Here is a 92,360-nt window from a genome sequence, read left to right as displayed (position 1 = left end):
CTCGCCCCCTCCACCACTTCGTGGTCCCCCTCCCCCGTTTCACGGGGGAGGAGTTCGCTCCACGCTCCTCTCCCTCTGGGATCAGCCAAACAGGCCATGCAGCCACCATTTCGGCATCTCGCCGTCGCCATAGAGCCCCTGGCGATAGATCCAGAACCGGCCGCCGGCCTCGTCCTCCACCCGGTAGTAGTCGCGGATCCTGCCCGGCCCCGCGGCGTCGAAGTCGCCGCGCCACCATTCCTGGCCGATGCGCTCGGGGCCTTCGGCGGCGCGCACGCGGTGCGGACGGCCGCGCCAGGTGAAACGCAGGGGCGGGTCGTCGGGCAGCTTGGCGATCACCTCGATCGGTTCGGGCCGGCGGAAGAGGCGCGTCGGGCGCGGCAGGTCGGGGTTCCACGGCCGGGCTGCCGCCGCAGGAGCCAGGGGCGCGGCGCGGGCGACGGCGCGTTCGGGCACATGGCTTTCGACCGGATCGGGCCGCCAGACCCGGGCCTCGCCCAAGCGATTGACCAGGCGATCGACCAGCGGGGCCAGGGCCTCGGCCGCGTCGAGCTCGGCGTCGATGCGCGACTGTCCCTGAGCCAGGGCCTCGACGGCGAAGGCGTGGACGGTGATCACGTCGATGCCGAAGCCCGGATCGACCCGGTCGAGCTTGGGGGCGACCAGCTTGGCCAGCCGCCTGGCGTCGCGGCCAGGACGCGCCAGGCCCACCGGCACGGGAAAGGTCTTGCCGTCCAGGCGGTGGAACACGACCTCGAAGCGCTTGGCCCCGCGCCCCTCGCCCTCCAGCCGCTTGCAGATCAGGACCAGCACGTCGGCGGCGACGCGGGCCAGGTCTTCGGGCGCGCTGATCGGCTCGAAGAAGGCCAGGCGCTCGAACCACGGGCTGGCCGGACGGCGGAAGACCAGGGCCTCGCCCGCCGCGCCCAGGGCCTGGTCGAGGCGCTGGGTGAAGGCCAGGCCGAAGCGCTTGGCCATCTGGGCGCGCGGCAGGCCGTAGAGTTGGCCGACGCGGTGCAGGCCAAGGCGCGGCAACTGGGCCTGTGCGGCTTCGTCCAACCGCAGCGCCGCCACCGGCAGGCGAGCCAGCGCCTCAGCCTGGCCGCCGGGCGGAACCACCGCCTGGTCGCGGCCATGGCGGGCCTCTCCATAGCGGGCCAGGGCCCAGGCCGCGCCGGCGGTGTCGGCGATCGCCGCGCGGGCCGGCACGCCCCAGCGGGCCAGGCGGTCGAGCAGGTCGGCCAGCATGGCGCCCTCTCCGCCCCACAGGTGGTCGGTCCCGGTGATGTCGAGCAGCAGGCCGTCGTCGCCGTCGACCGCCACGGCCGGCGAGAAGCGCACGCACCAGTCGCAGAGGCTCTCCAGCGCCCGGCGGTCGGCCTCCGGGTCGTGGTCGGCGGTCGCCAGATGCGGAACCAGGGCCAGGGCGTCGGCGGCCTTCTGGCCGGCGGAGAGGCCCTGGGCCAGGGCCGCGTTGTTGACGGCGGCGAGGCGGCGGGTTCCGCGTTCGGAGAGCAGCAGGGCGAAAGGGGGATCCTGCGGCGGTGAAGACCCCCTCCGGCCCTCCGGGCCACCTCCCCCAGGGGGGGAGGATTTTGGTCCGCGCTCGTTAGATGCTCCCCCTCTGGGGGAGCTGTCGGCGAAGCCGACTGAGGGGGCCTCCCCCTCACCCAACTCTGAGAAGGCGTTCGGGTGGTGTCTCAGCCAGGTCGTGATCGGCCAGTTCGGACACCACACGGAAAGGATGCGGGCCATGGTCGGCCTCCGAATGTTCCAGGATCCACGCCCCCGGGCGTCCGCCCCGGCAGCGTTCCAGCGTCACGCGCCAGGCGGGCGGGCCAAGGCCCAGCCCGTCTGGCGGGGCCCTCCCCGGCGCGGAGCCCACCCGCCATCGACTGAAGGCGGCCGAACCCGTCGCCCCCTTGGCCGGTCCGCCATAGGGTCGGCGGTGCAGGACGAGGCCGAAGCCTCCCGCCCGCTCGCAAGCCAGTTGCAGCCGGCGACCGGCGACGAGATCGGGCGCCTCGGCCTCGCCGATGGCGACGGCGACGCCCGGGGTGGCCAGGGCGTCCTCCAGCACCGAAAGCCCCTCGGCCTCGTCGCGGACCCGCACCAGCACCAGCCGCTCGACCGGAAAGCCCAGGTTCACCAGGCCCGGCACATAGAGGTCCGAACGCCGCAGCACCCAGACCACCGCCCCCTTGGCGGCCCGGGGCCGGGCCAGGAGCGCCGCGAAGGCCGCCGTGGCCGCCCCGCTTTCGCCCTCCAGGCCTTCGCCGACCACTTCGTGCCAGCCGCTCCTCGGCAGCCCCCCGCCGGGCAGATGGCCGTCGATGCGCGGATCGCCGAACGGCAGGACCGGAGTCGGAGTCCGAGTCCCCGCCTGAATGGCGGCGATCCGACCTCTGAGGGCCTCGATACGCGCCTCGCGCGAGCCAGGCATGGCGACCTCCGTTCCCATTTTGTTCTGATCCGGATGGCCGTCGGAGTCAAGGAGAAGGGATGCGGCGGGATGTCTCTGCGAAGCCCTTCACGCCTCACTTTTCTTCCCGTCATTCCCGCCCTTGTGGCGGGAACCCCTGGGTCCGCTCGCACGTGAAGCGCAAGCGGATCGCCAGCGATCCGCCCCATCCGCACCTGCGGCTGAAAGAGGGTTTCCCGCCACAAGGGCGGGAATGACGGGAGCTTAAGTGGGTGACAAACCGGCCTAGACCGGCTCCGCCCGCCGCCCCGCCAGGGCGCTGACCAGGGCCTCGGGCGCGGCCGGCTTGTGCAGCACGGGGCCGTCGTCGAGGCCGGGCTCCTGGTAGCCGGTGAGGTAGACGAAGGGGATGTCCCGTTCGCTGAGGGCCTTGGCCACCGGCGTGACCATGCGGCCGCCGAGATTGACGTCGAGCACGGCCCTGTCGATCAGGCTGTTCTCGATCAGCTCCAGCGCCTCGTCGATGTCACCGGCCGGGCCGACCACATGCGCGCCGGCCAGGGCCAGGACCCGGGCCAGCTCCATGGCCACCAGGGCCTCGTCCTCGACCACCAGCACGCGCTGGTTTTGCAGGCCGCCTTCCGACGCGGGCGACGGAGCGGCGGCGGAGCGTTCGAGACCGGCCGCCGCGGGCAAGGCGCCCCGCGTCAGCTCGAGCCGGCAATGCAGGCCCTCGGCCCGCCAGTCGTGCGAGACCCTGGCGCCCAGCTGCTTGCCGGCGTTCTGGATCAGGGTGGAGCCGAAACCGCGACGAACCGGCGCGACCGCCGGCGGACCGCCGGTCTCGCGCCAGTCGAGGACGAGGATCCCCGCCTCCCAGTCCCAGCGCACCTCCAGGGTTCCACCGGGCGCCGACAGGGCCCCGTACTTGCTGGCGTTGGTCGCCAGCTCGTGCACGACCAGGCCCAGCGACTGGGCGGCCTCGGCCCGGATCAGCACCGGCGGTCCGGAAAGGACGACGCGGGCCTCGTGCTCGAAGCCGTAGGCCTCCAGCTCCTGCTCCAGCAGCGCCCGCAGGTCGGCGCCGGTCCAGCGGGTGGTCGACAGCAGGCTGTGCGAGCGGGCCAGGGAGCCGATGCGGCCGCTGAGGGCGGTGACATACTGGCGCTTGTCCACGAAGGGGGTCAGCTGGACCAGCGACTGCACCACCGCCAGCACGTTCTTGGCCCGGTGGTCGACCTCGCGGATCAGCAGGCGCTCGGTCTCCTCGGCCTGGCGCAGGGCCGCCTCGCCCCGGGCGCGGGCGCTGGAGGCCCAGATCAGCTCGCCGACGTCGCCGACGAAGGCCACCTCGTCGGCGTTCCAGGTGCGGGGGTGTTCCTGGCAGATGAAGAGATAGGACACCAGTCGCCCGGCCTTGATCAGCGGCACGGCCACGAAGCCCAGGATGTCGAGCGCGGCATAGGCCGGCAGGACGGCCGGGTGGCGGGTGCGAACATCCTCGCGGATATCGTCGATGACCACCTGCACCCCGGCCCGCAGGTCGTCGCTCATGGCCGGTCCGAAGTCGTCGAGCACGAACAGCGGCCCGACCAGGGGCTGCACGCCCTGCCCGCCCCATTCGCCGATGATCTGGGTGGAGACGGCGGCCAGATCGACCTCGGCGTAGCCGGCCCGCTGCACGCCCAGCTGAGCGGCCAGCACCTGGCAGGCGCGGTCGGCGATGGCGGAGACCTGCGTCTCCTCGCGCAGTTGGCGCCCCAGGTCGAGCATCAGCGCCCGGCGACGCTCGCGCACCAGCAGGCGGGCGAGCTCGGCCTCGGCCTTCTTGCGGGCGGAGATGTCGGTGACCAGCACGTAGTAACCGAGCACGGCGCCGTCGGGGGTGATGTCGGGCACGTACTGCGCCTCGACATGACGCACGCCCGCCCCGGCATAGGGCAGCTCGCCCTCGAAGGTCAGGCTGCGCCCTTCCAGGGCCGCGTCGACATGGCCGCGCACCCGTTCGTAGGCGATCTCGCCCATCACCTCGACGAGGGAGCGGCCCTCGATGTCGGCGCGGCGCACGCCGAACCAGGTCTCGTAGGCGCGGTTGACGAAGCGGTAGCGGCGGTCGGCGCCGACATAGCCGATCAGGATCGGGACCGCGTCGGCCATGGTCGCCGAGAAGGCGTCCCGACGGCCGGAGGCGGACAGCGAATGGGCGTCGTCGGTCATGAAGGGCGGCGCTCGTTTCGCGAAGGAGCGGAGGCTTGCACGCCCTCTCCCCCAGGTGGAGTGAGACAAACGGTCGCGCCCCCTCGACCTTTGTCGGACGCCTCTAATCCTCCCGTCGGAAGGTGACCACCAGCACGTCGCGGCGCGCCTCGCGTCCGGCTTCGAGGGGGCTGATCGCCGTAACCCCGTGCAGGACCCTATGGTCGTCGAGGAATACCGCGTCCCCCGGCTCCGTCAGGGTGAAGGAGCCCAGGGCGCGGCCGTCCGGGGCGAAGATGTCGGTGACGCCGCTGGCCACATTGTGGCGCTCCACCAGCATGACGATCACCCAGTCGACGCCGTCGCGGTGCATGCCCTCGGGCGTCGGCTGGCCGGCCTCGCCGTCGTGGGCCTCGATGCGGAACTGGTGCAGTTCGACGTGCCAGGCCGCGGGCGGATCGGCGGTCAGGGGGTGGAAGAGCTCGAAGCCGGCCCGGAGCACGGCCGTGGTCACGGGGTGTTCGACGATGGCCTGGGTCACCGGCTCGAACCACCGCTGCACGCCACCGTTCAGGGTGTTGTAGTCGCGGCTCTGGTAGTGCGGCTGGTGCGGCTTGCGGGCGATCACGCCGTCGGCCGAGGCGGCGAAGGCCGCGAACCGCCTGCGGCGATAGCGCCCGCCGTCGGCCATGAAGCCATCGACGCCTAGGTCGTTCCAGCTGTCGGCGAACATGTCCCAGTCCGTCAGGCCGCCCAGCAGGTCGCGGGTCTGCGCGGCCGGCACGATGGCGAAGCATTCAGCTTCGATCTTTTCGGGGATCGCGCTCACGCCGGGGCTCCCGGACGGAAAAAGAGACCCAGCTTCAGCGAACGGGCGATGCGCTCGGCCTTCTCGCCAATGATCGCCGCGCGCGGGGCGTCGAACAGCTCCACGCAGGTGGCGTGGAAGAGATTGAGCCAGGGGGTGAACATCCACTCCTGGAAGCCCTCGATCCGCTGGTGCACCGCCATGGGCGAGCCCTTGTAGCGGCCCGAGCCCTGCAGCACCGTCGCCCAGAAGTTCTTCAGCGTGGCCATGTGATGGGGCCAAGCGTCCTCGGCGATGACGTGGTTGAAGATCGGCCCCAGGCGCGGATGACGGCGGACCTTGGCGTAGAAGGTCTCGACCAGGGCGTCGATCTCGGCGTCGGTGAAGGCGGGCTGCGGGGCTTCGGACTCGGACATGGGGCCTAAATGGTCCCAAGCGGCCGGCCAGCCAAGCTAGGGATGATCACTTAGGGCTTCAAAGCGCTTCACCGCGATCCCCGCCGAGGCGGGGAGCGCGGTGAAAAAGTTGGCTTACGCCTTGCCCGTCACGCCCTGCTGGGGCGCGTTGCCCTGCAGAGACCAGTCGCCGGGCTTGGCTTCGACGCCGCGATCCAGGCGCAGGTTGTTCTGGACGTTGTCGACGCCCGAGACGCTTTCGGCCAGCAGTTCGGCCCGGCGCTTGTCGTCGCGGGCGTGGACCGTGCCGCTGAGGGTCACCTCGCCGTCCTTGACCGCGACCTCGATGGACGAGGCGTCCAGCCAGCCGTCGTCGGTCAGGCGGTCGCTGACGTCCTCGCGGATACGCTCGTCGGAGCGGCGGTAGCCCTTGGGGCCGCGGCCGCGATGGTCGGCGCGCAGGGCCGCGTCGTGCTCGCGCCGGCGCTGGGCGTCGTGGTCGCCCATCCAGGCCGAGACCTCGTCGCGGGCCCGGTCGAACCAGCCGCGATCGTCGTCGTAGCGGTCATGCGAATGACGGCCACGGGGTCCATGCTCATGGCGCCCGGGCCCGTCCGTATAGTAGTTGCGCACACGCTCGTGGCGGCGGTCGAAATAGGCGCGGTCGCCGTAGTCGGGCGCCTCGCCGCGATAGCCGCCCCCGCCGTAGTCGGCCGTGGAGCCGCCGAAGTCGAAGCCGCCCACCTGGCCGTAGTCGCCCGGCGCGCGGTAGCCGCGGCCCGAAGCGTAGTCCGAGCCCGAACGGATGGTCCCGTAGCCGATGTCGCCGCCCTGGCTGACGGCCCGGCGCAGTTCGCCCCTACCGGACGAGCGGTGACGGGGCTCGCCGTAGCTGCGCTGCTCGCGGGCGGCGTAGCGGTCGCGCCAATCGGGATCCTGGGCGTAGCGGTCCTGGCGGCGCCCATCGGCGCGCGAAGCGTCGTAGCCATAGCCGCGCTCGTCGTCGAAATCGCGTTCGCGGTCGATCTCGAAGCGGCCTTCACGGTCGTTCCAGCGGGACTCGGGCATGGGTGTTCTCCGTGGTTCTGTGTGGCGTGGGGACGCGTCGAGGCGATCCCCGCATCAGAACGGAGGGTCGTTGGGCCTGTTCCTAGTGCGACGCTTCTTTAATCCACGGCGACGCTAGCTGTGGATGGCAGGGGATAAGTCCGAAGCCGCTTGTGAGGTTGTCACCTCAGGAGGAGTGTCATCCCGCGCGCGCGACCTTATGTTGGGGCCATATCGCTATGCGCTTCGACGACCGCTTCCTTGAAGAACTGAAGTCCCGACTTCGCCCCTCCGACGTGGTCGGAAAGACGGTGAAGCTGCGGCGGCAGGGTCGCGAGTACGCGGGGCTGTCGCCCTTCACCAAGGAAAAGAGCCCGTCGTTCTTCGTCAACGACGACAAGGGCTTCTACCACTGCTTCTCCAGCGGCAAGCACGGCGACATCATCAGCTTCCTGCAGGAGACCGAGCGGCTGACCTTCAGCGAGGCGGTCGAGCGGCTGGCGGCCGAGGCCGGCATGAGCCTGCCCGAGCCCGACGCCCGCGCCGCCCAGGACGATCGCAAGCGCGCGGGGCTGGGCGACTGGATGGAGTTGGCGGCGGCCTGGTTCGAGGCCGAGCTGCGTCGCCCCGTGGGCAAGGACGCCCGCGCCTATCTCGACCGCCGCGCCCTGCCCGAGGACCAGTGGAGCCGCTTCCGCATCGGCTTCGCCCCCAACGGCCGCACGGCGCTGAAGGACTATCTGGTGGCCAAGGGCGCCAAGCCGGGGGACCTCGTCGAGGCTGGCCTGCTGATCGCGCCCGAGGACGGGGGCGCTCCCTACGACCGCTTCCGCGACCGGATCATCTTTCCGATCACCGATACGCGCGGCAAGGTCGTCTCGTTCGGCGGCCGGGCCATGGATCCCAACGCCCGCGCCAAGTACCTGAACGGCCCCGAGACCTCGCTCTTCCACAAGAGCCGCGTGCTCTATGGCCTCTATGACGCCCGCAAGCTGCTGCACGCGGCCCAGGCGGCGGCGCCCACCGAGCAGACGCCGCTGCTGGTGGTCGAGGGCTATATGGACGTCGTGGCCTGCCAGCGGGCGAGCCTTGCGGCCGTGGCGGCCATGGGCACGGCCCTGACCGAGGAGCAGATGGAGGCGCTGTGGCGTCTGCATCCGGAGCCGACCCTGTGCTTCGACGGCGACAAGGCCGGCCAGCGCGCCGCCAGCCGGGCCATCGACCGCGCCCTGCCGCTGCTGAAGCCCGGCCGCTCGTTCCGGTTTTCGATCGTCAGCGGCGGCAAGGATCCCGACGACGTGCTGCGCGAGCAGGGTCCGGCGGCGCTGAAGGCCCAGGTCACCCAGACCACGCCCTTCGTCGAGGCGCTGTTCGTGCGCGAGCGCGACCTGGAGCCCCTCGATACGCCGGAACGCAAGGCGGGCCTCAAGCAACGCCTGCGGGCGGCCGCGGGCACGATCGCCGACAAGGATCTGGCGTCGGCCTACAAGGACGACCTCTACGCCAAGCTCGACCTGCTGTTCCCCAAGCCGGCCTATGGCGGCGGGGGCGGCGGCCAAGGTGGTGATCGCCCGTTCACGCCGCGCAACGGCGGCGGTGGCGGCGGTGGAAACTGGCGCGGCCGTGATCGCGGTCCGCCGGATCCCGGCATTCGCGGCATCGCCCGCGAGCAGATCGGCCGCCGGCTGAACCCCTTCCACGCGGCCGTAGCCATCGCCGCCGTCAACCATCCGGCCTGGGCGCGCCCCTATGACGAGGCGCTGGAGCGGATCGGTTTCGGCGAGGCGCGGCTGAAGGGCCTGGCCCACGAGATCTTCGAAGCCCTGATCGACGATATCGGCGACGAGACGCCCTTCCGCGACATCCTGGTGCGCAAGGGCCGCGCCGAGGAACTGGCCGAGCTCGACCGCCTGGCCGCGACGCTGAACGCGCCGTTCCTCGACGCCAAGATGGAGCGCGAGCGGGCCCGTATCCTATGGGCGTCCTGCTACGAGGCCATCGTCGAGGTGGGCGACGCCGAACGGGCCTTGATGGCCATGCGCGAGGAGCCGGTCACCGCCGCCAGCCTGACGGCCACCCGCGACCTGCGCGACCGCATCGCCGTCCTGGAACGCCAGATCAGCAACCTGGAATTCTGGCAGCCGGCGCACTAGCCAGATCAGGCCGCCCTGCGCTCGCGCTCCAGCGCGGCGGCGATGCCGCCCAGGAGCGCGCCGATCTCCAGGGGCTTGGCCAGGACGCCGTCGAAAAGGCCGTCGGAAAGCTTGGGATCGGCGTCGGCCGAGAAGGCCAGGATCGAGGCGTCGCGGCTGGGGCCGCCGCCCTCGCGGATGCGGCGCGCGGCGGTCTCACCGTCCATCAGCGGCATGCGCAGGTCCATCAGGATGACGTCGAACGCTTGCAACGAGGCCGCGTCGATCGCCGCCTGGCCGTCGGCGGCCTGGGCCAGTTCGACGTCGAAGCCCTCCAGCACCGCGCTGACCAGCTCGCGATTGACCTGATTGTCGTCCACCACCAGCACCCGGCAACCGGCGGGAAGGTCCAAAGCCGGCGCGCCCAGGCGCTCGACGGCCTTGGGCGCTTCGGCCGCGGCGGCCGGCAGGCTGAACCAGAACCTGGCCCCCTGCCCCAGCGCGCTCTCGACGCCGATCTCGCCGCCCATGGCCTCGACCAAACCCTTGCAGATGGCCAGGCCCAGGCCCGTGCCGCCATGGCGGCGGGTGGACGAGCCGTCGATCTGCGAGAACCGCTTGAAGAGCTCGCCCAGGCGCTCGGCCGGCATGCCGGGACCGGTGTCCGACACCGTCACGACCAGGCGCCCGCCTGAATGGACGGCGCGCAGCTCCACCGCCCCGGCGTCGGTGAACTTCATGGCGTTGCCCAGCAGGTTGAGCAGCACCTGGCGCACGCGGTCGGGGTCGAGCACCAGGCTGGCCGGCAAGCTCTCCAGGCCGTCGGCCACCAGGGCCACGCCCTTGGCCTCGGCCTGCAGCGAGAACAGCGACAGGGCGTCGCCCAGCAGGGTGCGAGCGTCGCACGGCTCCAGGTCGATCTCGACCTGACCGGCCTCGAGCTTGGAGAAGTCGAGGATGTCGTTGACCGTCGACAGCAGGGCCTGGCCGGCGGCCAGGGTCTTGGCGACCCAGGCGCGGGTGGACGGCGCCAGTTCGGGCTGCGCCTCGATCATCCGCGAGAAGCCCAGCACCGCCGTCAGCGGCGTGCGCAGCTCGTGACTCATGTTGGACAGGAACTCGGCCTTCACCCCGGCGGCGGCCTCGGCCTCGGCCCGGGCCTGCTCCAGCTGCGCCTCCAGGGCTTTGCGCGTGGTGACGTCGCGAACGACGTCTTGGATGCCGGTCAGGACGCCCGCCTCGTCGAAGAACAGGGTCGGCTGGCCTTCCAGCCAGACCCAATGCCCGTCCTTGGCCTGGCCGCGAAAGTGGAAGGGCTCGGCGACGACGCCGGGACCGCGAGCGATCAGGTCGCGATAGTAGTCGACGAGCACGCCCTTGTCGTCGGGATGGGTCATGTCGATGACCCGCCGGCCGACCATCTCCTCGGGCTCGTAGCCCAGCACGCGCCGGCAGCTGGGCGTGATGTAGACGATCTCGCCGTCGGGCGAGAAGCGCGAGATCATGTCGATGGCGTTGTCGGCCAGCAGCCTGTAGCGGGCCTCGCTTTCGGCCAGGGCGATCTCGGCGGCCTTGTGGTCGGTGATGTCGCGGATCACGTCGGTCACGGCGCTCATCTGGCCGGTCAGCGGATCGCGGGCCAGGGTGGGCCGCGCCTCCATCCAGCGCACCGACCCGTCCTTGCAGAGGATGCGGTATTCGATGCGCCAGGCCGAAGGGCCGGTCGGCAGGTCGGCGAAGGCGGCCTGCACGCGTTCGTGGTCGTCGGGGTGGATGAACTCGATGGCGCGGCGGCCGACGACCTCCTCCATCGTATAGCCGGTCACCACCTTCACCGCCGGCGAGACGTAGGTGAAGCGTCCCTCGCGATCCATCTTGGTGACCAGGTCGTTGGCGTTCTCGGTCAGCAGCCTGTAGCGCCTGGCGCTGCGCTCGACCGCGTGCAGGGCCTCGACATGGTCGGTGACGTCCTGCAGCAGGCCGATCAGGGCCACCGGCTGGCCGTCCGGCCCCTCCTCGCAGACCGCCTTCGCCGCCACGTGGCGCAGCGCGCCGTCGGGGCGCTGGAGCCGCAGCTGGAACTCGAAGCCGCTGCGCGTGTCGATCGCCCTCTGCAGGCAGTCGCGCACATGGTCGCGGTCTTCGGGGTGATAATAGGCGATGGCGTCGTCGACCTGCGGGTCGAAGCCCGAGCGCGGCAGGCCGTGGATCTCGTAGACGGCGTCGGACCAGGTCGTCAGGCCGGTCGCAAGGTCGTAGCGCCAGTGGCCGACCTTGGCCATGCTCTCGGCGATCTCCAGCAGGCGCTGCTTCTCGCGGGCCTCGCGGTTGGCCTTGGTCAGCTCGAACTCGTCGACGACCACGCCGGCCAGCAGCTTCAGCCGTTCCAGTTCGGCGTCGGAAGGACGCGGTCGCGGCTTGTCGTCGATGACGCACAGGGTGCCGAGGTTGTCGCCGTCCTTCGTCGTCAGGGTTGCGCCGGCATAGAAGCGGATGTCGGGATCGCCGGTGACCAGCGGATTGTCGGCGAAGCGTGGATCGAGCGTGGCGTCCTCGACCACCATCACCGCATTGGGCCCCATCTCGATGGCGTGGGCGCAGAAGGCGATGTCGCGGCCGGTGGACTCCACGTCCAGCCCGACCCGGGCCTTGAACCACTGGCGTTCGTCGTCGACCAGCGAGACCAGGGCGATCGGCGCGCCGAACAGATTGCCGGCCAGCGCGGTCAGGCGGTCCAGCGCGGGATCGCACGGGGTGTCGAGCACCTGATAGGACTTCAGGGCCGCGAGCCTGCGCGTCTCTCTGTCCATGACCTTTCCGCCCTGTGTCATGCGCGGCACTTTACAGAGCGACGGTATGCGACACGGTTAAGGCCCCGGCGTGGCATACGGACGCATCCACCAGGCGGCGACTCCTCCGCGCTTCTCGCCTCGCGGAACGGCGAGAAACGGCCAACTTCGCGCCCGCCATCTTGACACGGGCGTCACCCACGGCCATTTGCCGACTCAAGGATTTGCCACGCAGCTGATTTGACATCGATCGGGCCGCCAACGCACAGCGCGCGCCCTGCTTGAAACAGGATGTCATCCTCGCCGCGCCAAGTCCCAGCGGTCGTCGGTCCGAAAGGTCGACGTTCATGAACGCCGCGCTCGAAGCCGCCCGCCCTCCGCCAATTTCGCGCGGAGCGTTACCCCGTGGTTTTTCGTGCGTTAGTTCACAGAACGTCGAAATTTTTTTCATCGATGATGCTGGAAGCTTGGAGCGCCTGCGCAGCGGGGTCCTAACCCTTGGAAGCAGTCACCGACCCGAACTCGCGAGGATCCGCGGAAGGCCGGCGACATGTTGAAGCATTCTCGGCCCGTCCCTCGCGGTAAGGGGCGGCGTCGATTTCGGAGAGCTTGATGAGCAACAATTCCACGGCCGAGACCGAAGCGCCCGAAGCCACCGGTGGTGACGGCCCTCTGCTCGACCTGACCGACGCCGGCGTAAAGAAGTTCATCAAGCAGGCGAAAGCCCGCGGCTACGTCACGATGGACGAGCTGAACAAGGTGCTGCCTTCGGAAGAAGTCAGCCCCGACGCCATCGAAGACACCCTGGCGATGCTCAGCGAGATGGGCGTCAACGTCGTCGAGGCCGAGGAAGACGCCGAGAACGCCGAGGGCGGCGAAGTCGCCACCCGCGACGAGAACACCACGGTCATCACCAGCGACAAGCCTGCCGCCTACGACCGCACCGACGACCCGGTGCGGATGTACCTGCGCGAGATGGGCTCGGTCGAACTGCTGAGCCGCGAGGGCGAAATCGCCATCGCCAAGCGCATCGAGGCCGGCCGCGACACGATGATCCGCGGCCTCTGCGAAAGCGCCCTGACCTTCGAAGCCATCATGGTGTGGCGCGAGGAACTGAGCACCGGCCGCATCCTGCTGCGTGAAGTCATCGACCTGGAAGGCACCTACGCGGCCATCAACGGCGGCGCGGCGACCCCGGCGGCCGAGGACGACGAAGGTCCGGCCGAGCCCGTCGACGACGAAGCCGGAGAAGCCAAGCCCGAGGGCGAAGGCGAGGACGAGGACGACTTCGACGACGGCGCCGGCCCGACCGTCAGCGCCATGGAAGGCGAACTGCGCGAAGGCGTCATGGCCATCCTCGACGCCATCGCCAGCGAGTTCGAGACCTTCCGCAAGCTGCAGGACAAGCTGGTCGGCAGCCGCCTGAAGGGCGAGGATCTGTCGGACGCCGACCGCAAGGCCTATGAGGGCCTGTCGGCGACGATCATCCAGCACCTGAAGACGCTGAAGCTGAACAACAACCGCATCGAGGCTCTGGTCGAGCAGCTCTATGCGATCAACAAGCGCCTGATCGGTCTTGAAGGCCGTCTGCTGCGCCTGGCCGACAGCTATGGCATCAGCCGCGGCGAGTTCCTGAAGGCCTATTTCGGTTCCGAACTGAACCCCACCTGGGTCGACCAGGTGAAGGGCATGGGCGTGCGCTGGACCAAGTTCGTCGAGAACGACACCAGCTCGGTCGGCGACATCCGCCAGGAGATCGCCGCCCTCGCCACCGAGACCGGCGTGCCGATCGACGACTACCGTCGCATCGTCCAGACCGTGCAGAAGGGCGAGCGCGAGGCCCGTCAGGCCAAGAAGGAAATGGTCGAGGCCAACCTGCGCCTCGTGATCTCGATCGCCAAGAAGTACACCAACCGCGGCCTGCAGTTCCTGGACCTGATCCAGGAAGGCAACATCGGCCTGATGAAGGCCGTCGATAAGTTCGAATATCGCCGCGGCTATAAGTTCTCGACCTACGCCACCTGGTGGATCCGTCAGGCCATCACCCGCTCGATCGCAGACCAGGCGCGGACCATCCGCATCCCGGTGCACATGATCGAGACGATCAACAAGATCGTCCGCACCAGCCGCCAGATGCTGCACGAGATCGGCCGCGAGCCGACCCCGGAAGAGCTGGCCGAAAAGCTGGCCATGCCGCTGGAGAAGGTGCGCAAGGTCCTGAAGATCGCCAAGGAGCCGATTTCGCTCGAAACGCCGATCGGCGACGAGGAAGACAGCCACCTGGGCGACTTCATCGAGGACAAGAACGCCGTCCTGCCGATCGACGCGGCCATCCAGAGCAATCTTCGTGAGACCACGACGCGAGTGCTCGCGTCGCTGACCCCGCGGGAGGAACGTGTTCTGCGGATGCGCTTCGGCATCGGCATGAACACCGACCACACGCTGGAAGAAGTCGGCCAGCAGTTCTCGGTGACCCGCGAGCGGATCCGTCAGATCGAGGCCAAGGCGCTTCGCAAGCTGAAGCACCCGTCGCGGTCGCGGAAGCTGCGCAGCTTCCTCGACAGCTGATCGGTCTCACGGCCTGAAACGACGAAAGGCGGCGCCCGCGAGGACGCCGCCTTTTCTTTTTGGAACTCCGAAGAAGCGGGACGGCTCCGGGGGAAGAGCCGTCCCTTAGGTCGACGGAGCAGCCGGCTTAGTTGTTGCCGGTCTTGATGTCGGCCGAGCCCGAGCCGCCGCCGTTGGCCGAGGCGCTGGCGCCGCTGCGCGAGGCCGAGCCGGTGAGGCCCAGCGAGCCCGACTGGCTGGTCCCGCCCTTCTTGGTCGAGGCGCTGGACGAGCCCGAGCCGCTGGTCGAACCCGAGACGCCGTCGCGGCTGGCCGCGCCGGTGGCGTTCAGGGCGCCGTCGCCGGTCGCCGAGGTCGAGCTGGCCGCGTCACGGGCCGAGGTGGCGGCGCTGCGGGCGGCGCTGGTGGTGCGGCCGGCCGCGCCGGTGGCGCGGTCACGAACCGAACCCGCCGCGCTCTGGACGCGCGAACCGGCGTTGGAGGCCGCGCCCGTGGCGGTGGAGGTCAGGCCGCTGGTGTCCGGGGTCGAGGCCGAACCGGCGCCGGAACCCGAACCGCTGAGCGCGCCGGTCAGCTGGCCGGCCGAAGCGGTGGCCGAGCCGGCGCCCGAACCATTGGCCGAACCCGCCGCATTGGCGGTGGAAGCGGTGGTGCGGGCGGTGTCGACCGCGCCGGTCGCCGCGTCGCGGGTGCGGCCGGCGGCGTTGCGCGCCTTGCCGCGGACGGTCGAGGTCGTGTCGCCGGCGCGATCGCGGACGCGGCCGGTCGTGTCGCGCACCGAGGAGCCCAGACCGCTGGTGTCGGGCGAGGTCAGGCCGCCGCCGAGGCCGCCGGTCCCGCCCAGCTGACCGCCGAGACCGCCCAGGCCGCCGCCCAGACCGCCCGTCAGGCCGCCGCCGCCCGAACCGCCCAGCAGTTGGGCGTGGGCCATCGGCGCGGCCATCAGAACAGCGACGGTGGCGGCGGCGGTGAGGAACGAGGTCTTGCGCATGGTCGTCTCCTTTGAAGGGTCTTTTCCGTGGGGCGCTGTCCGCCTCCTGACCCGTCAAACGCCGGCTCCCGCGCTTTTCTTCCCTCCAACGACAAATTTTTTCGAGAAATTCGAAAATCGATCTCTCGGCGTTATCCGGCTGACTCTTTTCGACTTTTCCTAGCGCCCTGCATCGACCTGGCCAGCGCCGAACACCTTGTCGGGTCCAGGAGCCCCCAGATCGCGGGCCGAACGGGCCAGATCCGCGACCGCCGTCCGAGCGCGCGCCGGGTCGGGCCTGCTCGTCAGCCGGGCCAGCCGTCCGGCCACGACCGGCGCGGCGAAGGAGGTGCCGCGCAGGCTGGCGGTCCGTCCGCCGGGGGCGGCGGCGCGCACCTCGGCGCCGAAAGCGGCGAAGGCCACCTGCGGATTGGCCCCGGCCTCGGGCAGCGCCCTTCCCTTGCGGTCGACGCCGGTGACCGCGATCACGCCGGAATAGGAGGCCGGATAGAGCGGCGGCGCGGCCGGGCCGTCGTTGCCGACCGCGGCGACGACCAGAACGCCCTGCCCGACCAGCGCCTTGACCGCCGCCCGCAGCGCGCCGTTGTCGGGGCCGACCAGGCTGACATTGACCACCGGGACCTTGGCCGCGCTCATCCAGGACAGCGCCCCGACGATGGCCGAGGCCGAGCCGCCGGTCGGCCCGACGCCATAGACGTCGGCCGCCAGCAGCCGCGCGCCGGGTCCCGCCGCGCCATAGCCCCGCGCGGCGATCAGGGCGGCGGTGGCGGTGCCGTGCGCCCCGGCCCTGGGCGCACCCTTGGCGAAGCCCTTCTGCTCGATGCCGACGCCCTTGAAGTCCGGATGGCCCAGATCGATCCCGCCGTCGACCAGGCCCACCCGCGCGCCGCCGGTCGCGGATTTGTCCGACGCGGCCGTCGCCGCCAGCCCCGTGGCGACCGCCACGCCGGCGCCGGCGTAGATGTGGTTGAAGTCGTAGTCGCCGTCAGGATCCAGCGCCCGCAGGTCGCGGACGGCCTGGCGGGCGTCCATGCCGCGCGGCGGGGCCAGGGTGACCAGCTCGAGGTCAAGCTCGCCCGACCGCTCGCGGCGCAGCACGGTGAAGCCCTTGGCCAGGGCCTGTTCGATCGCCTGGGAGCTGGGCGAGACGGCCAGCACCTCGCCGCGCACGGCGGGCCGGCCCTGGTCATCGGCTTCAAGCGTGCGGGGATTGGCCTTCAGCAGGGACCGCAGGCGATCCAGCCCCGCCAGGTCGCGCACGCCCTCGACGGTGCGCGTCGTCAGGTCCTGCGCGCCATCGACGACGTCCGAGACGACCGGCAACCGGCTGGGCAGCCCACTGGGCAAAGACGGCAGGCCGCCGGGCAGCAGCTGGGCGCGCGAGGCCGCCGCCGGTCCCAGGACCAGGGCGCAGGCCGCGACGACCGGCAGGACGATTTTCCTTCGCAACACGATCTCCTGAACTCTCCGCGCGAGAACGATGGCCGGAACGCGCGCGGAGTGGAATAATTATCGAGTTGTGGATTAAACGCCGGGCACGGCGCGTTTCTTCCTTCAGGCGACGTAGGCGGACCTTGGATTCTTTTCAAAAGGACATGCTGGACCTGCTGCCGCGGCTGCGCCGCATGGCGCGGGTGCTGGCCCGGGATCCCGCCGACGCCGACGACCTGACGCAGTTGACCGTGGAGCGCGCCCTGGCGCGCCGCGATCAATGGCGAGAGGGCACGCGACAAGACAGTTGGATGTTTCGGATCATGCGCAACGCCTGGATCGACGAAAGCAGGAGCCGGGCCCGGCGCGGCCGGATCCTGGCCCCGCCCGAAGCCGGCGCCAACGCCGCCGACCCGGCCGCCCACTCGCTGGACAGCCATCTGGCGATGAGCGCCGTCGAGGCGGCGCTGGACGCCCTGCCCGAGGACCAGCGCACGGCGGTGGCCCTGGTGCTGATCGAAGGCCTTTCGTATCAGGAAGCCGCCGACAGCCTCGAAATCCCCATGGGGACCCTCACCAGCCGCCTCGCCCGCGGCCGCATGGCCCTGCAGGCCGTGCTGATCGACCAAGGAGCCAGGCCATGACCGTGAGCGACGAAGAGGTCTTCGCCTATGTGGACGGCGAACTGCCGCCCGAGGCCATGGCCAAGATCACCGCGGCCATGGCCAAGGACCCGGCCCTGGCCGCGCGGATCCAGGCCCAGAAGGACCTGCGGCGACTGCTGTCGGGCGCCCATGCCGGCGTGCTGCGCGAACCGGTGCCGCCGACCCTGAAGTCGGCCGCCACCGGCGCCGGCGCCAAGCCGGCCGAGGTGATCGCCTTCCCGCAGCCCAAGCCGAAGGAAAAGGCCAAGGAGAAGATCCGCGTCCAGAAGCCGGCGACGCCGTCGGCCCGGCCGGGTCTGACCGTGCGCAAGCCGCCGGCCTGGGCGGCCATGGCCGCCTGCCTGGTGGCCGGCCTGGCCGTCGGACGCCTGGCCCTGCCCTCGCCGCCCACCGCCGACGGCCGCGTCGCCGAGGCCCCGACCGCCGTCGGCCCGCTGGCCCGCGCGCTGGAGGACGGCACGGCCGCCGCCGCGTCGGGTCCGGTGCGAGTCGGCGTGACCTTCAAGAATCAGGAAGGCCGCTATTGCCGGACCTTCCAGGGGCAGGCCCAGGCGGGCGTGGCCTGCCGGACGAGCGACGACTGGCGCGTGCTGGCGGTGTCGCCGGCGGCGGCTCCAGCGGCGAGCGGCGAGTATCGCCAGGCCGGCTCGGAGACGCCGGCCGCGGTCCTGGCCGTGGTCGACGGCATGATCGCCGGCGCGCCGCTGGATGCGGCCGGCGAGGCCAAGGCCGTCAAGAGCGGCTGGCGTTGATAGACAAGCGGCGGATTGGGTCGCCGCCTCCCGGATAGACTAGGGGAAAACCCAGGAGGCGGCGTATCCGCGCCCTTCGCAGGGGGGGACGCGAGGCGGGCGCGGACAATGACCGGAGTGCGGCTAGGCCAGAAGGTCCAGCAGAGCCCCGGTCATCTCGTCGGCGGTGCGAAGCACCGCGGCGTTGGCGGAAAAATCGGTCTTGGCCGAGATCTGCTCGACCCGTTCGGTCGCCAGATCCGTCCTGCCCCCAGCCCCCGGGTCCGCCGCGACGCGCTGGGCGCTGGCGGCCAGACGACTGGTCGCGGCGCTCATTCCGGCGGCGGATATCGAGAAGGCCTGCATGAACCGTTTCCCCTGTCTCTTTCGCGAAACTGGCGGGGTTCGGTTAAGCTCTTCTTCATATTTAGGGTGAATTTCGATCGACCTTACCAAGTTATGTAGAAAATCTTTGCCGTTAAGGTTACCGAGCGCGACGCCTGTTGCGCGCCTATCGTGAAGCCCCAGGCCAAGCTCGGCTCGACAAGTCGCCGCCGTCTCTGCAAGGTCGCCGGCTTCGCGGCCCGTGGGGACCGCCCTGGAGCCTGCTGCATGCCCGTTTCGCGTCGCGCCGCCTGTCTTGGCGCAACCTGCCTGAGCGCCGTCCTGCTTCTCACGACCCTGCCCGTCCAAGCCTTCCCCCTGGTCGGCCCCAAAGAGACCTTCGTCCCCTCGCCCCAGGCGATGCGCGCCCACATGACCTTCCTGGCCGACGACCTGATGGAAGGCCGCGAGGCCGGCACGCGCGGCTACGACCTGGCCGCCAACTATGTCGCCGCCCAGTTCGCCCAGTTGGGCCTCAAGCCGGCCGGCGACGCGGGGAGCTATCTGCAGACCGTGCCGCTGGTCGCCTATCGCGTCGCCGCCGACGGCGAGCTGAAGGTCGCCGAGGCCGGCGCGGCCCCGACCGCCCTGACCTTCGGCGAGGACTTCCTGCCCTCCCCGCAGGCCGACAAGGCCGAGCTGGCCCTGAACGCGCCGCTGGTCTTCGTCGGCTTCGGGATCAGCGCCCCGGAACGCGGCCGCGACGACTTCGCCGGGCTCGACGTGGCCGGCAAGATCGTGGTGGTGCTGGCCGGCGCGCCCAAGGGCTTCCAGACCGAGGAGCGGGCCCACTACGGCTCGCTCAACATCAAGCGGGTCGAGGCGGCCCGGCGCGGCGCGGTCGGCGTGCTGATCCTGAGCGTGCCCTCGGGCGAGAAGCGCCGGCCGTTCGCGCGCGGCATCGGCGGCAACCGCGACTGGCGGATGACCTGGCGGGCCCCGGACGGCTCGCCCTTCATCCGCGGCGCCTCGGCCCCGAGCCTGGGCTCGATCAGCGTCAAGGGCGGCCAGAAGCTGTTCGGCGGGGCCGCGGGCCACCTGGAAGCGGCCTACGCCGCCGCCGAGACGACCGAGGGCAAGGTCGCGGGCTTCGCCCTGCCGACCACGGCCCAGGTCGCGCTGAAGAGCCAGATCGAGCAGCGCCGCAGCAGCAATGTCGCCGCCCTGATCGAGGGCTCGGACCCGACGCTGAAGTCCGAGGTGGTGGTGCTGAGCGCCCACCTCGACCACGAGGGGATCCGCGAGAACCCCAAGCCGGGCGAGGACGCGATCTATAACGGCGCCCTCGACAACGCGAGCGGGATCGCCACCCTGCTGGAGGTCGGACGCGGCTTCACCTCGGGCAAGGCCCGGCCCAGGCGCTCGATCCTGCTGCTGGCGGTCACGGCCGAGGAGAAGGGCCTGATCGGCTCGGAATATTTCGCGCACAATCCGACCGTGCCGAAGGCGAGCCTGGCCGCCGACGTCAATCTGGACATGCCGGTGCTGCTCTATCCGTTCGTCGACGTGGTGGCCTTCGGGGCCGATCGCTCGACCATCGGCCCGATCGTGGCCAAGGCCGCCGCCCGCGTGGACGTGGCCCTGTCGCCCGACCCGATGCCGGAGGAAGGCCTCTTCACCCGCAGCGACCACTACCGCTTCGTCGAGCAGGGCGTGCCGTCGGTGTTCCTGATGACCGGCTTCAAGAACGGCGGCGAGAAGGCGTTCAGGGACTTCCTGGCCACGCACTACCACAAGCCCAGCGACGACCTTTCGCAGCCGATCGACTACCAGGCGGCCGCCAAGTTCGCCCGGGTCAATTACGAGATCGCCCACGACCTGGCCGACGCGCCGCAGCGCCCGACCTGGAAGGCCGGCGACTTCTTCGGCTCGATGTTCGCGCCGCAGGGCCATCCGTCGGCGGCCCGTTGAGCGGGAACCGATCGACCGGAAGACGATTGACCGACGAGACGGACGGGCCGATTTTGCAGGCTCGTCCTTATCAAGAGGGAATCTGGTGGCCAGCACGGGCGCGCTCCTGAAGCTCGGCGTGATCACGCCCGTGGCGATGGTCGCGGACGTGTGGCTGGCCCAGCGGCTGTTTCCCGGCTTCGACCCCGGCGCCCAGTTCATCAGCGAGCTGGGCGGCCCGGCCGCGCCGGCGCCGGTGGTGTTCAACCTCGGCATGATGCTGGCCGGGATCGCGGGGCTGTTCGCCGGGGCCGGCTTCGCCCACGCCCTGGAGAAGGCCGGCGGCCGCCGCCAGGTCTCGGCCTTCGCCGGGCTGTGGGTGGCGCTGACGGGCCTGGGCGCGTTCTTCGCCGGGGCCTTCCACTGGCCCGATCCGATGCACCGCACCTGCGGCGTGGGTCTGGCCATCCAGTTCGCGCCGCTGTTCACCGCCTGGGCCCTGTGGGGCAAGCCGGGCTACCGCCGCCTGGCGCACTTCTCGCTGGGCTGGTTCTTCGGCCTGCTGCTGGTGCTGGCCCTGCTGACCGGGGCCTGGAACATCCGCACCGGAACCGATGTCGGCCTCTGGCAGCGGGGACATGCGTTCCTGGGCCTCCTGTGGCTGGGCATCGCGGCCTGGACGCTGGAACGCGGCTGGCGCACCGCGCCGGCGGAGATGGAAGCGGCGGCGGCTTAGGATCCTTCTCCCCTTGCGGGAGAAGGTGGCGGCCGAAGGCCGTCGGATGAGGGGTTTCTCAGATATCGGACGCTGCCGCCCGGCCTGACCGCTGCACGCGGCTTTGACATTTGAGAGACCCCTCACCCGACCTCCTTCGGAGGCCACCCTCTCCCGCAAGGGGAGAGGGCACGGCTTTTCGGCCTCCCGTGAAAACTCACGAAAGTTGATGGGGAGGCGCGGAGCGGCCGGGCGGAGCCCGGAGACCGTGATGTGTTTTAGCGTTTCGGCTTCGTCAGACCGCTCCGCCGCACCGTAGGCTCGAAGGACCGGGGGCGCGGGTGCTTTTTCAACCCTGGACCCGGTTGTCCCTCGGACGGGCAGGATCAATAGCCCCGCGGTGATCCGGCGGCGCCTCGGCTGATCCTGTTAGGCCGGTTTGAAACGATCCCGGCCCTGTCGACCCGCAAGTCTCGTCACGGAACGGCTGGCGGCCCAATCACGCCTTCTGAGCGATCCTGCAAACCCGCCCTTCCCATGACGCTCCAAGCGGCCCCGCTCGATGCGATCCACAGCCGCTAACTCGGGCCGGTACCAAGAGCCCTCCCCATGGCTGGGATGGGTTGATTATGGGGGTGGTTTTGGCGCGTCTGATAAGTTGGCGTGATAAAGTTGTAAGTCGCTGATCTGGCTGGATTCTTTTGCGAGTTCGCCGGGGATAGAGCTGCGTCTATCCCCGTCAGCCCTACTTCTCCCTTCCCCCTTGATGGGGGAAGGGCCGGGGTTGGGGGTGGTTGCGGCGGTCTGGCTTGAAAAGACCGTGCAGGCGGAACCGCAGCGTCACCCCCATCCCAACCCTTCCCCCATCAAGGGGGAAGGGCTTTGGGGCGGCTTTCAGTTCTGAGAGACCCCTCACCCGACCCTGCTCCGCAGGGCCACCCTCTCCCGCAAGGGGAGAGGGACGCTAGGCCGTGCCGCCCCCTCCCCCGTTGCACGGGGGCGGACAAACAAAAACGGCGGGTCCCGGGGGACCCGCCGTTGATGTCGTCGGTCCCGGCGGTCCGAGGACCGCCGGGGTGAACGCCGGGCTGCTTAGAAGCGCAGCTTGGCGCCCACGAAGTACGAACGACCCAGGATGTCGTAGGTGTTCGGGTCGGTGTTGCCGTCCGGAGCGTTGTCGAACACCGGCGGCTTCTTGTCGCCGAGGTTGCGGACGCCGCCGAAGATCTCGACGTTGTCGTTGACGTTCCAGCGGGCGCTGACGTCGTGGTACCAGTAGGCGTCGACCGTCGTGTAGCCGCCATCCTCGAACTCGGGGATGTTGCCCTGGTTGTCCATCTCACCGATGTAGGTGCCGGTGTAGGCCAGGCGGACCGGGCCGATATCGTAACCAACGCGCAGGCTGGCCTTCCATTCCGGCAGCGAGGCCGAGATGTTGTAGGCGCCGATGGTGCCCTTGTAGTCGATGCCGTCCAGCTCGTAGCTGTCGAGGTAGGTGGTGGTCAGGTCGAACTGGAGCTTGTCGCCCCAGACGCCGCCGGCCCACGGCACGTTCCAGCCGTACGAGACGGCCACGTCGACGCCCTTGGTCTGCAGAGCCGACACGTTGCCGAGCGGCGCGCGGGCCTTCAGGTTGCCGGCCGCGTCGCGGTAGATCAGCGGCAGGTTGATGCCCGAGTCGAAGCAGGCCGACGAGGTCAGGCTGGCCGAGGCGAAGCAGGCCGCCACGATGCCCGAGACACCGCCACGGATCGTGCCGATGTAGTCGTCGATCTTGATGTCGTAGTAGTCGACGGTCAGGCTCAGGCCCGAAACGAAGCTCGGCTGCCACACCACGCCAGCGGTGATGGTTTCCGACTTTTCTTCGGCCAGGCTCGGGTTGCCGTAGAAGAACGACTCCGTCTGGGTGTTCTGGGCGACGAAGTTCCCGGCGACCGGATCATAGCCCAGCTGAGCGGTACAGAAGGCGCGGACCGAAGCGGTCAGGGTGCGCGCGGCGCCCGTGCCCGGGTTCACGGTGGTGCAGGGGTCGAGCACGGCCGGGAAGCCTTGGTCGCCCGACTGGTACAGTTCGAACACCGACGGGGCGCGGCTGGCCTTCTGGAACATGGCCCGCAGCTTGACGTCGTGGATCGGCTTGTACTCGACGCCGACCTTGTAGCTGTAGACGCTGCCGACCGACGAGTAGTCGGAGTAACGGCCGCCCAGTTCCAGGCCCAGGTAGTTGGCGCCGGTCACGTCGGCGACCAGCGGAACCACGGCTTCGACGTAGAGTTCGCCGACGCTCGAGCCGCCGCCGACGGCCTTTTCGGCGTTGAAGCCGAAGATGTCGCCCGAGTTCTTGGCGGCGTCCGGGGTGAACGACAGGGTGTCTTCACGCCATTCGGCGCCGACGGCGACCGAGAAGTCGCCGGCCGGCAGCTTGAACAGCGGGCCGGTGGCGTAGACCGAACCGACGTTGCGTTCGAACACGGTCAGGTCGGAGAAGTTCAGGCGGATGAAGTTGGCCGCGGCCGACGAGATGTTGCCGGCGCCGAACAGGTTCAGCGGGGCGCAGGTCGGGAACAGGGCCAGCGAGGCGGTCGAGCAGCTGGTGGTGCTGGCGCCGGCGCCCGAAGCGATCGCCGCGGCGACCTTCGAACGCGAGACGTCGTTCTGCACGCCGACGCGGAACTCGGTGCGGCCGAAGCTGTAGAAGGCTTCACCGGTCCAGCCCGAACCCAGGTCGGCCTTCAGGCCGAGGTTGATCTGGTAGAGATCCGAGTCGCGGGTTTCGACGCGCGGACCGACTTCGGCCATACGGCGATCGACGAAGATCGGCGCGGTCGGGTTCGGACGGGTCGCGAGGATCGTCGAGAAGGCCGGGTTCACGAAGGCGTTGTTGTACGGCACCTGGATGCCGGTGGCCGGGGTCGGCGCCAGCTGGGCCGAGTTGCGGCTGTCGGCGTAGAAGAGTTCAGCCGAGGCGGTCAGCCATTCGGTGATCTCGTAGTTGCCCAGGGCGGTGATGTTGAAGCGCTCGCCCGGCGAGAGCAGGTTGTTGACCGGCGAGAAGTTGTAGCGGTCGCCAGCCAGGGTGTTCACGAACGGACGCGGGGTGCCGTCGGTGTTGAAGGCGTAGCGACGGTTCAGCGTGCTGGTGGTCGAGCCGCCGAAGGGGTTGGTGCCGATCGCGTTGGCCGCGCCGGTCACGCCCGTGCCCGAACCGCCGGCGTTGGACACCAGGGCCCACGGACGGTCGGCGTTCGGCAGGATCTTGTCGCGGCTGTAGTAGTTGGCGTAGGCGGTGACGTTACCCTTGCCGTCCGGCGTGTTGGCGCCGATCAGGAAGTAGGTGTTGGTGGTCTTGCCGTCGCCGATTTCGCTGATGCCGTACTGGCTGCCGACTTCGACGCCTTCGAAGTCCTTCTTCAGCTGGAAGTTCACGACGCCCGACAGAGCGTCCGAACCGTACACGGCCGAGGCGCCGCCGGTGACGATTTCGACCTTGTCGATCAGCGCCGTCGGGATGTTGTTGAGGTCGACGGTGTTCGAACGCGTCGACGGGTTCATGCGGTGACCGTTGACCAGCACCAGGGTACGCGACGCCCCCACGCCACGCAGGTCGACGGTGGCCGTGCCGTCCGACGGGTTGTTCGAAGCGGCGGTCAGGCCCGGCATCACCTGCGGCAGGCGGTTCAGCACGTCTTCGGTGGTGGTCGAACCGGCGGCCTGGATGGCTTCCGACGTCACGGTCGAGATCGGGCTGTTGGCCACGTAGTCCTGGCGGGCGATGCGCGAACCGGTGACGACGACGGCTTCGATTTCGGTCGAGTCGCTTTCGGGCGCGGTTTGCGCTGACGCCACACCGGCGCTGGCGGCGGCGATCGCGAGGCCGCTGATGATGGTCGTCGTCAGCAGGCGCTTACGCGTCATCTGAATCTTCAATGGAATCCCTCCGAGAACGGGCTGGGCCTGGCGATATCGCCGGTCCGTCGCCCATGTCTTGCAATCCCAGGCTGCCCTCAGCCCGGTTGGAGGGGACGTTAGGAGCGCCCGCTCGGAGCGGTCAATTCCGATTACCGTTATGTAACGTGAAGCATCCTTTCTGTCGCAAATTGAACACACCATTGTCGCCTTAGCGGCAGATCGCCGCGCTTTCGCGCCGCATGGCGTGCTCAAGCTTGCGAGACATGGCCCCAACGAGACGTTTGGGCGGTAAATCTCTCCGCTTTGAAATACCGGTAATATCGAAATATGTTGTCGTGACACACGAAAACGCGGGGCGATGTTTCCTCGGCGGAAGCCGGATCGGCCACCTTTCGGACACATTTCCACCCGCGTGTCTTCCGCGCCACGCTCGGCCGCGCCGGCCCGCGGCTCCCAACCCACGTCGGATCTTCCTCATGCGACTCATCCGCTTGCCGCTCGCGCTTCTCATCCTCGCCTCGGCGCCCGCCGCGCTCGCCGCGCCCGCGCCCGCTCAACCTGGAGCTTTGGGCGCGGTGACGGCCTGCCGGGCGATCCCCGAAGCCGCCGCGCGCCTGGCCTGCTACGACAAGGCGGCCGCAGAACTCGCGGCCGCCGACGCCTCCGGCGAGATCGTGGTGCTGGACCGGCAGAAGGTGGAGAGCGTCAAGCGCGAGGCCTTCGGCTTCAACCTGCCCAAGCTCGACCTGTTCGGCGGCAAGGGCGACCAGGCGCCGACCAGCCTCGACCGCATTGAGGGCGTGGCCAAGCAGGCCTGGCAGAACGGGGCCGGCGGCTGGACGATCGTGCTCGAGGACGGCGCCAAGTGGGACCAGGTCGGCCGCGATCCGGTGCGCCGCGCGCCCAAGGCCGGCTCGAAGATCTCGATCCGCCGGGCCTCGATGGGCAGCTTCTTCCTGAACGTCGACGGCCAGACGGCCATCCGGGCGCGACGGATCGACTAGAGAACAGGCCGACCAGGCTACGAGAAGGACTTGCCCAAGGCGCGCGCGCCGCGCATCTGAAGGGTTCGAGACGTTCCTTCCAGAGGCTTCAAGCGCCCATGACCGACTTCCGCCGCGTCACCGACAGCCTGTCGGTCAGCCCCCAGATCACCGTCGAGGACGTGGCCCGGGCCAAGGCCGAGGGCTTCGCCCTGATCGTCAACAACCGTCCGGACGGCGAGGATCCCAGCCAGCCGACGGGCGCGGAGATCGAGGAAGCGGCCAAGGCCGCGGGCCTTTCCTATGTGCACGTGCCGGTGCGCGGCGGGCCGACCCAGGAGCAGGTGGACGCGGTGCGCGAGGCGGTCGAGGCGGCCGGCGGACCGGTCCTGGCCTTCTGCCGCTCGGGCACCCGCTCGATCGTCACCTGGTCGATCGGCCAGGCGCTGTCGGGCGCGGCCGATCGGGAAACCTTGGTGCGGCAGGGCTATGAGGCCGGCTACGACCTCTCCGGCGTGCTGCCGCACTAGTCAGGGCCTCAGTAGCCGCCCAGCGTGGTGACGCGGGCGGCCATGGGGCTGGGTTCGGGCTCGCACGAGGCCAGCACGAACTGCGCCGCAATGAGACAAAGCACGGCGAAGCACGCGCGCTGGAGCCGTTTTGAGACAAAAATCGCCGCGTCGGCCGCCATGATCCGTACTCCACAGGGTTTACGGTTCGTTAAGCGCAAGACCGGCGCCGCTCAGGATGGGTCGCGATGATCCCCTTCGTCCGAGAGATCGAGTTCGAGTACGGCCGCTGCGACCAGGTCTCGCCGCTGATCCGGCGGGTGATCGCCGACAATCCCGGGCCGTTCACCTACACCGGCACGGGAACCTACATCGTCGGCCGGGGAACCGTGGCGGTGATCGACCCGGGTCCGGACCTGCCCGCGCACCTGGACGCCCTGCTGGCGGCGATCGCGGGCCAGACCGTCAGCCACATCCTGGTGACCCATCACCACGCCGACCACTCTCCCCTCGCCGGCCCGCTGGCGGCGCGGACGGGCGCGCGGATCTGGGGCAAGCCGGCGCCGGCCGTGCTGGTGGCCGAGGAGACGGGCGTGAAGCTCGACGCCGAGGACGACGGCCACTTCCGACCCGACATCGAGATCGCCGACGGCGACGTCTTCGAAGGCCCCGGCTGGACGCTGGAGGCGATCACCACGCCCGGCCACACCTCCAACCACGTCTGCTTTTCGCTGAAGCAAGAGAACGCCCTCTTCAGCGGCGACCACGTCATGGGCTGGTCGACGACGGTGATCACCCCGCCCGACGGCGACATGGGCGACTATTTCGCCAGCCTGGCCAAGATCCAGGCGCGGGGCTTTGAGACCCTGTGGCCGACCCACGGCTCGCCGGTGCGCGAGGTCGCCCCGTTCCTGCAGGCCTATGTCGACCACCGCCGGGCGCGGGAAGCGCAGGTGCTCGGCGTGCTGGCGAACGGTCCGGCGCGGATACGGCAGATGGTGCCGGTGCTCTACGCGGCCGTGGACCCCAGGCTGCACCCGGCGGCGGCCCTGTCGATGCTGGCGCACCTGATCCAGTTGGTGCGCGAGGGGCGGGTCGTGTGCGACGGCGCGCCGGGGCTGGAGAGTGAGTATCGGCTGGCGGGGTAGCGCCGTCGCTCCCCATCGTCGTCATCCCGGCCGGAGCGCGAAGCGCGCAGAGCCGGGACCCAGGGGCCGCCGCAGAGCGTCGGCAACCTCCAGAAGCGCGAACCTTTGCGCCGCGCCCAGTCCCCCTGGGTCCCGGATAAGCGCTACGCGCTTTCCGGGATGACGAGCTTTTGGGGAGCGCGGATTTACAGCCGCGCCCTCATCGTCGCCCGTAACGTCCGTGGCGCGCCGGGGAAGATCCAGACGGGGCTGTAGGAGCTCTGGGCGTAGTGCTCGTCCAGCAGGTTGTCGACCTCCAGCCGGGCGTCGAGCTTGGGCGTGATGGCGTACTCCACCGCCGCCTTGGCCTTCCAGTAGGACGGCAGGATCAGGCCAGAGCCGTCCAGCGCCCCGGCCCGGTCGCCGACGTAGGATGCGCCGACCGTCAGCGACCACTTGTCGAACCGGCCGACGGCGAAGGCGCCGCCCGAATGCTCGGGCACGTTCAGCACCGCGTCGGTGGCGAAGGCCACGTCGTCGGCGACCGCGTCGGTCCAGCTGTAGTTGACGACGACACGCCAGGCCGAGGTGACCTCGAACGAGCCGTCCAGCTCGACGCCCCGGCTGGTCAGCTTGCCGACCGGAGCCAGGAAGCTGGCGTCGATGGGGTCGTTGGCCAGGATGTTGCGCTTTTCGATGTCGAACACCGAGACCGCCACATCGACGCCTGGCCAGGCGCCGGCGAGGCCCAGCTCCCAGCCCTTGCCCTTCTCGGGCGCGAAGCCCTCGCCGGTGCGGCCCGTGCCGGAGTTGAGCAGGAACGAGCGACCGTAGCTGGCGTGGGCGGTCAGGGCGTCGGTCAGGCGGTAGCGGGCGCCGAAGCGGTAGTCGACCGGCGAGCCCTCGCCCCGGCCGACCGCGCCGGTGCGGTTGTTGCGGATGGTCTGGCGATAGCGATCGACCCGCGCGCCGGCGAAGATCCCCAGGCGGTCGGAGACCTGCCACAGGTCCTGGGCGTAGAGGGTCGCCACGCGCCGGGTCTCGCGGTTGTCGGTGAACGGCAGCAGCGACAGGGCCGTCCCGCCATAGACCGGCGTATCGATCGAGATCGCGTAGGGCGCGGCGGCGTTGGGATTCCGGCGCAGCAGGCCTTCATGGTAGTCGAGGGTGTAGCCCTTCACGCCGATGTTCAGGTGATGGGCGCCGAGGCGACCGTCGAGTTCGAAGCGGCCCGACAGGTCCTCGACGCTGTAGTCGCGCTGGCGGCGCTGGCGCCACAGCTCGCGGCCGACCAGCCGCGACTGGTCGCTGGAGAAGCCCTTCATGTCGCCGGTGCGGTAGGCCGCGCCCGCCGTCAGCCGCCAGTCGGGCGAGAGTTCATATTCGCCGGTGACCTGATGACGCTCGTTGCGGAAGCGGGTCGTCCCGTCGCCCGGCTCGCCGAAGAAACGCGAGCGCGGGATGGCCAGGGCGTCGCCGTTCACGGCCGGCACGCCGCGATCGAAGGGCGCGTCGAAGACAGTGAACTCGCCGACATAGGTCAGGCGCAGGGCGTCGGTCGGCCGCCAGGTCAGGGAGGGAGCGACGGCGCGGCGGTGCAGGTCGACATGGTCGCGCCAGCCGTCGCTGTGCTCGTCGGCGACGACCAGGCGGGCGGCGATGGTGTCGCTGAGCGGGCCGGTGAGATCCAGCTCGGCCCGGCGCAGGCCGTAGGAGCCGACGGTGGCCGCCACGCTGCCGCCCATCGTGAACTGCGGGGTCTTGGAGACGATGTTGACGCGGCCGGCCGGATCGATGTCGCCGAACAGGGCGCCGGCCGGGCCTTTGAGGATCTCGATCCGCTCGGCCGTCGCCGGATCGCGGGGCGGCGCGAGGCCCCGGTTGGCCAGGAAGCCGTCGACATAATATTCGGCCCCGCCGTCGGGCGTGCCGAGGAAGCCGCGAATGGCGAAGTTGTCGAGGAAGCCGCCGCGATTGTTCTGCTGGCTGACGCCGCTGGTCAGCTCCAGGGCGTCGGCCAGCCGGCCCGCGCCGACGGCGTCGAGCAGGTCGCGCTCGACCGAGCGGCTGGAGGGCGAGGTGGCCTGGGTGATCTCGCCCGCACCGAGGGTGGCGTCGCGGGCCGCGCCGCGCCGGCCCAGGATGACGATCTCGCCCACGGCATGGGGTTCGGCCTCCACGGCCTCGGTCGCCGGCGAGGGTTCGGCAGCCGAAAGGGCCAGCAGGCACGCGCTGACGCAACTCCACGACAGGGGCAAGATGCAACTCCATTTGTAATGTTATTACATATCAGCTATGCCGCAGACACGATGCTGTCAACTGCCCCCTCCCCCATCGCCTCCTACGGCCGGATCGTCGCCATCGACGCCCTGCGAGGGCTGGTCATGCTGCTGATGATGGTCGACCACGTGCGGGAGTTCTTCTTCATCCACGCCCAGGTTTCCGACCCGATGGACGTGGACGCGACGCAGCCCTCGCTGTTCTTCACGCGGCTTTCCGCCCACCTGTGCGCGCCGGTGTTCGTGGCCCTGACGGGCCTGGCCGCCTGGCTCTACGGTCGCAAACAGGGCGGCGAGAATCCGCGCGCCATCGCCAGGGCGGCCAGCGGCTTCCTGTTCAAGCGCGGCCTGTTCCTGGTGTTCCTGGAACTGACCTTCGTCAGCTTCGCCTGGACCTTCGACCTGACGCCGAAGACCTATTACCTGCAGGTGATCTGGGCGATCGGCCTGTCGATGATCGCCCTGGCCGCGCTGGTGCATCTACCGCGCGCGGCGATCGCGGTCGTCGGCCTGGTCATCGTGCTGGGCCACAACCTGCTCGACCCGATCAGCATCGCGCCGGGCCAGGCGGGCCACGCGCTGTGGGCCATACTGCACGATCGCGGCTTCATCGACCTGCCGTGGGGCGCGCGGGCCCGGACCTCGTACCCGCTGCTGCCGTGGATCGGCGTGGCGGCGCTGGGCTACGCCATCGGTCCGTGGTTCGCAGCGACCTGGCGCGACCGCCGCAACCGCCTGCTGCTGACGGGCGTCGGCGCCCTCACCTTGCTTCTGCTGCTGCGCAATCTGAACGGCTATGGCGAGACGCCGTGGGTTCACGGCCCCGACGCCGTGCGTACGGCGATGAGCTGGCTGAACTTCACCAAGTACCCGCCGTCGGCCGACTTCCTGCTGCTGACCCTGGGAGTCGGGGCCCTGCTGCTGGCCGGGCTCGAGAAGGTCCCGTCCCGGCTGCTCGGCCCCCTGGCGGTGCTGGGGAGCGCGCCGTTGTTCTTCTACCTGATCCACCTCTACGGCCTGCACCTGCTGCAGCTGGCGGCGGTCGCGACCCTGGGCCCAAACCAGGGCGAGGTCTGGAGCCTGCCCGGCGTCTGGGCGATCTGGCTGACGGCGGGGGTCGTGGCGATCCCGTGCTGGTGGGCCTGCCGCTGGTTCGGCCCGGTGAAGCGCGCCAGCCGGCAGCCGTGGATGAAGTATCTCTGAGCGTCCCTCTCTCTTTGAGAGAGGGAGGGGCCCACGCCGAAGGCGTGGGAGGGTGAGAGGTTACACTCTCACCGGATAAGGCGCGGCAGTTCGGCGTCGGTCGCGGCCACAGATCCGGATATTCGAAGAGCCACGCTTGGCGACGATGTTGCAAGCCTCCAGGCTGCTTGGCCCCTCTGAGGTTCCCCTGGCTGGCGGTGAAACCTCTCACCCTCCCACCGCTTCGCGGCGGGCCCCTCCCTCTCTCTTTGAGAGAGGGGTCACGGGAGACGCCCCCCTCGACAGACCCTCGCCTCCTAGGCGAAATACGCCGCGCGGCGTTCCTCCCGCGCCGAGGCGGTCAGCGTAAGAGTTCATGTTCACCAGCGACGAGAACGCCCGGCTGGCGGCGCTGCACGAATACGGCCTGGTCGACACCCCGCCGGAGGCCGCGTTCGACCGCATCACCGCCCTGGCGGCCGAGCTGTTCGACATGCCGATCGCGGCCATCACCCTGATCGACGCCGACCGGCAGTGGATCAAGTCGATCGTCGGGCTGGAGCCCGGGGGCACGCCGCGCGAGGACGCCTTCTGCCACTACACGATCCAGTCGGACGAGGTGACCGAGGTGCTCGATCCCGAGCACGACGAGCGGTTCAGCAGCAATCCCTTCGTCACCGACGACCCGAATATCCGCTTCTACGCCGGCGCGCCGCTGCGCCTGCCCAGCGGCCATCGCCTGGGGGCGCTGTGCCTGATCGACCGCAAGGCGCGCCCGCCGCTGTCGGCCGAGGAAAAGCGCCGGCTGGAGGCCTTGGCCCAGATCGTCGTCACCGAGATGGACCTGCGGCTGCTGGCCGCGCGCAGCGAACTCCTGACCCGCCAGGCCCAGGCGGCGACCGAGGCCAAGAGCGAATTCCTGGCCAACATGACCCACGAGCTGCGCACGCCGCTGACCAGCGTGATCGGCTTCAACGGCCTGCTGGCCGCCTCGCCCAACCTGCCCGACAAGGAGCGGATGCTGGCGACCAAGGCCAAGGGCGCGGGCGAGAAGCTGCTGACCATCGTCAACGACGTGCTGGACCTGGCTCGCCTGGAAGCCGGGGCGAGCGATCTGGCCGACGCGCCGATCGACATCGATCAGATCGCGCGCTCGGCCGTCGAGCTGTTCGCCGAACGGGCGCAGGACAAGGGCGTGGCCCTGACGCTGGAGATCGGCTCCGGCCTGCCGGTGGTGCGCGGCGACGCCGCCCGCCTGCGGCAGATCCTGGTCAACCTGCTGGGCAACGCCCTGAAGTTCACGCAAGGCGGCGAGGTCTCGCTGCGGGTCTCCGCCCGGGACGGCGATCTCGCCCTGGCGGTCGGCGACACCGGCGTCGGCATCCCCGCCGACCAGCTGGACCGCATCTTCGAGCGCTTCGAGCAGGTGGCCGGCACGGCCCAGCAGTTCGGCGGCACGGGCCTGGGCCTGGCCATCTCGCGCCGCCTGGCCCGCCAGATGGGCGGCGAGATCACGGTGGAGAGCCGGCCGGGCGAGGGCTCGGTGTTCACGGTGACCCTGCCGGGGGCCTGAAGGATCACGACGACATGCACATCCGCGACGCCGACCTGACCGACGAGCGCACGCAGAACCTGCTGCGGCTGCATCTGGCCGGCATGCACGCCAGCTCGCCGCCAGGGCACGTCTTCGCGCTCGACCTGTCGGGCCTGCAGGCGCCGGGCGTGGCAGTGTGGAGCGCCTGGGAGGGCGAGGCGATCCTGGGGATCGGCGCCTTGAAGCGGCTGGACGCGGCGACCGGCGAGGTGAAGTCGATGCGCACCCACCCCGACCATCTGCGCAAGGGCGTGGGCGCGGCCCTGCTCGAGCGCGTGATCGACGAGGCGCGCGCCCTGGGCCTGGGCCGCCTGAGCCTGGAGACTGGCAGTGGCCCCGCGTTCGACGCGGCCCTGACCCTTTATCGCCGGCGCGGCTTCGTCGACGGCGGGGCCTTCGGCGACTACGTGGCCAGCGACTTCAACCAGTTCCTGCATCTGGAGCTGCCGCGAGGCTGAAGCCCCCTCCCCCGGGCGGCGACGCAAAGGCCCCGTTCAGGCGTCTTCAAGCTCGGCGGTCCGCAGCGGACGGGCGCGGCCCAGGCGCTCGCCCAGGTGCTCGGCCAGGCGGACCGACAGGGCCACGATGCTGAGGGTCGGGTTGGAGATGCCGCCCTGCGGGAACACCGACGAGCCGGCGACATAGAGGTTGTCGAGCCCGTGGACCCGAAGGTCGGCGTCGACCGCGCCCTTGGCCGGGTCGGCCGACATCCGCGTCGTGCCGATGTGGTGGCCGTTGACGATCAGCTGGCTCTTCAGGTCTTCCCACGACGGATAGTAGAACTGGCCGCCGAGCGCGCCGATCGCCTGCTGGAACAGCAGCGTCGAGGTCTCGTAGGTGTGCTGGTCGCCGGGGCCCACCTCCCAGCGGATCCTGGTCTGCGGCTGGCCGAACACCGGATCGACCGTGTCGGCCAGGGTGATCCGGCTCTCCTCGTTGGGCCGCATCTCGAAATAGTACGAGGAGGTGTAGGGGCGGAACCAGCAGCTGCCGATGCCGTACTGGCGCTGGATGTCGGCGCTGGGCGAGAACCGGCCCTGGACGGTGACGCCGTTGTCGTCGGTCCAGGTTCCGGTCGGGGTCTGGCCCTTGATCAGGCGCATCGCGGCCGGACTGATGAAGTTTCCGCTGACGCTCAGGGCCGAGCCGCCGCTGAGCGGATGGCACTGGAAGTAGCGGCCGACCTGGTCGTTGCCGGCTTCCGACAGCAGGAGCTGGCGGGCGTTCTCGACCGCGCCGCAGGCCAGCACGTAGACGTCGGCCGTGATCGTGAACTCGGTCGCCTTGGCCGGCGGAAAGCTGGTGTCCAGCGAGGCGACCCGCAGGCCCTGCACGACGCCGCCGGCGTGCTGAATCTCCAGCAGGGTGGCGTTGACGATGATCTCGGCGATGGCCTCGGCGGCCGTGACGCCGTCGAAGGTGCGGGTGGCGAAGTTCGTGTAGGCCCCGCCCATGAACTGGTACATCTCGGTGTCGAAGCCGGCGATGTCGGGGACCTCGGCGCTCAGCACCCCGGCCCAGTAGTCGGCGCTGAAGTCGTCGCCGTGGAGCACGCAGAGCTTCGCCGCCTGGGCGTAGTAGGGGATGAGGTCTTCATAGGTGATCGGCCAGCCCGGAAAGCCCGGCCGGGCCTCGAAGGTGATCGGATCCAGCGGCCGGGTCTGGCCGCCCCAATGGGTGGAGGTGCCGCCGTAGACGCGCTCGCGCTCCCAGCCGCGGGCCGACTGGCCGGCATAGGGCTGGATCAGGAAGTCCGGCTCGTTGGTCGTGAACAGCCCCTCGACCTGGCCGGCGTAGAGCAGGTTCTTCTCGGCCCAGCTTTCCTGGTAGTAGCGCGGGTTGCGGCCGCCCTCGATCAGCACGACCTTGTAGCCGGCCTTCTGCAGCAGCAGGGCCGCCGTGATCCCCGCCGGCCCCGAGCCGACGATGCATACCTGGGTGGCGATGACGCCGCCGTCGCCGATGTCCCTGCCGTCCAAGATCATGGGAGCCTCCCGATCGCTCCCAGGCAGAATGGGCCAAATTGCTCCCATTGGTTGTATAAATAGTCACAAGCCCTCCCCCTTGATGGGGGAGGTTTGGGTGGGGGTGGCGACGGCGTTTGCAGCTGAACCGCCGCGTCACCGCCATCCCCGGCCCTTCCCCCATCAAGGGGGGAAGGGAGAACCGTCAGCCCTTGATCGCCTTCAGCACGCCGCTCACGCGGCCGCAGTTACGGCCGAGGTCGCCGCCGGCGTCGCGGGCGAGGGAGCGGACGTCGACGCGGGCCCCGGCGCTGTCGGGGCGGACGCGGACGACGAGGTCGTCCTTCATGCCGTACCAGAAGCTGGCGCCGGCGGCTTCGATGCGGCCGTCGTTGGGATCGTCGGTGACCAGCTTGAGGCCCTTGGCCTGGACGGCGGCCTTGGCGGCCTCGTAGGCGTCGGCCGGCGTGCGGTCGAGCACCAGGGTCTTGGCGGCCGGACAGGTCTCGGCGTTGACCTCGGCGACGCGACGGCCGGCGAACAGTTCGGAGCCGACCGGCAGGCTGGGATCGTCGAGCACCGGGGCGGCGGCCTCCCCGCGCGCGGCCAGCACGGCCTCGGAGAAGCCCAGCGGAGCCTTCCAGTCGGTGGCGACGTCGCCGACGGGGGCGGCGCGGCCGCCGACGCCGGTGGCCAGGAACAGCACGCCGAGGGTGGCGATGGTGATGGCCAGGGCCAGCAGGGCCCGCTTCCAGTGGCGCTGGATGCCGCCGATCATCGCCACGACGACGCCCAGCGCCCCCGTGCCGAGGCTCAGCCAGGCGACCAGCGGCGCCAGATCGCGGGTCATCAGGTCATAGGCGATCGCCTTGTCCAGCAGGCCAAAGCGCGCGCCCAGCGCCCCGACCACGATCAGCGCGGCCGGGACCAGGGCGATGACCACCGCCCCGATCAGGATCGGCGCGGCCCAGCCGCCCTTCCCGCCCGTTTCGGTCTTGGCGGCCTTCGCGGTCTTCGCCTTGCGGCCCTTGGACGGCTGGATCGGCATGGCCAGCGGCGCCTCTTCGGCCACGAACACCGGCGGGGCGTCGAAGGCCGTCTCGGGCGTCGGCTCCAGCGGCTTGGTCTCGGCCTCAAGCAGCGGTTCGTGCGGGAAGACGTCTTCCGGCGCGGGCGGTTCGGCAGGTTCGGCCACTGGGGCGACGTGCGCGACCGGGGTCGGCTCGGGATCGGGCAGCGAGGCGGCCAGGGCCTCGGCGCTGATCGGCTCGGCTTCGGCCTGGGCGGCCAGCACCTCCGGTTCGTGGACGGGCTCGACGGCCTCAACGGCTTCTGGCGCCACGTCTTCCGGCGTTTCGACCGGATCGGGCGCGTAGAGCACCGGCGCGCCGGCGCCGTCGGCAGCGGCCAGGGTGGCGGTCCCGGCCGCGGCGGCGGCGATGGTCGGCAGGACGTAGTCCTTCATCCGCTGGCGGATGACCTTCTTGTCGATCTTGCCGGTGGCGCCCAGCGGGATCTCGTCGACGAAGACGACGTCGTCGGGCATCCACCACTTGGCGATCTTGCCCTGCAGGAAGTCGAGGAACTCCTCCTTGGTGGCGGTCTCGCCCTCCTTCAGCTTGACCAGCAGGATCGGCCGCTCGTCCCACTTGGGATGCGGTACGCCGATCACGGCGGCCAGGGCGGCCTTGGGATGGCCGACGGCGATGTTCTCGATCTCGATCGTGCTGATCCACTCGCCGCCGGACTTCACGACGTCCTTGGCGCGGTCGGTGATCTGCATGAAGCCCATCTCGTCGATGGTCGCCACGTCGCCGGTGTCGAAGAAGCCGTCGGCGTCGAGGATCTTGCCGCCGGCGCCCCGGAAGTATTCGGCGGCGATGATCGGGCCGCGGATCTTCAGGTGACCGAAGGCCTTGCCGTCGTGCGGCAGGGCGTTCCCGTCGTCGTCGGTCAGCTTCAGTTCCACGCCCATCGGCGGGCGGCCCTGCTTGAGGCGATAGGGCATCTGCTGGTCGTAGGGCAGCTTTTCCAGCGCGTCGGTCATGGTCGACAGCGTGCCGACCGGCGAGGTCTCGGTCATGCCCCAGGCGTGGACCACCTCGACGCCGTACTTCTCGTGGAAGGCGCGGATGATGGTCTCGGGACAGGCCGCCCCGCCGATCACCACCTTCTTCAGGGTCGAGATCGTGCCGTTGGTGCTTTCCAGGTGCTGCAGCAGCATCTGCCAGACGGTGGGCACGGCGGCCGAGAAGGTGACGCCCTCGGTCTCGAGCAGTTCGTGGATCGCCGCCCCGTCCATGCGCGCGCCCGGCATGACGATCTTGGCGCCGGTGGCCGGGGCCGAGAACGCCACGCCCCAGGCGTTGGCGTGGAACATCGGCACCACCGGCAGGATCACGTCGCGCTGCGACAGGCCCATGACATCGGGCTGCATGGTGATGAAGGTGTGCAGGAAGTTCGAGCGGTGCGAGTACATCACCCCCTTGGGGTCGCCCGTCGTGCCCGAGGTGTAGCAGAGGCCGGCGGCCGTGCCCTCGTCGAACCCGCCCCAGACGCAGTCGGCCGACTGCTCGGCGACCAGGTCCTCGTAGCAGAGCAGACCCTTGAAGTGCGGGGCCTCGCCGGCCAGGCGGAAGTCGGCCGGCATGTGGTCGCGGTCGGTGAACACCACCACGTGCTCGACATTGGGCAGGCGGGGAATGATCCCGGCGATGATCGGCAGGAAGGTCAGGTCGGTGAAGATCACCTTGTCGCCGCCGTGGTCGGCGATCCAGGCGATCTGCTCGGGGAAGAGACGCGGGTTCAGGGTATGGCACACCGCGCCGATACCCATGATCCCGTACCAGGTCTCGATATGGCGGGCGGTGTTCCAGGCCAGGGTGCCGACCCGGTCGCCGGGCGTGATCCCCAGCGACAGCAGCAGGTTCGACACCCGCTTGGCGCGGTTGTGGATCTCGGCGTAGGTCGTGCGGACGATGGGCCCTTCGACCGACCGGGTGACCACCTCGCGGCCGCCGTGCCACTGGGCGGCGTGGTCGATGATCTTGTCGAGCGTCAGAGCGCCATGCTGCATCAAACCTTGCATCGAAACCGCTCTCCCGCGTCCTTATCATTGTTTAGAAGACGCTAGCGGGCGCCGCCGCCCCGCGCAACGCATGGCGCGCCCTGAGCGAAACCTTGGGCGAGCCCCCGGTTCTCCCAAGCGGCGAGCGGACTTTGCGCCCGTCTGCACGCAAGTGTAGAGTTATACCTTCACCACACGGCCGCGCTGATCGGCCGCACCGCCCGTTCACTCCCAGAACGCCGTTTTGCGGCTAGCTTCAGCGGGACTGTTTTTGACCCGCGTAAGAAACGGGAGCGCAAGCCTTGAGATGGCTCGACGCGCTAGGCGCAGACGAACGGCTGGATGAAGTCGCGGCGGACACCCACCGCCTGATGACCGTGCGCGTCGTCTCGGCGGCCGTGGTCGCCCTGGTGGTCGGCGCGGCCCTGGGGCCGGTCATGGCGGTGACCTGGTTCGCCTGCCTCACCGCCTGCGAGGCGCTGGCCTGGACGGTGACCCGCCGCTTCAAGCCCGACATGCCGACCACCGACCGGCTGCGCGCGGCCTTCGTGCTGGCCTCGATCCCGATCAACGTGGTGTGGACCTGGCTGGCGGTCTCGCTGTGGCTGTTCCCGGACGCCGACCTGCGCATCGCCGCGCTCGGGGTGTGCGTGGGCGGCATCATCTTCACCCAGAACTTCCGCCATCAGCCGCTGAGCCTGCTGGTGATCACCGCCGCCCCGCCCCTGGCCAGCCTGGTGATCTTCCCGTTCTTCCTGCATGCCCCGCACGGGGTGGGCCATCCGACCAACAAGTGGGCGCTGGTCATGGTGGTGGCCACCACCATCAACGCCATGCTGCTGAACCGCGCGGCGGCCCGCCGGATGGACGCCCTGACCCGCGGCCTGCGGCAGGAGAAGGAGCGCGCCCTGGCCGCCTCGCAGGTCAAGTCGGTGTTCGTGGCGACCATGAGCCACGAGATGCGCACGCCGATGAACGGCCTGCTGGGCCTGGCCCACGCCCTGAAGGGCACCGATCTAGACGAGCGCCAGCGCGACTATGTCGACCTGATGCTGCAGTCGGGCGACAGCCTGATGCAGCTGCTGACCGACGTGCTCGACATCGCCCGCCTCGACGCCGGCGAGACCGAGCTGACGCCCTGCGACTTCGACCTGCACGACCTGGTCCACGCCGTGGCCGACGCCTGGACCGACATGGCCATGGCCCGCGGCCTGACGGTGGACGTGCGCATCGATCCGTCGACGCCGCAGCGCCTGCACGCCGACGCGGCGCGGATCCGCCAGGTGCTGGGCGGGCTGATGTCCAACGCCCTGAAGTTCACGCGGCTGGGCGGGGTGACGATCGAGATTTCGAGCCAGGGCGACGCGCCGGACGGTCTGGAGACCGTGGCCGTGCGGATCACCGACACCGGCCCGGGCATTGATCCGGCCTATGCGGAAAGGATCTTCGAGAGCTTCACCCAGGCTGACGAAACCATCTCGCGCGCCCATGGCGGCATGGGGCTGGGCCTGACCATCGCCCGGGCCCTGGCCCGGCGGATGGGCGGCGACCTGAGCCTCGAGCCCGCCCAGCGCGGGGCGCGGTTCCTGTTCATGATCCGCGCGCCCCAGCCGGCGCCCCCGCCCCTGCCGGCCGCCGCCCCCGAAACGGCCAACGAGGACGACGAGGTCGTGCCCCGCGTGCTGATGGCCGAGGACAATCCGATGAACCAGATGGTCGTGCGGCTGATGCTGGAGGCCGCCGGCGTCGACCTGACGGTGGTCGAGGACGGCCGCCAGGCCCTGGACGCCCTGCGCGCCTCGCACTTCGACTGCGTGCTGATGGACATCAACATGCCGGTGATGGACGGAGTCACGGCCCTGTCGGAAATCCGCTCCGGCGCCGCCGGCCCCGCCGACACCCCGGTGATCGCGCTTACCGCCTCGGCCATGACCGGCGACCGCGAACGGTTCCTGAAGCTGGGCTTCGACGAGCACCTGGGCAAGCCGGTCAAGCCGATGGACCTGATCGCGGCCATCGTTGCGACCCTGGACCGGACGCCCCCGCCGCAGGCGGCGGTGGGGTAGTTTTGAGGGTCCTTCTCCCCTTGCGGGAGAAGGTGGCGGCCGAAGGCCGACGGATGAGGGGTCTCTCAGAACTGAAAGGCCTCACCCGGCACGACCGCTGTCGCGGCGGATCTTTCTGAGAGACCCCTCACCCGACCTCCCTTCGGGAGGCCACCCTCTCCCGCAAGGGGAGAGGGAGTTAGCCCATCTGCTCCGCCAGGGCCCGGGCCTCGTCCTCGAATGCGCTGACCGTGTCGACCCGACGCCAGTCGATCTCCCCCGTATCGCGCACCAGCTGGCTTTCCAGCACGGCGACGTCGGCGTCGGAGGCGTCGTTGACGCGGGCGGCGACGCGGGCGCGGAGGACTTCGGCCGGGGCTTCCAGCCAGACGCCCTGGAAGGCGACGTCGAGCTTCTTGGCGAGCGCCTCGGCGCGGGCGCGCTGCTCGGGCTTGATGAAGACGGCGTCGACCACCACCGAGCGGCCTGCCCTCAGCACCAGTTCGGCGTCGCGGAACAGCTCGTCATAGACCTTGTCGCTGACCTCGGCGGTATAGGCCTCCTTGGGCAGGCGCTGCAGGGTGGGCGCGTTCCACAGACGCTTGCGGATCTCGTCGGTGCGCAGCACCACCGCCCCGGGAGCCGCGCCCAGGCCCGGCGCGCAGACGCGGGCGAAGGTCGACTTGCCCGAACCCGACAGGCCGCCGGTGGCCACCAGGCTGACCGGCTTGGGCGCCAGGTGCTCGATGGCCGTGGCCAGGTAGGCGCGCGCGGCCTCGTCGTCGCCGGTATAGGCCCAGACGTGGGTGCGCACGGCGGCGCGGACGCTGAGCATCAGCGGCAGGGCGGCCAGGCCCGTCCACAGGCCCTCGCCGAAAGTCCGTGCGGCCTCGTCGAGATAGGCGTTCAGCACCCGGCCGGCGGCGTCGCGGCGGCGGCGGAAGTCCAGGTCCATCAGCAGGAAGGCCAGATCGTACTGCACGTCGATGTCCGACAGGGCGTCGTTGAACTCGATGCAGTCGAAGAGGATCGGCTTGCCGTCCTCGATCAGGATGTTCCCAAGGTGCAGGTCGCCGTGGCAGTGACGGGCAAAGCCCTCGGCCGCGCGGGCGTCGAGCTGCGGACCCAGGCGCTTGAGAGCCAGGTCCGTCTCCTCGACCAACCGCTCGACGGCCTGGGCGCCCAGGCGAGGCGCCAGGCCCCGCAGCAGGTTGGCGTTGGAGGCGATGGTGTAGCCGAGGGCCGAGACGCCGCCGCCCTGCGGGCGCAGCGCGGCGCCGGCGTGGAACTGGGCGATGGTGCGGCCCAGCGATTCCTCCAGGGCGTCGTCGATGGCCCAGGGCTGGGAGGCCAGCACGGCCTCGCCGTCGAAGCGGCGCATCTCGAGCGCGTACTCGACGACCTCGCCCTGGCCGTCGATCTCGATCCCGCCGTCGGCTGACCGGGTCAGCTGGCGCACGGCGCGATAGATGTCGGGGGCGGCGGCGCGGTTGAAGGAAAGCTCGCGCTGCAGCGACCAGCGGCGCAGCTCCAGGGTCGAATAGTCGAGGAAGCCGAAATCGACCGGCCGCTTCACCTTGAAGGCGGACTCGCCCACCAGGAACACCCGAGCGCACGAGGTCTCGATCGTCTGGTCGGCCTTCGCGCCGAGCCAGGCCGCGATTTCCGTTTCGCGCGCCGCTTCCGCGTCCTTGATCACGCCGTCCAACCTCGTCTTCGCCCGCCCCGATCGGCGGCGCCGGGGCGTCCCATAGCGCAAAGTTCGCTGCAAGTCCTCGCGGACGCTTGCTACATCTACTTAGACGATAGTAGCGTTTGATAACCACAGTCTGATGTTGAGGCCACCATGCTCATCGGCTCCGGCCTGAAGCGCTCCGAGCACAAGAAGGCCGAGATCCTGGCGGCGGCGCGCGAGATCTTCCTCAAGGAAGGCTACGCCGACGCAGGCATGGAATCGGTAGCCCGCGCCGCGGGCGTCTCGACCGCCACGCTCTATGCCTACTTCCCAAGCAAGGCCGAGCTGTTCCGCACCGTCGTCGTCGACAGCGTACGGAGCATGGCCGAGCCGGTGCGTGAAAGCACCAATGCGGTCGGCGACGCCCGAGCGCGGCTCACCGCCCTCTCCCGCGCCTACGCCACCTTCTTCGCCACGCCGGAGACGCGGGCGATGTTCCGGATGGTGACCGCCGAGCGACGGCGGTTCGAGGGGGTGGCCGACCACTTCCTGGGCGCGGCCCGCGAGTCGCTGGGCGGGGCGGCCATCCAGGTGGTCAAGGAGCTGACCGCGTCCGGCGACCTCAAGGTCGACAAGCCATCGTGGGCGGCCGGCCAGCTGATGGGCATGCTCGACCACGCCACCCTGGTGCTGGGCCTGTCGGCCGGCGACGACGTGCAGCCCGACCGGCCGGTGAACCAGATCGCAGAGGACGCGGTCGAGACCTTCCTGGCGCGATACGCGACCAAGTAGGGTCCCCATGACGAACGCCCGTCGTCGCCTTAGGCTGGCGGTGACGGCGGCGCGTTACGCGCGCCGTCCTGGGGGCTGGAGGGGGAAGCCATGCCTATGAGGATCGCGATCGCCGGGGCCGTGGCCCTGGCCGCGCTGGCGCTGTGCGGGTTCGCCGCCCAGGACGGCTATTTCGGCGAGCCGGACGGCCGCAATTACGGCGATCCGCAGTTCGCCAGGAGTCAGGCCCTGTGCCGGGCCGTGCGCGACCGCGCCCTGCCGCCACAGGACGTTCCCGACGCGGCGACCGCCCGGGCGCTGAAGGGCTGCTCGTCCGAGGCGCTTTACTACGGGATCGGCATGGCGGCCGATCCGGCCAAGGCCCGCCAGTGCGCCATCCTGGAAATGAAGACCGGCGAAGAGCCGTACGAGCCGTTCGCCGGCGCCGGCATGCTGATGACCATCTACGCCAACGGCCGGGGCGCGAAGAAGGATCTCGACCTGGCGGTGCACATGGCCTGCGCCACCTGGGGCGCGCCGGTCGACAATGACAACCTGGTGCAGGCGCTGGACGTCCGTCGCAGGGGCGGACCAGCGGACGAGCCCTTCGATTACTGCCGCGACGTGGTTCCCGGCTCGTCCAACGTCTCCGCGCCGGTTTGCCTGGCGCACGAGGCGCGGCAGGCGCAGCCGGTGCGCGCCGCGAAGCTGGCGGCGCTGACGCGGGGCTTCTCGCCGGCGGCCCGAAAGGCCTACGCGGCGCTGAACGCGGCCGAGGCGCGGTTCGTCGAGGTGCGGCAGGCCAACGAGGCCCCGCCGGGCGCCATGAACCGGGGCGTTCCGCTGCGGATCTCCGAAGACGCCCATGACGTCCATGTCGAGCAGCTGTCGGGCGCGGCCCGCGTCACGGGCGTGGGCGAGCACCGCGACTACGACAGCAGTCTCAACCGCGTGTACGCCGTGGCCATGGGCGAGCTTCCGCCCCGGGGGCCGGGACAGCTCGGCGAGATCACCCGCGAGGGCGTGCGCGAGACCGAGCGGGCCTGGATCGCCTATCGCGACGCCTGGCTGGCCTTCGCCCCGGTCGCCTGGCCAAAGGCCTCGACCGAAGCGCTGGCGGCGCGGTTGACGCGCGATCGGGTCGGCCAGCTGGCCTGCATCCTGGCCGACCACGACATCGACCCGAACTACGCAGAGCGCTGCTCGGGTTACTGACCTGATGTCAGGGGAACAGGCGCTTGGTCGTCCAGGCGCCGTCGACGCGGTCGTAGACCAGACGTTCGTGCAGACGGAACGGGCGGTCGCGCCAGAACTCGATGACCTGGGGCAGGATGCGGAAGCCCGACCAGTGCGGCGGACGCGGCACCTTACCGATCAGGCCGTGCTTGAGGCCCATCTCGGCCACGCGGCGCTCCAGCGCCAGGCGGTCAGGCAGCGGCCGCGACTGGTCGCTGGCCCAGGCGCCCAGCTGGCTGTGGCGGGCGCGGCTGGCGAAATAGGCGTCGGCCTCGGCCTCGCTGACTGGCTCGACGACGCCGCGCACCCGCACCTGGCGGCGCAGCGACTTCCAGTGGAACAGCAGCGCGGCCTTGGGATTGGCCGCCAGCTCCACGCCCTTGGCGCTTTCCAGGTTGGTGTAGAAGACGAAGCCGCGGCTATCGACCTCCTTGAGCAGCACCATGCGCGAGTCGGGCATGCCGTCGGCGTCTACCGTCGAGACGGTCATGGCGTTGGGATCGTTGGGCTCGGACTTGCCGGCCTCGGCCAGCCACTCGCCGAACAGGTGGATCGGATCGCCCTCCGGCAGCAGCGGCGGCGGGGTCGCGGTGGTCACCTGGGAGACGTAGTCGTCCTCGCTGGGCGAGGCGGGGATCAGCGGCGCTTCGGTCATGGCTCTGGATATAGGCCCGCGCGCGGCCGGGGGCCATGCTTGACCTGGGTCTGCTCGCCCCTCAGTTTCGCCGCATGACGCTAGCAACCCGCGCCCGCCTCGCCTGGATCCCGTTCATGCTCTGGATCGCGATCAGCGCCTTCTGGCTCGTCGACAGGCTGCGGACAAGGCCGCCGGAGGGTCTGCTCGACTGGTTGAGCTGCATCCTGATCTATGGCGGCGCCTTCGTCGCCGGCGTGTACGCGGCGATGCAGGATGTAAAGCGCTGGGCGCTGAGGGCGCGGACCGAGGGTCCCTCCACCCACGTGCCCATCACCTGGCACAAACGCAGCGGTTCCTGGCTGGTCATCGGCATGGTCACCGTGATGGTCGTGATGTTCGGCAGCCTGGCGCTGATCGCCGCACGGAGCTGACCGAAAGTCTTAACTTAACCCGGCGTTGACCAAGTCCGCGCGAGGGTCGCGGCATGACCGTCGCCTCGGCCCCTTCCCTGTCCCTTTCCGCCGCCCGCGCCATTCTGGGCGTCGCGCCCGGCGCCGACGAGCGCGAGCTGCGCGCGGCCTACCGCGAGGCCGCCAAGCGCGCCCACCCGGACCGTCCGGGCGGCGACGCGGTCCTGTTCCGCGACGTGCTGGCGGCCTATCGCATGCTGCAGGGCGTGGATGCGCCCGCGCCCATGGGCTTTCCCCCCGCCACCGTCGAGACCCCGGCCATGCCGAGCCAGGCCTGCCTGGACATCGACGCGGCCTTCGCCTTTTCCGGCGGCGCGCTGGAGGCCCTGATCGGCGATCGCCGCCTGCGCCTGACCCTGCCCGCGGGCCTTCGCCAGCGCGACACCGTGCGCGTCGGCGACACCCTGCTGACCGTGCGCATCAAGGCCGATCCCGCCGCCCTGGTGCGCAGCCACGACCTGTGGCTGACCGTGCAGCTGGACGCCCAGGTCCTGGCCGAAGGCGGCCGCGTGGAGCTGGACACCGTCATCGGCCCGCGCACCGTGTGGATCTCGACCAAGGCCGCCGAGCGGGGCCTCGTGCGCCTCAACGGCCAGGGCCTGCCCGCCCGCGGCGCCCATCCGGCCGGCGACCTCTTCCTGCGCCTGGAGCGCACCGGAACCGTGCACGAAAGCGCCGCCCGCTCGCAGCTGAAGCGCTTCGCCGCCGCCTGGGCGGCCTGACCCTCACTCAAGCGTCATGCCAGGCGTCCAGCCGCTGGCGGCCAGGAAGGCGTGGGCGTCCGAGACCGTGAGGATCTCGCGCAGCGCCGCCTGCTTGTCCGGGGCCTTGTCGTAATAGGCCTTGGCGATGCGGTAGCCGACCCAGTAGCCGAGGTCGGCGGGCTTCTCGAGCGTGGAATTGTAGAACCAGGCCGACAGGTCGGTCTTGTCGAGATCGGCGGCGAAGGCGGTCTCGATCTCGCGCTCGCGGCCCTTGGTCAGCGGCCCGAAATAGACATAGGCCGGGCGGCCCAGCAGCAGCGCGGTGACGAACTCGGCCCCGCCCTCGACGAGGGCGCTTTCCAGCACGGTCGGCTGCTGCTTCTCGGTCAGCAGCGGGTTCTGCTGGGCGTGGGCATATTCGTGGATCAGCACGCCGACGAAGCGGCTTTCGACGTCGGGATCGATGAAGTCGACGGTGCACAGCGCCTCCAGACCCACCTGCACGCCGGTGACCGGACTGCCGATGGCGATCGGCTTGCCGCGGCCGACGGCGAGCGTCACCGACGGGACGCGCGCTTGCGGATAGAGGACCGCGAATCTGGCCAGGGCCGTATCGACCCGGCCCTTCACCCGCGGCAGGGTCGCGGCGCAGTCGCGGGCGCGGCTGTAGAGCTCGGGCCGGGCGGCGATGGTCTCGGCCAGGCGGGTCGCGGTCGTGCGGCGGGCCTCGAAGAAGGTCCGCAGGCCCGGCGAGCCGGCGTCGATGTAGCGGCTCTGCAGCTGCTCGGCGCTGGGCCGGCCGCCGGTCTCGTCATAGAGGCGGTAGAAGAGATCGACGTCGGCGGTGTCGAGCGTCGCCCTCCCCGTTTGCGTCGAGGTCGGCTGCGCCCAGGCGGGGCTGGCCAGCGCGACGGCGGCCGCCAGGCCCGCCTTCAGAAACCAGGATCCCATGCGCCCCTCCCCCGTCTTTCGAGAGGGCGAGGCTGACCCGCGCCGGCGGCCAAAATCAAGCGCGCGAAAAAATCGACGGTGTCGCTCTTGTTTTTATATCGTGCACGATTAAATCGTACTCACTAATTCAATCGCAGGAGCGAACCCGATGAGCACTCTCTACCAAACCCGCGCCACGGCCACCGGCGGTCGCGAAGGCGGCGTCCGCAGCGCCGACGGCCTGCTGGACGTGCGCCTGGCCATGCCCAAGGCCCTGGGCGGCAAGGAAGACGGCACCAATCCCGAGCAGCTGTTCGCGGCCGGCTACGCCGCCTGCTTCCAGAGCGCCATGGCCTTCGTGGCCCGCCAGCAGAAGATCCCGCTGACCGGCTCGACCGTCACCGGCGTCGTCGGCCTGGCCGCGCAAGAAGTCGGCTTCAAGCTCGAGGTCGCCCTGGAAGTCGAGACCCAAGGCCTTTCGCAGGAAGCCGCCGAAGCCCTGGTTGCCACGGCGCACCAGGTCTGCCCCTATTCCAACGCCACCCGCGGCAACATCGACGTCGCCCTCAGCGTAAAGGCCGCATGAGTTCCGAAACGGACATATCCAAGCAAGAGACGCTTCAGAATGGGGCGGTCGAGGTCTTGCGCCTCGACCGCCAGCTCTGCTTCGCGCTGTACAGCGCCGCCAACCGGGTGACGCGGCTCTACCGGCCGCTGCTCGACGCGCTGGGCATCACCTATCCGCAGTACCTGGCCCTGCTGGTGCTGTGGGAGAAGAGCCCGCGCACGGTGGGCGAGGTGGGCGAGGCGCTGGACCTGGAGTCCAGCACCCTCACCCCCCTGCTCAAGCGCCTGGAGACCGCCGGCCTGATCGCCCGCGGCCGCGACCCGCAGGACGAGCGGCGGGTGATCGTGTCGCTGACCGAAGCGGGCGACGCCATGCGCGACAAGGCGCTGGAGGTGGCCGAGCAGTTCTTCTGCAAGCTGGACACCCCGCTGCCGGAGCTGGTGGAGCTGCGCGAGCGGCTGAAGCGGCTGGCGGTTTAGAACGCGTACTCCTCCCTTCCCCCTTGATGGGGGAAGGGTCGGGGATGGGGGTGACCTGCTGAGCCGGCGGCCGTGCGCGGCTTCAACCGCGGCAGCCACCCCCACCCCTGCCCCTCCCCCATCAAGGGGGAGGGAAGCGCCCTATCCCGACGGGAGGGAATGATGGAAATGCGGCCCCCAACCCGCTAAACCCGCGCTTATGCTGCGTCTTTCCGAACTTAAGCTGCCCCTGGACCATCCGCCGGAGGCCATGGCTCCGGCCATTTGCGCGCGCCTGGGGATCGATCCGGCCGACCTGCTGGACGTCAGGCTGTGGCGGCGGGCCCATGACGCGCGCAAGAAGTCGGCGATCCTGATGATCTACACGGTCGATGTCGCCCTGCGCGACGAGGCCGCCGTGCTGGCGCGCTTCGCCGCCGACCACCAGGTGCGGCCGACGCCCGACACCGACTACCGCTTCCCCGCCCGCGCGCCGGAAGGCTTCGACGGCCCGCGCCCGGTGGTGATCGGGGCCGGTCCCTGCGGCCTGTTCGCTGGCCTGATCCTGGCCCAGATGGGTTTCAAGCCGATCATCCTCGACCGCGGCAAGGTGGTGCGCGAGCGCACCAAGGACACCTGGGCCCTGTGGCGCAAGAGCGAGCTGAACCCGGAGTCCAACGTCCAGTTCGGCGAGGGGGGCGCTGGCACCTTCTCGGACGGCAAGCTCTACAGCCAGATCAAGGATCCGCGCTTCCTGGGCCGCAAGGTGCTGGAGGAGTTCGTCGCCGCCGGCGCGCCGGAAGAGATCCTGACCGAGGCCCACCCGCACATCGGCACCTTCCGCCTGGTGCACATGGTCGAGAACATCCGCGCGCTGATCGAGAGCCTGGGCGGCGAATATCGCTGGCAGCATCGGGTCGAGGATTTCGAGATCGAGACCGGGCAGGACGGCGCGCGCAAACTCAAGGGCCTGCGCCTGTCGACCGGCGAGTATCTGGAGACCGAGCACGTGGTGCTGGCCGTGGGGCACAGCGCGCGCGACACCTTCCAGACCCTGCACGAGCGCGGCGTCCACATCGAGGCCAAGCCGTTCTCGATCGGGGTGCGCATCGAGCACCCGCAGTCGTGGATGGACAAGGCGCGCTTCGGGGCCTGCGCCGGCCATCCGGACCTGGGGGCGGCCGACTACAGCCTGTCGCATCACTGTTCGAACGGCCGCACGGTCTACAGCTTCTGCATGTGCCCGGGCGGCACGGTGGTGGCGGCGACCTCGGAGCCGAACCGGGTCGTGACCAACGGCATGAGCCAGTATTCGCGCAACGAGCGCAACGCCAACTCCGGCTTCGTCGTGGCCATCGATCCCGAGCGCGACTATCCGGGCCATCCGCTGGCCGGCATCGAGTTCCAGCGCAAGTGGGAGTCCCTGGCCTTCACCGCCGGCGGCGGCGACTACAAGGCCCCGGCCCAGAAGGTCGGCGACTTCCTGGCCGGCCGGGCTTCGGAGGCGCTGGGCGAGGTCTCGCCGTCCTACAAGCCGGGGATCCGGATGACGGACCTCTCCGAATGCCTGCCGCCGTTCGTGCTGGAGGCCATGCGCGAGGCCCTGCCCGTCTTCGGCCGCCAGATCGCCGGCTACGACCACCCGGACGTGCTGATGACCGGCGTCGAGACCCGCACCTCCTCGCCGATCCGCATCACCCGCGGCAAGGACGGCCAGAGCCTCAATACCGCCGGCCTGTTCCCGGCCGGTGAAGGCGCGGGCTACGCCGGGGGGATCCTGTCGGCGGGCGTGGACGGCATCAAGATCGCCGAAGCGGTGGCCGCGGCCTACGTGGCGCGAGGGTGGGCGACGGAGGCGTAAGGCTGGCTCGATCCTTCTCCCCTTGCGGGAGAAGGTGGCGGCCGAAGGCCGACGGATGAGGGGTCTCTCAGATGGGAAACGCATCACCCAGCCTGGCCGCCGCACGCGGTTTCAAGTTCTGAGAGACCCCTCACCCGACCTCGCTCCGCGAGGCCACCCTCTCCCGCAAGGGGAGAGGGATTCAGCCGCCCCTCGATCAAATACCAATGGTCGTCAATAATTCTCGCAAAAGAAGAATTATTCGCGACACTCTCTTTTCGCGAAAATTCCACCGAAATCATCGATATCGGAATTTAACCTTGTTGCGCTAGGCTGAACTCTAGTCGGCGTTATCGGGGATTTCGATCGTGACCCAGGCCTCAGGCCGCGAAGCCTTGCTCGTGGACGCCAGTTCGTTCTTCGAGGTCTCGCTCGACCTGCTGGTCATACGCGACCTGCAAGGCACGGTGCTGAAGGCCAGCCGGTCCTGGCAGACCAAGCTGGGGCACAGCCCCGAGGACATGGAAGGCCGGCCCCTGCTGCGCCTCGTCCATCCCGAAGACATGCCCGGCACCCAGGACAGCGTGGTCGAGGTCGAGACCCGGCGCGACGGCGATCCCGTCCTCGGCTTCATCAACCGCTATCGCCACGCCGACGGCCACTACCGCACGCTGGAATGGCGGGCCCAGCGGGCCGGCGACCGCATCTACGGCGTGGCCCGCGACGTCACCGACCGGGTCGCGGCCGAGCGCCACCTGCTGGAGGCGAAAATGGCCGCGGAGGCGGCCAACAGGGCCAAGTCCGACTTCCTGGCCAATATCAGCCACGAGATCCGCACGCCGCTGAACGGCGTCATCGGCATCATCGACGCCCTGTCGCGCACGACGCTCAGCCCCGAGCAGGCCGAGATGGTCGGGCTGGTGCGCGATTCCGGCGCGACGCTGGAGCGGCTGGTGTCCGACTTTCTCGACGTCTCCAAGATCGAGGCCGGCCAGCTGCAGCTGGAGAACCGCTCGTTCAACCTCGACCAGGCGCTGCGCCCCGGCGTCGAGGTGCTGCGCCGACGGGCGCAGGAGAAGGGCCTGACCTTCACGATCGAGCGCCCGGCCCTCACCGGCGGCCGGCACCTGGGCGACGGCATGCGTCTGAGCCAGGTGCTCAACAACCTGCTGTCGAACGCCATCAAGTTCACCGACGAGGGCGGGGTGACCCTGCGCGTCGGCTCCGAGGAGATCGCCGGCGAGACCCGCCTGACCTTCGAGATCGAGGACACCGGCATCGGCTTCGAGGCCGACCAGGCCGGGGGCCTGTTCAACCGCTTCAGCCAGGCCGACCAGTCGATCAGCCGCCGGTTCGGCGGCACGGGCCTGGGGCTGTCGATCTGCCGCTCGCTGGTCGAGATGATGGGCGGCGAGATCTCGGCGACGTCGCGGCCCGGCGTCGGCAGCCGCTTCGTCGTCACGCTCAGCCTGCCCCGCCTGCAGGAGGCCGTCGAAGCCGACGCCGACGTCGATCCCGTCCCGCCCGAGCCGATCGCCCTGCCCGACCAGCCGCTGCGCGTGCTGCTGGTCGAGGACCACCCCACCAACCAGCGTGTCGCCCAGCTGATCCTGGCCTCGCAAGGCGCCCAGGTGGTGACCGTCGAGGACGGGCTGGAGGCGATCGCCGCCTTCGGGGACGGCGCGTTCGACGTGGTGCTGATGGACATGCAGATGCCGCGCATGGACGGCCTGACCGCCACCCGGGCCATCCGCGCCCTGGAGGCCGAACGCGGCGCGACGCGCACGCCGATCGTCATGCTCAGCGCCAACGCCCTGATGAAGCACCGCCACGAAGCCCTCGACGCCGGCGCCGACCTGCACGTCTCCAAGCCGATCACCGCCGCCAACCTGCTGGCGGGGATCCAGGCCGCGGTGGCCTAGCGCAGGAGCGAGGCCGGGGCGTCGACGGGGACCACGGCCGCGCGGCCGGTCCTGGCGTCGACCAGCACGTCGTGAGGTCCGCGCACGTCCTGGTTCGTCCGCGTCTGCAGGCGCCAGACGCGCCCCTCCCGCTTCGGTTCGCTGGCGGTGTACGGCATGTCGGACAGGCGAAGCGTGTTGAAGGCGATACCTTCGGCGGCCTCGGCATCGGCGTCGCGTAGACGGACCTCCCAGGCCAGCATCTCGGGATGCAGCGCGGCCCAGGTGATGGGCGCGCAGCCGTACCAGTCGCAGCTGCTGGCCTCGGCGATCATCGGCGCGGGGATCGTCAGGGCCAGGAAGGCGGCCGCATAGGCCATGCGGCGACGCCAGATCCAGAACGCGGCGCCGGCAAGGCCCGCCACCCCGGTCACGACCGTCAGGATCGACAGCACGGCCCAGGTGTTGAAGACGTCGCTGCGGGTGGCGATGTACCAGAGGTAGTCGACGCCGCCCTGGACGCGGAACAGCGCCCCAACGGCCACAAGGGCGGCCACGGGAGCAAACAGCACCCAGCCGACGATTCTGGCCCACGTCCCGCGCTTGATCTTCACCGGCCGCCCTCCCCCCGACGCCATGCCCGGAAAGACTAGAGCAACCGCGCAGGTTGACCAGCCCCGCCCTCCACAAGCGAAAAGGCCCGGACGATCGCTCGTCCGGGCCTTCGTCGTTTCAGTCCGCAAGGCCGATCAGGCCGCTTCGGCCTGCTCCGCGGGAAGGCGGATCAGGTAGTCGAAGGCCGACAGCGAGGCCTTGGCGCCCTCGCCCATGGCGATGATGATCTGCTTGTACGGCGTGGTGGTGGCGTCGCCGGCCGCGAAGACGCCCGGCATCGAGGTCTCGCCGCGATAGTCGACCTCGATCTCGCCGCGATTGCTCAGGGCGACGTTCGAATCCTTCAGCCACTCGGTGTTGGGCACCAGGCCGATCTGCACGAACACGCCTTCCAGGTCGACGCGGTGGGCCGTGTCGTGGTTGCGGTCCTTGTAGGACAGGCCGCTGACCTTGGCGCCGTCGCCGTGAATCTCGGTGGTCATGGCCGAGGTGACGATGGCGACGTTGGGCAGGCTGGCGAGCTTGCGTTGCAGCACGGCGTCGGCGCGCAGCTGGCTGTCGTACTCGATCAGGGTGACGTGGGCGACGATGCCGGCCAGGTCGATGGCCGCCTCGACGCCGCTGTTGCCGCCGCCGATCACCGCCACGCGCTTGCCCTTGAACAGCGGGCCGTCGCAGTGCGGGCAATAGGCAACGCCCTTGTTCTTGTACTCGGCTTCGCCGGGCACGTTGACGTTCCGCCAGCGGGCGCCGGTGGACAGGATCACGGTGCGCGACTTCAGGCTTGCGCCGTTCTCGAGCTTGACCTCGATCAGGCCGCCCGGGGTCTTGGGCGCCACCAGGCCGACGGCCTTCTGCAGGTTCATCACGTCGACGTCGTACTGCTTGACGTGCTGTTCCAGCGCCGTGGCCAGCTTGGGGCCTTCGGTGTGCTGCACCGAGATGAAGTTCTCGATGGCCATGGTGTCGAGCACCTGGCCGCCGAAGCGCTCGGCCGCCACGCCGGTGCGGATGCCCTTTCGGGCGGCGTAGACGGCCGCGGCCGCGCCGGCGGGACCACCGCCGATGACCAGCACCTCGAAGGCGTCCTTGGTCTTGATCTTCTCGGCGGCGCGGGCTTCGGCGCCGGTGTCGAGCTTGGCCAGGATCTGCTCGACCTCCATGCGGCCCTGGCCGAACGGCTGGCCGTTCAGCAGGATGGTCGGCACGGCCATGACCTGGCGCTGCTCGACTTCCGCCTGGAACAAGGCGCCGTCGATGGCGACGTGGCGGATGCGGGGGTTCAGGGCGCTCATGGTGTTCAGCGCCTGCACCACGTCGGGGCAGTTCTGGCAGGACTGCGAGAAATAGGTCTCGAAGCTGTAGTCGCCGTCCAGGCCCTTGATGCGCTCGATCACCTCGGCGTCGAGGCGCGGCGGGTGGCCGCCGACGTGCAGCAGGGCCAGCACCAGCGAGGTGAACTCGTGGCCCAGCGGCAGGCCGGCGAAGCGGACATCGGCGTCGCCAGCCGCGCGGGTGATGGCGAAGGACGGCTTGCGGGCGTCGTCGCCGGCCAGGTTCAGGCTGACCTTGTCGGAGGTCGAGGCCACGTCCTCCAGCAGGGAGAGCATGTCCTTCGAACCCTTGTCGTCGCCGAGGGAGGCGACCAGTTCGATCGGCTGGCGCAGGTTCTGCAGGTAGGTGGTCAACTGGGTCTTCAGACCGGCGTCCAGCATGGCGCGCTCCCAAAAGGCTAGGGGGAGGAAAAGGCAGGCGTTCGATTTTCGGGGGAGGATCGAACGCGGCGAACGATCGAGAAGTTGCGCCGCCGCCCCAGAGGGGAGAGGAGCGGCGGCGCGGGTAGGCGGTACTTAAGTCTTAGATCTTGCCGACCAGGTCGAGCGAGGGAGCCAGGGTCTTTTCACCCTCTTCCCACTTGGCCGGGCAGACTTCGCCCGGGTGCGAGGCCACGTACTGGGCGGCCTTGATCTTGCGCAGCAGCTCGATGGCGTTGCGGCCGATGCCTTCGGCGGTCGTCTCGGTGAACTGGATCACGCCTTCCGGGTCGATCAGGAAGGTGCCGCGGTCGGCCAGGCCGACGCCCGGACGCATCACTTCGAAGTTGTTGGTGATCGTGCCCGAGGGGTCGCCGACCATGTGGTACTTGATCTTGCCGATGGCCGGCGAGCTGTCGTGCCAGGCCTTGTGCGAGAAGTGGGTGTCGGTCGACACGGCGTAGATCTCGACGCCCAGACGGGTGAAGACCTCGTAGTTGTCGGCCAGGTCTTCCAGTTCGGTCGGGCAGACGAAGGTGAAGTCGGCCGGGTAGAAGAAGACCACCGACCACTTGCCCTTCAGGTCGGCGTCGCTGACCGTGACGAACTTGCCGTCCTTGTAGGATTGGGCGGTGAAGGGTTTGATCTCGGTGTTGATCAGCGACATGAGACGCTCCGTTGGAAAGGATGCGTCGTAGGTATCGCGCCGCAGAAAATAGGTCCAATCGATAAAATCAGTTCGCGAGATAGATAGGGCCTATGAGGGTCTCAGGACGCTTTCCGCTCAAGCTTAGCTATGGGCAAAGCTTGCGGGCCATAGGGTTCGGCGGGCGGCAGGCAGCGCACCAGGACCTCGGCGACGAGGCCCGGCTCGGAGGTGATCGGCGGCGGCTCGCCGAACACCGTGCGCCAAAGTTCGGCCAGTTCTTCGCAGGTGCGGTCGGTCAACCCTAGCTCTCCTTCCGGAGATGGAAAACCTTATGGCGCAAGGAGTTGCTGGTTAATAAGCGGCGCTGGAGCCCATTTTCCGCGCCCTGCCCCTCCTATCCCGTCATTCCCGCCCTTGTGGCGGGAAACCCTCCGTCAGCCGCAAGGGCGGATGAGGCGGACTGCTGAGCAGTCCGCTTGCGCCTCACTTGCTAGCGGAACCAGGGGTTCCCGCCACAAGGGCGGGAATGACGGGCGTTGGAGTTACTTGAGGGGCAACTCGAACGGCGTCGCGGGCAGGCGGTTGGCGCCGTAGAGGTTCAGCACCGGGCTGTCGGCCCAGGCGAAGCGGACCTTCACGGCGGCGTAGCCGGCCGGGACCGTGAGGCGGACCTTGGCGCCGTCCACGGTCGCATCGACGAAGCGGCACGACTCGGGCGCGTCGCAGAGTTCGAAGCCGGCCGGGCGCGCCGAGCCGTACACCACCGCCGGCTGGTCCAGGGTGACGACGACGTCGGCGCCGTCGCGGGCGGCCGAGACCGGCGCGGGGCCGGAGGCGTTCAGGGCGCTCTCGCCATAGGCCAGCTTCCTGGCCAGGCCCGCCAGGCGCAGACCGACCTGCAGCTTGTCGGCCGGGTGGATGTCGTAGGGCGAGCCGATGTCGACGGCCGAGGCCAAGCCGGTGTTCGGGTCGGCGGCGACGGTGCGGCGCTGGACGTCGCGCAGCTCGGCCCAGCGCGAGACGCCGGGCTTGTCGGTCTGCGGGCCGAAGCTGGCCAGCTGCACCATCAGGAACGGCGCGTCGGGCGCGGCGAATTCGCGGCGCCAGTCGGCGATCAGGGCCGGCATCAGGCGGGCGTACTCAGGCGCCTCGGTGACGTTGGCCTCGCCCTGGTACCAGGCGAAGCCCTTGACGCCGTAGGGCGCCAGCGGGGTGATCATGCCATTGTGCAGGGTCGAGAGGCCCGAGGCCCCCAGCCATGGCGCATGCGGCGGCAGGCCGGTGTCGGAGAGGTTGGTCGAGACCTTGTAGCGCCAGGACGCGCCCAACGGGACGAATGAGCCGTCGGCCAGCTTCAGCCCCTTGTCCTTGGCAGGACCCCAGGCCCCACCGCCGCCGCCCGCGTCGACAGCCCGCACCGCGACGACGTTGGCGCCGGCCTTCAGCACGCCGGCGGGAACGGCGTAGGCGCGCTTGGCGTCCCAGCCCTCCTGCGAGCCGACGGCGCGGCCGTTGACGAAGGTGGTGTCGATGTCATCGACCGGACCCAGCACCAGGGTCGCGCCCCCCTTGGCTTGGGCAGCGGCCTGGGCCTTGGTCAGGGTGATCGTGGCGCGCAGCCAGATCGTGCCGTCGAAGGTTTCCAGGCCCGGATTGGTCTCCCAGAACTGCTGCGCCGGCATGGTCTTCCAGGCGCGGTCGTCGAAGCCGGGCTTGGCCCAGTTCGCGGCATGCGGTTCGACCCGGGCGGCCCAGCGGTCGAGCATCGCGCCCCAGCGGGCCATGCCCTTGGCGGGATCCTGGGCGTAGTCGGCCAGCACCGACAGGCCCTCGTCATAGTTGCCCAGCGCCTTGAGGCCCGGGCCGCTGATCCAGTCCTGGATCACCGAACCGCCCCAGGTGGCGTCGATCAGGCCGACCGGCGCGTTGGTGGTCTTCTTGATCTCGCGACCCATGAACCAGCAGGCGGCCGAGAAGTTGTTGGCGCTGTCGTAGGCGGAGGTCTTCCAGACGGCGTAGGCCGGCAGCTTGTCGCTAGGATGCGGCAAGCTGGTGCGGCCGGTCTGCAGCAGGCGGATCTGCGGGTCGGCGGAATTCTGCGCCTCGGCCTCGCCCTGGAGGGCGCGGCGCAGCGGATATTCCATGTTCGACTGGCCCGAGCACAGCCAGACGTCGCCGACCAGCAGGTCGGACACGGTCTGGGTCTCGGCCCCGGCCTTGACGGTGAGGGTCAGCGGCGCGGCGCTGGCCGCGCGGGCCGGAAGCCGGGCGGTCCAGCGGCCTTGGGCGTCGGCGGCAGCCGTCACGGCCTGGCCGGAAAGATCGATGGAGACGGCGGCGTTCGGGGCGGCGACGCCCCAGACCTGGATCGGCCGGTCGCGCTGGAGCACGGCGTGGTCGGTGAACACCGAGGCCAGCAGCGGCGCGGCGGCGGCGGGCGATACGACGGCCAGGGCGGCGGCCCCGGCGAGCAGGTGACGGGTCAGGCGCACGCGAGGTCTCCGCTTAGTCGCTACTCTAAAATTCGTCATCCCGGCCGGAGCGCGTAGTGCGGAGAGCCGGGACCCAGGGGCGACCGCAGTGCGCCGGCCCCTGGGTCCCGGATAGCCGCTGCGCGGCTTCCGGGATGACGACCTTGTAGTTTTAGTCCGCCTTGGCCGGGCAGGTCGTGCCGGTCGGGTCGGTGGTCAGCTTCACGCCGCTGATCGAGACCGTCAGCGAGCCGGCCGTGGCCAGCGAGAACGGGGCCTCGACCCTGGTGACGTCCGTGCCGGCCGACTGGAAGCACTTCAGCGGCACCTTCAGGCTGGTCCACTCGCCGACCTTGGCGCCCGAGAGCACCGAGGTGACGTCGAGCTTGCCGGCGCCGATCCCCAGGGTCGTCTTGGCCGAAGGCGCGGCGTCGACGCGGTAGGCGATCTGCAGGGCGATCTCGGCGTTGGTCTGGAAGGTCAGGTCGAAGGCCTTGTCGGCCGCGATCTCGGCCGCGGCGGGCACGCCGCCGGCGAAGGTCAGCTGGCGGCCGGCCTCCTGCACGTTGCCGGCGTCGATCGGCTTGATATGCACCGAGGTGGTCGGCAGCAGGCGGAACTCGAACGGCGCCGGGGTCTTGCCGCCGACGAAGTAGTTGCTGTCGTTGGCCGCGATGGCGGTGACGCCCGAGACTTCCGACAGCTTGGCCACCTTGCCCGGCTTGGCGTAGCTGAGGCCGTAGCCGTAGGCGAACAGAGGCGAATAGGTCTTGTCGCCCTTGTTCAGCGAGGTCTGGGCGGCGGTCTTGGGCCAGCTGAACGACAGCTTGCCGTTGAAGTCGCGACGGGCCTTGCCGGCCTTGTCACCGACCAGCACGTCGGCGATCCCACCGCCCTCCGAACCCGGCAGCCAGGCGGCGACGAAGGCGTCCGAGGCGTTGATCTCCGGGTTCACCCACAGCGGGCGGCCCGACAGGAACACGGCCACCACCGGCACGCCGGCGGCCTTCAGCTTCTTCAGGAGCGCCAGATCGGTCTTGTCGCCCGGCTGGTATTCCAGGGTCTTCAGGTCGCCCACGCCCTCGGCGTAGGGGGTCTCGCCGAACACCACGACGGCGACGTCAGGCTTGTCGGTGAACGAGCCGTCGACGCTGAGGGTGGCGCTGCCGCCCGAGGCCTCGACCGCGTCCTTGAAGCCCGAATAGATCGACTGGGCGTTGGGGAAGTCGCTGTTCTTGTTGTCGGTGCCCTGCCACGACAGGGTCCAGCCGCCCGACTGCTGGCCGATGTCGTCGGCGCCCGAGCCGGCCACCAGCACCTTCGCGCTCGCCTTGATCGGCAGGACGCCGTTGTTCTTCAGCAGCACCAGCGACTTGGCCACGGCCTCGCGGGCGACGGCGCGGTGATCGGCGTTGCCAACCACGCCCTCGCGGCCCTCCCACGGACGGGCCGTCTGGAAGAGGCCGAGCTTGGCCTTCACGCGCAGGATACGGCGCACGGCGTCGTCGATGCGCGCCATCGGCACTTCGCCCGACTTGGCCTGGGCCAGCAGGTTGTCATAGAGGCCCTTCCAGCTGTCGGGGGCCATGTACATGTCCAGGCCGGCGTTGGCCGCCTGGGCGCAGTTGGTCGGGGTGCAGCCATCGACCTGGCCGTGGCCGTTCCAGTCGCCGACGATGAAGCCGTCGAAGCCCATCTTGCCCTTCAGCACGTCGGTCAGCAGCGACTTGTTGCCGTGCATCTTCTGGCCGTTCCAGCTGTTGAACGAGGCCATGATGGTCATGGTCCCGGCGTTGATGGCCGGAACGTAGCCCTGGGCGTGCAGGCGGATCAGCTCCTGCTCGGAGACCTCCGTATTGCCCTGGTCCTTGCCGTTGGTGGTGCCGCCGTCGCCCAGGAAGTGCTTGGCGCTGGCCGCCACATGGCCCTTCTGCAGGGCATGGCCCTCGCTGACGGCGCCCTGAAGGCCCAGGATCATCTCGCGGGCGTAGAGGCTGACGATCTGCGGATCTTCCGAATAGCCCTCGAAGGCGCGGCCCCAGCGGTCGTCGCGCGGCACGGTCAGGGTCGGACCGAAGGCCCAGTCGAAGCCTGACACCGCTGTCTCCTGGCCCGTGGCGGCGCCGATCTTGCGGATCAGCTCAGGGTCATGGGCGGCGCCCAGGCCGATGTTGTGCGGGAAGAGCGTGGCGCCAACGACGTTGTTGTTGCCGTGCACGGCGTCAATGCCGAACATCAGCGGGATGTTGGTCCCACCACGCTGAGCGGCGGCGTCGCGGAAAGCCTTGACGGTGTCGACCCAGGGGCCGACCGGCGAGCGGTCGGGCGCGCCCAGGGGCGGCGAGCTGCCGCCGGCCAGGATCGAACCCAGCGGATAGGTCTTGAGGTCGTCGGCCTTGATCGAGGCGGTGTCGGCCTGGATCATCTGGCCGATCTTCTCCTCGAGCGTCATCTTGGCCAGCAGGCCGTCGACGAAGGCCTCGGTGGCCGGATCGACAAGGCCCTGGCTCTTGGCCGCGGGCCACAGGGCCGGATGGGCGGTGCTCTTGGGACCGTCGGCGGCGAACGCCGGAGCCGACAGAAGGGTGGTCGCCATCAGGGCGATGGTCAGGGTCCTGGTCTTCATTTTCCCCCGCTCTTCCTTGCGCTTCGACGGTCTGAAAGCCGCCTGAATGTTACCGGTATCGAAAGCTCGACGTCGATCCATACACGGTCTAATTAATACGACAAACACTGAGACAACGAATTTTGGGGAGATGATGCATGGGGGCCATTCGCAACGCGCTGCTGGCGGGAGCCGCATTGACAGCGCTGTATGGGGCGGAAGCCTCCGCCGAAACCCGCACCCTCTCCTCCCCTGACGGCGCCATCTCGGTGCAAGTCTCCGACGAGTCGGGACAGGCGCGCTACGCCGTCGCTTACAAGGGCAAGCCCCTGATCGCGCCCTCGGGCCTGGGCCTGGAGCTGTCGAAGGGCGGCCGCTTTTCCTACGGCGTGAAGATCGTCGGCGCGGAAACCGGCTCGGGCGAAGACGTCTACGACCTGCCGGCCGGCAAGGTCAGCCACGTGGCCCAGAAGCGTAATGACCTGACCGTCGACTTTCAGGAAGAGAGCGGCCGCCGCTTACGGGTCGTGTTCCGCGCCTACGACCAGGGCGTGGCCTTCCGCTACCTGCTGCCCCAGCAGGAGGCGACAGCGGCGACCAACGTCAATGACGAGGTGACGGGGTTCTCGTTCCCCAGGGACTACAGCTGCCACGGCCTCAACCTCGGCAAGTTCGGCACCAGCCACGAGGGCGAGTTCGACGCCGTCCAGGCTTCGAAGTTCCGCGAGCACAATCTCTATGACGCCCCGGTGGTCTGCCAGGGCGACAACGCCGCCTTCGCCATCGCCGAGGCCGACCTGAAGGACTGGGCGGGCATGTACCTGACCGGTCGGGGCGACGGCCGCCTGGGCCTGTCGGTCAAGCTGTCGCCGCGCCTCGACGGGTCGGGCACGGCGGTGAAGACCCGCCTGGGCGCCGACGTCGCCTCGCCCTGGCGGGTGATCATGATCGCGCCCAAGGCCGGCCAACTGGTCGAGAACACCCTGCTGACCACGCTGAGCGCGCCGTCGGTCGTGGCCGACACCAGCTGGATCAAGCCGGGCAAGGCCGCCTGGGACTGGTGGAACGGCCCAGCGCTCAAGGCCGTGCCCAACGCCGGCATGAACCCTGAGACGATCAAAGCCTATATCGACTTCGCCGCCAGGAACGGCCTGGAATACATGCTGATCGACGAGGGCTGGAACGTCGGGGCCGGCGGCGCCTCGGTGGTGCGGCCGGGGGCGGACGTCACCCGTCCCAAGCCCGAGCTCGACCTGCCGGGCCTGGTTTCCTACGGCCAGGAGAAGAAGGTCGGCATCTGGCTGTGGCTGAACTGGAAGGCGCTAGACGCCCAGATGGACGAGGCCCTGCCCCTCTATGAGAAATGGGGGATCAAGGGGATCAAGGTCGACTTCATGGACCGCGACGACCAACAGGTGGTCGACTTCTACCATCGCCTGCTGAAGCGCGCGGCCGAGCACCACCTGATGGTCGACCTGCACGGCGCCTATCACCCGACGGGCCTGATCCGCACCTATCCGCACTACCTGACCCAGGAAGGCGTGCTGGGGGCCGAGTACAACAAGTGGAGCGCACGGATCACCGCGACCCACAACGTCAATCTCGCCTACACCCGCATGCTGCTGGGGCCGATGGACTACACCCCTGGCGGCTTCCGCAACGTCTCGCCCGACAAGTTCGAGCCGCGCGACAGGCTGCCCTTCGTGCAGACGACGCGCGGCCAGGCCCTGGCGATGTTCGTGGTGTTCGACAGTCCGTTCACCATCGTCGCCGACAGCCCCGACACCTATGCCGAAAGCCCCGAGGGGTTGGACTTCGTCAGCGCCGTGCCGACCACCTGGGACGAGATCCGCTACGTGACCGGCGAAATCGGCCAGTCGATCGTCATCGCCCGCCGCAAGGGCGACGAATGGTGGATCGGCGCGCTGAACAACGAGACCGCCCGGACGGTGAAGGTTCCGCTCGACTTCCTGGGCAAGGGATCGTGGAAGGCCGACGTTCGTCAGGACGGAGCGACGCCGACCGCTATCGAGGGTTCGAATCCCTCCGTCTCCGCCACCTCGACTCTGACCCTGAAACTCGCCGCCAGCGGCGGCGCGGCCGCGCGCCTGACGCCGGTCCAGTAACGGATAAGCTTGCCATGCCCTTCACCCGCCGCGCGCTTCTGGGCGCGACCGCCGGCCTCGCCGCTTCTCCCGCACTTGCCGCGCCTCGCGGGCCGTTCAAGGCCAGCTGGGAGTCGCTGGCGGCCGGCTACAGGACGCCCGACTGGTTCCGCGACGCCAAGCTCGGCATCTGGTCGCACTGGGGTCCGCAATGCGTGCCCGAGTATGGCGACTGGTACGGCCGGCAGATGTACCAGCAGGGCAACCCCTTCTACGAACACCATGTGAAGACCTACGGGCACCCGACCAAGTTCGGGTTCATGGAGTTCATCCCGCGCTGGAAGGCCGAGCTTTGGGATCCCGAAGCGCTGATGAAGACCTACGTCGCCGCCGGGGCGAAGTTCTTCATGTCGATGGCCAATCACCACGACAATCTCGACATGTTCGACAGCCGCCACCACGCCTGGAACACCACGCGGGTGGGACCGGGGCGCGACATCGTCGGGACCTGGGAAAAGGTCGTCCGCAACCACGGCCTGAAGTTCGCCGTCTCCAACCACGCCGCCCACGCCTGGCACTGGTGGCAGACGGCCTATGGCTATGACGCCGAAGGCCCGCTGAAGGGCCAGCGCTACGACGCCTTCCGGCTGACCAAGGCCGACGGCAAGGGCAAGTGGTGGCAGGGCCTGGACCCGCAGCAGCTCTATACCGGCCGCAACATGGTGATCCCCGACGGGATCGGTTCCATCGCCGAGGCCAACGCCTGGCACGACAAGCACGACGGCGAGTGGCTGGAGACCCCGCCGCCCAACAACCCCGCCTTCGTGCGCAACTGGCTGCTGCGCCAGAACGACCTCGTCGACCGCTACAAGCCCGACATGGTCTATTTCGACAATTACGCCCTGCCGCTAGGCCAGGCGGGGCTGGAGGCGACGGCGCACTTCTACAACAACGCCGTCCGCCAGACCGGCCGCACCGACGTGGTGGTGACCGGCAAGAAGCTCACCGCGTTCCAGCGCAAGGCCATCGTCGAGGACGTCGAACGCGGCTTCTCCGACCGGCTGCGCGACGAGCCCTGGCAAACCGACACCTGCATCGGCAACTGGCACTACGACCGGGGCCTCTATGAGCGCAACGGCTACAAGACCGCGAAAGACGTCGTGCAGCGCCTGACCGACGTGGTCAGCAAGAACGGCACGCTGATGCTGTCGATCCCCCAGCGCGGCGACGGCTCGATCGACGACAAGGAAGCCGCGGTGCTGGCCGACATGGCCAGCTGGATCGCCGTCAACGGCGAGGCGATCTATTCGACCCGGCCGTGGAAGATCTACGGCGAGGGTCCGACGCGTCTCGTCGAGGGCATGCAGAACGAGGGCGACGCCAAGCCGTTCGAGGCTCGCGACATCCGCTTCACCACCAAGGCCGGCGCGCTCTACGCCCTGCCGCTGGTCGAGCCGGGCCGTGAGATGGTCATCGAGAGCCTGGCCGTCGGCGCGCCCCATGCTTCTGGCGAGGTGCGGCGGGTGTCGCTGCTCGGTGGCGATCCCCTGCCCTTCACCCGCGACGACAAGGGCCTGAAGATCACCCTCCCCGAACGCCGCCCGGCCTTCACCCCGGTGGTGAAGATCGAGGGACCGGGGCTGGCCTAAGCCTTTCAAACACCCGTATGCTCCCTTCCGAAACCGAGGGAGCATACGCCATGACCGACCTTTCCGGCCGCACCGTGCTGATCACCGGCGCCTCGTCGGGCATCGGCGCGAACCTGGCCCTGGCGGCCGCCCGGGCCGGCGCGCGGGTGGCGGTCGCGGCGCGGCGGGCCGACCGGCTGGCCGCCCTGGTGAGCGAGATCGAGGCGGCCGGCGGCTCGGCCCTGGCGGTCTCGATGGACGTCGAGGACGAAGCCTCGGTGATCGCCGCCTACGACGCGGTGGAAACCGCCTGGGGCCCGCCGAACTCGGTGATCGCCAACGCCGGGATCAACGTCCGCGCCTCGGCGCTGGATATCGCCATCGAGGACTTCGACAAGATCATCGGGGTCAACACCCGGGGCGTGTTCCTGACCGCCCGCGAGGGCGCGCGGCGGATGATCAGGGCCGGCGTCGAGGCGCGCGGCCGGGTGCTGCTGGTGGCCTCGATCGGCGCGCACAAGGTGCTGCCGGGCATCACCGCCTACTGCGCCTCCAAGGCCGCCACGGCCCACATGGGCAAGAGCCTGGCCCGCGAATGGGCGAGCAAGGGTATCAACGTCAATGTGCTGTGCCCCGGCTACATCCGCACTGAGTTGAACGACGACTGGTTCAATACCGAGGGCGGGCAGAAGCTGGTGTCGGGCTTTCCGCGCAAGCGGCTGATGGAGACCTCGGACCTGGAGGCGACGGCGCTCTACCTGGTGTCGGACGCCGCGCGGGCGGTGACGGGGTCGGTGATCACCGTCGACGACGGGCAGTCGCTCTGAGTTCCTTCTCCCCTTGCGGGAGAAGGTGGCCCGCGCAGCGGGTCGGATGAGGGGTCGATGACCGGCGCGGCCGCGACGAGCGGATCGGCTGGGTGAGGCGGTCAGTGTTTGAGAGACCCCTCATCCGTCGGCTATCGCCGACACCTTCTCCCGCAAGGGGAGAAGGAAAACAGAAAAACGAAAAACGCCCCCCGGGCCGAAGCTCGGAGGGCGCTCTTTCAGGTCAGCGGATCAGATCAACGCAGCTTGGCGCTGACCGAGATCCCGACGATGCGGGGCTCGTTGAAGACCGAGGCCATGTAGTTCTCGATCACGCCCTTGAGGTTCTTCTCGTTGGTGATGTTGCGGCCGAACAGGGCCACTTCATACGCGCCGCCCGGAGCCGAGTAGCCCAGCTTCACGCCGCCCTCGAAGTTGCCGTCGGAGTAGAACTCCTTGGTCTTGTAGAGGACGTAGTTGGTGTAGCCCTGCTGGTTCCAGTCGGTGGCCGCGAACAGCAGGCCGCCGTTGCCCAGCGGGATGTCGTAACGCGCGGTGAAGTCGATGTTGTACTCCGGCGCGTTCGGCAGCGGCTGGCCGTCGATCTGGGCGTAGACGTTGCCGTTCGACGTCGTGATCGTCGGGTTCTGCACGGTGCAGACCACCACGCTGTTGAGCATGCAGACCTGGGCGTAGACGCGCTTGTCCTTAATCTCGCTGTGCAGCAGCGAGAGGCCGGCGGTCAGGGTCAGGTTGGCGATCGGCTTCCACTGGGCTTCGGCTTCCATGCCGTAGGCCTCGGCCTTGTCGGCGTTGAACAGCACGCCGTTGCCGTTGCTGTCGTTGCCGTTCAGCTGGATGTCCTCGACCTTGTAGGTGAAGGCCGTGGCGTTCAGGCGCAGGGTGTTGTCCAGCAGCTGGCTCTTGAAGCCGGCTTCCCACGACAGGATCGTTTCCGAGTTAGCCGTGGTGAAGTCGCTGTTGAACACCGCCGAGCGGCCCTGGATGGTCGGGCCGCGGAAGCCGCGGGCGACGCGGGCGTAGACGCTGACGTCGTCGGTCACCTTGTAGAGCGCCGACAGGTCCCAGCTGGGCTGGGTGTCGGACATCTTCACATAGCGGCGGCCGGTATAGGTCACCGCGCCGGCGGCCGTGTCGGCGGTCTTCAGCAGGGTGGTCTTCTTGGTGTCCTCGGTCTCGCGCAGGCCGGCGGTGAGGGTCAGCTTGTCAGAGAGGTCATAGCTGACCTGGCCGAACAGCGCCCACGAGGTGTTGGCGTTCTTCAGCGACACCCAGTTGTTGGGGTTGGTGCGGACGAAATAGGCGCGCTGGTAGAAGTTGGTGATGTCGCGGCTGTCGAAGAAGAAGCCGCCGACCTGCCACTTGAAGGCGCCGTCCGTGTCGCTGGCCAGGCGGATTTCCTGGGTGATCTGGTCGAGGTCCTTCACCGCGCCCTGCGACTGGCCATAGCCGTTGGCCACGCCGCCGACCGGGAAGTTGGCCGCGGCGCCGCCGTCGGTGTCGCCGCGGCTGTAGCCGTCGGTGCCCTCATAGGCGCTGATCGAGGTCAGCTTCACGCCGCCGAAGTCGTAGTCGATCTTCAGCGAGGTCCCCACCGTGTCGTAGGCCTGCGGGTTGTTGACCGCCTCGTCGAAGGCGACCTTGTCGCGCTCGGCGTACTGGGTGCTGTTGGAGCCCTTCTTCAGGCCGGCGCGGTGGAAGAGGGTCGAGGTGCCCTCGTAGCTGCGGGCGTGGGCCGAGGCCAGGACCGACAGGTTCTCGGTCGGGGTGGCCAGGATCTGCAGGCGGATGTCGCGCTCGTCGAAGCCGCCCATGGCGTCGCTCTGCGGCGTCTTGGTGCCGTCGGCGCTGGTCCCGGCGAAGGTGTTGTCCACCCAGTCGTCGCGGTGCTGGTAGAGGGCCGAGACGCGGAAGGCCAGCTTGTCGGCCACGATCGGGCCGCCGATGCCGCCGTCGAAGGTGGTGGTGCCGTAGCTGCCGTACGAGGCCTGGGCCTGGCCCTGCAGGGTCTGGGTCGGCTTGGCGGTGTCGAACTTGATGATGCCGGCGGTGGTGTTGCGGCCGAACAGCGAGCCCTGCGGGCCGCGCAGCACTTCGACCTGCTGGACGTCGAACACCGGGTTCGACTTCAGGACGACGTGCTCGAGCACGACCTCGTCCTGGATGATCGACACCGGCTGCGAGGCGCCGAGGTAGAAGTCGATGTTGCCCAGGCCCCGGATGTAGAAGCGCGGGAAGATGCGGCCCGTGGTGGTCTCGGCGTAGAGGCCGGGCACGCGGCCGGCCAGGGCCAGGATGTCGTCGCCGCCGGCCTGCAGGGCGCGCAGGTCAGAACCGCCGACCACGGCGACCGACAGCGGCGTGTCCTGCAGGTTCACCGAGCGGCGCTCGGCGGTGACGATGATCTCTTCCAGGCTGGTCGAGTCGGCGGTTTCTTGGGCGTTGGCGACGGCGGCGCTGGCGAGCGCGCCCATCGCACAGGTCAGCATCAGCGCCGACCGGGCGATCATGGACTTGGACACGAAGTAATCCCCTTTTTACGTAGAAGTGCCTGCGGTTGTTGATTATTTCCGCAGAACACCGTCCGCGTAACAGGCGCATGCGAAACTGTCATGACAGCCGCCGGCGCCGGTTGGGGATAATGTCAGCTTACGAACAATAAAGCGGCATGCGCCGTCAGATCTGCGACAGCCCCAGCCACAGCAGGCCCAGCAGCAGGGCCAGGAAGGCCAGCAGCGTCGTCCCCCAGACGACCACGGTCTTGAGCAGAGCGCCGAAGACGCCCGAGCCGTAGACCCCGCGCAGAGTCGCGAACAGGTTCACCGGCGCCCACAGCATGGCCAGGAAGACCCCGGTGTCGCGCACCGGCGCGGGCAGGATCAGCACCAGGGCCCACAGCAGGAAGATGAACGACAGGAAGTTCATCGAGACGACCAGATGGTCGTACATGACGAACCTGCGCCGGTAGACGTAGCAGGCGCCCAGGGCCAGGGCCATGATCGGCAACAGGAACACGGCCAGCCGGTGCCCCCAGGCGAAGACCACCGCCATGAAGTAGCCGGGCGTGGCGATGACCTTGCCGATCTGGGTGTTCAGCCATTCGGCGCGGGCGTTGTCCTTGACCGGCCCGTTCTTCTCGGGAGTCACGAACCGCATCTGTGACCCCTCCTTGCCGAGGGTGACGACGTTGTCCGGCTTCGCAGGGCCATCGCCCTTCGGCGCCGCGTGGCCCGGCGAGGCCTTGGCCGCCTTGCCGTCCTCGCCATGAGCGCCCGCGGCGGCCTCGCCATGCGGGGCTCCGTGCTGGGCGTCATGCATGGTCTTGTGGATCACCGTCTCGGCCGAGAGGATGAACAGCAGCAGCGAGACCAGGAACAGGCGGAACGGCGGCACGTGCCGCGCCCGCTTGCCGTCGAGATATTCGCGGCTCAACCGGCCCGGCCGCACGAACAGCCACGGCACGGTGCGCCACAGCCGGCCGTCGAGGTGGAACATCCCCTCGATGGCTTCCCAGGTGACGTGCAGGATCGACCTGTGATGGTTCGACGCCTCCTGGCCGCAGGCGTGGCAGAAGTGGCCGACCAGCTCGGTCTCGCAGTTCTCGCACTTTGTGCCCGGCGGCGGCGGCGCGTGGGACGAGCGCCCGTCCGACCTGAACCGCGCCATCCAGCCGCCCAGAGCCCCGCCGGTGATCGCCTCGAGTTCCTTCACGCAAGCCCCCCAACGCCACGATCACGCCCCGGGCGCGATTTCGCCGACTGCTCGCATAACGATGTATGACGACTCGACCGAACGCGCACCTGGGAACGCCGGAGCGGGAAGATCCCGGCCGTTCCGCCCAGGCGAAGGGCGCCGGCCGGACGTTCCGGGCTTTAGTCCAGCCAGTCCCAGTAGGCCTTGCCCTCGAGCGTGCGCAGCTTCATGCCCACGGCCCACTGCTCGACGTTGAAGAAGGTCTGGTGCTCGTTGTCCATGGCGTCGTGCCGATAGGACAAGGCGGGCGCGCCGACGGTCCCCGCCAAGAGCTCGGCGACCTCCGGCGAACAGGGCTGGGGACGCGTGTCGGTAAAGACGAACTTGGTGTTGCGGGCGGCGACGGCCTCCATGGCGTTCCAGGCCAGCAGCGGGTTGGCGAAGGTCCGCTCGGACGAGCCCAGGGCCGCGAAGATCAGGCTGTCCTGGATGACCCGCTTCTCGACCAGAACCGGCTTTCCCTCCAGCACGTGCAGGGCGCGCAGATGCAGCACGCGCCGTTCCTGGTTGTTGGTGCGGTCCTGATTGAAGTCGTACATCCGATGGATGACGTCGAGGATCCGCACTTCGCGAGGCGGCGGATCGTTCATCTGATCCCAGAGATCGAGGCCAGGCAGGCGGGTCTGGGCAGGCGGTGCGAAGGACGGCTCGGTCACGGTATTCCCCCAAGCCGGGGACGGCCGGCCCCGACTCGCCCGAAGGTATAGACCGCTGCGCGCAAGCGCCATGCGCGAGACGGCGACGCCCCGTCAGCGCGCCGGCCCGAACCTCGCCACCAGGTCGTAGGCCTCGCCGGGGAACAGCTGGCGCACGCGCGTGACGGGCTCGCCGGCCCGCCAGGTCCGGCGCTCGACGGCCAGCAGGGCCGTGCCGACATCCAGGGCCAGCAGTTCGGCGACGGCGACTTCCGCGCCGACGGCGCTGATCCGGCTTTCCGCTTCCGTCCACGGCACGTGGTGCAGCAGCCAGGCGCCGGGCGGCTCGGCGGCGAAGTCGGCCGCGGCGGCCTCGGGCACGGCGGCCAGGCTGATCAGGCGATCCTCCAGGGCGAAGGGCCGGCCGCCGGCCACGTGCAGGCCGCGCAGCACGATCAGGTCGCCCTCGCCCGCCAGCTCGGCCTCGTCGCCGTCGTCGGGATCGGCGGGCCGGCGCTCGGCGGCCAGCAGCACGAAGGCGTAGGTCTCGCCCCGGGCGGTGATCTCGGCCTGGATGTCGGGGATGTCGAGGACGGTGGAGTGCACCTTGGGCCGGGCCACGAACGAGCCGGCGCGGCGGCGGCGAACGACCAGGCCGGCGTCGGCCAGGGCCGACATCGCCTTGTTCACCGTCATCCGCGAGCAGCCGTACTGGGCCATCAGCTCGCTCTCGAACGGCACGCGATGGCCCGGCGCCCAAGCGCCCGAGCGGATCAGCCCCTCGATCTCGTCGCGGATGCGCTGGTGGAGAGGAAGAGCCGTCAAGACAGCAGGTCCTTCAGCACCCGGCGATAGCGCTCGGCGATGGCGTCGCGATGCCGGTGACGACCGCCGGAGACCACGGGCCGTCCCGCGCGCCAGACGCTGTCGATCGCACCAAAGCGGCCGGCGAAGACCAGGCTGTCGACCAGGGCGTCGCCGCCACGCCCGACGATGGCCGGGTGCTCGCGGTCCAGCGTGACGAAGTCGGCCGGCGCGCCGCGGCGCAGGCCCGGCCGGCCCGCGCCCAGGGCCTGGCTGCCACCGGCCACGGCCGCGCGCCACAGCTCCCCGCCGGTCGAGCGCTTGGGACCGCCGGCCAGCACGTTGCGAGCCCGGCGGGTCAGGCGCTGGGAATATTCCAGCACCCGCAGCTCCTCGGCCGCGTCGATCAGCACGTTGCTGTCCGAGCCGATCCCGAAGGCGCCGCCGGCCGCCTGGTAGTCGTGGGCCGGAAAGACGCCGTCGCCCAGATTGGCCTCGGTGACCGGGCAAAGGCCCGCCACCGCGCCGCTCTTGGCCAGGCGCTCGGTCTCCATGGCGTTCATGTGGGTGGCGTGGACCAGGCACCACTGCTTGCCGACCTCGGCGTGGTTCATCAGCCAGCGCACCGGACGCTGGCCGGTGGCGGCCAGGCAGTCGTCCACTTCCTTGGTCTGCTCGGCGATGTGGATGTGGATCGGGCCGCCGGCGGCCAATGGCGTGATCGCCGTCAGCTCCTCGGCCGTAACTGCGCGCAGGCTGTGCGGCGCGATCCCGACCACCGCCTCGGACAGGCCGGCGACGGCGGCGCGGCTGGCCTCCAGCAGGCGGGCGTAGCCGTCGACATCGGTGACGAAGCGCTTCTGGCCCTCGCCCGGCGCGGCGCCGCCGAAGCCGGCGTGGGCGTAGAACACCGGCAGCAGGGTCAGGCCGATGCCGGTCTCTTCCGCCGCCGCCGCGATCCGCGCGCCCATCTCGGCGGGATTGTCGAAGGCGGCGCCGTCCTTGTCGTGGTGCAGGTAGTGGAACTCGCCGACGCGGGTGAAGCCGCTCTCCAGCATCTCGACCTGGCCCATGGCGGCGATGGCCTGCAGGGCGTCGGGGTCGAGCCGCTCGACGAAACGGTACATCAGCTCGCGCCAGGTCCAGAAGCTGTCGCTCCCCTCGCCGCGCGCCTCGGTCAGGCCCGCCATGGCCCGCTGGAAGGCGTGGCTGTGCAGGTTGGGCATGCCCGGCAGGGCCGCGCCCAGGCGGGGCTCGCTGCCGGCGACGACGTCGGTGTCGATGCGGGCGATGCGGCCTTCGGAGAGGGTGAGGCGCACGCCCTTGGCCCAGCCGTCGGCCAGCAGGGCGCTCTCGCACCAGATCACGACGTCTTTCGGGGCTTCGGGCGCCGCCTGCGAAGCGGGCTCGCTCGCGGCCTCGACCAAAGTCTCCTCGGACGCCGGTTCGGGGGCTTCAAGATTCTCGGCGTCGCTCACTGGACAATCCTCGTCGCTCGCGAATATGTCTATACATATTGAACCGGGCCGCAAGGGTCGCGGGAAACGACTCAAAGCGGCTTCGGAGGCGTTGGCGATGCGGTGCGATCGGGTTTGGATCAAGGCCCGCCTTGCGACCCTCGCCGAAGCCGCGCCCGGCCTGGGCGCCGTCGAGGACGGCGTCATCGCCGCCAAGGACGGTCGCATCCTCTATGCCGGCCCCGCCAACGACGCCCCGGCCTTCGAGGCCGCCGAGACGGTTCACTGCGACGGCCGCTGGATCACGCCCGGCCTTATCGACCCGCACACCCACCTGATCTTTGGCGGCGACCGCGCCCACGAGTTCGAGCTGCGGCTGGCCGGCGCGTCCTACGAAGAGATCGCCCGGGCCGGCGGCGGCATCGTCTCGACCATGAAGGCCACCCGCGAGGCGACCGAAGGCCAGTTGGTCGCCGCCGCCCTGCCCCGCCTGGACGCCCTGATCGCCGAGGGCCTGACGACGATCGAGATCAAGTCAGGCTACGGCCTGTCGCTTGAGCATGAACTCAAGAGCCTGCGCGCCGCCCGCGCCCTGGCCAAGGCCCGGCCCGTCTCGGTCAAGACCACCTTCCTCGGCGCCCACGCCCTGCCGCCGGAGTTCAAGGGCGACGCCGACGGCTACATCGACCTCGTCTGCCGCGAGATGATCCCCGCCGTCGCGGCAGAGGGCCTGGCCGACGCGGTGGACGGCTTCTGCGAGGGCATCGGCTTCTCCCCCGCCCAGATCCGCCGGGTGTTCGAGACCGCCCGCGCCCACGGCCTGCCGGTGAAGCTGCACGCCGAGCAGTTGTCGAACCTGCACGGCGCGGCGTTGGCCGCCGAGTTCGGGGCGCTGTCGGCCGATCATCTGGAACATCTGGACGAGGCCGGCATCGCCGCCATGGCCAAGGCCGGCACGACGGCGGTGCTGCTGCCCGGCGCCTACTACTTCGTGCGCGAGACCAAGCTGCCGCCGATCGACGCCCTGCGCGCGGGCGGCGTGCCATTGGCGCTGGCGACCGACTGCAACCCCGGCACCTCGCCGCTGACCAGCCTGCTGCTGACCATGAACATGGCCGCCACCCTGTTCCGCCTGACCGTGGACGAGTGCCTGGCCGGCGTCACCCGGCAGGCCGCCCGGGCCCTGGGCGTGCTGGCCGACCGTGGAACCCTGGAAGCCGGCAAGGCCTGCGACCTCGCCATCTGGGACGTCGAGCGTCCCGCCGAACTTGTCTACCGCATGGGCTTCAACCCGCTCCATGCGCGCGTCTGGAGCGCCGTTTCGTGAATACTGAAGTCCTGCACCCCGGCGAGGTCAGCCTCGCCCAGTGGAAGTCCGTCTATCGCGGCGCGTCGGCCCGCCTGGCGGACCATGCCTGGCCGGTGATCGAGGCCAGCGCGGCGGCGGTGACCCGCATCCTGGCCAAGGGCGAGCCGGTCTACGGCATCAATACGGGCTTCGGGAAACTGGCCAGCGTGCGCATCGGCGACGAGGATCTGGCGACCCTGCAGCGCAACATCGTGCTGTCCCACGCCGCCGGCACGGGCGAGCCCTCGCCGGTTGCGGTGATCCGCCTGATGATGGCGCTCAAGCTGGCCAGCCTGGCGCAAGGCGCCTCGGGCGTGCGGGTCGAGACCGTCAAGCTGCTGGAAGCCATGCTGGCCCTGGGCCTGACGCCGGTGGTGCCGAGCCAGGGCTCGGTCGGCGCCTCGGGGGACCTGGCGCCGCTGTCGCACATGGCCGCGACCATGATCGGGGTCGGCGAGATCGACGTCGGCGGCGTGCGCAAGCCCGCCCTCGAAGCCCTGGCCCGCGCCGGCCTCGCGCCGGTCGAGCTCGGTCCCAAGGAGGGTCTGGCCCTGCTGAACGGCACCCAGTTCTCGAACGCAAACGCCCTGGCCGGCCTGTTCGAGGCCGAGGTGCTGTTCCAGTCGGCCCTAGTCACCGGCGCCCTGTCGACCGAGGCCGCCAAGGGCTCGGACACTCCGTTCGACCCACGCATCCACGCCCTGCGCCGCCACGCCGGCCAGATCGAGACCGCCGCCGCCCTGCGCAGCCTGATGGCGTCGTCCGACATCCGCGCCTCGCACCTGAAGGAGGACGAGCGGGTGCAGGACCCCTACTGCCTGCGCTGCCAGCCGCAGGTGATGGGCGCGGCGCTCGACGTGCTGCGCCAGGCCGCCACGACCCTCTCCACCGAGGCCAACGGCGTCTCCGACAATCCGCTGATCTTCCCCGAGGCCGACGAAGCCCTGTCGGGCGGCAACTTCCACGCCGAGCCCGTAGCCTTCGCCGCCGACATGATCGCCCTGGCGGTCTGCGAGATCGGCTCGATCGCCGAGCGCCGCATCGCCATGCTGGTCGATCCGGCCCTGTCGGGCCTGCCGGCCTTCCTGACGCCCAAGCCCGGCCTCAACTCCGGCTTCATGATCCCGCAGGTCACGGCCGCCGCCCTGGTCTCGGAGAACAAGCAGAAGGCCTATCCGGCCAGCGTCGACTCCATCCCGACCTCGGCCAACCAGGAGGACCACGTGTCGATGGCGGCCCATGGGGCGCGCCGCCTGCTTTCGATGGTCGAGAACGCAACGGCCGTGATCGGCATTGAACTTCTGGCCGCCGCGCAGGGCTGCGACTTCCACGCGCCGCTGACCTCCAGCGCCGCCCTCGAGGCGGTGCGGAGGTCGGTCCGCGAGAAGGTGCCGCACCTGTCGGACGACCGCCACTTCCATCCCGACATGGAGGCGGCCAACATCCTGGTGCGGACCGGCGCGGTCATCGTCGCGGCGGCCGGCGTTCCCTTGCCCGGAGCGACCTGATGAGCAGCGACTGGCTGGAAGTCTGGCGGGGCGACGCGCCCCTGATCGTCAGCATTCCCCACTCGGGATCCTTCATCCCCGAGGACATCGAAAAACGCCTGACCTCGCCCTGGCTGGCCCGCAAGGACGCCGACTGGTGGATCGAGCGGCTCTACAACTTCGCCGACGACCTGGGCGCCACGACGGCGCGGACGGCGGTGTCGCGCACGGTGATCGACGTCAATCGCGACCCGTCGGGCGCCTCGCTCTACCCCGGCATGGCCACCACCGCCCTCTGCCCGACCGACACCTTCGACGGCGAGCGGCTCTATGCCGAGGGCCAGGAGCCGGACGAGGCCGAGATCGCCGCCCGCCGCGAGCGCTGGTTCATTCCCTATCACGCGGCGCTGCGGGCCGAGATCGACCGGCTGCTAGCCCTGCATGGCAAGGTCGTTTTGTACGACGCCCACTCGATCCGCTCGCGGGCGCCGCGCCTCTTTCCCGGCGAGCTGCCGGTGTTCAACATCGGCACGAACTCCGGCCAGAGCTGCGATCCGGCCCTGGCGGCGGCGGTCGAGACCGCCTGCGAGACCTCCGGCCTGCCGATGGTGACCAACGGCCGCTTCAAGGGCGGCTGGATCACCCGCCACTACGGCAAGCCCGAGCGCGGCATCCACGCCGTGCAGATGGAGCTGGCCTGTCGCGGCTACATGGACGACCCCTCGCCCCGCATCACCCCGCAGTCCTGGCCCTCGCCCTACCGCCCGCCCAAGGCCGCGCCGATGCGCAGCGTGCTGACCGACGTGCTGAAGGCATGCGTGGCGTTCGCCAGCCAAGCTCCTCCCCCGTGAAACGGGGGAGGGGGACCGCGAAGCGGTGGAGGGGGCGACCGCCGCACTCCGTCCCGCCCCCCCCCCCCCCCCCCCCCCCCCCCCCCCCCCCCCCCGCCGCACTCCGTCCCTCGCCCCCTCCGTCACGGCGCTGATAGCGCCGCGCCACCTCCCCCGCTGACGCGAGGGAGGAGCATGCCCGCCCTGCCCTCCTCTCAGACGAGTCCCGCATGACCCGCCTCGACAACACCCGCGTCATCCGCCCGGCCACCGGAACCGAGCTCACCGCCAAGTCCTGGCTGACCGAAGCCCCGCTCAGGATGCTGATGAACAACCTGCATCCCGACGTCGCCGAGCGGCCGGAGGAGCTGGTGGTCTATGGCGGCATCGGCCGCGCGGCCCGCGATTGGGAGAGCTACGACAAGATCGTCGAGACCCTGCGCCGGCTGGAGGACGACCAGACGCTGCTGGTGCAGTCGGGCAAGCCGGTCGGCGTGTTCCGCACCCATGCCGACGCGCCGCGGGTGCTGATCGCCAACTCCAACCTGGTGCCGCGCTGGGCGACCTGGGAGCACTTCAACGAGTTGGATAAGAAGGGCCTGGCCATGTACGGCCAGATGACCGCCGGCTCGTGGATCTATATCGGCGCCCAGGGCATCGTTCAGGGCACCTACGAGACCTTCGTCGAGATGGGCCGCCAGCACTATGCCGGCGACCTGTCGGGCAAGTGGCTGCTGACGGCGGGCCTGGGCGGCATGGGTGGCGCGCAACCGCTGGCCTCGGTGTTCGCCGGGGCCTCGTGCCTGGCCATCGAGTGCCAGCCCTCGCGCATCGAGATGCGGCTGCGCACCGGCTATCTCGACAAGTCGACCGACAGCCTCGACGAGGCCCTGGCCTGGATCGAGGAGTCCTGCGCGGCCAAGACCCCGATCTCGGTCGGCCTGCTGGGCAACGCCGCCGAACTGCTGCCGGAGATGTTCAAGCGCGGCATTCGCCCCGACCTGCTGACCGACCAGACCAGCGCCCACGACCCGATCAACGGCTACCTGCCGGTTGGTTGGAGCCTGGACCAGTGGGCCGACGCCAGGGAGCGCGACCCGGCCAGCGTCAACAAGGCCGCCCGCGCCTCGATGGCCGTGCACGTCCAGGCCATGCTCGACTTCCAGGCCGCCGGCGTGGCGACCGTCGACTACGGCAACAACATCCGCCAGATGGCGCTGGAGGAAGGCGTGGCCAACGCCTTCGACTTCCCCGGCTTCGTGCCGGCCTACATCCGCCCGCTGTTCTGCCGGGGGATCGGACCGTTCCGTTGGGCGGCGCTGTCGGGCGATCCCGAAGACATCGCCAGGACCGACGCCAAGGTGAAGGAACTGATCCCCGACAATCCACACCTGCACAACTGGCTCGACATGGCCGGCCAGCGGATCAAGTTCCAAGGCCTGCCCGCCCGCATCTGCTGGGTCGGCCTGGGCGATCGCCACCGGTTGGGCCTGGCCTTCAACGAGATGGTCGCCAAGGGCGAGCTGAAGGCCCCCGTCGTCATCGGCCGCGATCACCTGGACAGCGGCTCGGTCGCCTCGCCCAACCGCGAGACGGAAGCCATGAAGGACGGCTCGGACGCCGTCTCCGACTGGCCGCTGCTGAACGCCCTGCTCAACACCGCGTCGGGCGCCACCTGGGTGTCGCTGCACCATGGCGGCGGGGTCGGCATGGGCTTCTCGCAGCACTCGGGCATGGTCATCGTCTGCGACGGCACCGAGGCTGCGGCCAAGCGCATCGAGCGGGTGCTGTGGAACGACCCGGCGACCGGCGTCATGCGCCATGCCGATGCGGGCTACGAGATCGCCCAGGACTGCGCGCGGGAACACGGGCTGGACCTGCCGGGCATCCTCTAGTGCGCCTCCTCCGCGCCGACGACCGCACGCCCGCACCGTGGAAGAACGGCGGCGGGACGACCTGGGAGATCGCCGCCCAGCCGCCGGGCGCGGGGATGGACGCCTTCGACTGGCGGCTGAGCATCGCGCGGGTCGCCGCGCCGGGGCCGTTCTCGGTGTTTCCCGGCGTCGATCGGGTGCTGACGGTGATCGCCGGCGCGGGCCTGAGGCTGACGATCGACGGCCTGGGCGAGGTCTTGCTTGACGAGACGTCCGCGCCGCTGGCCTTTCCCGGCGACGCACCGGCCGCGGCGACGCTGGACGGCGGACCGATCCGCGACCTCAACCTGATGGTCCGGCGCGGCGCCTGGTTTGGATGCGTCCGGAGGATCTTGGGCGCCGAGCAAATCGTCGCAACGACGGACGTCACGGTCCTGGCGGCCCTCTCCCCTGCTCGCGTGAACGACGCGCGGCTGGCGGCGGAAGACGCCGTCGTCGCCGAACCCGGCAAGACCCTTGCCGTGGAAGGAAGTCTATTGCTGATCGAGATCGAAAAAGCCTGACCGTTCGATCAGATCAACTCAATCCAAGCTGGCGCGAAACAACAGACACGAACAACGTCAGGCAGTTTTCTCAAAAATTAGCTTGAGCATAAATGAGCACATACGCGTCGTCCTGACGCAGGAGTTGCGCCTTTTCATCGCCTTATCTGGATGGTTAACGACCCCTAACGCACAGACGGGCGTAACGATCCATAGGATGGCGAGATGCACTTTTCGGCGATGAAGAACCTCCCTCCCCAGGCGCGCGTGGCCCTGGGTCTGGCCGTGCTCTTCGCGCCGATGGCGGGCCTGGCGATGGAAAGCCCGCACGTGGACCGCAACGCCCGTCCGGCGGTGCAGAAACTGCTCGACCAGATGGAAGCGGCCCCGCCCAAGCCCGTCCGCATGGAGACGGTGTGGAAGGGCGCCGACATCGACGGCGACGGCGCGCCCGACTTCGCCAACCCGACCGGCGCGGCCCCGCGCCAGCACGACGACTTCGGCGACGGCACCTTCGGGGCCCGCCGCGACGGCGGCTCGCGACGGCACGAGGGGGTGGACTACACCGCCGAAGCCGGCCAGCCCGCCAAGGCTCCGATCTCGGGCTACGTCACCAAGATCGGCTACGCCTACGCGGACTCGACCGACCTGCGCTTCGTCGAGATCACCAACCCGGCGCTGGGCTATGTGGCGCGGGCCTTCTACGTCGACCCCGACGTCGCGGTGGGCCAGACCATTCGCCTCGGCCAGACCATCGGCCACGTCGCCAGCCTGCAGAAGCACTATCCGGGCATCACCAACCACGTGCACCTGGAAGTGATGAAGCCCGGCGGCCGTCGGATCAACGCGGCGGCGCTTATCCAGCCGAAGCTGGTGGCGGCGGCTTAAGCCGCTTCGCGGCTCCCCCTCAGTCGCTCCGCGACAGCTCCCCCAGAGGGGGAGCATCTAACGGCGCGCACCAAGATCCTCCCCCTTTGGGGGAGGTGGCCCGGAGGGTCGGAGGGGGTGCGCGAAGCGCCCCTACTTCTCATCCGCGTAGATCGCCGTGCCCTTGCCCTTGGCGCTGGCCCAGCCGCGGTACATGCCCGAACTGTTCATCGGGAAGGCCACCTCGCCCTTGGCGTTCATGGTGATCATGCCGCCGTCGCCGCCGATGTCGCCGATCGACTTGATGGTCGCCGCGCCGGCGGCCTTGAGGTCCTGGCCGGCGAAGGCGATGCGGGCGCAGACCTGGTGGGCGGCGCTGGTGCGGATGAAGTATTCGCCCGAGCCGGTGGCCGAGACCGCGCAGACGCCGTCCTGGGCGTAGGTGCCGGCGCCGATGATCGGGCTGTCGCCGACCCGGCCCCACTTCTTGCCGGTCATGCCGCCGGTCGAGGTCGCCGCCGCCAGGTGGCCCTTGGCGTCGATCGCCACCGCCCCGACCGTGCCGTAGAGGTGGGTCGGGTCCAGCGCGGCCTTCTGCTTGGCGCGCCAGGCCTCCAGCTGCTTCCAGCGCTCCTCGGTGCGGAAGTAGGACGGATCCACCTGTTCCAGCCCCTGCTCGAACGAGAAGGCGTCGGCGCCCTCGCGGGCCAGCATCACGTGGGGCGACTTCTCCATCACCGCCCGGGCCAGGCTGATCGGGTGCTTGGTGCGGGTGACTCCCGCCACCGCGCCGGCCTTGAGGGTCGCGCCGTCCATGATCGAGGCGTCCAGCTCGTTCTTGCCATCGGCGGTGAAGACCGCGCCACGGCCGGCGTTGAACAGCGGATTGTCCTCCAGCACCTTCACGGCGGCCTCGACCGCATCGAGGCTGGAGCCGCCCTTTTCCAGCACTTCCGAGCCGGCCTTCAGCGCCGCGTCGAGCCCGGCGCGGTAGGCCGCGTCCTTCTCAGGGCTGAGGTCCCCGCGATTGATCACGCCGGCTCCGCCATGGATGGCCAGCGACCAGTCGGCCGCGAAGGCGGCGGGCGCGGCGGCCAGCGCGGCGGCCAAGAAAGCAGCGAGCAGGACGGACTTGGACATGGCGACTCTCCGGGGGATCACCGCCCGATAAGAGCACCTTCGCGGCCGGGTTTCACTGGCGCTTAAGGTGAAGCTCGCCCTAGGGTCGCGCCATGATTGGCAGCGTGGTGTATCGGATCGGCCCCTCGGACCGCTCCATCGTGGCGGCGGGTTGGTTGGCCGTTTGGTCGGTGGTCTGTGCCTTCTGGCTGATGATCAAGCCGTGGCCCTATCCCGTCGTCGTGACCCTGGCGGCCCTGACGCCTTGGGCGGCGATCTGGCTGGTCAGGCGCGATCCGGAACTGTCGCTGTTCGAAGCCAAGGGCATGCCGGGAGCGGAGAACCTCTTCATGGCCTGGTGCATGCCGGCCCTGGCCTTGTGCATCCCGAGCTTCCAGCAGCATTTCATGGACTGCGGCGGCCTGCTCGCCGTGGCCGCCGGCCTGGGCGCCGTGCTCTGGATTTCCATGATCATCGCCGACACCCATGGGCGGAACCTGACGACCAAGGCCTTCGCCGCGGTCATCGCCTTCGCCTGGGGCTGGGGTGTCGTCTCCGCCGTCGACCTCGCCGTCACGCGCAACGACTTCATGGTCGTCCAGGGCGTGGTCGAGGACGCCGTCTGGCCAAGCCGAGGCCGTCCCAGCCTCTATGTCGGCGCCACCGTCGACGGCCGGCGCGAAACCTTCGACGAGCTCTCGGTGACGGCGGACATCTACGCCCTGCACCCGATCGGCGCGTCGGTCTGCGTCGAGATCCACAAGGGCCTGCTGGGCTCGCGCCACGCCTATGCCGTGACCTGCCCCCTGGTCTGAGACGGCTCTGAAAAGACGAAGGGCCCGGCGGCGACGCCGGGCCCTCGCTGGCTCACATGACGTGACCCCTACTTCCGGGTCAGCACCACCGGCTGGCCGTCGTATTCCACGGTCAGGTCGGCCGCCGCGTCGAAGTCGGTCGGCTTGGCGCCCTTGCCGATGAAGCGGACCTTGAAGACGCGCTTCTCGACCAGGCCCTTGAAGCCGCCCGAGCGGGCGCCGATGGTCACCCGACCGCTGGCGTCGTCATAGGAGATCGGCGTGCGGGCCCAGGCGCCGCGGGCGTAGCCGTTGGACAGGCCGTCGTCTTCATAGAGCTCGTACTTGCCGTCCTTGCCGGTGAAGACCAGCAGGGTGATCGGCGCGTCGGGCTTCTCGCCGACATACTGCTGCACCTGCGTGGTCGGCACGATGGCGCCGGCTTTCACGAACAGCGGCATGCGGGCCAGCGGCGCGTCGGCCTTGACCGTCTGGCCGCCCTTGAAGGCCTTGCCGGTCTCGAAGTCGTACCAGGTTCCGGCGGGCAGATAGACGCCGCGCGAGCGGGCCTTGAACGCCGTCACCGGGGCGACGAGGAAGTCGTCGCCGAACAGGTACTCGTCGTTGACGCTGCGGGCCTTCACGTCGGCCGGATAGTCCATCACCAGGCCGCGCATCATGCTGCCGTCGCGGTGATAGGTGTCGGCCGCCAGGGTGTAGACGTAGGGCATCAGCCGGTAGCGAAGCTCGTCGTACCAGGCCAGCGACTTGTAGACGTCGCTGCCTTCGTCGGCGAGTTCGTAGATCTCGCGGAACGGCAGCTCGCCGTGGCTGCGGAACAGAGGGCTGAAGGCGCCGAACTGGAACCAGCGCAGGTTCAGCTCCTGCCACTCGGCCCAGTGGGCGGGGTCCTTGCTCTCATAGCGCTTCTCGACCGAGAAGCCGCCGATGTCGGTGGTCCAGTTGGGAATGCCCGACATCGACAGGTTCACGCCGGCCGAGATCTGGTCGCGGAAGTCGTCCCAGCGGGCCACCACGTCGCCGCTCCACACCGCCGAGGCGTTGCGCTGCAGCCCGCCGAAGCCCGAGCGGGTCAGGATGAACGGACGGACGTCCGGGTTGTCCTTGATCTCGCCCTCATAGACGCCGCGGGTGTGCTCCAGGGCGTAGCTGTTGAAGTATTCCGCGCCTGGGCCGAGCGCCGTCGGGCTCATGCGCAGGGTGCGCTCGGGCACGTCGACATTGGAGTGCAGGTCGGGCTCGGAGGCGTCCATCCACCAGGCGTCGACGCCATAGACCTTCAGGTTCTTCTTCACCTGGCGCCAATAGATGTCGCGCGCTTCCTGGGTGTAGGGGTCGTAGAACGAGTTCAGATAGCCGGGGCCCACCCAATCCAGCGCGCCCTGCTCGACATTGCGGTGGTACATGTGACCGGCCGCGTCGAGCTCCTTGTAGTTGTCCGTGGTCGGATAGAACTTCGGCCAGATCGAGATCATGAAGTGGGCGTTCAGCCCATGGATGTCGTCAATCATCTTCTGCGGATCGGGGAAGCGCGTTTCGTCGAACTTGTGGGTGCCCCACTCGGGGTCTTTCCAGTAACGCCAGTCCATGACGATGTTGTCGAGCGGCAGGCCGCGCTTGCGGTACTCCTTCACCACGCCGACGATCTGGTCCTGGGTCTCGTAGCGCTGGCGCGACTGCCAGAAGCCGTAGGCCCAGCGCGGCATCATCACCGCCGACCCCGTCAGGTCGCGATAGCCGGCCACCACCTGGTCGAGGTCGTCGCCGCCGACATAGTAGTAGTCGATGGCCTTGCCGACTTCCGAGGTGAACTGCAGCGAGTGACGGTCCGCGCTCGGCATCGGGTCGTTGTGCAGCAGGCCGATATAGCCGTCGTCCGGCGTCCACTCGACGCGGATCTTGTGCTTCTTGCCCGGCGTCAGCTTGGCGTCGAAGTTGTGGTACCAGGGGTTCCAGTTCTGGCGCCAGCGGTCGATGACCAGGTGGCCGTCCAGCCAGACCTTGGCGTAGCTGCTCGAATAGAGCTTGAAATTGTGCTCGCCGGCCTTGTCGGTCTGGATCGCGCCTTCCCACACCACGGTCTGGCCGGGCTGGAGCTTCTTCTCGGCCGTCTGCAGCTCAGCCGGCCAGTTGGGCAGGTCCTTGAGGAAGCGGTAGTCGATGTCCTTCTCGACCCGCGTCACCTTCAACTGGCCGTTCTGGTAGTACTTGGCGGTGAAGCCGCCGGCCTTGCCGTCGGCGTCGAAGATCTTCAGGTCGCGCGAGGCGACGTCATAGGGGATCGGGTTGCCGAAGCGGGTGATCGAGTTGTTGTCCCACAGCAGGCCGTAGCCGCGCGATGACAGCAGCATCGGCACCGCGATCGAGCGATTGTACTGCAGCAGTTCGACGTCCTGGCCATTGTAGTCCATCTGGCCGTTCTGGTGCTGGCCCAGGCCATAGAAGGCCTCGTCCGTGCCCGGATTGAACTGCTGGCGAACGACGTAGAAGTCCTGCCCCTCGACCTTGGTCGGGGTAAAGGCGCCGCGGTCGCGCTCGCCCAGGATCTTGCGCCCCTTGGCGTCGAGGAAGTCGACCGTGCCGTCGCTCAGCGAGACCTGGGCGGTCGCCTTGGCCGTCTTCAGCGTCAGCACCCCGCCCTTGGCGTCGACCGTGAAGCCGGTCGCGACCGGCTTGGCCGTGACCATCAGGCTGGGCGGGGCGTCGAAGGTCTCGGTCGGCGAGGCGGTGACGTGGATGATCCGCTCGCCCATCACCTGCAGCCGGACCTTCTTGGCCGGGCCCGAGGCGGGGGTGACGACCACGCCGTCGGCGGTCTTCTCGAAGGCCCCGTCGAGGGCGAAGGCGCTGGTCGAGGCCAGCAGGGAGAGGGCCAGGCCCGCGGCCAGGCCGCCGCCCCGATAGATGCTGCGCATGTCTTCGTTCTTCCCTGTTCTCGTTCTTTTGTTGGGGTGAAAACCCCGCCCTTCGACAGGCTCAGGGTGAGGTTTTCAAATTCGAGGCCGGCAATGATCCTCATCCTGAGCTTGTCGAAGGACGAGGATCACGCACGGGAGACGACCTAGTAGGTCGCCAGCTTCACCTTCAGGATCTGCGGCAAGGTGGTCAGGTTCAGGCCGTAGTCGACCTGGTCGCCGTTCCAGACGCGGTCGAACACCCACAGGCCCGCCTCGTCGAAGTGGCCTTCCTCGACCCGCGAGACCATGAACTGCTCGCCCTTGGCCGAGCCGAAGGTCAGGCGGGCGCGATAGCCGGTGATCAGGAACTCGTCGGGGCCGAGCTGGGCGATCAGGGCGCCGGCGTCGGGGATCTCGCGGTCGGGCTGCTTCTCGGCCTTGGCCATCCACGGGGCCTCGATCGAGCCGAACTGCCATTCGCCGTAGGTGACGCGCACGTTCCAGCGGCCGCCCAGGTCGAGGGTCTCGGGCTTGCCGCCCTCCTGCTCGCCCACGCCCCAGACCTTGCCCTCGAACGAGAGCTTGGCCCACTCGCGGGCCATCGGGGCCAGCAGGCGATAGTGGACGCCGAAGTTCTCCAGCGTCTTGGCGTCGACCGTCTTGGCGCCGAGCGGATAGTTGGAATAGCCGGTGTAGTCGAGGCCGAACGGGGCGAAGCCGATGCCCTGATGGCCCAGCACGTCGTAGATGTAGCGGGCGTAGGCCTTGTCGCTGCCGATCTCGGGCACGAACAGCGGATTGTCGGCGCGGCCGTACTGCTCCAGCGTCTTCCGGACCTTCTCGCTCTCGCGCATGTAGATGTCGGGAGCCAGGGCGTCGATCGACGGGGCGGCGGCCTTCCAGACGTCGAGCACGTTCCAGGTCGGGCCGCCCGACGAATAGGTGAACGGGTCCTGGTCGTGGAAGGGGTCGCGCAGGGCGGCGTTGACGTACATCGGCAGCGGCAGTTCGCGCTTGCCGGCTTCGGCGATCTCATCGACATAGCGGCCTATCGACCAGGCGTAGAAGAACTCGTCGGCGTCCTTGCCGAACACTTCCTTCCAGGTCCCGGGCTTCTTGCCCATGGCCTTGACCAGCTCCTTCGGCACGGGGCCGTCGAAGATCTTCTGGGCGGTCGGCGAGAAGTCGCGGATGGCGCTGTAGGCCCCGACCTCGTTCTCGGGCTGGACCATGATCACGGTGTGATCCGGATCGGCCGCCTTCAGGTGGCGCATCAGCGCGACAAAGGCCTTCTTGTCGGCCTCCAGCGTCGCGCGGAAGTGCGGCGACAGCGAGTTCTTCATCTCGCCCTTGCCGTTGATCAGCCGGGGGAAGCGCTTGTTGTCGAGCTTGACCCATTCAGGGGCGTACTGCGGGCCGTTGTTCTTCCAGGTGGCGAACCACAGGATCACCAGCTTGGTGTCGTTCTCCCGGGCCTGCTTCAGCAGCAGATCGACATAGGAGAAGTCGAACTTGCCCTCGACCGGCTCGATCTGCTCCCAGGCGACCGGGATCTCCAGGGTGTTGGCGTTCAGGGCCTTCACGGCCGGCCACACCTTGGGCAGTTGCGAGGGATAGTTGGCGGCGTTGTTGGCCTGGACGCCCAGCATCAGGAACGGCTTGCCGTCGACCAGCAGGGCGTGCTTGCCGTTCTTGGTCACCAGCTTGGGCAGCGGGGCTTGGGCGAAAGCCGGGGCGGCCAGCGACAGGCTGAGGATCGCGCCTAGGGCGGCGAGCCCGTGCTTACGGGTTCGAAACGTCACGCGAAAACCTCCTGCTGGCCAGCCGGTCGGACCTTAAGCCTGCATCGAGCGTTCGCCGCGGAAGTAAGCGCTGTCAAAGGGAATGGACATGCCCCCTCGCCTCCTCCCGATCCGGCGGTCGCGCGAGAGACTTCAGCCCCGCCAACTCGTTACCGCTACCATTCTTATAAATAGGACAATTAGCCGAGGCGGCCGCGATTGCAACCGGTTTTCACGGCCTTCGCCGAGCGCCACGTCGCTCAGCAACTCTTTGTAACAGTTGGATAAAAGGCAAAAAAATCCGCGCATCGCCCGCAGGAGGCGATGCGCGGTTGAAAAGACTTCGCGCGAGACCGGGGAGGTGGTTCGCGCGGCGCGCTGGCAGACCTCGCAGGAGATCCGCACGGCCGAACAGTCGCTTTCGCGACCTCGGCGCCACTCGTCATATGTATAATCATACAAATGGCGGCGCAAGGGAATTGATAGCGTTGTCAGCCCATTTTTTGCGGGATCACGCCTCCGCGCGGCAATGGCTGGCGATGAACGCCTCGTGGGAAGGCAAGGCTTGCGCGGTCTGGCGCACCGCCGCCTGGATCGCGCCCAGCTGACCGCGCAGGGCCGCGCCGTCGATCAGGCTCGCCAAGGGGTCCAGGCGCTCGGGTCGCGCCCCCTGCCCCTCCAGCACCGCCAGCCAGCTGTGCTCCTTGAAGAGCTCGTTGGGCAGGACGTGGATCCGCCCGTGACCGCGATAGAGGTCGATCTTGCGCCGCAGGCTGTCGGGCAGGCTCATCGCCTGGCAGTAGCGCCACAGCTCGCTGTCGTCGCGCTCGCCGACGGCGTAGTGCAGGATGACGAAGTCGCGCGCCTCCTCGAACTCCTGCGCCGACAGCCGGTTGTATTCGTCGACCGTGGCCGGGTCGAAGTCGCGGTCGGGGAAGTAGCTGAACAGCCGCGTGATCGCCGTCTGGATCAGGTGGATGCTGGTCGACTCCAGCGGCTCGATGAAGCCCGACGCCAGGCCCAGGGCCAGGACGTTGCGGTTCCAGGCCTTACGGCGACGCCCCGGCGTGAAGCGCAGCGGACGCGGATCGGCCAGGGCCTCGCCGTCCAGCCCCGACAGCAGGGCCGAAGCGGCCTCGTCGTCGCTGATGTGGGCGCTGCAATAGACGTGGCCGTTGCCGGTGCGGTGCTGCAGCGGGATGCGCCAGCGCCAGCCGGCCGCCTCGGCCGTGGACCGCGTATAGGGCGTCAGCGGGCCGACGTTGGCGCTGGGAATCGCCAGGGCGCGGTCGCACGGCAGCCAATGGCTCCAGTCCTCGTAGCCGGTCTTCAGGGCCTGCTCGATCAGCAGTCCCCGGAACCCCGAGCAGTCGATGAAGAAGTCGCCTTCGATGCGGCGGCCGTCCTCCAGCGTCACGGCCTCGACGAAGCCGTCCTCGTCGCGCAGGGCGACGTCGACGATCTTGCCCTCCGTCCGCCGCGCGCCCCGCGCCTCGGCGAAGCGGCGCAGGAACTTCGCATAGAGCGAGGCGTCGAAATGGAAGGCGTAGCCGAAGGTCGAGAACACCGGCGGCGCCTGGCCGGCCGGCGGGCGCACGAAGCGGTTCAAAGCCGCGGCGCTGGCGGCCAGATTGTAGGCGTCAAGATCGTCCGCCACGCCCTCGGCCCTGGCCCGCAGCCAGGTCTGGTGGAACGGCGACAGCCCCATCGGCGCGCCGTAGGCCCCGAACGGGTGGAAGTAGCGACCGCCCTTGCGGCCCCAGTCGCGGAACTCGATGCCGAGCTTGAACGCCCCCTGGGTGGCGCGGATGAAGGCGTTCTCGTCAATACCGAGCAGGGCGTGGAAGAGATGCAGCGGCGGGATCGTCGCCTCCCCCACCCCGACCGTGCCGATCTCGTCGGACTCGACCACCTCGATCGCCCCGAACCGGCCGCCGACCAGCTGCGACAGGGCCGCGGCGGCCATCCAGCCAGCCGTGCCCCCGCCGACGACCACGATCTTGCGAAGGTTGCGATCGGTGTCCTGCATGCTTCCCTCCCCCAAGGGTCTAGTCGTTATGTCAGCCGATCGGCTCGGCCGCGCAATGCTGGGCGATGAACGCCGCCTGGGTCGGGATCGACTGGGCGGCATGGCGGATCACCGCCCGCCGGTGATCCATCAGCCGGCGCAACTCGGCCTCGGGAATGCGGTCGGCGAGCGGATCGTAGGTCTCGGGCACCACGCCCAGGCCGTTGTAGATCGAGATCCAGCTGGGCCGGGCGAAGCCGTCGCCCTCGTGGATCGCCACATGGCCGCGCGCCTTGTAGAGCGCGATCTTGGCCTTCAGGCTGTCGGGCAGCTCGACCTCGCGCACCTGCCGCCACATCGGCTCGTCCCGCTGGTTGATGCAGTAGTGCAGGATGATGAAGTCGCGGATGCGCTCGTATTCCTGGGCCGAGACGCGGTTGAACTCGTCGGCCAGCAACGGATCGCAGCGACGGTCGGGGAAGAATTCCAAGAGCCGCGCGATCCCGTTCTGGATCAGGCTGATCGAGGTGGATTCCAGTGGCTCCAGGAAACCGCCCGACAGGCCCACGGCCACGACGTTGCGATCCCAGAACTTCTTGCGACGGCCGGCCAGGAAACGCAGCGGACGCGGATCGTCCAGGGCGTCGCCATCAAGGTTCGACATCAGGGTGTCGGCGGCCCGCTGGTCGTCGACGAAGGCGCTGGAATAGACATAGCCGTTGCCGATGCGGTGCTGCAGCGGGATCCGCCATTGCCAGCCAGCCTCGCGGGCGGTCGAGCGGGTGTAGGGCGTCAGGCCGTCGCCGCCCAGCTTGCACGGCACGGCCAGGGCGCGGTCGCACGGCAGCCAGCGCGACCAGTCCTCGAACCCGGCCTTCAGGGTCCCTTCGATCAGCAGGGCGCGGAAGCCCGAGCAGTCGACGAAGAGGTCGCCCTCCACCCGCCGGCCGTCGTCCAGCACCACGGCCTCGACGAAGCCGTCGGCGCCGCGCAGGGCGACGTCGACGATCCTGCCCTCGGTGCGCACGACGCCCCGCGCCTCGGCGTAGCGGCGCAGGAAGGCCGCGTAGAGCCCCGCGTCGAAATGGTAGGCGTAGGAATAGTCGTGCAGCGGCGAGCGCGGATCGGGGCTGGGCGGGATGAAGCGGTTCAGCGCCGCCGCCGCCGTCGGCAGCGACCAGTCCTCCAGGCTGCTGTCGTCGCCCAGGGCCCGCAGGCGCCGCCACAGCTGGTGGGCCTGCACCTGCTCGTGGTCGGCCCCGAAGTCGCCGAAGCCGTGGAAATAGCGGTGGCCGACCCGGCCCCAGTCGCGGAAGTCGATGCCCAGCTTGAAGCTGGCCTGGGTCTGGCGGATGAACTCGACCTCGTCGAGGCCCAGCTTTTCGTTGAAGTTGCGGATGGTCGGGATGGTGGCCTCGCCGACGCCGACCGTGCCGATGGCCTCGGACTCCACGACCTCGACCTGCACCGTCGGGCTGACCAGCAGCCGGCTGAACGCCGCGGCCGTCATCCAGCCGGCGGTGCCCCCGCCCACCACGACGACCTTGCGAATAGGCTGATCCAACACGCGCCCTCCCACACAGGCGTCCTCTTGCGCGACGCCCCTCAACAAAAAAGCCCTCCGACGGCCCCGACCATAGCTGGTCCGGATCGTCGAAGGGCCCTTTTTCAGGTCAAGTCAGACCGCCTTAGAAGGCGGCGCGGACCGCGAAGGCCACGCGACGGTCGGTCTCCACCCAGTTGTAGGGAGCGACGCGTTCCGGATAGCCGACCTCGAGGACAGTGCGTTCCTTGAGGATGTTCGTGGCCTGGACGCCGACCTTGTACTGCTTGTTGATGCTGTAGAAGACCGAGCCGTCCAGCTGGCCGTAGTCACGCGACCAGACCGGAGCGTTGACGTTGGCCGCCGAGCTGGTCAGCAGGTAGCGCTGACGCCAGTTGTAGGCCAGGCGGGCCGAGATGCCGTACTTTTCGTACATCACGGCGACGTTGTAGCTGCGGCCCGACATGCCTTCGATCGGCAGCTTGGAGTTGGCCGCGCCCACCTGGGTGCTGTCGAACACGCTGGCCGGAGCGTTGGCCCCGCCCTCGTTGTCGATGAAGGTGTAGTTGGCCTGCACGCCGATGCCCGACAGGGCGCCCGGCAGGAAGTCGTAGAACTGCTGGTAGCCGATCTCGAAGCCCTGGACCGAACCGTCCGAACCGTTGGCGTAACGGGTGACGGCGAAGTCGATCGACTGGCCGTTCTGGACGTAGGTCTCGGTGCTGGTGGCGGTGTAGATGTAGTCTTTGATGTTCTTGCGGAACAGCGCCAGCGTCAGGCTGCCGGTCGGCGCGAAGTACCATTCGGCGCTGAGGTCGAACTGGTTGGCCTTGGTCGGACGCAGGTTCGGATTGCCGCCGGTGCCGGTCGCCCACAGAGTGGTCGCCGTGGTGCCGCTGGTGGCGAAGTTGAAGCCCAGGGTCGTGTAGGGCTGCAGCTGCACCATCGTCGGACGCACGACGGCCTTCGAGGCGGCGAAGCGGATCTGCAGTTGCGGCGTCACGTGCCAGCGCAGGTTCAGGCTGGGCAGGACGTCGGTGTAGTCGTTGTTGGCGCCCGCGGTGGTCAGGGTGCCGCTGCCGAAGGCCACGGCGGCGTTGCAGTGCGCGAGGTCGGCGGCGATGACGCCGGTGGCGCAGCTGGTGGTCGGGGCGCTCGAAACCGCGGCGCCGGCGCCGGCGGTGGCTTCGGTCTTCACGATCCGGACGCCGATGTTGCCGTCGAGCGGCATGTTCGTGCCGAACGGGGTGTCGGAGCCGAAGCGCAGCAGGCCGTAGCCGGCGTAGGTCTTCTCGTTCTGATTATTGTTGTTGGCGTCGGCGTAGGTGGTGACCGGCGACCAGCCCCAGCCGGCCGTCTCGGTCGACTTCAGCAGGTTGTAGGCGTTCTGGGCGCCGTTGGTGACCACGCTGGCGGTCGGGAACCAGGCCACGCCCGGAACCTGCACGTCGCCGCCGAAGAAGTTCTTGAAGGTGTAGAGCTCGGACAGGTTCGAGGTGGCGCTGTCGGTCAGGTAGACCGGCGTGCCGCCGCCCCAGTACTGGGCGCTCAGCAGGCTCCAGTTCCAGCTCGACTCGCGGGATTCGAATTCCTTGTCGGTGGCGCGGACGCCGAACCGGAAGGTCTTCAGCCAGCCGTCTTCCGGGAACTCGTAGGTCACGTCGAGGCGGGCGGCCTTTTCGGAGGCTTCGCTCTCGTCGATGTGGTCCATGGCCGCGGCCCAGTAGTACTGGGATTTGACGTAGGTGTTGTTGGCGCCGACCGTCGTGACCGTGGGCACGCTGGTGTTGAGGTTCCAGTTGACGTCCGGCAGGTCGCCGTCGACGCCGGCGTTGTCCTGCAGCTGGGTGAAGACGGTCAGGCTCGAGGTCTTCGAGGTCGACTTCACGTATTGCAGGTCGCCCGAGATCGTCCAGGCGTCGTTGACGAACCACTTGCCGTTCAGGGCGATGTCGGCCGTCTTCTTGTGGCCTTCGCCGGCGCGGGTGTCGGCGGTGTACTGGGCGTCATAGACGGTGCCGCCGGTGAACACGCCGTCCGAGTTGTAGGTGTAGCCGTTGGCGTTGCTCTGGCTCATCGTGTTTTCCACGAGAGCGGCGCGCTCCAGGTCCTTCGGATTGGCCTTCGAGCCCATGGCCTGCAGGGTGAACTCGAACTTGTCGTTCGGACGCCATTGGGCGGCGAAGGCCAGGGATTGGCGCTTCTGCTCCCAGTCGACCGAACGCCAGCCCATGGCCTTGGGCACATAGACGGTCTTGCCGTTGACGGTCATCGGGTCGTAGCGGTCGACCGAGATGCTGTTGGTGCGGTTGCCGACTTCCGAATAGCTGTAGGCCAGCAGGGCGCCGAATTCGCCGATGTTGGTGTCCCAACGATCGCTGGCGATCACGTTGCCCGAGTAATAGCCCTTCTTCTGAAGTTCGCCGTAGTTGTAGTCGCCCGAGAAGGCGAACAGGCGGCCCTTCTGGTCGAACGGCACGCGAGTGCGCAGGTTGACGGTGCCGCCGATGCCGCCTTCGATCATGTCGGCCGACGGGTTCTTGTAGACGTCGACGCCGGCCAGCAGGTCGGCCGACACGTCTTCGAAGCTCAGGCCGCGGCCGTTCTTGGCCGAGAAGATGTCACGGCCGTTGGTTTCCGAACGCACCCACGACAGGCCGCGAATGGCCACGCCGCCGCCTTCCGCGGCCATCCGGGCCGGGTCGCGCGCTTCGTTGGTGCGTTGCAGGGTGATGCCCGAGATGCGCTGCAGGGCTTCCGAGACCGAACGGTCCGGCAGGGCGCCGATGTCGACGGCGGTGATCGAGTCGACGATCACTTCGGCGTTCTGCTTGATCTTCTGGGCCGACTGGATCTGGGCCCGCTGACCGGTGACCACGATCTCTTCGACCTGGGTGTCTTCGGTGGTCGTAGCGGCGGTCTGCGCCAGCGCTGTCAACGGAGCCACGGCGCACAGCGCCAGGACCGAAGCGCCGAACATGAAACGATGTGAGTTATTGAGGCGTCGCATGCCCGTTTCCTTCCCCAGTAGGTGAATCCGCCCCGGCGTTCTCATCGGCGCCGGTGACGTGCGGGACAACCCGCCCCGCACAATCTGATTGGTAGCTATAGTCATATAATTGTGGTCATCAAGCCAAAATTGATAGCGCTATCATTTCCGCTATAGGCGCCGCTTTTGGGTCACAGGCGCAAACGCTACAAACCTAAACCCCTAGGCGAAACAATGGTCTGACCACACTCGAAGGAGGCTGGACCACCCTGCCGTTTGCGCCGATCATTATTATATTATAAATGCCTTGCGACCCGGCGTGAAAGACTCCCGCCAGGCGCGCGTTTAGGGACGAACATGACGCAGGCTGACGACTCCGGACGGCTTCACCAGGGAAGCGCTCGAAACGGGGGAGCCTGCTGATGGTCGCGTCCGATCCGTCCATCACCATCTTCGGCGACTGGGGCACCTCGCGCCTGCGGCTCTATCTGCGCCAGGGCAAGAGCGTGCTGGACCGTCGCGACGGTCCCGGCATCGGCTCGCTGAGCGCCTCGCCCGAGCAGACCTTCCTCGACCTCGTCGGCGACTGGCGTGAAGCCGGTCCCGAGACGATCCTGCTGTGCGGCATGGTCGGCTCGCGCAACGGCTGGGTCGAAGCCCCCTACGCCCCCTGCCCCGCCAACGCCGCGGCGATCACCGAGCGTCTGGTCAAGGTCGAGGCCCAGGGCCTGACCGTCTCGATCGTGCCGGGCCTGTCGTGCACCAACCCGCTGGGCGGTCCCGACGTGATGCGCGGCGAGGAGACCCAGATCCTCGGCGCCCTGGCGCTGAACCCGGAACTGAAGACCGGCCGCCACCTGCTGGCCATGCCCGGCACCCACACCAAGTGGGTCGTGGTCGAGGACGGGGCGATCACCTCGTTCCTGACCGCGCCGGTCGGCGAGGTCTTCGCCATACTGCGCGAGCACTCGATCCTGGCCAAGGCCGCCGCCGGCGACGCGCCCGCGACGCCGGAAGGCTTCGACCTGGGCCTCTCGCGGATCACCGACAAGGGCGCGGCCCTGCTGCCCCACCTGCTGTTCGAGACCCGCAGCCGCCAGCTGATCGACGGCCTGCCCAAGGCCGACGCCATGGGCTTCCTGTCGGGCCTGCTGATCGGCGCCGACGCCGCTGGCGCGGCCGGCTGGTTCGGCCAGCTCGGCAAGGTCGCCCTGATCGGCGCCCCGGCCCTGAACGTCCTCTACGCCAAGGCCATCGCCGCCGCCGGCGGCGACAGCTTCGAGATCGACGGCGACGCCGCCGTTCTCGCCGGCCTATCCTCCCTGTCCACCTCATTGACGCGTGATGCCCATGTCCTTGCCTGACGCCCCGCCCATCGTCGCCATCCTGCGCGGTGTGAAGCCCGACGAAATCGTCGAGATCGCGGGCGCGCTCGTCGACGCCGGCATCGGCTACATCGAGATCCCGCTGAACTCGCCCGAGCCGCTGGTCAGCATCGGCAAGCTGTGCGAGGCCTTCGGCGACAAGGCCCTGTGCGGCGCGGGCACCGTCCTGACCCCGCAGGCGGTCGACGACGTGGCCGCGGTCGGCGGCAAGCTGATCGTCACCCCCAATATCGACCCCGAGGTCATCGCCCGCGCCGTCGAGCTGGGCCTGACCGTCATGCCCGGCTTCTCGACCCCGACCGAGGCCTTCACGGCCGTGAAGGCGGGCGCGAAGGCGCTGAAGCTCTATCCGGCCGGCTCGTTCGGCCCGGGTCACCTGAAGGCCGTGCGCGACGTCCTGCCCAAGGACATCGCGGTCTACGCGGTCGGCGGCGTCGGCGCGGCCAACCTCAAGCCCTGGCTCGACATCGGCGTGGCCGGCATCGGCGTCGGCGGCGAACTCTACCGTCCGGGCTACACGGCGGCCGAAGTCGGCGAACGCGCCCGCGCCCTGGTCGCG

The 92,360-nt window shown here is 69.3% G+C and carries 69 protein-coding genes and 2 pseudogenes (1 of these 71 only partly in view); 35 read left to right on the top strand and 36 right to left on the bottom strand.

From position 1 onward, the window contains the following. The 7 genes from AC07NG_RS01440 to AC07NG_RS01410 form a co-directional block, all read right to left on the bottom strand. A partial coding sequence (locus tag AC07NG_RS01440; protein ID WP_494591832.1) for a hypothetical protein occupies nt 1–89 on the bottom strand: 89 nt, incomplete at its 3' end. Continuing rightward, a complete protein-coding gene (locus AC07NG_RS01435; RefSeq protein ID WP_494591699.1) occupies nt 82–1,755 on the bottom strand; it encodes a DUF6504 family protein in 1,674 nt (557 codons plus the stop codon). The genes AC07NG_RS01440 and AC07NG_RS01435, both read right to left, overlap by 8 nt. Next, nucleotides 1,667–2,443: an ImuA family protein gene (locus tag AC07NG_RS01430; protein ID WP_494591697.1), complete on the bottom strand. Its 777-nt coding sequence runs from the start codon at nt 2,441–2,443 to the stop codon at nt 1,667–1,669. Before AC07NG_RS01430 ends, AC07NG_RS01435 begins: the two co-directional genes overlap by 89 nt. Nucleotides 2,444–2,707: 264 nt before the next feature. After that, the gene (locus tag AC07NG_RS01425) at nt 2,708–4,639 is read right to left on the bottom strand and encodes an HWE histidine kinase domain-containing protein (protein WP_494591695.1); all 1,932 of its coding nucleotides are present in this window, start codon (nt 4,637–4,639) and stop codon (nt 2,708–2,710) included. A gap of 103 nt (nt 4,640–4,742) precedes the next feature. Beyond that, entirely contained in the window at nt 4,743–5,447 is a 705-nt protein-coding gene (locus AC07NG_RS01420) for a 2OG-Fe dioxygenase family protein (RefSeq protein ID WP_494591693.1), read from the bottom strand. Further along, nucleotides 5,444–5,842, bottom strand: a complete 399-nt coding sequence (locus AC07NG_RS01415; RefSeq protein ID WP_492857410.1) for a group III truncated hemoglobin — start codon at nt 5,840–5,842, stop codon at nt 5,444–5,446. Before AC07NG_RS01415 ends, AC07NG_RS01420 begins: the two co-directional genes overlap by 4 nt. A 114-nt stretch (nt 5,843–5,956) precedes the next feature. Next, on the bottom strand, nt 5,957–6,889 hold the full coding sequence (locus tag AC07NG_RS01410; RefSeq protein ID WP_494591690.1) for a BON domain-containing protein: 933 nt from the start codon (nt 6,887–6,889) through the stop codon (nt 5,957–5,959). A 218-nt stretch (nt 6,890–7,107) separates the two neighbouring features. On the opposite strand from AC07NG_RS01410, the gene dnaG reads away from it, so the two are divergent. Next, nucleotides 7,108–9,021 carry a DNA primase gene (dnaG, locus tag AC07NG_RS01405; protein ID WP_494591688.1) on the top strand — a complete coding sequence of 638 codons (1,914 nt, stop codon included), beginning with the start codon at nt 7,108–7,110 and terminating at the stop codon, nt 9,019–9,021. Between the two features lie 5 nt (nt 9,022–9,026). Here dnaG and AC07NG_RS01400 read toward each other — a convergent pair whose 3' ends face one another. Then, nucleotides 9,027–11,810 (bottom strand): PAS domain S-box protein, encoded by a 2,784-nt coding sequence (locus AC07NG_RS01400; protein WP_494591686.1) that lies wholly within the window; start codon nt 11,808–11,810, stop codon nt 9,027–9,029. A 591-nt stretch (nt 11,811–12,401) separates the two neighbouring features. On the opposite strand from AC07NG_RS01400, the gene rpoD reads away from it, so the two are divergent. Next, on the top strand, nt 12,402–14,357 hold the full coding sequence (rpoD, locus tag AC07NG_RS01395) for an RNA polymerase sigma factor RpoD (RefSeq protein WP_110121310.1): 1,956 nt from the start codon (nt 12,402–12,404) through the stop codon (nt 14,355–14,357). A 127-nt stretch (nt 14,358–14,484) separates the two neighbouring features. On the opposite strand, the gene AC07NG_RS01390 is transcribed toward rpoD, so the two are convergent. Further along, the gene (locus AC07NG_RS01390; RefSeq protein WP_494591684.1) at nt 14,485–15,348 is read right to left on the bottom strand and encodes a hypothetical protein; all 864 of its coding nucleotides are present in this window, start codon (nt 15,346–15,348) and stop codon (nt 14,485–14,487) included. 159 nt (nt 15,349–15,507) lie between these two features. Then, the gene (locus tag AC07NG_RS01385; RefSeq protein ID WP_494591682.1) at nt 15,508–16,800 is read right to left on the bottom strand and encodes a S8 family serine peptidase; all 1,293 of its coding nucleotides are present in this window, start codon (nt 16,798–16,800) and stop codon (nt 15,508–15,510) included. Between the two features lie 122 nt (nt 16,801–16,922). Between AC07NG_RS01385 and AC07NG_RS01380 the strand changes: the two genes are divergently transcribed. Further along, on the top strand, nt 16,923–17,423 hold the full coding sequence (locus AC07NG_RS01380; RefSeq protein ID WP_199228315.1) for a sigma-70 family RNA polymerase sigma factor: 501 nt from the start codon (nt 16,923–16,925) through the stop codon (nt 17,421–17,423). After that, nucleotides 17,420–18,196, top strand: a complete 777-nt coding sequence (locus tag AC07NG_RS01375; protein ID WP_494591680.1) for an anti-sigma factor family protein — start codon at nt 17,420–17,422, stop codon at nt 18,194–18,196. The genes AC07NG_RS01380 and AC07NG_RS01375 overlap by 4 nt, the downstream gene beginning before the upstream one ends. Before the next feature lie 123 nt (nt 18,197–18,319). On the opposite strand, the gene AC07NG_RS01370 is transcribed toward AC07NG_RS01375, so the two are convergent. Beyond that, complete coding sequence (locus AC07NG_RS01370) at nt 18,320–18,541, bottom strand: flagellar basal body rod C-terminal domain-containing protein (RefSeq protein ID WP_492857417.1); 222 nt, start codon at nt 18,539–18,541, stop codon at nt 18,320–18,322. Between the two features lie 246 nt (nt 18,542–18,787). On the opposite strand from AC07NG_RS01370, the gene AC07NG_RS01365 reads away from it, so the two are divergent. Further along, complete coding sequence (locus AC07NG_RS01365; RefSeq protein ID WP_494591677.1) at nt 18,788–20,470, top strand: M28 family peptidase; 1,683 nt, start codon at nt 18,788–18,790, stop codon at nt 20,468–20,470. A gap of 136 nt (nt 20,471–20,606) precedes the next feature. Beyond that, a complete protein-coding gene (locus AC07NG_RS01360; RefSeq protein ID WP_494591830.1) occupies nt 20,607–21,185 on the top strand; it encodes a DUF998 domain-containing protein in 579 nt (192 codons plus the stop codon). Between the two features lie 1,071 nt (nt 21,186–22,256). Here the strand turns inward: AC07NG_RS01360 and AC07NG_RS01355 are convergent. Continuing rightward, nucleotides 22,257–25,079 (bottom strand): TonB-dependent receptor plug domain-containing protein, encoded by a 2,823-nt coding sequence (locus AC07NG_RS01355; protein ID WP_492855066.1) that lies wholly within the window; start codon nt 25,077–25,079, stop codon nt 22,257–22,259. 470 nt (nt 25,080–25,549) lie between these two features. On the opposite strand from AC07NG_RS01355, the gene AC07NG_RS01350 reads away from it, so the two are divergent. Beyond that, nucleotides 25,550–26,077 (top strand): hypothetical protein, encoded by a 528-nt coding sequence (locus AC07NG_RS01350; RefSeq protein ID WP_492855067.1) that lies wholly within the window; start codon nt 25,550–25,552, stop codon nt 26,075–26,077. Between the two features lie 98 nt (nt 26,078–26,175). Then, a complete protein-coding gene (locus tag AC07NG_RS01345) occupies nt 26,176–26,586 on the top strand; it encodes a TIGR01244 family sulfur transferase (protein WP_487287698.1) in 411 nt (136 codons plus the stop codon). Between the two features lie 8 nt (nt 26,587–26,594). Here AC07NG_RS01345 and AC07NG_RS01340 read toward each other — a convergent pair whose 3' ends face one another. Further along, on the bottom strand, nt 26,595–26,747 hold the full coding sequence (locus AC07NG_RS01340) for a hypothetical protein (RefSeq protein WP_110121857.1): 153 nt from the start codon (nt 26,745–26,747) through the stop codon (nt 26,595–26,597). Between the two features lie 66 nt (nt 26,748–26,813). Here AC07NG_RS01340 and AC07NG_RS01335 point away from each other — a divergent pair, with 66 nt between their 5' ends. Beyond that, complete coding sequence (locus tag AC07NG_RS01335) at nt 26,814–27,713, top strand: MBL fold metallo-hydrolase (protein ID WP_494591674.1); 900 nt, start codon at nt 26,814–26,816, stop codon at nt 27,711–27,713. A 185-nt stretch (nt 27,714–27,898) separates the two neighbouring features. On the opposite strand, the gene AC07NG_RS01330 is transcribed toward AC07NG_RS01335, so the two are convergent. Then, entirely contained in the window at nt 27,899–29,950 is a 2,052-nt protein-coding gene (locus tag AC07NG_RS01330) for a TonB-dependent siderophore receptor (protein ID WP_494591672.1), read from the bottom strand. 51 nt (nt 29,951–30,001) lie between these two features. On the opposite strand from AC07NG_RS01330, the gene AC07NG_RS01325 reads away from it, so the two are divergent. From AC07NG_RS01325 to AC07NG_RS01315, 3 genes are all read left to right on the top strand, one after another. Continuing rightward, nucleotides 30,002–31,174, top strand: a complete 1,173-nt coding sequence (locus AC07NG_RS01325; RefSeq protein WP_494591670.1) for an acetyltransferase domain-containing protein — start codon at nt 30,002–30,004, stop codon at nt 31,172–31,174. A gap of 355 nt (nt 31,175–31,529) precedes the next feature. Then, nucleotides 31,530–32,726, top strand: a complete 1,197-nt coding sequence (locus AC07NG_RS01320; protein WP_494591668.1) for a GAF domain-containing sensor histidine kinase — start codon at nt 31,530–31,532, stop codon at nt 32,724–32,726. A 14-nt stretch (nt 32,727–32,740) separates the two neighbouring features. After that, the gene (locus AC07NG_RS01315) at nt 32,741–33,205 is read left to right on the top strand and encodes a GNAT family N-acetyltransferase (RefSeq protein ID WP_492855073.1); all 465 of its coding nucleotides are present in this window, start codon (nt 32,741–32,743) and stop codon (nt 33,203–33,205) included. 36 nt (nt 33,206–33,241) lie between these two features. On the opposite strand, the gene AC07NG_RS01310 is transcribed toward AC07NG_RS01315, so the two are convergent. After that, a complete protein-coding gene (locus AC07NG_RS01310; protein WP_494591666.1) occupies nt 33,242–34,732 on the bottom strand; it encodes a GMC oxidoreductase in 1,491 nt (496 codons plus the stop codon). Nucleotides 34,733–34,916: 184 nt separating this feature from the next. Then, on the bottom strand, nt 34,917–37,799 hold the full coding sequence (locus tag AC07NG_RS01305; protein ID WP_494591664.1) for a long-chain-fatty-acid--CoA ligase: 2,883 nt from the start codon (nt 37,797–37,799) through the stop codon (nt 34,917–34,919). 281 nt (nt 37,800–38,080) lie between these two features. Here AC07NG_RS01305 and AC07NG_RS01300 point away from each other — a divergent pair, with 281 nt between their 5' ends. After that, nucleotides 38,081–39,844 (top strand): response regulator, encoded by a 1,764-nt coding sequence (locus AC07NG_RS01300; protein ID WP_494591662.1) that lies wholly within the window; start codon nt 38,081–38,083, stop codon nt 39,842–39,844. A gap of 178 nt (nt 39,845–40,022) precedes the next feature. On the opposite strand, the gene AC07NG_RS01295 is transcribed toward AC07NG_RS01300, so the two are convergent. Then, nucleotides 40,023–41,522, bottom strand: coding sequence for a bifunctional aminoglycoside phosphotransferase/ATP-binding protein (locus tag AC07NG_RS01295; RefSeq protein WP_492855306.1), 1,500 nt, complete (start codon nt 41,520–41,522; stop codon nt 40,023–40,025). 147 nt (nt 41,523–41,669) lie between these two features. Between AC07NG_RS01295 and AC07NG_RS01290 the strand changes: the two genes are divergently transcribed. Together AC07NG_RS01290 and AC07NG_RS01285 are read left to right on the top strand one after the other, a co-directional pair. After that, nucleotides 41,670–42,290: a TetR/AcrR family transcriptional regulator gene (locus AC07NG_RS01290; protein ID WP_492855077.1), complete on the top strand. Its 621-nt coding sequence runs from the start codon at nt 41,670–41,672 to the stop codon at nt 42,288–42,290. A 90-nt stretch (nt 42,291–42,380) separates the two neighbouring features. Continuing rightward, nucleotides 42,381–43,484 carry a lysozyme inhibitor LprI family protein gene (locus tag AC07NG_RS01285; protein ID WP_494591659.1) on the top strand — a complete coding sequence of 368 codons (1,104 nt, stop codon included), beginning with the start codon at nt 42,381–42,383 and terminating at the stop codon, nt 43,482–43,484. A 7-nt stretch (nt 43,485–43,491) separates the two neighbouring features. On the opposite strand, the gene pdxH is transcribed toward AC07NG_RS01285, so the two are convergent. Next, nucleotides 43,492–44,160, bottom strand: coding sequence for a pyridoxamine 5'-phosphate oxidase (gene pdxH, locus AC07NG_RS01280; RefSeq protein ID WP_494591656.1), 669 nt, complete (start codon nt 44,158–44,160; stop codon nt 43,492–43,494). Nucleotides 44,161–44,195: 35 nt separating this feature from the next. Here pdxH and AC07NG_RS01275 point away from each other — a divergent pair, with 35 nt between their 5' ends. Together AC07NG_RS01275 and AC07NG_RS01270 are read left to right on the top strand one after the other, a co-directional pair. Then, nucleotides 44,196–44,573 (top strand): hypothetical protein, encoded by a 378-nt coding sequence (locus AC07NG_RS01275; RefSeq protein ID WP_494591654.1) that lies wholly within the window; start codon nt 44,196–44,198, stop codon nt 44,571–44,573. Between the two features lie 53 nt (nt 44,574–44,626). After that, on the top strand, nt 44,627–45,334 hold the full coding sequence (locus AC07NG_RS01270) for a DnaJ domain-containing protein (protein WP_494591652.1): 708 nt from the start codon (nt 44,627–44,629) through the stop codon (nt 45,332–45,334). Between the two features lie 3 nt (nt 45,335–45,337). Here AC07NG_RS01270 and AC07NG_RS01265 read toward each other — a convergent pair whose 3' ends face one another. Next, nucleotides 45,338–46,267, bottom strand: coding sequence for a DUF2268 domain-containing putative Zn-dependent protease (locus AC07NG_RS01265; protein WP_494591650.1), 930 nt, complete (start codon nt 46,265–46,267; stop codon nt 45,338–45,340). Between the two features lie 148 nt (nt 46,268–46,415). Here AC07NG_RS01265 and AC07NG_RS01260 point away from each other — a divergent pair, with 148 nt between their 5' ends. From AC07NG_RS01260 to AC07NG_RS01245, 4 genes are all read left to right on the top strand, one after another. Beyond that, nucleotides 46,416–46,832, top strand: coding sequence for an organic hydroperoxide resistance protein (locus AC07NG_RS01260; RefSeq protein ID WP_110118053.1), 417 nt, complete (start codon nt 46,416–46,418; stop codon nt 46,830–46,832). After that, nucleotides 46,829–47,293: a MarR family winged helix-turn-helix transcriptional regulator gene (locus tag AC07NG_RS01255; protein ID WP_494591648.1), complete on the top strand. Its 465-nt coding sequence runs from the start codon at nt 46,829–46,831 to the stop codon at nt 47,291–47,293. Before AC07NG_RS01260 ends, AC07NG_RS01255 begins: the two co-directional genes overlap by 4 nt. 199 nt (nt 47,294–47,492) lie before the next feature. Next, on the top strand, nt 47,493–49,133 hold the full coding sequence (locus AC07NG_RS01250; RefSeq protein ID WP_494591646.1) for an NAD(P)/FAD-dependent oxidoreductase: 1,641 nt from the start codon (nt 47,493–47,495) through the stop codon (nt 49,131–49,133). 347 nt (nt 49,134–49,480) lie between these two features. Further along, on the top strand, nt 49,481–51,034 hold the full coding sequence (locus AC07NG_RS01245) for an ATP-binding protein (RefSeq protein ID WP_494591644.1): 1,554 nt from the start codon (nt 49,481–49,483) through the stop codon (nt 51,032–51,034). On the opposite strand, the gene AC07NG_RS01240 is transcribed toward AC07NG_RS01245, so the two are convergent. From AC07NG_RS01240 to AC07NG_RS01220, 5 genes are all read right to left on the bottom strand, one after another. Then, a complete protein-coding gene (locus AC07NG_RS01240) occupies nt 51,031–51,627 on the bottom strand; it encodes a hypothetical protein (protein ID WP_494591642.1) in 597 nt (198 codons plus the stop codon). The genes AC07NG_RS01245 and AC07NG_RS01240 overlap by 4 nt on opposite strands. Before the next feature lie 135 nt (nt 51,628–51,762). Next, nucleotides 51,763–53,343: an alkyl hydroperoxide reductase subunit F gene (gene ahpF / locus AC07NG_RS01235; RefSeq protein WP_494591640.1), complete on the bottom strand. Its 1,581-nt coding sequence runs from the start codon at nt 53,341–53,343 to the stop codon at nt 51,763–51,765. Nucleotides 53,344–53,485: 142 nt separating this feature from the next. After that, a complete protein-coding gene (ahpC, locus tag AC07NG_RS01230) occupies nt 53,486–54,049 on the bottom strand; it encodes an alkyl hydroperoxide reductase subunit C (RefSeq protein ID WP_110117960.1) in 564 nt (187 codons plus the stop codon). A gap of 101 nt (nt 54,050–54,150) precedes the next feature. Further along, nucleotides 54,151–54,330: a hypothetical protein gene (locus AC07NG_RS01225; RefSeq protein ID WP_494591638.1), complete on the bottom strand. Its 180-nt coding sequence runs from the start codon at nt 54,328–54,330 to the stop codon at nt 54,151–54,153. Between the two features lie 243 nt (nt 54,331–54,573). Then, complete coding sequence (locus tag AC07NG_RS01220) at nt 54,574–56,523, bottom strand: sialate O-acetylesterase (protein WP_494591636.1); 1,950 nt, start codon at nt 56,521–56,523, stop codon at nt 54,574–54,576. Nucleotides 56,524–56,569: 46 nt separating this feature from the next. On the opposite strand from AC07NG_RS01220, the pseudogene AC07NG_RS01215 reads away from it, so the two are divergent. Further along, a pseudogene (locus AC07NG_RS01215) lies at nt 56,570–56,635 on the top strand (hypothetical protein); the annotation flags it as partial. Between the two features lie 39 nt (nt 56,636–56,674). Here AC07NG_RS01215 and AC07NG_RS01210 read toward each other — a convergent pair. Then, entirely contained in the window at nt 56,675–59,128 is a 2,454-nt protein-coding gene (locus tag AC07NG_RS01210) for a glycoside hydrolase family 3 protein (RefSeq protein ID WP_494591634.1), read from the bottom strand. Between the two features lie 137 nt (nt 59,129–59,265). Here AC07NG_RS01210 and AC07NG_RS01205 point away from each other — a divergent pair, with 137 nt between their 5' ends. From AC07NG_RS01205 to AC07NG_RS01195, 3 genes are read left to right on the top strand one after another with little or no spacing between them, the layout of a single operon-like run. Beyond that, the gene (locus AC07NG_RS01205) at nt 59,266–61,233 is read left to right on the top strand and encodes a glycoside hydrolase family 97 protein (protein WP_494591631.1); all 1,968 of its coding nucleotides are present in this window, start codon (nt 59,266–59,268) and stop codon (nt 61,231–61,233) included. Between the two features lie 14 nt (nt 61,234–61,247). Next, on the top strand, nt 61,248–62,861 hold the full coding sequence (locus AC07NG_RS01200) for an alpha-L-fucosidase (RefSeq protein ID WP_494591629.1): 1,614 nt from the start codon (nt 61,248–61,250) through the stop codon (nt 62,859–62,861). Between the two features lie 50 nt (nt 62,862–62,911). Then, complete coding sequence (locus tag AC07NG_RS01195) at nt 62,912–63,667, top strand: SDR family oxidoreductase (protein WP_494591627.1); 756 nt, start codon at nt 62,912–62,914, stop codon at nt 63,665–63,667. Nucleotides 63,668–63,903: 236 nt separating this feature from the next. On the opposite strand, the gene AC07NG_RS01190 is transcribed toward AC07NG_RS01195, so the two are convergent. From AC07NG_RS01190 to AC07NG_RS01170, 5 genes are all read right to left on the bottom strand, one after another. Continuing rightward, nucleotides 63,904–66,156: a TonB-dependent receptor gene (locus AC07NG_RS01190; RefSeq protein ID WP_494591828.1), complete on the bottom strand. Its 2,253-nt coding sequence runs from the start codon at nt 66,154–66,156 to the stop codon at nt 63,904–63,906. Between the two features lie 187 nt (nt 66,157–66,343). After that, nucleotides 66,344–67,378, bottom strand: coding sequence for a DUF3667 domain-containing protein (locus tag AC07NG_RS01185; RefSeq protein ID WP_494591625.1), 1,035 nt, complete (start codon nt 67,376–67,378; stop codon nt 66,344–66,346). A 161-nt stretch (nt 67,379–67,539) separates the two neighbouring features. Continuing rightward, on the bottom strand, nt 67,540–68,076 hold the full coding sequence (locus AC07NG_RS01180) for a UTRA domain-containing protein (protein ID WP_494591622.1): 537 nt from the start codon (nt 68,074–68,076) through the stop codon (nt 67,540–67,542). A 93-nt stretch (nt 68,077–68,169) separates the two neighbouring features. Beyond that, nucleotides 68,170–68,880 carry a histidine utilization transcriptional repressor HutC gene (hutC, locus tag AC07NG_RS01175; protein ID WP_494591620.1) on the bottom strand — a complete coding sequence of 237 codons (711 nt, stop codon included), beginning with the start codon at nt 68,878–68,880 and terminating at the stop codon, nt 68,170–68,172. Beyond that, the gene (locus tag AC07NG_RS01170) at nt 68,877–70,226 is read right to left on the bottom strand and encodes a formimidoylglutamate deiminase (protein ID WP_494591826.1); all 1,350 of its coding nucleotides are present in this window, start codon (nt 70,224–70,226) and stop codon (nt 68,877–68,879) included. The genes hutC and AC07NG_RS01170 overlap by 4 nt, the downstream gene beginning before the upstream one ends. Before the next feature lie 208 nt (nt 70,227–70,434). Here AC07NG_RS01170 and hutI point away from each other — a divergent pair, with 208 nt between their 5' ends. From hutI to AC07NG_RS01140, 6 genes are all read left to right on the top strand, one after another. Beyond that, complete coding sequence (hutI, locus tag AC07NG_RS01165) at nt 70,435–71,643, top strand: imidazolonepropionase (RefSeq protein WP_494591618.1); 1,209 nt, start codon at nt 70,435–70,437, stop codon at nt 71,641–71,643. Continuing rightward, on the top strand, nt 71,625–73,172 hold the full coding sequence (gene hutH / locus AC07NG_RS01160; RefSeq protein ID WP_494591824.1) for a histidine ammonia-lyase: 1,548 nt from the start codon (nt 71,625–71,627) through the stop codon (nt 73,170–73,172). The genes hutI and hutH overlap by 19 nt, the downstream gene beginning before the upstream one ends. Beyond that, on the top strand, nt 73,172–74,002 hold the full coding sequence (gene hutG, locus AC07NG_RS01155) for an N-formylglutamate deformylase (protein WP_494591616.1): 831 nt from the start codon (nt 73,172–73,174) through the stop codon (nt 74,000–74,002). The genes hutH and hutG overlap by 1 nt, the downstream gene beginning before the upstream one ends. 209 nt (nt 74,003–74,211) lie before the next feature. Beyond that, on the top strand, nt 74,212–75,876 hold the full coding sequence (gene hutU, locus AC07NG_RS01150; protein WP_494591614.1) for a urocanate hydratase: 1,665 nt from the start codon (nt 74,212–74,214) through the stop codon (nt 75,874–75,876). Then, nucleotides 75,876–76,418 (top strand): HutD/Ves family protein, encoded by a 543-nt coding sequence (locus AC07NG_RS01145; RefSeq protein WP_494591612.1) that lies wholly within the window; start codon nt 75,876–75,878, stop codon nt 76,416–76,418. The genes hutU and AC07NG_RS01145 overlap by 1 nt, the downstream gene beginning before the upstream one ends. Nucleotides 76,419–76,622: 204 nt before the next feature. After that, the gene (locus AC07NG_RS01140; protein WP_494591610.1) at nt 76,623–77,285 is read left to right on the top strand and encodes a M23 family metallopeptidase; all 663 of its coding nucleotides are present in this window, start codon (nt 76,623–76,625) and stop codon (nt 77,283–77,285) included. A 132-nt stretch (nt 77,286–77,417) separates the two neighbouring features. Here the strand turns inward: AC07NG_RS01140 and AC07NG_RS01135 are convergent, their stop codons facing one another. After that, a complete protein-coding gene (locus tag AC07NG_RS01135; RefSeq protein ID WP_494591608.1) occupies nt 77,418–78,404 on the bottom strand; it encodes an isoaspartyl peptidase/L-asparaginase family protein in 987 nt (328 codons plus the stop codon). Nucleotides 78,405–78,559: 155 nt separating this feature from the next. Between AC07NG_RS01135 and AC07NG_RS01130 the strand changes: the two genes are divergently transcribed. Beyond that, nucleotides 78,560–79,198, top strand: a complete 639-nt coding sequence (locus tag AC07NG_RS01130; RefSeq protein ID WP_494591606.1) for a hypothetical protein — start codon at nt 78,560–78,562, stop codon at nt 79,196–79,198. 68 nt (nt 79,199–79,266) lie between these two features. Here AC07NG_RS01130 and AC07NG_RS01125 read toward each other — a convergent pair whose 3' ends face one another. Next, entirely contained in the window at nt 79,267–82,113 is a 2,847-nt protein-coding gene (locus tag AC07NG_RS01125; RefSeq protein WP_494591604.1) for a TIM-barrel domain-containing protein, read from the bottom strand. Nucleotides 82,114–82,127: 14 nt separating this feature from the next. Between AC07NG_RS01125 and AC07NG_RS01120 the strand changes: the two are divergent. Further along, a pseudogene (locus AC07NG_RS01120) lies at nt 82,128–82,241 on the top strand (hypothetical protein); the annotation flags it as partial. 18 nt (nt 82,242–82,259) lie between these two features. Here AC07NG_RS01120 and AC07NG_RS01115 read toward each other — a convergent pair. From AC07NG_RS01115 to AC07NG_RS01100, 4 genes are all read right to left on the bottom strand, one after another. After that, on the bottom strand, nt 82,260–83,897 hold the full coding sequence (locus tag AC07NG_RS01115; protein ID WP_494591602.1) for a DUF5597 domain-containing protein: 1,638 nt from the start codon (nt 83,895–83,897) through the stop codon (nt 82,260–82,262). Between the two features lie 490 nt (nt 83,898–84,387). After that, complete coding sequence (locus AC07NG_RS01110; protein WP_494591600.1) at nt 84,388–85,905, bottom strand: tryptophan halogenase family protein; 1,518 nt, start codon at nt 85,903–85,905, stop codon at nt 84,388–84,390. Between the two features lie 31 nt (nt 85,906–85,936). Further along, nucleotides 85,937–87,451, bottom strand: coding sequence for a tryptophan halogenase family protein (locus tag AC07NG_RS01105; protein WP_494591598.1), 1,515 nt, complete (start codon nt 87,449–87,451; stop codon nt 85,937–85,939). Nucleotides 87,452–87,572: 121 nt separating this feature from the next. Then, nucleotides 87,573–90,437: a TonB-dependent receptor gene (locus AC07NG_RS01100; RefSeq protein WP_494591596.1), complete on the bottom strand. Its 2,865-nt coding sequence runs from the start codon at nt 90,435–90,437 to the stop codon at nt 87,573–87,575. Nucleotides 90,438–90,838: 401 nt separating this feature from the next. On the opposite strand from AC07NG_RS01100, the gene AC07NG_RS01095 reads away from it, so the two are divergent. After that, a complete protein-coding gene (locus AC07NG_RS01095) occupies nt 90,839–91,780 on the top strand; it encodes a 2-dehydro-3-deoxygalactonokinase (protein ID WP_110117983.1) in 942 nt (313 codons plus the stop codon). After that, on the top strand, nt 91,767–92,360 hold the 5' portion of the coding sequence (locus AC07NG_RS01090; RefSeq protein WP_492855115.1) for a 2-dehydro-3-deoxy-6-phosphogalactonate aldolase. Its footprint extends 27 nt past the window's final position; 594 of the gene's 621 nt are visible here — the first part of the coding sequence; its start codon is at nt 91,767–91,769; its stop codon lies off the right edge, out of view. Before AC07NG_RS01095 ends, AC07NG_RS01090 begins: the two co-directional genes overlap by 14 nt.

It is taken from the genome of Caulobacter sp. GW821-FHT10C03 (assembly GCF_059415485.1).
The sequence above is the reverse complement of the archived record's forward strand: the minus strand, read 5'-3'. Positions and strand labels throughout refer to the sequence as shown.

Coding starts and splice junctions, on each gene's coding strand:
- AC07NG_RS01400 (WP_494591686.1), bottom strand. CDS start 11,810: ATGGACAGAGAGACGCGCAGGCTCGCGGCCCTGAAGTCCTATCAGGTG.
- AC07NG_RS01340 (WP_110121857.1), bottom strand. CDS start 26,747: ATGGCGGCCGACGCGGCGATTTTTGTCTCAAAACGGCTCCAGCGCGCG.
- AC07NG_RS01310 (WP_494591666.1), bottom strand. CDS start 34,732: ATGATCTTGGACGGCAGGGACATCGGCGACGGCGGCGTCATCGCCACC.
- AC07NG_RS01355 (WP_492855066.1), bottom strand. CDS start 25,079: ATGACGCGTAAGCGCCTGCTGACGACGACCATCATCAGCGGCCTCGCG.
- AC07NG_RS01370 (WP_492857417.1), bottom strand. CDS start 18,541: ATGCAGGCCTTCTCGATATCCGCCGCCGGAATGAGCGCCGCGACCAGT.
- AC07NG_RS01305 (WP_494591664.1), bottom strand. CDS start 37,799: ATGCAAGGTTTGATGCAGCATGGCGCTCTGACGCTCGACAAGATCATC.
- AC07NG_RS01415 (WP_492857410.1), bottom strand. CDS start 5,842: ATGTCCGAGTCCGAAGCCCCGCAGCCCGCCTTCACCGACGCCGAGATC.
- hutG (WP_494591616.1), top strand. CDS start 73,172: ATGAGCAGCGACTGGCTGGAAGTCTGGCGGGGCGACGCGCCCCTGATC.
- AC07NG_RS01200 (WP_494591629.1), top strand. CDS start 61,248: ATGCCCTTCACCCGCCGCGCGCTTCTGGGCGCGACCGCCGGCCTCGCC.
- hutI (WP_494591618.1), top strand. CDS start 70,435: ATGCGGTGCGATCGGGTTTGGATCAAGGCCCGCCTTGCGACCCTCGCC.
- AC07NG_RS01250 (WP_494591646.1), top strand. CDS start 47,493: ATGCTGCGTCTTTCCGAACTTAAGCTGCCCCTGGACCATCCGCCGGAG.
- rpoD (WP_110121310.1), top strand. CDS start 12,402: ATGAGCAACAATTCCACGGCCGAGACCGAAGCGCCCGAAGCCACCGGT.
- AC07NG_RS01350 (WP_492855067.1), top strand. CDS start 25,550: ATGCGACTCATCCGCTTGCCGCTCGCGCTTCTCATCCTCGCCTCGGCG.
- AC07NG_RS01365 (WP_494591677.1), top strand. CDS start 18,788: ATGCCCGTTTCGCGTCGCGCCGCCTGTCTTGGCGCAACCTGCCTGAGC.
- AC07NG_RS01375 (WP_494591680.1), top strand. CDS start 17,420: ATGACCGTGAGCGACGAAGAGGTCTTCGCCTATGTGGACGGCGAACTG.
- AC07NG_RS01265 (WP_494591650.1), bottom strand. CDS start 46,267: ATGGGATCCTGGTTTCTGAAGGCGGGCCTGGCGGCCGCCGTCGCGCTG.
- hutU (WP_494591614.1), top strand. CDS start 74,212: ATGACCCGCCTCGACAACACCCGCGTCATCCGCCCGGCCACCGGAACC.
- AC07NG_RS01315 (WP_492855073.1), top strand. CDS start 32,741: ATGCACATCCGCGACGCCGACCTGACCGACGAGCGCACGCAGAACCTG.
- AC07NG_RS01290 (WP_492855077.1), top strand. CDS start 41,670: ATGCTCATCGGCTCCGGCCTGAAGCGCTCCGAGCACAAGAAGGCCGAG.
- AC07NG_RS01110 (WP_494591600.1), bottom strand. CDS start 85,905: ATGCAGGACACCGATCGCAACCTTCGCAAGATCGTGGTCGTCGGCGGG.
- AC07NG_RS01125 (WP_494591604.1), bottom strand. CDS start 82,113: ATGCGCAGCATCTATCGGGGCGGCGGCCTGGCCGCGGGCCTGGCCCTC.
- dnaG (WP_494591688.1), top strand. CDS start 7,108: ATGCGCTTCGACGACCGCTTCCTTGAAGAACTGAAGTCCCGACTTCGC.
- AC07NG_RS01100 (WP_494591596.1), bottom strand. CDS start 90,437: ATGCGACGCCTCAATAACTCACATCGTTTCATGTTCGGCGCTTCGGTC.
- AC07NG_RS01285 (WP_494591659.1), top strand. CDS start 42,381: ATGCCTATGAGGATCGCGATCGCCGGGGCCGTGGCCCTGGCCGCGCTG.
- AC07NG_RS01195 (WP_494591627.1), top strand. CDS start 62,912: ATGACCGACCTTTCCGGCCGCACCGTGCTGATCACCGGCGCCTCGTCG.
- AC07NG_RS01255 (WP_494591648.1), top strand. CDS start 46,829: ATGAGTTCCGAAACGGACATATCCAAGCAAGAGACGCTTCAGAATGGG.
- AC07NG_RS01335 (WP_494591674.1), top strand. CDS start 26,814: ATGATCCCCTTCGTCCGAGAGATCGAGTTCGAGTACGGCCGCTGCGAC.
- AC07NG_RS01135 (WP_494591608.1), bottom strand. CDS start 78,404: ATGTCCAAGTCCGTCCTGCTCGCTGCTTTCTTGGCCGCCGCGCTGGCC.
- AC07NG_RS01270 (WP_494591652.1), top strand. CDS start 44,627: ATGACCGTCGCCTCGGCCCCTTCCCTGTCCCTTTCCGCCGCCCGCGCC.
- AC07NG_RS01140 (WP_494591610.1), top strand. CDS start 76,623: ATGCACTTTTCGGCGATGAAGAACCTCCCTCCCCAGGCGCGCGTGGCC.
- AC07NG_RS01390 (WP_494591684.1), bottom strand. CDS start 15,348: ATGCGCAAGACCTCGTTCCTCACCGCCGCCGCCACCGTCGCTGTTCTG.
- AC07NG_RS01205 (WP_494591631.1), top strand. CDS start 59,266: ATGGGGGCCATTCGCAACGCGCTGCTGGCGGGAGCCGCATTGACAGCG.
- AC07NG_RS01430 (WP_494591697.1), bottom strand. CDS start 2,443: ATGCCTGGCTCGCGCGAGGCGCGTATCGAGGCCCTCAGAGGTCGGATC.
- AC07NG_RS01210 (WP_494591634.1), bottom strand. CDS start 59,128: ATGAAGACCAGGACCCTGACCATCGCCCTGATGGCGACCACCCTTCTG.
- AC07NG_RS01260 (WP_110118053.1), top strand. CDS start 46,416: ATGAGCACTCTCTACCAAACCCGCGCCACGGCCACCGGCGGTCGCGAA.
- AC07NG_RS01275 (WP_494591654.1), top strand. CDS start 44,196: ATGCTTGACCTGGGTCTGCTCGCCCCTCAGTTTCGCCGCATGACGCTA.
- pdxH (WP_494591656.1), bottom strand. CDS start 44,160: ATGACCGAAGCGCCGCTGATCCCCGCCTCGCCCAGCGAGGACGACTAC.
- AC07NG_RS01345 (WP_487287698.1), top strand. CDS start 26,176: ATGACCGACTTCCGCCGCGTCACCGACAGCCTGTCGGTCAGCCCCCAG.
- AC07NG_RS01425 (WP_494591695.1), bottom strand. CDS start 4,639: ATGACCGACGACGCCCATTCGCTGTCCGCCTCCGGCCGTCGGGACGCC.
- AC07NG_RS01325 (WP_494591670.1), top strand. CDS start 30,002: ATGCTGTCAACTGCCCCCTCCCCCATCGCCTCCTACGGCCGGATCGTC.
- AC07NG_RS01360 (WP_494591830.1), top strand. CDS start 20,607: ATGGTCGCGGACGTGTGGCTGGCCCAGCGGCTGTTTCCCGGCTTCGAC.
- AC07NG_RS01435 (WP_494591699.1), bottom strand. CDS start 1,755: ATGGCCCGCATCCTTTCCGTGTGGTGTCCGAACTGGCCGATCACGACC.
- ahpF (WP_494591640.1), bottom strand. CDS start 53,343: ATGCTGGACGCCGGTCTGAAGACCCAGTTGACCACCTACCTGCAGAAC.
- AC07NG_RS01320 (WP_494591668.1), top strand. CDS start 31,530: ATGTTCACCAGCGACGAGAACGCCCGGCTGGCGGCGCTGCACGAATAC.
- AC07NG_RS01190 (WP_494591828.1), bottom strand. CDS start 66,156: ATGCTGACCTGTGCGATGGGCGCGCTCGCCAGCGCCGCCGTCGCCAAC.
- AC07NG_RS01095 (WP_110117983.1), top strand. CDS start 90,839: ATGGTCGCGTCCGATCCGTCCATCACCATCTTCGGCGACTGGGGCACC.
- AC07NG_RS01410 (WP_494591690.1), bottom strand. CDS start 6,889: ATGCCCGAGTCCCGCTGGAACGACCGTGAAGGCCGCTTCGAGATCGAC.
- ahpC (WP_110117960.1), bottom strand. CDS start 54,049: ATGTCGCTGATCAACACCGAGATCAAACCCTTCACCGCCCAATCCTAC.